The sequence below is a fragment of the Actinoplanes sp. NPDC051405 genome (genome assembly GCF_055586185.1).
The window spans coordinates 166,678-273,947 of sequence record NZ_JBVJIR010000011.1; the positions used below are offsets into that span (position 1 = coordinate 166,678).

The 107,270-nt window shown below is 72.0% G+C and carries 86 protein-coding genes, 1 tRNA gene, 1 pseudogene and 1 riboswitch (1 of these 89 running past the window's edge); of the genes and pseudogenes, 42 read left to right on the forward strand and 46 right to left on the reverse strand.

The annotated features are described in order from the left end of the window. Positions 1 to 911, reverse strand: partial view of a hypothetical protein gene (locus ACZ6S4_RS24145; protein WP_465477070.1) — the 5' portion only. The gene continues 109 nt to the left of window position 1, outside the view; 911 of the gene's 1,020 nt are visible here — the first part of the coding sequence; the start codon lies at positions 909 to 911; its stop codon lies beyond the left edge, outside the window. 328 nt (positions 912 to 1,239) lie between these two features. Here ACZ6S4_RS24145 and ACZ6S4_RS24150 point away from each other — a divergent pair, with 328 nt between their 5' ends. Both ACZ6S4_RS24150 and mshD read left to right on the forward strand, forming a co-directional pair. Beyond that, positions 1,240 to 1,956 carry a winged helix-turn-helix transcriptional regulator gene (locus tag ACZ6S4_RS24150; RefSeq protein ID WP_212989174.1) on the forward strand — a complete coding sequence of 239 codons (717 nt, stop codon included), beginning with the start codon at positions 1,240 to 1,242 and terminating at the stop codon, positions 1,954 to 1,956. Next, on the forward strand, positions 1,953 to 2,819 hold the full coding sequence (mshD, locus tag ACZ6S4_RS24155; RefSeq protein WP_465477071.1) for a mycothiol synthase: 867 nt from the start codon (positions 1,953 to 1,955) through the stop codon (positions 2,817 to 2,819). Before ACZ6S4_RS24150 ends, mshD begins: the two co-directional genes overlap by 4 nt. A gap of 10 nt (positions 2,820 to 2,829) precedes the next feature. On the opposite strand, the gene ACZ6S4_RS24160 is transcribed toward mshD, so the two are convergent. Next, positions 2,830 to 3,285 (reverse strand): universal stress protein, encoded by a 456-nt coding sequence (locus ACZ6S4_RS24160; protein WP_465477072.1) that lies wholly within the window; start codon positions 3,283 to 3,285, stop codon positions 2,830 to 2,832. 4 nt (positions 3,286 to 3,289) lie between these two features. Continuing rightward, positions 3,290 to 4,996, reverse strand: coding sequence for an MFS transporter (locus tag ACZ6S4_RS24165; protein WP_465477073.1), 1,707 nt, complete (start codon positions 4,994 to 4,996; stop codon positions 3,290 to 3,292). Between the two features lie 351 nt (positions 4,997 to 5,347). Here ACZ6S4_RS24165 and pstS point away from each other — a divergent pair, with 351 nt between their 5' ends. The 4 genes from pstS (at position 5,348) to pstB (ending at position 9,560) form a co-directional block, all read left to right on the forward strand. Beyond that, positions 5,348 to 6,439: a phosphate ABC transporter substrate-binding protein PstS gene (gene pstS, locus ACZ6S4_RS24170; RefSeq protein WP_465477074.1), complete on the forward strand. Its 1,092-nt coding sequence runs from the start codon at positions 5,348 to 5,350 to the stop codon at positions 6,437 to 6,439. An 86-nt stretch (positions 6,440 to 6,525) separates the two neighbouring features. Beyond that, the gene (pstC, locus tag ACZ6S4_RS24175) at positions 6,526 to 7,611 is read left to right on the forward strand and encodes a phosphate ABC transporter permease subunit PstC (RefSeq protein ID WP_465477075.1); all 1,086 of its coding nucleotides are present in this window, start codon (positions 6,526 to 6,528) and stop codon (positions 7,609 to 7,611) included. Positions 7,612 to 7,720: 109 nt separating this feature from the next. Next, on the forward strand, positions 7,721 to 8,767 hold the full coding sequence (pstA, locus tag ACZ6S4_RS24180) for a phosphate ABC transporter permease PstA (protein ID WP_465477180.1): 1,047 nt from the start codon (positions 7,721 to 7,723) through the stop codon (positions 8,765 to 8,767). Between the two features lie 16 nt (positions 8,768 to 8,783). Then, on the forward strand, positions 8,784 to 9,560 hold the full coding sequence (gene pstB, locus ACZ6S4_RS24185; protein WP_465477076.1) for a phosphate ABC transporter ATP-binding protein PstB: 777 nt from the start codon (positions 8,784 to 8,786) through the stop codon (positions 9,558 to 9,560). On the opposite strand, the gene ACZ6S4_RS24190 is transcribed toward pstB, so the two are convergent. Next, on the reverse strand, positions 9,561 to 10,322 hold the full coding sequence (locus ACZ6S4_RS24190; RefSeq protein WP_465477181.1) for an NUDIX hydrolase: 762 nt from the start codon (positions 10,320 to 10,322) through the stop codon (positions 9,561 to 9,563). It lies immediately after the preceding gene. 102 nt (positions 10,323 to 10,424) lie between these two features. On the opposite strand from ACZ6S4_RS24190, the pseudogene ACZ6S4_RS24195 reads away from it, so the two are divergent. Then, positions 10,425 to 11,413, forward strand: a pseudogene (locus ACZ6S4_RS24195) (Gfo/Idh/MocA family protein). Here ACZ6S4_RS24195 and ACZ6S4_RS24200 read toward each other — a convergent pair. The 5 genes from ACZ6S4_RS24200 to ACZ6S4_RS24220 form a co-directional block, all read right to left on the reverse strand. Further along, positions 11,403 to 12,281 carry an RNA polymerase sigma-70 factor gene (locus tag ACZ6S4_RS24200; protein ID WP_465477077.1) on the reverse strand — a complete coding sequence of 293 codons (879 nt, stop codon included), beginning with the start codon at positions 12,279 to 12,281 and terminating at the stop codon, positions 11,403 to 11,405. The pseudogene ACZ6S4_RS24195 and the gene ACZ6S4_RS24200 overlap by 11 nt on opposite strands. Then, positions 12,278 to 12,868 carry a carboxymuconolactone decarboxylase family protein gene (locus tag ACZ6S4_RS24205; protein ID WP_465477078.1) on the reverse strand — a complete coding sequence of 197 codons (591 nt, stop codon included), beginning with the start codon at positions 12,866 to 12,868 and terminating at the stop codon, positions 12,278 to 12,280. Before ACZ6S4_RS24205 ends, ACZ6S4_RS24200 begins: the two co-directional genes overlap by 4 nt. 57 nt (positions 12,869 to 12,925) lie before the next feature. Continuing rightward, positions 12,926 to 13,933 carry an inorganic phosphate transporter gene (locus tag ACZ6S4_RS24210; protein WP_465477079.1) on the reverse strand — a complete coding sequence of 336 codons (1,008 nt, stop codon included), beginning with the start codon at positions 13,931 to 13,933 and terminating at the stop codon, positions 12,926 to 12,928. A 3-nt stretch (positions 13,934 to 13,936) separates the two neighbouring features. Then, positions 13,937 to 14,563 (reverse strand): DUF47 domain-containing protein, encoded by a 627-nt coding sequence (locus ACZ6S4_RS24215; protein WP_203768584.1) that lies wholly within the window; start codon positions 14,561 to 14,563, stop codon positions 13,937 to 13,939. A gap of 156 nt (positions 14,564 to 14,719) precedes the next feature. Then, entirely contained in the window at positions 14,720 to 15,688 is a 969-nt protein-coding gene (locus ACZ6S4_RS24220) for a PI-PLC domain-containing protein (RefSeq protein ID WP_465477080.1), read from the reverse strand. A gap of 111 nt (positions 15,689 to 15,799) precedes the next feature. Here ACZ6S4_RS24220 and sigJ point away from each other — a divergent pair, with 111 nt between their 5' ends. Next, on the forward strand, positions 15,800 to 16,684 hold the full coding sequence (gene sigJ, locus ACZ6S4_RS24225; protein ID WP_465477081.1) for an RNA polymerase sigma factor SigJ: 885 nt from the start codon (positions 15,800 to 15,802) through the stop codon (positions 16,682 to 16,684). On the opposite strand, the gene ACZ6S4_RS24230 is transcribed toward sigJ, so the two are convergent. After that, positions 16,667 to 17,173, reverse strand: coding sequence for a DUF402 domain-containing protein (locus ACZ6S4_RS24230; RefSeq protein WP_433722654.1), 507 nt, complete (start codon positions 17,171 to 17,173; stop codon positions 16,667 to 16,669). The two genes, sigJ and ACZ6S4_RS24230, sit on opposite strands and share 18 nt — an antisense overlap. 20 nt (positions 17,174 to 17,193) lie before the next feature. Between ACZ6S4_RS24230 and ACZ6S4_RS24235 the strand changes: the two genes are divergently transcribed. Further along, the gene (locus tag ACZ6S4_RS24235; RefSeq protein ID WP_465477082.1) at positions 17,194 to 19,263 is read left to right on the forward strand and encodes an ATP-dependent DNA helicase; all 2,070 of its coding nucleotides are present in this window, start codon (positions 17,194 to 17,196) and stop codon (positions 19,261 to 19,263) included. A 213-nt stretch (positions 19,264 to 19,476) separates the two neighbouring features. Further along, the gene (locus tag ACZ6S4_RS24240) at positions 19,477 to 22,125 is read left to right on the forward strand and encodes a transglycosylase domain-containing protein (protein WP_465477083.1); all 2,649 of its coding nucleotides are present in this window, start codon (positions 19,477 to 19,479) and stop codon (positions 22,123 to 22,125) included. 6 nt (positions 22,126 to 22,131) lie between these two features. Here ACZ6S4_RS24240 and ACZ6S4_RS24245 read toward each other — a convergent pair whose 3' ends face one another. Beyond that, positions 22,132 to 23,562 (reverse strand): AI-2E family transporter, encoded by a 1,431-nt coding sequence (locus ACZ6S4_RS24245; protein WP_465477084.1) that lies wholly within the window; start codon positions 23,560 to 23,562, stop codon positions 22,132 to 22,134. 4 nt (positions 23,563 to 23,566) lie between these two features. On the opposite strand from ACZ6S4_RS24245, the gene ACZ6S4_RS24250 reads away from it, so the two are divergent. Next, positions 23,567 to 23,863: a GroES family chaperonin gene (locus ACZ6S4_RS24250; RefSeq protein WP_212989171.1), complete on the forward strand. Its 297-nt coding sequence runs from the start codon at positions 23,567 to 23,569 to the stop codon at positions 23,861 to 23,863. Between the two features lie 16 nt (positions 23,864 to 23,879). Here ACZ6S4_RS24250 and ACZ6S4_RS24255 read toward each other — a convergent pair whose 3' ends face one another. The 3 genes from ACZ6S4_RS24255 to ACZ6S4_RS24265 all read right to left on the reverse strand — a co-directional run bounded on the left by ACZ6S4_RS24255 (position 23,880) and on the right by ACZ6S4_RS24265 (position 27,860). Continuing rightward, a complete protein-coding gene (locus ACZ6S4_RS24255) occupies positions 23,880 to 26,024 on the reverse strand; it encodes a PrsW family intramembrane metalloprotease (RefSeq protein ID WP_465477182.1) in 2,145 nt (714 codons plus the stop codon). A gap of 627 nt (positions 26,025 to 26,651) precedes the next feature. Then, positions 26,652 to 27,221, reverse strand: a complete 570-nt coding sequence (locus ACZ6S4_RS24260) for a hypothetical protein (protein ID WP_465477085.1) — start codon at positions 27,219 to 27,221, stop codon at positions 26,652 to 26,654. 60 nt (positions 27,222 to 27,281) lie between these two features. Then, positions 27,282 to 27,860 (reverse strand): FUSC family protein, encoded by a 579-nt coding sequence (locus tag ACZ6S4_RS24265; RefSeq protein ID WP_465477086.1) that lies wholly within the window; start codon positions 27,858 to 27,860, stop codon positions 27,282 to 27,284. Between the two features lie 31 nt (positions 27,861 to 27,891). Between ACZ6S4_RS24265 and ACZ6S4_RS24270 the strand changes: the two genes are divergently transcribed. Beyond that, on the forward strand, positions 27,892 to 28,539 hold the full coding sequence (locus tag ACZ6S4_RS24270; RefSeq protein ID WP_465477087.1) for an HD domain-containing protein: 648 nt from the start codon (positions 27,892 to 27,894) through the stop codon (positions 28,537 to 28,539). Here the strand turns inward: ACZ6S4_RS24270 and ACZ6S4_RS24275 are convergent. The 3 genes from ACZ6S4_RS24275 to ACZ6S4_RS24285 are packed head-to-tail and all read right to left on the reverse strand — an operon-like array spanning position 28,523 to position 31,482. Beyond that, a complete protein-coding gene (locus ACZ6S4_RS24275; RefSeq protein ID WP_465477088.1) occupies positions 28,523 to 28,792 on the reverse strand; it encodes a DUF4031 domain-containing protein in 270 nt (89 codons plus the stop codon). The two genes, ACZ6S4_RS24270 and ACZ6S4_RS24275, sit on opposite strands and share 17 nt — an antisense overlap. Next, positions 28,789 to 30,588, reverse strand: a complete 1,800-nt coding sequence (locus tag ACZ6S4_RS24280; protein WP_465477089.1) for a glycerol-3-phosphate dehydrogenase/oxidase — start codon at positions 30,586 to 30,588, stop codon at positions 28,789 to 28,791. The genes ACZ6S4_RS24275 and ACZ6S4_RS24280 overlap by 4 nt, the downstream gene beginning before the upstream one ends. Positions 30,589 to 30,645: 57 nt before the next feature. After that, a complete protein-coding gene (locus ACZ6S4_RS24285) occupies positions 30,646 to 31,482 on the reverse strand; it encodes a winged helix-turn-helix transcriptional regulator (RefSeq protein WP_465477090.1) in 837 nt (278 codons plus the stop codon). A 25-nt stretch (positions 31,483 to 31,507) separates the two neighbouring features. Here ACZ6S4_RS24285 and ACZ6S4_RS24290 point away from each other — a divergent pair, with 25 nt between their 5' ends. Next, positions 31,508 to 32,770 (forward strand): MFS transporter, encoded by a 1,263-nt coding sequence (locus ACZ6S4_RS24290; RefSeq protein ID WP_465477091.1) that lies wholly within the window; start codon positions 31,508 to 31,510, stop codon positions 32,768 to 32,770. 11 nt (positions 32,771 to 32,781) lie between these two features. Next, complete coding sequence (locus ACZ6S4_RS24295; RefSeq protein ID WP_465477092.1) at positions 32,782 to 33,792, forward strand: GNAT family N-acetyltransferase; 1,011 nt, start codon at positions 32,782 to 32,784, stop codon at positions 33,790 to 33,792. A 1,716-nt stretch (positions 33,793 to 35,508) separates the two neighbouring features. Here the strand turns inward: ACZ6S4_RS24295 and groL are convergent. Beyond that, complete coding sequence (gene groL, locus ACZ6S4_RS24300) at positions 35,509 to 37,131, reverse strand: chaperonin GroEL (RefSeq protein WP_465477093.1); 1,623 nt, start codon at positions 37,129 to 37,131, stop codon at positions 35,509 to 35,511. Positions 37,132 to 37,472: 341 nt separating this feature from the next. Between groL and ACZ6S4_RS24305 the strand changes: the two genes are divergently transcribed. Both ACZ6S4_RS24305 and ACZ6S4_RS24310 read left to right on the forward strand, forming a co-directional pair. Further along, complete coding sequence (locus ACZ6S4_RS24305; RefSeq protein ID WP_465477094.1) at positions 37,473 to 37,991, forward strand: GNAT family N-acetyltransferase; 519 nt, start codon at positions 37,473 to 37,475, stop codon at positions 37,989 to 37,991. A 41-nt stretch (positions 37,992 to 38,032) separates the two neighbouring features. Continuing rightward, positions 38,033 to 38,482: a hypothetical protein gene (locus ACZ6S4_RS24310; protein WP_465477095.1), complete on the forward strand. Its 450-nt coding sequence runs from the start codon at positions 38,033 to 38,035 to the stop codon at positions 38,480 to 38,482. Here ACZ6S4_RS24310 and ACZ6S4_RS24315 read toward each other — a convergent pair. Together ACZ6S4_RS24315 and thrC are read right to left on the reverse strand one after the other, a co-directional pair. Next, positions 38,421 to 39,365 (reverse strand): GNAT family N-acetyltransferase, encoded by a 945-nt coding sequence (locus ACZ6S4_RS24315; RefSeq protein WP_465477096.1) that lies wholly within the window; start codon positions 39,363 to 39,365, stop codon positions 38,421 to 38,423. The genes ACZ6S4_RS24310 and ACZ6S4_RS24315 overlap by 62 nt on opposite strands. Before the next feature lie 239 nt (positions 39,366 to 39,604). Then, the gene (gene thrC, locus ACZ6S4_RS24320) at positions 39,605 to 40,885 is read right to left on the reverse strand and encodes a threonine synthase (RefSeq protein WP_360545920.1); all 1,281 of its coding nucleotides are present in this window, start codon (positions 40,883 to 40,885) and stop codon (positions 39,605 to 39,607) included. 11 nt (positions 40,886 to 40,896) lie between these two features. Then, positions 40,897 to 41,036: riboswitch (SAM riboswitch) on the reverse strand. A gap of 202 nt (positions 41,037 to 41,238) precedes the next feature. Here thrC and ACZ6S4_RS24325 point away from each other — a divergent pair. The 6 genes from ACZ6S4_RS24325 to ACZ6S4_RS24350 all read left to right on the forward strand — a co-directional run bounded on the left by ACZ6S4_RS24325 (position 41,239) and on the right by ACZ6S4_RS24350 (position 46,853). Next, positions 41,239 to 41,820 (forward strand): DUF4956 domain-containing protein, encoded by a 582-nt coding sequence (locus ACZ6S4_RS24325; protein WP_465477097.1) that lies wholly within the window; start codon positions 41,239 to 41,241, stop codon positions 41,818 to 41,820. Further along, positions 41,817 to 42,659, forward strand: a complete 843-nt coding sequence (locus ACZ6S4_RS24330) for a polyphosphate polymerase domain-containing protein (protein ID WP_465477098.1) — start codon at positions 41,817 to 41,819, stop codon at positions 42,657 to 42,659. Before ACZ6S4_RS24325 ends, ACZ6S4_RS24330 begins: the two co-directional genes overlap by 4 nt. After that, the gene (locus ACZ6S4_RS24335; protein ID WP_465477099.1) at positions 42,638 to 44,341 is read left to right on the forward strand and encodes a carbohydrate-binding domain-containing protein; all 1,704 of its coding nucleotides are present in this window, start codon (positions 42,638 to 42,640) and stop codon (positions 44,339 to 44,341) included. Before ACZ6S4_RS24330 ends, ACZ6S4_RS24335 begins: the two co-directional genes overlap by 22 nt. A 99-nt stretch (positions 44,342 to 44,440) precedes the next feature. Then, positions 44,441 to 45,430 (forward strand): ATP-binding cassette domain-containing protein, encoded by a 990-nt coding sequence (locus tag ACZ6S4_RS24340; protein WP_465477100.1) that lies wholly within the window; start codon positions 44,441 to 44,443, stop codon positions 45,428 to 45,430. Further along, positions 45,427 to 46,434, forward strand: coding sequence for an ABC transporter permease subunit (locus tag ACZ6S4_RS24345; RefSeq protein ID WP_465477101.1), 1,008 nt, complete (start codon positions 45,427 to 45,429; stop codon positions 46,432 to 46,434). The genes ACZ6S4_RS24340 and ACZ6S4_RS24345 overlap by 4 nt, the downstream gene beginning before the upstream one ends. Before the next feature lie 38 nt (positions 46,435 to 46,472). Further along, the gene (locus ACZ6S4_RS24350) at positions 46,473 to 46,853 is read left to right on the forward strand and encodes a DUF3263 domain-containing protein (protein WP_465477183.1); all 381 of its coding nucleotides are present in this window, start codon (positions 46,473 to 46,475) and stop codon (positions 46,851 to 46,853) included. Here ACZ6S4_RS24350 and ACZ6S4_RS24355 read toward each other — a convergent pair. Next, positions 46,850 to 49,063, reverse strand: a complete 2,214-nt coding sequence (locus tag ACZ6S4_RS24355; protein ID WP_465477102.1) for an AAA family ATPase — start codon at positions 49,061 to 49,063, stop codon at positions 46,850 to 46,852. The genes ACZ6S4_RS24350 and ACZ6S4_RS24355 overlap by 4 nt on opposite strands. 78 nt (positions 49,064 to 49,141) lie before the next feature. On the opposite strand from ACZ6S4_RS24355, the gene ACZ6S4_RS24360 reads away from it, so the two are divergent. Genes ACZ6S4_RS24360 through ACZ6S4_RS24370 form a run of 3 tightly spaced genes read left to right on the forward strand, consistent with a single transcriptional unit; the run spans position 49,142 to position 53,534 of the window. Beyond that, the gene (locus ACZ6S4_RS24360) at positions 49,142 to 49,846 is read left to right on the forward strand and encodes a hypothetical protein (protein ID WP_465477103.1); all 705 of its coding nucleotides are present in this window, start codon (positions 49,142 to 49,144) and stop codon (positions 49,844 to 49,846) included. 47 nt (positions 49,847 to 49,893) lie between these two features. Next, positions 49,894 to 52,683, forward strand: coding sequence for an alpha/beta fold hydrolase (locus ACZ6S4_RS24365; RefSeq protein ID WP_465477104.1), 2,790 nt, complete (start codon positions 49,894 to 49,896; stop codon positions 52,681 to 52,683). Further along, positions 52,680 to 53,534 (forward strand): ABC transporter permease, encoded by an 855-nt coding sequence (locus ACZ6S4_RS24370; RefSeq protein WP_433722704.1) that lies wholly within the window; start codon positions 52,680 to 52,682, stop codon positions 53,532 to 53,534. The genes ACZ6S4_RS24365 and ACZ6S4_RS24370 overlap by 4 nt, the downstream gene beginning before the upstream one ends. Positions 53,535 to 53,587: 53 nt before the next feature. Here the strand turns inward: ACZ6S4_RS24370 and ACZ6S4_RS24375 are convergent, their stop codons facing one another. The 4 genes from ACZ6S4_RS24375 to ACZ6S4_RS24390 all read right to left on the reverse strand — a co-directional run bounded on the left by ACZ6S4_RS24375 (position 53,588) and on the right by ACZ6S4_RS24390 (position 57,077). Continuing rightward, positions 53,588 to 54,145: a DUF305 domain-containing protein gene (locus tag ACZ6S4_RS24375; RefSeq protein WP_465477184.1), complete on the reverse strand. Its 558-nt coding sequence runs from the start codon at positions 54,143 to 54,145 to the stop codon at positions 53,588 to 53,590. Positions 54,146 to 54,168: 23 nt separating this feature from the next. Then, positions 54,169 to 54,972: a lytic polysaccharide monooxygenase gene (locus ACZ6S4_RS24380; protein ID WP_465477105.1), complete on the reverse strand. Its 804-nt coding sequence runs from the start codon at positions 54,970 to 54,972 to the stop codon at positions 54,169 to 54,171. A 90-nt stretch (positions 54,973 to 55,062) separates the two neighbouring features. Continuing rightward, entirely contained in the window at positions 55,063 to 56,394 is a 1,332-nt protein-coding gene (locus ACZ6S4_RS24385) for a sensor histidine kinase (protein ID WP_465477106.1), read from the reverse strand. Then, on the reverse strand, positions 56,391 to 57,077 hold the full coding sequence (locus tag ACZ6S4_RS24390) for a response regulator transcription factor (RefSeq protein ID WP_360820591.1): 687 nt from the start codon (positions 57,075 to 57,077) through the stop codon (positions 56,391 to 56,393). Before ACZ6S4_RS24390 ends, ACZ6S4_RS24385 begins: the two co-directional genes overlap by 4 nt. Positions 57,078 to 57,187: 110 nt before the next feature. Between ACZ6S4_RS24390 and ACZ6S4_RS24395 the strand changes: the two genes are divergently transcribed. After that, a complete protein-coding gene (locus tag ACZ6S4_RS24395; RefSeq protein ID WP_465477185.1) occupies positions 57,188 to 57,718 on the forward strand; it encodes a DNA mismatch repair protein MutL in 531 nt (176 codons plus the stop codon). Positions 57,719 to 57,724: 6 nt separating this feature from the next. Here ACZ6S4_RS24395 and ACZ6S4_RS24400 read toward each other — a convergent pair whose 3' ends face one another. Then, positions 57,725 to 58,510: a DeoR/GlpR family DNA-binding transcription regulator gene (locus ACZ6S4_RS24400; RefSeq protein ID WP_360545950.1), complete on the reverse strand. Its 786-nt coding sequence runs from the start codon at positions 58,508 to 58,510 to the stop codon at positions 57,725 to 57,727. A 188-nt stretch (positions 58,511 to 58,698) separates the two neighbouring features. On the opposite strand from ACZ6S4_RS24400, the gene ACZ6S4_RS24405 reads away from it, so the two are divergent. The 3 genes from ACZ6S4_RS24405 to nagA are packed head-to-tail and all read left to right on the forward strand — an operon-like array spanning position 58,699 to position 61,682. Next, on the forward strand, positions 58,699 to 59,622 hold the full coding sequence (locus tag ACZ6S4_RS24405; protein WP_465477107.1) for an SIS domain-containing protein: 924 nt from the start codon (positions 58,699 to 58,701) through the stop codon (positions 59,620 to 59,622). A 36-nt stretch (positions 59,623 to 59,658) separates the two neighbouring features. Continuing rightward, positions 59,659 to 60,585: an ROK family protein gene (locus ACZ6S4_RS24410; protein WP_465477108.1), complete on the forward strand. Its 927-nt coding sequence runs from the start codon at positions 59,659 to 59,661 to the stop codon at positions 60,583 to 60,585. Then, a complete protein-coding gene (nagA, locus tag ACZ6S4_RS24415) occupies positions 60,582 to 61,682 on the forward strand; it encodes an N-acetylglucosamine-6-phosphate deacetylase (RefSeq protein ID WP_465477109.1) in 1,101 nt (366 codons plus the stop codon). Before ACZ6S4_RS24410 ends, nagA begins: the two co-directional genes overlap by 4 nt. A 6-nt stretch (positions 61,683 to 61,688) precedes the next feature. On the opposite strand, the gene ACZ6S4_RS24420 is transcribed toward nagA, so the two are convergent. After that, positions 61,689 to 62,639 (reverse strand): hypothetical protein, encoded by a 951-nt coding sequence (locus tag ACZ6S4_RS24420; RefSeq protein ID WP_465477110.1) that lies wholly within the window; start codon positions 62,637 to 62,639, stop codon positions 61,689 to 61,691. A 207-nt stretch (positions 62,640 to 62,846) separates the two neighbouring features. Between ACZ6S4_RS24420 and ACZ6S4_RS24425 the strand changes: the two genes are divergently transcribed. Next, positions 62,847 to 63,659, forward strand: coding sequence for a DUF6082 family protein (locus ACZ6S4_RS24425; RefSeq protein WP_465477111.1), 813 nt, complete (start codon positions 62,847 to 62,849; stop codon positions 63,657 to 63,659). 57 nt (positions 63,660 to 63,716) lie between these two features. Here the strand turns inward: ACZ6S4_RS24425 and ACZ6S4_RS24430 are convergent, their stop codons facing one another. After that, complete coding sequence (locus ACZ6S4_RS24430; RefSeq protein ID WP_465477112.1) at positions 63,717 to 64,448, reverse strand: phosphatase PAP2 family protein; 732 nt, start codon at positions 64,446 to 64,448, stop codon at positions 63,717 to 63,719. Positions 64,449 to 64,463: 15 nt separating this feature from the next. Further along, positions 64,464 to 65,867 (reverse strand): trypsin-like serine peptidase, encoded by a 1,404-nt coding sequence (locus ACZ6S4_RS24435; protein ID WP_465477113.1) that lies wholly within the window; start codon positions 65,865 to 65,867, stop codon positions 64,464 to 64,466. Between the two features lie 112 nt (positions 65,868 to 65,979). On the opposite strand from ACZ6S4_RS24435, the gene ACZ6S4_RS24440 reads away from it, so the two are divergent. Continuing rightward, positions 65,980 to 67,230: a DUF4032 domain-containing protein gene (locus ACZ6S4_RS24440; protein WP_465477114.1), complete on the forward strand. Its 1,251-nt coding sequence runs from the start codon at positions 65,980 to 65,982 to the stop codon at positions 67,228 to 67,230. Positions 67,231 to 67,254: 24 nt separating this feature from the next. Here ACZ6S4_RS24440 and ACZ6S4_RS24445 read toward each other — a convergent pair whose 3' ends face one another. Continuing rightward, positions 67,255 to 69,036: a potassium channel family protein gene (locus tag ACZ6S4_RS24445; protein WP_465477115.1), complete on the reverse strand. Its 1,782-nt coding sequence runs from the start codon at positions 69,034 to 69,036 to the stop codon at positions 67,255 to 67,257. 118 nt (positions 69,037 to 69,154) lie between these two features. Here ACZ6S4_RS24445 and ACZ6S4_RS24450 point away from each other — a divergent pair, with 118 nt between their 5' ends. Then, entirely contained in the window at positions 69,155 to 70,093 is a 939-nt protein-coding gene (locus ACZ6S4_RS24450; protein WP_465477116.1) for a hypothetical protein, read from the forward strand. Positions 70,094 to 70,167: 74 nt separating this feature from the next. On the opposite strand, the gene ACZ6S4_RS24455 is transcribed toward ACZ6S4_RS24450, so the two are convergent. Continuing rightward, a complete protein-coding gene (locus tag ACZ6S4_RS24455) occupies positions 70,168 to 73,449 on the reverse strand; it encodes a S8 family serine peptidase (protein ID WP_465477117.1) in 3,282 nt (1,093 codons plus the stop codon). A 228-nt stretch (positions 73,450 to 73,677) separates the two neighbouring features. Between ACZ6S4_RS24455 and ACZ6S4_RS24460 the strand changes: the two genes are divergently transcribed. Beyond that, on the forward strand, positions 73,678 to 74,157 hold the full coding sequence (locus tag ACZ6S4_RS24460) for an MSMEG_6728 family protein (RefSeq protein WP_465477118.1): 480 nt from the start codon (positions 73,678 to 73,680) through the stop codon (positions 74,155 to 74,157). Here the strand turns inward: ACZ6S4_RS24460 and ACZ6S4_RS24465 are convergent. From ACZ6S4_RS24465 to ACZ6S4_RS24475, 3 genes are all read right to left on the reverse strand, one after another. Continuing rightward, positions 74,154 to 75,341, reverse strand: coding sequence for a low temperature requirement protein A (locus tag ACZ6S4_RS24465; protein WP_465477119.1), 1,188 nt, complete (start codon positions 75,339 to 75,341; stop codon positions 74,154 to 74,156). The genes ACZ6S4_RS24460 and ACZ6S4_RS24465 overlap by 4 nt on opposite strands. Then, positions 75,338 to 75,766, reverse strand: coding sequence for a GNAT family N-acetyltransferase (locus ACZ6S4_RS24470; protein WP_465477120.1), 429 nt, complete (start codon positions 75,764 to 75,766; stop codon positions 75,338 to 75,340). Before ACZ6S4_RS24470 ends, ACZ6S4_RS24465 begins: the two co-directional genes overlap by 4 nt. 14 nt (positions 75,767 to 75,780) lie before the next feature. Continuing rightward, positions 75,781 to 75,854, reverse strand: a tRNA-Thr gene (locus tag ACZ6S4_RS24475). 174 nt (positions 75,855 to 76,028) lie between these two features. Between ACZ6S4_RS24475 and ACZ6S4_RS24480 the strand changes: the two genes are divergently transcribed. Further along, positions 76,029 to 77,111, forward strand: coding sequence for an ABC transporter ATP-binding protein (locus ACZ6S4_RS24480; RefSeq protein WP_360545978.1), 1,083 nt, complete (start codon positions 76,029 to 76,031; stop codon positions 77,109 to 77,111). A gap of 49 nt (positions 77,112 to 77,160) precedes the next feature. Here ACZ6S4_RS24480 and ACZ6S4_RS24485 read toward each other — a convergent pair whose 3' ends face one another. From ACZ6S4_RS24485 to ACZ6S4_RS24510, 6 genes are all read right to left on the reverse strand, one after another. After that, a complete protein-coding gene (locus tag ACZ6S4_RS24485) occupies positions 77,161 to 80,394 on the reverse strand; it encodes an Hsp70 family protein (protein WP_465477121.1) in 3,234 nt (1,077 codons plus the stop codon). 57 nt (positions 80,395 to 80,451) lie between these two features. Then, a complete protein-coding gene (rlmB, locus tag ACZ6S4_RS24490; RefSeq protein ID WP_465477122.1) occupies positions 80,452 to 81,579 on the reverse strand; it encodes a 23S rRNA (guanosine(2251)-2'-O)-methyltransferase RlmB in 1,128 nt (375 codons plus the stop codon). Further along, positions 81,579 to 82,994, reverse strand: a complete 1,416-nt coding sequence (gene cysS / locus ACZ6S4_RS24495) for a cysteine--tRNA ligase (RefSeq protein ID WP_465477123.1) — start codon at positions 82,992 to 82,994, stop codon at positions 81,579 to 81,581. The genes rlmB and cysS overlap by 1 nt, the downstream gene beginning before the upstream one ends. Positions 82,995 to 83,083: 89 nt before the next feature. After that, positions 83,084 to 84,439, reverse strand: a complete 1,356-nt coding sequence (locus ACZ6S4_RS24500) for a class II fumarate hydratase (protein ID WP_465477186.1) — start codon at positions 84,437 to 84,439, stop codon at positions 83,084 to 83,086. A 41-nt stretch (positions 84,440 to 84,480) separates the two neighbouring features. Beyond that, positions 84,481 to 87,504, reverse strand: a complete 3,024-nt coding sequence (locus tag ACZ6S4_RS24505; protein WP_465477124.1) for an AfsR/SARP family transcriptional regulator — start codon at positions 87,502 to 87,504, stop codon at positions 84,481 to 84,483. Further along, the gene (locus ACZ6S4_RS24510; protein ID WP_465477125.1) at positions 87,504 to 90,479 is read right to left on the reverse strand and encodes an AfsR/SARP family transcriptional regulator; all 2,976 of its coding nucleotides are present in this window, start codon (positions 90,477 to 90,479) and stop codon (positions 87,504 to 87,506) included. The genes ACZ6S4_RS24505 and ACZ6S4_RS24510 overlap by 1 nt, the downstream gene beginning before the upstream one ends. 377 nt (positions 90,480 to 90,856) lie before the next feature. On the opposite strand from ACZ6S4_RS24510, the gene ACZ6S4_RS24515 reads away from it, so the two are divergent. Further along, positions 90,857 to 91,378 (forward strand): hypothetical protein, encoded by a 522-nt coding sequence (locus tag ACZ6S4_RS24515; protein ID WP_465477126.1) that lies wholly within the window; start codon positions 90,857 to 90,859, stop codon positions 91,376 to 91,378. A 10-nt stretch (positions 91,379 to 91,388) separates the two neighbouring features. Here ACZ6S4_RS24515 and ACZ6S4_RS24520 read toward each other — a convergent pair whose 3' ends face one another. From ACZ6S4_RS24520 to ACZ6S4_RS24530, 3 genes are all read right to left on the reverse strand, one after another. Next, positions 91,389 to 93,056, reverse strand: a complete 1,668-nt coding sequence (locus ACZ6S4_RS24520) for a fumarate hydratase (RefSeq protein WP_465477127.1) — start codon at positions 93,054 to 93,056, stop codon at positions 91,389 to 91,391. A 59-nt stretch (positions 93,057 to 93,115) separates the two neighbouring features. Then, positions 93,116 to 94,432, reverse strand: coding sequence for a PQQ-binding-like beta-propeller repeat protein (locus tag ACZ6S4_RS24525; protein WP_465477128.1), 1,317 nt, complete (start codon positions 94,430 to 94,432; stop codon positions 93,116 to 93,118). 63 nt (positions 94,433 to 94,495) lie between these two features. Beyond that, positions 94,496 to 94,981 (reverse strand): Lrp/AsnC family transcriptional regulator, encoded by a 486-nt coding sequence (locus tag ACZ6S4_RS24530; RefSeq protein WP_465477129.1) that lies wholly within the window; start codon positions 94,979 to 94,981, stop codon positions 94,496 to 94,498. Between the two features lie 88 nt (positions 94,982 to 95,069). Here ACZ6S4_RS24530 and hppD point away from each other — a divergent pair, with 88 nt between their 5' ends. From hppD to hisC, 4 genes are all read left to right on the forward strand, one after another. Then, positions 95,070 to 96,224: a 4-hydroxyphenylpyruvate dioxygenase gene (gene hppD / locus ACZ6S4_RS24535; protein ID WP_465477130.1), complete on the forward strand. Its 1,155-nt coding sequence runs from the start codon at positions 95,070 to 95,072 to the stop codon at positions 96,222 to 96,224. A gap of 10 nt (positions 96,225 to 96,234) precedes the next feature. Then, positions 96,235 to 96,909, forward strand: a complete 675-nt coding sequence (locus ACZ6S4_RS24540) for an RDD family protein (RefSeq protein ID WP_465477131.1) — start codon at positions 96,235 to 96,237, stop codon at positions 96,907 to 96,909. A gap of 794 nt (positions 96,910 to 97,703) precedes the next feature. Beyond that, complete coding sequence (locus ACZ6S4_RS24545) at positions 97,704 to 98,324, forward strand: RDD family protein (RefSeq protein ID WP_465477132.1); 621 nt, start codon at positions 97,704 to 97,706, stop codon at positions 98,322 to 98,324. Further along, positions 98,321 to 99,397, forward strand: a complete 1,077-nt coding sequence (gene hisC, locus ACZ6S4_RS24550; protein WP_465477133.1) for a histidinol-phosphate transaminase — start codon at positions 98,321 to 98,323, stop codon at positions 99,395 to 99,397. Before ACZ6S4_RS24545 ends, hisC begins: the two co-directional genes overlap by 4 nt. A 5-nt stretch (positions 99,398 to 99,402) precedes the next feature. Here the strand turns inward: hisC and ACZ6S4_RS24555 are convergent, their stop codons facing one another. Then, positions 99,403 to 101,649: an FtsX-like permease family protein gene (locus ACZ6S4_RS24555; protein WP_465477134.1), complete on the reverse strand. Its 2,247-nt coding sequence runs from the start codon at positions 101,647 to 101,649 to the stop codon at positions 99,403 to 99,405. Beyond that, on the reverse strand, positions 101,643 to 102,368 hold the full coding sequence (locus ACZ6S4_RS24560) for an ABC transporter ATP-binding protein (protein ID WP_433722762.1): 726 nt from the start codon (positions 102,366 to 102,368) through the stop codon (positions 101,643 to 101,645). Before ACZ6S4_RS24560 ends, ACZ6S4_RS24555 begins: the two co-directional genes overlap by 7 nt. A 155-nt stretch (positions 102,369 to 102,523) precedes the next feature. Between ACZ6S4_RS24560 and ACZ6S4_RS24565 the strand changes: the two genes are divergently transcribed. Then, positions 102,524 to 103,672, forward strand: coding sequence for a sensor histidine kinase (locus tag ACZ6S4_RS24565; RefSeq protein ID WP_465477135.1), 1,149 nt, complete (start codon positions 102,524 to 102,526; stop codon positions 103,670 to 103,672). A gap of 221 nt (positions 103,673 to 103,893) precedes the next feature. Beyond that, a complete protein-coding gene (locus ACZ6S4_RS24570; protein ID WP_465477136.1) occupies positions 103,894 to 104,649 on the forward strand; it encodes a response regulator transcription factor in 756 nt (251 codons plus the stop codon). Here ACZ6S4_RS24570 and ACZ6S4_RS24575 read toward each other — a convergent pair. Further along, positions 104,558 to 105,760 (reverse strand): MFS transporter, encoded by a 1,203-nt coding sequence (locus tag ACZ6S4_RS24575; RefSeq protein ID WP_465477137.1) that lies wholly within the window; start codon positions 105,758 to 105,760, stop codon positions 104,558 to 104,560. The two genes, ACZ6S4_RS24570 and ACZ6S4_RS24575, sit on opposite strands and share 92 nt — an antisense overlap. A 46-nt stretch (positions 105,761 to 105,806) precedes the next feature. On the opposite strand from ACZ6S4_RS24575, the gene ACZ6S4_RS24580 reads away from it, so the two are divergent. Further along, the gene (locus ACZ6S4_RS24580; protein WP_465477138.1) at positions 105,807 to 106,919 is read left to right on the forward strand and encodes an ROK family protein; all 1,113 of its coding nucleotides are present in this window, start codon (positions 105,807 to 105,809) and stop codon (positions 106,917 to 106,919) included. Positions 106,920 to 107,270 lie beyond the last annotated feature (351 nt).

Here is a 107,270-nt window from a genome sequence, read left to right on the forward strand (position 1 = left end):
GCCATCCGGCGGCCCACCTCCGAGTAGTTGACCGCGAGGTCCACCAGCATGGCCACCCCGGCGGCGACGAAGCCCAGCAGCGCGCCCTTGGCCGGCGTGAACGGCAGCACGAGCACGCTGCCCAGCGCGGCCGCCGCGAGAGTGCCCAGCATGGCCCCGGCGATGATGCCGCTGGCGCCGCGGGGCACCTGCGGCGCGATCCGCGGCCGCGGGAAGAAGGCGTCGACCAGATGCGCCACCAGCACCGACACGGCCACCGCGGTCAGGCAGACCAGCACCGCCTGGGTGCCGACCGGCTTGCGGGTGAGCACGATCAGCTGCGCGAACGAGACCACGCCGACCACGATCAGCAGCGTGCCGCTCAACGCGTCGCGCACGTGCATGCGGTCGCCGGGACGGATGAACTGCCCGGCCACGGCCACCGCGTAGCCGGCCGCCGCGACCACGATCAGCGGCAGGATCCCGGCGGGCTCACGGTTGACCGCCAGATAGTCGGCCACCAGGGCGGCGGCCACGCAGACCCCGGCGACCGTGCCGGCCGCGGGCGGCCGGATGGCCATGGTGAAGGCCAGGATGAAGAGCAGCTGCACCCCGAAGACCACGATCGCGTACGGCAGGCGCGCGTCCGGCCCGGAGGTCTGCGCCCCCAGGATCAGCCCCACGCCGAGCAGCGCCGCGAAGCCGGCGATCGCCACCGACAGCTGGCGGCGGACCGGGACCTCGGGGATCTCCTCCTCGATCTCCTCGTCGTCGACCTCGTCCGCATCGCCGGAACGGGCGCCGATCCGGGAGGCGGGCTCGGGGGCGCCGGCGTAGAAGCCGGACGACGACCGGCCCGGCGCCGACCGGGCGATCTCCCGGGAGACGTCGTCGTCCCAGGAGTCGTTGTCGCGCGGCGCGGAGGGGAGCACGTCTGCGATCGTGCCAGACCCGGGGCCGATCGCGCTCATCGCGGCGCGGTCATCTCATCCGAAACGGGCCGGCAACATGGACGCGCTCCCACGAGGCCGGCGGCGCAGGTCGGGTAAAAGGCTGGTTACGATTCGGCCGTTCGGCCACCTCCGGGGCGTAGTTCACATCACTTGGCGATCCGACCAGGGCTTTCCGCGTGCTGCATCGGTTAAGGTATTCGCAGCCCACCCGTCGGTGACGCCGGGACAAGTCCTACCGGTGGCGCAGCCCTGAGCTGCGCAGACCGGGTCACCCGAGCGGCCCCGTGCCGCGAGGATCGAGGTGAGTGTGGAAATCCTCCTGTTGGTGACGACACGTGCTGGTGAACCCTCCGCCGTGCTTCCCGCCCTGGACCTGCTGCCCCACTCCGTGCGCACAGCGCCCCGCGACGTGCGCACCCTGGTGTCCGGGCCGAGCCCGGACGCCGTGCTGGTCGACGCCCGCTCGGAGCTCTCCGAGGCCCGTGCGACGTGCCGGATGCTGCACGCGACCGGCATCGGTGTCCCGCTGATGGCAGTGGTCACCGAGGCCGGCCTGATCGCCCTCAACGCCGACTGGGGTGTCGACGACGTCATCCTGGCCAGCGCGGGTCCCGCCGAGGTCGAGGCCCGGCTGCGCCTGGCGGTCGGCCGCCTGACCAACGCCACGGCCGGGGCCGGCGGCTCGATCCGGGCCGGCGAGCTCAACATCGACCCCGACACCTACGCCGCCAAGCTCAAGGGCCGGCCGCTCGACCTCACCTACAAGGAGTTCGAGCTGCTCAAGTTCCTGGCTCAGCACCCGGGCCGGGTCTTCACCCGCGACCAGCTGCTGCGCGAGGTCTGGGGCTACGACTACTTCGGCGGCACCCGGACGGTCGACGTGCACGTGCGGCGCCTGCGCGCCAAGCTCGGCTCGGAGTACGAGTCGATGATCGGCACCGTGCGCCAGGTCGGCTACAAGTTCGTGGTCCCGCCGAGCGGCCGGCAGCTGCCCGACAACGAGCCCGTGTCCCTGCCCGTATGACAAAGGTCCGCTCCCAGGACCGGCTCGCCCCCGCCGAGGCGGCTGACGTGCTCACGTTGGCCGCCGCGGCGGACGAGGCCGACGGCGTCCACCCCCTGTCGGAGGACGGTGTCCTCGGCCTGCGCGGCTCCGGCCGCACCCACCTGCTCGCCTACGCGGACGACGCCCTGGCGGGCTACGCCTACCTGGACGGCACGTCCGGCGAGCTGGTGGTGCACCCGAAGCACCGGCTCCGCGGCTACGGCACCGCCCTGCTGGCAGCGGCCGGTCCCGGCCCGCTCCAGTTCTGGGCCCACGGTGACGAGCAGGCCGCCCGCGCCTTCGCCGAGAAGGCCGGCTTCACCCGCTCCCGCGTGCTCTGGCAGATGCGCCGGTCCCTGAGCGACCTGCCCGAAGTGCCACTGCCCGAGGGTGTCACCGTGCGGACCTTCGTGCCCGGCGCTGACGACGAAGCGTGGCTGGGCGTCAACTCCCGGGCTTTCGCTCACCACCCCGAGCAGGGCCGCTGGACAGCCGACGACCTGCGGCTGCGCTTCGGCGAGCCGTGGTTCGACCCGGCCGGTTTCCTGCTGGCGGTGGACCCGGCCGACGACCGGCTGCTCGGTTTCCACTGGACCAAGGTGCACCCGGCCGAGGGCGGCGAGCCCGCGATCGGTGAGATCTACGTGCTCGGCGTCGACCCGGGCGGTCATCGCCGCGGGCTGGGCGCCGCCCTCAGCGTGGCCGGCCTCCGGCACCTCGCCGGGCTGGGCCTGGCCGACGTGCTGCTCTATGTGGACGAGTCGAACACCGCCGCGGTCGCGCTCTACCGGCGGCTGGATTTCGAGATCCACTCCACCGACGTGATGTACAGCCGCGACTGACTCTCAGGAGTCACGGGACGACCGTGACCGGCCAGCGGCCGCAGCGGACCAGCCGCACCGCGAGCGAGCCCGCGATCCGGTGACCCACGCTGCGTGACGAGCCGACTATCACGGCATCCGCGCGGACCTCGTCGGCCACCTCGCTGAGCACGGTGAGCGGATCGCCCTGGCGGGCCTCCAGCCGGGCGTCGACTCCCCAGACCTGGGCCTGCCTGCTCAGCTCGGCCAGGAGCTGAGCCTCGATCTGGTCCTGGGTGTCCAGCTCGGCCCGGGTGGCCAGCCCGGTGAGGTCCGCCAGCGTGAGCAGTGCGCCCGGGGCACCGCGGGCATAGACGACCACCAGCCGGGTGTGCTGGCGCCGGGCCAGGCCGGCGGCGTACGCGGCCGCGCGAAGTGAGGTCTGCGAGCCGTCCACGCCGACGACGATGGCGTGCGGTCCGTCCGTGCCGAGCTCGAAGCCGGACACCTCGTCACACGCCGCGGAGCTCGGGCAGTGTCGCGGCTGTGAGCCGGTGCGGGGTCTCATCCGGCGTGACGAGCACGACGGTCGAGGCCGCCGCGTGGGTCAGGGCCGCGGTGAAACTGCCGTCCGCGAACTGGGCCGCCGGCCCGCGCGGCGAACGTCCCACCGCCACTGTCCGGGCCTGCACGTCGCCGGCATGCGAGGCCAGTGCCCGGCCGGCTGCGGCGTGGTCACCGACGCTGGTCAGCAGCATCCCGGTGGCCGCGATCCCCTGGCCGGCGAGCCGGCGCAGGTGGGCGGTCACCGCGGCCCGGGCACTCTGCTCGTCCTCCGGCTCGATGGCCAGTTCCTCGATCACGACGGTCTCGCGGACCCGGACCACCTCGAGCGGGGCGCCCAGGTCCCGGGCGAGCCCGGCGGCCGCGTCCACGATCGCGTCCGCGTCGGCGGTGGCCCCGACCGCGACGACGACCGGCCGGGCGTCCGCAGCGGCCACGGCCCCGACCGGCGCGAACGGCGTGACGGTCTCGCTGTCCCCCGCCTCGGCCGCGGTGACCAGCTTGTGGCCGGTGGCCAGCACGACGATCGCCAGCAGGAACGCCACCCCGCCCAGGTAGAACGGCACGCTGAGGTCGAAGCGGTCGGCCAGCTTGCCGGCCACGAACGGGGCCAGCCCGCCGCCGATGAAGCGCACGAAGCCGTACGCGGAGGAGGCCACCGAACGCTCGACCGGCGCGACCAGCATGACCGCCTGGGTGGTCAGCGTGTTGTTGATGCCGATGAAGGCGCCGCTGACGATCACCGCGACGATGACCGTCCGCGGGGTCGAGACGCCGGCCGCGATGACCGCCATGACGATCGCCAGCGCGGCCATGTTGGCGTAGAGCACCTTCGCGGTGCCGAAGCGGGCCTGCAGCCGCGGGGCGAAGAAGACACTGAAGGCGGCGACCAGCAGTCCCCAGCCGGTGAAGACCAGGCCGAGCTGGTGCGCGTCCAGCTCCATCGGGTACGGCGCGTAGCCCAGCATGGTGAAGAAGCCCCAGTTGTAGAGCAGCGCCATGATGCCCATGGTCAGCAGTCCACGGTGGCGCAACGCCTTGAGCGGCGCGGTCAGGGACGTGGGCTGCGCGGGCCGGGGCAGCGACGGCACGAAGGCGATCGTGGCGACCATCGCGATGGCCATCAGCGCCGCGACGCCGAAGAACGGGCCGCGCCAGCTGATGCTGCCCAGCTCGCCGCCGAGCAGCGGGCCGACGGCGATGCCGAGCCCGAGGGCGGTCTCGTAGAGGATGATCGCGCCCGCGAAGCCGCTGGTGGCCGACGCGACGATGACGGCCAGGCTGGTCGCGATGAACAGCGCGTTGCCCAGCCCCCAGCCGGCCCGGAAGCCGACGATCTGGCCGACGGTGTCCGAGGTGCCGGCCAGCGCGGCGAAGACGACGATGATGCCCAGCCCGACGACCAGCGTGAGCTTGGGCCCGATCCGGCTGGCCACGGCGCCGACCACGAGCATCGCCACCGCGGTCACCACCAGGTAGCTGGTGAACAGCAGGGACACCTGGCTCGGCGTGGCGTGCAGGTCGTTCGCCAACGCCGGCAGGATCGGGTCGACGAGGCCGATGCCCATGAACGAGATGACACAGGCGAAGGCCACCGCCCAGACGGCGCGGGGCTGCTTGAAGGGGTTGGTCGCGGGTCGGTGCGGTGCGGGCATGGGTTGGGCTCCAGGGGTCTGACCGTATAGCTGCATTATGCAGCTATCGGTTCGGCGGGGACCAGTAAGCCACCTCACACCGGCCTCGTCCCACGCGTCCCGAGCCGGTCACTCGGGCCCGAAAGAGAACACAAAATAACGGACTTATACGGCGTCGTGCCCTCGGTTCACTTAACGGACAACCCTTCCTCAGCCAAAGGCTACGAACCGGCGCAGACCTGTTCACCCTGCGTTCACTTATGCCCGGGGAGCCGGTCACCTCGCGCTCTTAGCTTTCCGGGTGTGCCGATGAGAGTTCGGCCGGCCGGGACTACGGAGCCCGGAGTTGTTATTCATTCGAAGGGAAACCCGTTGAAGCTCCAGCGGTTCTACGTTGCCGGCATTGCCTTGACCGCCTCGGTCGCGCTCGCGGCATGCGGCTCTGACAACACCGACTCGCCTGCCGCCGGCGGTGCCTCTGCCGCCTCCGCGAACTGCGCGGCCGGCGACCTGACGGCCCAGGGTTCTTCGGCGCAGAAGAACGCGATGGACGAGTGGATCAAGGCCTACCAGGGCCAGTGCTCGGGCGCGAAGATCGGCTACGAGGGCACCGGCTCCGGCGCGGGCATCCAGGCGTTCATCGCCGGCACCGCCGACTTCGCCGGCTCCGACTCCGCCCTCAAGGAGGAGGAGCAGCCGCAGGCCGACGCCAAGTGCCCCGGCGGCCAGGCCCTCAACCTCCCGATGGTGATCGGCCCGATCGCCGTCGTCTACAACCTCGACGGGGTCGAGAACCTCCAGTTCTCGCCGGCCACCCTGGCCAAGATCTTCGCCGGCAAGGTCACCAAGTGGGACGACCCGGCGATCAAGGCGGAGAACGCCGACGCCAAGCTCCCGTCGACGGCGATCCAGGCCGTGCACCGCTCCGACGAGTCGGGCACCACCGACAACTTCACCAAGTACCTGAGCAAGACCGCCGAGGCGGACTGGACCTTCAGCAACGCCAAGGCGTGGAAGGCCCCGGGCGGCGTCGGTGCGGCCAAGTCGGACGGCGTGGCGACCGCGGTGAAGAGCACGGTCGGCGCCATCTCCTACGTCGAGCTCTCCTTCGCGGAGAACAGCGACCTGAAGAAGGCCAAGATCAAGAACGGCGCGGGTGAGTTCGTCGAGCTGACCGGCGAGAGTGCCGGTAAGACCATCGCCGGCGCCAAGGTCAAGGGCACCGGCAACGACCTGGCCCTCGACATCGACTACACCACCACCGAGGCCGGCGCGTACCCGATCGTCCTGGTCACGTACGAGATCGCCTGCAGCAAGGGCAGCCCCAAGGCCGCGGCGATCAAGGGCTTCCTGAGCTACACCGCCAGCACCGGTGGCCAGTCGGCGCTCGCCGAGCTCGGCTACGCCCCGCTGCCGGAGGCAGTCCGCAGCAAGGTCGAGACCTCGGTCGCGGCCATCTCCTGACCCCCGTCCAACCACCCCGCCGCCGCCCTTGACCGGGCTGAAGGCAGCGCTATCCCACACCCTCCTAGACGACAGCGAGCGAGCGAATGGGTGACTATCCCTCCCGCTCGGCGAGCACCGAAGCCGGCGGACCGAGCGTGACAGCACGTCACGCCCGGTCCGCCGGCGGCGGCCTATCGCCGATCCCTCCCGATGATCTCGACGGCAGCCGCCCGCCGCTCGGTGGTGGGGGCGCCCTGCCCAGGAAAGCCCGGTTCTCGATGGAGACCGGCTTCCGGGCCCTGAGCACGTCCGCCGGCGCGATGGTGCTGGTCATCATCGTCGCCATCGCGATCTTCCTGATCTCGAAGGCCGTGCCAGCCCTGCAGGCCAACACCGAGAACTTCCTGACCTACAAGGCCTGGTTCCCCAACGACGCCGAGCCCAAGTTCGGCATCGCGGCGCTGGCCTTCGGCACGGTCCTGACCTCGATCATCGCGCTGATCGTCGCGGTGCCCATCGCGCTGGGCATCGCCCTGTTCCTCTCGCACTACGCGCCCAAGCGGCTGGCCAACCCGCTAGGCTTCATCATCGACCTGCTCGCCGCGGTGCCCAGCGTCGTCTTCGGCCTCTGGGGCCGGGACGTGTTCCGGGTGCCGGTGCAGGACTTCTCGGTCTGGCTGAACAAGTACTTCAGCTGGTTGCCGATCTTCGGGGGCGACGGACCGTTCGGCCGGTCGATCCTGCTCGGCAGCCTGGTGCTGGCCATCATGGTGCTGCCGATCGTGACCTCGCTGTCCCGCGAGGTCTTCCAGCAGACCCCGCTGATGAACGAGGAGGCGGCGCTGGCCCTGGGCGCCACCAAGTGGGAGATGATCCGCACGGCCGTGGTGCCCTACGGCAAGCCCGGCGTCATCGCCGCGGTCATGCTGGGCCTGGGCCGCGCGCTCGGCGAGACCATCGCCCTCGCCCTGACGCTGGGCATCGTCTTCAACATCTCGTTCAACCTGATCGAGAGCGGCGGCAACAGCATCGCCGCCAACATCGCCAACACCTTCGGCGAGGCCAACGCCACCGGCCGCGGTGCGCTGATCGCCTCCGGCCTGGTGCTCTTCGCCATCACCCTGGTCGTCAACATGGCAGCGCGGGCGATCATCTACCGCCGCCGCGAGTTCCGGGACAGTGCCGCATGAGCGAGCTTGCGAGCGAATCATCAACTCGGCGTCCGACGAATGTCATCGCCGGAGCGCCAGCGGAGGTGATGGCATGAGTCTTCTGGAGAAGGAAGTCCCCGGCGTTGTCATGACGCCGGACAACATCCGGTCGAAGAAGCTGCCGGTGGTGGTCGACCTCGGCATCGCCGTCGTCGCGCTGCTCGTGGCCGCGGCGGTCGTGCTCGGCCTCGGCCTGGGCAACTGGGTCCTCGTCGTCGTGGTCGGCATCGTGTTCTACCTGGCCGGGATGTTCGCCGCGGCGACCCGCGTCGAGGGGCGCCGCTCGGCCCGCAACCGGCTCTGGAAGACGCTGATCTACGCGGCCTGCATCCTGGCGATCCTGCCGCTGGCCTCGGTGGTGTGGACGCTGGTCTCCAAGGGCGCCGCCCGCCTGGACGGCGACTTCTTCGGCAGCTCGATGAACAACATCGGCGCCCGGGACCCCAACGGCGGCGCGTACCACGCCATCATCGGCACCCTGGAGCAGGTCGGCATCGCCACCCTGATGGCCGTCCCGCTGGGCGTGCTGGGCGCGATCTACCTGGTCGAGTACGGCCGCGGCAAGTTCGCCCTGACCGTGCGCTTCTTCGTCGACGTCATGACCGGCATCCCGTCGATCGTGGCCGGCCTGTTCATCCTGGCGTTCTGGGTGCTGATCGTCAGCCCCTGGTTCAACAACGGCACGCCGCGCTTCTCCGGCTTCGCCGCCTCGCTGGCGCTGACCGTGCTGATGTTGCCGACGATCGTGCGGTCCACCGAGGAGATGCTGCGGCTGGTGCCCGGGCCGCTGCGCGAGGGCGCGTACGCGCTCGGCGTGCCGCAGTGGAAGACGATCGTCAAGGTCGTCCTGCCGACCGCGCTGCCCGGCATCGTCACCGGCGTCATGCTCGCCGTGGCCCGCGCCGCCGGCGAGACCGCCCCGGTGCTGCTGGTGGCCGGTGGCGCCGCCGCGATCAACTTCGACCCGTTCGCCGGCAACCAGTCGTCGCTGGCGCTGTACGTGTACCAGCAGGCCGGCGACGCCTCCCGGTACGCCCCGGACCGCGCCTGGACGGCGGCACTGACGCTGGTCGCCCTGGTCCTCATCCTGACGATCGCGGCGAAGCTGCTCGCCCGCCGCAACCGGCTGACCTGACAAAGAGGTGTCCCCCATGGCCAAGCGCATCGAGGCGAGCAACGTCTCGTCCTACTACGGCTCGTTCAAGGCGATCGACAGCATCTCCATGACCGTGGAGCCGAAGACGATCACCGCCCTGATCGGCCCGTCCGGTTGCGGCAAGTCGACGTTCCTGCGGTCCATCAACCGCATGCACGAGGTGCTGCCGAACGCCCGCATCGAGGGCCGGCTCACCATCGACGACCAGAACATCTACGACGCCGACGTCGACGTGACCGCCGTCCGCCGGATGATCGGCATGGTGTTCCAGCGGCCCAACCCGTTCCCCACGATGTCGATCTACGAGAACGTGGTCGCGGGCCTGAAGCTCAACGGCGTCAAGAAGAAGTCCCTGCTGGATGACGCGGCCGAGAAGTCGCTACGGTCGGCCAACCTCTGGGACGAGGTCAAGGACCGGCTGGCCCGCCCGGGCGCCGGCCTTTCCGGCGGCCAGCAGCAGCGGCTCTGCATCGCCCGCACCATCGCGGTGCAGCCGCAGGTCGTGCTGATGGACGAGCCCTGCTCGGCGCTCGACCCGATCTCGACGCTGGCCATCGAGGACCTGATGTTCAAGCTCAAGGACCAGTTCACGATCATCATCGTCACGCACAACATGCAGCAGGCGGCCCGGGTCAGCGACAAGACCGGCTTCTTCTCGATCGACAAGACCGGCGACCCCGGCCGGCTCATCGAGTACGACGACACCCAGAAGATCTTCAGCAACCCGACGCAGAAGAAGACCGAGGACTACATCACCGGCCGCTTCGGCTGATCACATGTGCAGGATGCCGCCGTCTTCCGTCAGCTCCACCCGGGGCATGACGGGAGCGGCGGCGTTCCGCTTCCCGGAGGCTGCCAAAACTTCAGAAATACTTTGATACGCGGACAGATCGTTCAGCATCACCCGCGTAGGTGGCAGCATGGCCAGGCCGTTGGCGGCCGCCGGGCTGATCCACATGGTCCGGTCAGCCTCACCGGAGACGTCCCGCGCCGTCTGGGCCGGCGGCAGGGCCGCCACGAAGAACCAGGTGTCGAAGCGCCTCGGCTCGAACTCCGGCGTGATCCACCGGGCCCACGGGACCAGTAGATCGTCGCGCAGCCGCAGCTGCCGCCGGTCGAGCAGCTCGGTCATGGTCAGCTCCCGCCGGTGCACAGCGACCCGGTCGGCCTCCCAGTCGTCGCCGCTGACATCGCCCACCAGCTCGTCACCCGCCGGGCCGGCGAGCAGGATCCCCGCCTCCTCGAAGAGCTCGCGGGCGGCCGCGCCCACCACGGCCTTCGCCTCCGGCTCGGGGACGCCCAGGCGCTCCGGCCAGTCGCTGCGGACCGTCTGCGGGAGGTCGTTACGGTCGACGCCGCCGCCCGGGAAGGCGTGCAGGCCGCCGAAGACCATCGTCGTCGCGCGTCTGAGGACGTACACCTCGAAGCTCGCACCGGACGGGCGCAGCAGCACGACGGTGGCCGCCGGGCGGGCCGGGGCCGGCGGGCCGGCGAAGTCGCGGGCCCGCTGCAGCATGGCCGCCGGCAATGGCATCGATTGGCTCACCCAAGGATCCTCTCCCATCCGACCACCCCACCCACCACCCGAAGCGCGGCTGAAGGCCGAGTTTCCGTTGCGGAGGATACGGTGGCGATCATGACCGAGAAGAACGTCCGCTGGGGGATCCTGGGCACCGGCGGCATCGCCAGCACCTTCGCGTCCGACCTGCCGCTCGTGCCCGGTGCTGAGCTCGCCGCCGTCGGATCCCGTACCGGGGCGGCCGCGACCGCCTTCGCCGAGCGGCACGGCTTCGCCCGCGCCCACGGGTCCTGGGCCGACCTGGCCGCCGACCCCGACGTCGACGTGATCTATGTGGCGACCCCGCACGCGTTCCACCTCGACGCGGCGCTGGCCTGCCTCGCGGCGGCAAGGCAGTGCTGTGCGAGAAGCCGATGACCCTGGACCACGCCTCGTCGGCGCGGCTGGTGCGGGAGGCCGGCAGCCGTGGGCTGTTCCTGATGGAGGCCATGTGGATGCGCTGCAACCCGGCCGTCCGGCGCATCGTCGAGCTGGTCACCGAGGGCGCGATCGGCGAGGTCACGGCGGTGCACGCGGACTTCGGGCTGCAGGGACCGTTCGAGGCGACGCACCGGCTGCGTGACCCCGCGCTGGGCGGCGGCGCGCTGCTCGACCTGGGCGTCTACCCGCTCAACCTGGCCCACCTGATCCTGGGCGCGCCCGCGACCGTGCACAGCTGGGCGCGGCTCACCGCCGAGGGCGTCGACGACAACACCGGCATGCTGCTGGGCTACGACTCGGGCGCGGTCGCGGCACTGACGTGCAGCCTGGTCGGCGAGACGCGCAACGCCGCCTCGATCACCGGCACGCAAGGCCGGATCGACCTGCCGCAGGGCTTCTTCGTGCCCCGCTCGTTCCGGCTGCACCGGGCGGGCGCGGAGCCGGAGGAGATCAGGTACCCGTTCGAGGGCAGCGGCTACCAGTACGAGGCGGCCGAGGTGCAACGCTGCCTGACCGAGGGCCTGCTGGAGAGCCCGCTGATGCCGCACCGGACCACCCTGGAGATCATGACCCTGATGGACGGCATCCGGGCCCAGCTCGGCGTGATCTACCCGGTCACCGGCTGAGCCGCGCCTCGGCGCCGAGCCGGGCCAGCTTGTCCGGGTTGCGCACGGCGTAGATGCCGGTGATCCGACCGCCGTCGAGCACGAAGCTCACCGCCGTATCGAGCTCGCCGCCGAGGTCCAGACGCATCGCCGGCGCACCGTTGAGCCACATCGGCAGCACGGTGAAGTCGCCGGCCACCTCGGCCAGGCTCGCCAGCAGCGGACCCACCCGCCGGGCGGCGACGATCGGGCGGCGAGCGGCGGCGACGACACCGCCACCGTCCGACAACAGGACGACGTCGGGCGCGAGCACGTCCAGCAGCCCCTGCAGGTCGCCGTCGCGGACCGCTACCCGGAACCGCTCCACGACGGCCACCTGCTCGGCCCGGCTCACCCGCACCCGCGGCTGCCGGGCAGCCACATGCTCCCGGGCCCGATGGGCGAGCTGCCGTACGGCGCCGGCCGTCTTACCGACCGCGGCCGCGATCTCCTCGTACGGGAGCTCGAACACCTCACGCAGCACGAACACCGCCCGCTCGGTGGGTCCGAGCGTCTCCAGCACGGTCAGCATCGCGAACGAGACGCTCTCCGCGAGCTCCGCGTCCTCGGCCACGTCCGGGCTGGTCAGCAACGGCTCGGGCAACCACTCACCGACGTACTCCTCCCGCCGGCGGGCCAGCGTCCGCATCCGGTTGAGGGCCTGCCGGGTGACCACCCGCACCAGATAGGCCCGGGGGTCGCGAACCTCGCCCCGGGCCCCGGCGTCGAGGTCCGCCCACCGCAGCCAGGTCTCCTGCACGACATCCTCGGCGTCGGCGGCGGAGCCGAGCATCTCGTAGGCGACCGTGAACAGCAGGCTGCGGTGGGTGAGGAACGGGTCGTCGGTCATGCGCGCGAGGCGGTGCCGCTCGGCTGGGCCATGGGGACCAGGCCGCACGACGCCGACAGACCCTCGGCTTCGATGCCGAGGGCCACGTTCGTGCGGGCTGCCTGGTTGGCGAAGGCGATCCACACGGTGAGCTCGATCATCGCCGGCGCGCCGAGCCGGGCGAGCAGGCGGGCGGAGAGCTCGTCGGTGACGGTCGGCGGGGTCTGTGACATCGCTTCGGCGTACTCCAGCACGTCGCGCTCCAGCGGCGTGAAGGCGTCCGACTCCCGCCATCGCGGCACCTGCTGGGCCTTGACCTCGTCCAGGCCGTTGTTGTGCGCCTGGAAGTAGCCGAGATCGAGGCAGAACGAGCAGCCGACCAGCGCGGCGACCGCCATGTGGGCGTACGACTTGAGATCCTCGTCGCACTCGTGCCACTTGGCGGCCTTACGACCCATACCCATGCTGGTGCTGAGCACCTGCCGGTGCTGCCACATCACTTCGAGGCCCTCGGGCACCCGGCCGAACATCTTGCGGCTGAACCTCTTCAGCACGGCGCCGTAGACACCGGTGATCTCAGCCCTGGGGACCCTGGTGTTGCCGGTCATGTCTCCTCCTCGGTGTCGATGACATGAAGACACCGAGGAGGACCGCTCTGTGACGGCTCAGCCGAAGATCGGCCGTACCGCGAAGTAGACCAGGCAGGCGATGAACGCCGCCGCCGGGAAGGTGGTGAGCCAGGCGATCACGATGTTGCCGGCGACGTTCCAGCGGACCGCGCTCAGCCGCTTGGTCGTGCCGACGCCCATGATCGCCGAGGTGATGGTGTGGGTCGTCGAGATCGGCGCGTGCAGGACCAGCGCGTTGAAGAACAGCACCGAGCTGGCCACCGTCTCGGCCGCGAAGCCCTCGGCCGGGCCGAGGTCGATGATCTTGCGGCCCAGGGTCCGGATGATGCGCCAGCCACCCGCGTACGTGCCGGCCGCGAGCACCGCCGCCGAGGTCCAGAAGACCCACCACGGGATGTGCGTGGCACTGTCCTGGAAACCGCCGGTGTAGAGGGCCAGCACGATGATGCCCATGGTCTTGGCCGCGTCCTGCATGCCGTGCCCCACGGACATGAAGGCGGCCGAGACCGTCTGGGCGTGGCGGAAGCCGCGGTTGAGCTTGCCGGGCTGGCCCCGGCGGAAGGCCCACATGATCGCGACCATGACCAGGAAGCCCAGCATGAAACCGACCAGCGGCGAGGCCACCATCGGGATCAGCACCTTCTCGACGATGGTCCCCCACTGGACCGTGCCCTCGGTGGCGAACAACGTCGCGCCCACCAGGCCACCGAAGAGCGCGTGGGACGAGGACGAAGGCAGCCCGAAGTACCAGGTGATGAGGTTCCAGGCGATCGCGCCGACCACGCCGGCGAAGACGACTCCCAGGCTGGGGATGCCGAGCGGCAGCTTGACCAGGCCGTCGCCGACCGTCTTGGCCACCTCCGCGCCGAAGTGGGCACCGATGAAGTTGCCGACAGCGGCCATGGCGAGCGCGACGCGCGGGGTGAGGGCCCGGGTGCTGACGCTGGTGGCGATGGCGTTCGCCGCGTCGTGGAAACCGTTGGTGTAGTCGAAGGCCATCGCGGCGAGGATCACCGCGAGCACTGCGACGAGCTCGGCGGACAAGGCCTAGGACTCCTTGACCGTGATGGTCTCGACGGTGTTGGCCACCCGCTCGAAGGCGTCGCAGGCGTCCTCGAGCTCGTCGGCGACCTCCTTCATCTTCAGCACCGTGAGCGCGTCGTACTCGCCCGAGAAGAGCCGGACCAGCAGCATCCGGTACGCCCGGTCACCGTCGTTCTCCAGCCGGTTGATCTCGATCCAGTACTCCTCGAGATTCTTCATGGTCTTGAGCCGCGGCATCGCGTCGGCCGTGATCTTGGCCTGCTGGTCGAGCACGGTGACCAGCTCGTGCATCTCGCGCGGCAGCGACGGCAGCTCGGTGAGGCCGTACAGGTAGAGCAGGTTGCCGACCGCCTCGAGGTGGTCCATGACGTCGTCGAGCTGCGAGCCCAGCGAGTAGATGTCCTCGCGGTCGAACGGCGTGATGAAGGTCGAGTTGATCTTCTTGTACAGCTCGTGGGTGATCTGGTCGCTGTCGTGCTCGACGTCGGTCAGGCGGTCGCTGACCGACTGCACGTCCACCCCGGGCAGAGCCAGCTCGTTGAGCAGCTCGGTGCCGCGCACGAGGTTCTGGGCTGCCCGGGTGAACAGCTCGTAGAAGGCGCCCTCGGTGGGGCGGAAGGAGAACTTCACGGCGCGAACCTCGTTTGCGGGTGGACGGGGTCTGGCGAATTCGAGGGAATGCTAGGTAATGCCTCCCCGGGTTCCGAGCCCGCCTACCCCTGCTCAACAGCAGTTCAGTGCTCGTTCACTTGCCGTTAACCTGGAACCTGCACTTATCTGGATCTTTCAGGCGACTGGCGCGATGTCCGGTCGCTGATTGGTGGCTCGCGGCGCCGGGGCACTACGGCGGGTCACCGGTCCGGGCGTCACTCGCGGTGGCACCGGCCGGTGCACCGGATGCCGGCGCAGGTGCCGGGCCAGCCCCACCTGATCGGAGTCGGCGATCACGTCCACGCCCGCCTCGCCCAGCTCGGTCCAGACGGCCTGCCGGGCCTTGCGGGAGCCGGTGGGCAGGCCGGAGATGCGCACCGTACGCCCGTCCTCGTGAGCGGAGCGGACCAGCGCGTGCAGCAGGTGCCGTTCCTCGGCGGAGATCGGCTCGCGGCCGTCCCAGCCGAACCGGCGGCTCCACGGCTCACTGATCATCGGCACCAGCGCGGGCGGCGCCGACGCGGAGCCGATGTCGTCGAAGGACCCGTCGGCGAACGCGTACCGGCGGGTCTGGGTGGCGAGCAGGGCCCGCACGTCCACGATGCCGGTGATCGCGACCGTGACGGCCCCGGGGTCGAGGCGGCCGTCGACGCAGCGGCTCAGCAGCGGGGCATGGTCGCGCAACTGCTGGTCGAGCATCCGGTACGCCCGCAGCAACGTGTCCGCGTCCCGGATCGGCCCGGTGAACTCGACCACCAGCCGGAACGGCACCCGCTGGTCCCGGCAGAGCCGCCCGCCGCGCGCCTGGGCCCGGGTGAACAGCGGGGTGAGCACCATCCGGCGCAGCGTACGACCGGGTTGCGGCTGCCCGGAGCCGAGGAACAGCTCCCCGTGCGGGCCCGGGCGTACCGGGACGGTGAGACCGGCCAGCCCGCGGCGCAACACCCGGGGCAGCGGATCCTCGGCCTGGTTCGCGACCAGGGCGTGCCCGGCGGGGAGGTACGGCCTGGGCCGGCGAGCCACTGCGACGCCGAGTGTCGCCGCGCCGGTGGCTCCCGCCACTCCGGCCAGCCCGCCCAGCAGGGTCGCCACGTCGTTCGCCACCGTCTGCCCCCGCCCCCCGCAAACGCGAAATAGGACCAAATGCTCTTATCGCGTTTACCACTGTGTCACACGTGACACCTGTGGCCGGGCAATGTCCTTCAGAATTCCCCCATGCCGTCGGACCCTTTCGAAGCTGAACGCCCCCACCTGCTGGCCGTCGCGTACCGGATGCTCGGCAGCCGCGCCGAGGCCGAGGACGCGGTCCAGGAGGCCTGGCTGCGCTATCACAAGGCGCGGGCCGGCGGGGAGATCCACGACCTGCGCGGCTGGCTGACCACGATCACCGGCCGGATCTGCCTGGACGTGCTGAAGTCGGCCCGGGTCCGGCGCGAGGCCTACCCCGGCCAGTGGCTGCCGGAGCCGATGGTGTCCCGGCTCGACGACCCGGCCGAACGGATCACCCAGCGCTCCGAGGTCAGCCTCGCGCTGCTGGTCGTGCTGGAGAAGCTCACCCCCGAGCAGCGCGTCGCGGTGGTTCTGCACGACGCGTTCGGGGTGCCGTTCGACGAGGTCGCCACGGTGCTCAACACCACCGTCCCGGCAGCCCGCCAGCACGCCTCCCGCGGCCGGCGGGCCGTCGCCGAGGGCCAGGCCCGGCACACCGCGGACCTGCCTGAGCAGCGCAAGGTGCTGGACGCGTTCCTCGCCGCGGCCTCCTCCGGCGACCTCCAGGCCCTCGCGGCCGTGCTCGCGCCCGAGGTGGTGGCGATCGGCGACGGCGGCGGCGTGGTCAACGCCGGTCTCAACCCGGTCTTCGGCCTGGACCGGGTGGCCCGCTTCTACATCGGCATCCTGAGCCGGCGGGCCCGCGACTACACCGACGTCACGGTCGAGCCGGTCCTGGTCAACGGCGCCGCCGGCGTGCTGGTCCGGGGCCGCTACCCGGACGGGCGCCCGCTGCTCTTCGTGCTCACGGTGGCCGTCGCCGACGGCCGCGTCACGGCCGTCTACAACCAGCTGAACCCGGCCAAGCTGGGCTCAGTCGACGACCGCTGAGAGCCATTTCCGGTACGTCGAAGCGAACGGTTCCGAGCCGTCGCCCAGGGCCACGAACAGGCGCCCGGCGGCGGCCCGGGCCTCGGCGACCAGCTCGTCCGGATAGCCGAAGCGCACCTGGTGGTCGGCGAACTCGTCCTCGTCGCGCAGCTCGATGACCCCGGTGTCGCGGCGCCGCGAGACGTCCAGGTCCAGGTCGACGATGTGCACGGTGTCACCCTCCCAGCGGGCCGGGGTGGTGATGTCGCAGTAGACCTCGCTGGTGCGCGGCGGCGGGTTGAACATGCCGGTCCACCACGCCCGGTGCGGGATCAGCAACACGAACGGGATCTGCTCGACCGACGGCAGGCCGTGGTAGACGGACGCCGTGCCACGGGTCACTCCGACCCAGACGCCCAGCTCATCCTCGTTGAGCCGGCGGGCCGGGTAGTCGCGGTGGGCGGAGCCGTCGTACTTGGTGTAGACGACCCGGACCATCTCGCTCGGCATGACAAGACCCTAACGGTGACATGGTTTCGTCGGTGGTGGCGGGTACGGTCTCGGACGTGACTGCCGCGACCCGCAAGAAGGCAACCGCTTCCCAGCTTCTCGCCGCCGCCGTCGGCGCTGTCCCGGGCGGCTCCTCCCGGCCCGGGCAGGAGGAGATGGCCGCGGCCATCGAGCGGGCCGTCAAGCAACGCGAGCATCTGCTGGTGCAGGCCGGCACGGGCACCGGCAAGTCGCTCGCCTACCTGACGCCGGCCCTGCTGGTCGACGGTCCGGTCGTGGTCTCCACCGCGACCCTGGCCCTGCAGAACCAGCTCGTCGAGCACGACCTGCCCCGGCTGGCCGACGCGGTGGAGCCGGTGCTGGGCCGCCGCCCGACCTTCGCGGTGCTCAAGGGCCGGCACCACTACCTCTGCATGGCCAAGCTCGAGCACGCCGACGAGGAGGCGCCGACCGACACCCTCTTCGACGACGCGCCGCCGCGCGCGACCCAGTGGCTGGGTGAGGCCGGCAAGCTCGGCAAGCAGATCCTGCGCGTGCAGGCCTGGGCGGAGAAGACGAAGACCGGCGACCGCGACGAGCTGGACCCGGGCGTCGACGAGACCGCCTGGCGGCAGGTCTCGATGCCGGCCCGCGACTGCGTCGGCGCGGCCCGCTGCCCGTACGGGGCGGAGTGCTTCGCGGAGGCGTCCCGGGTGCGCGCCCGCGAGGCGGACATCGTGGTGACCAACCACAGCCTGCTCGCGGTGGACATGCTCGCCGAACGCAACATCGTCCCCCCGCACAAGCTCCTGATCGTCGACGAGGCGCACGAGCTGGCCGACCGGGTGTCCTCGGCCGCGCAGGCCGAGCTGACCCCGGAGGCGGTCGAGCGGGCGTCCCGGCGGGCCAAGCCGCTGGTCTCCGCGGCCGCGGCCGAGGCCCTGGCCGAGGCGGCCGACGCGCTGACCGTCGGCCTGAGCGACCTCCCGGCGGGCCGGCTGACCACGGGCCTGCCCCCGCTGCTGCACCAGGCCGTCATGCTGATCGACTCGGCCACCCGGGCCGCCCTGGACGCGATCGGTGACGTCAAGAACGACGACCCCGACCCGGTCCGCAAGCAGCAGGCCAAGGCCACCCTGGACGACATATCGACCACCGCCCAGCGGCTGCTGCAGGAGGACCAGTACGACGTCGCCTGGGTTGAGAAGTCCGACCTGGGCAACGGCCGCCGCGCCCTGGTGGTGGCCCCGCTCTCGGTCGCCGGCACCCTGGCCACCAACCTGTACGACGAGCGCACGGTGGTCGCCACCTCGGCGACGCTGACGCTGGGCGGCCGCTTCGACACGGTTGCCCGCTCGCTCGGGCTGCCCGCCCCGGCCCCGGTCCCGGCGGCCCGCTCCGGCGCCGGCCTGACCGCGGACGCGCCGCCGGTCTCCGGCGACGGCTGGAGCTCGCTGGACGTCGGCTCCCCGTTCGACTACCCCCGCCAGGGCATCCTGTACGTCGCCGCGCACCTGCCCCGCCCGGCCGCCTCCGGGCTGCCCGACCCCGCGGGTGAGGAGCTGCTCAAGCTGGTGGAGGCCCTCGGCGGTCGCACGCTGGGCCTGTTCTCGTCGCGCCGCGCGGCGACCCAGGCGGCCGAGCTGCTGCGCGCCCGCACCGATCTGCCGGTGCTGCTGCAGGGCGAGGAGTCGCTGCCGATCCTGGTCCGCAAGTTCCGGGAGCAGAAGGAGAGCTGCCTGTTCGGCGTGATGTCGCTGTGGCAGGGCGTGGACGTTCCCGGCGACGCCTGCCAGCTGGTGGTGATCGACCGGTTGCCGTTCCCGCGGCCGGACGAGCCGCTGGCCGCCGCCCGCGCCGCGGCGGTGGACGCCACGGGTGGTTCCGGCTTCGCCTCGGTCAGCGTGCCGATCGCCGCGGTGCGCCTGGCCCAGGGGGTGGGCCGGCTGATCCGCTCCACGGGAGACAAGGGAGTGGTCGCCGTGCTCGACTCCCGCCTGGAGACGGCCCGCGGCTACGGCGCCTTCCTGCGTAAGTCCCTGCCCCCGTTCTGGTACACGACCCGCCCGGAGGTCGCGGTGGGCGCTCTGCAACGCCTGGCGAAGTCCTGACCGCCCGTACCGCTGCGACTACTTTCCTCCGATAAGCAACAAAACCACCGTCTCATCCGTCTACTGGTCAGGTGTTGATCGACACCGCCGTGGACGTCGAAGGGACCCCGCTTCATGACGGACGCCGCCGATCCGGAACCGATCTCGCATCGCAGGCGCTTCAAACTGCCGCGGTGGGCCCGTCGTCTGGCAGCGGCCGTCACTGTGGGCGCGGTGGCGATCAGCGCCGGTGTGGTGGGGTACGTGGCGAGCGTCGACCTGCCACCGGATCCGGTGCCGCCCCAGGCCTCCGTCCTGTACTACCGAGACGGTCGCACGGTGCTCACCCGCATCGGCGCCACCGACCGCACCGACGTCGGGCTGAGCCAGGTCCCGGTGCCGGTCCAGCGGGCGTTTCTGGCCGCCGAGGACCGCAGCTTCTACGACCACGCCGGCGTCTCCACCCGCGGGGTGCTGCGGGCACTGTGGACCAACGTCTTCCACGACAGCGGACAGGGCGCGTCGACCATCACCCAGCAGTACGTACGGAACGCCTACCTCACCCAGGACCGCACGGTCAGCCGCAAGGCCAAGGAGTTCGCCCTCGCGCTGAAGGTCGAACACCGGTTCGGCAAGGACGAGATCCTCCAGCGCTACCTCAACACCATCTACTTCGGCCGCGGCGCGTACGGCATCCAGGCCGCGGCCCACGCCTACTTCGGTACGACGGTCGATCGGCTGACCGGCTCCCAGGGTGCGGTGCTCGCCGCGCTCATCAAGGACCCGACCCGCGGCGACCCGGCCGCCGACGCCGAGTGGGCGCAGACCCGGTGGCGGTGGATCCTGCGGGCCATGACCGAGCAGGGCTGGCTGCCCGCCGGGGAGGCTGACCGGGCGAAGTACCCGGCCGTCGCCAAGGAGTCGGTCACCGCGAACAGCATCGGCGGCGCCGCCGGGCTGATCGCCGACCGGGTCGAGGACGAACTGGTGCGGGCGGGCATCAGCCGGCAGCAGGTGCGCACCGGCGGCCTGCGGATCACCACCACGATCGACTTCACCGCCCAGGGCGCGGCCTCCGACGCCATGGCCGCCGCGCTGCGCGGTCAGCCCAAGGAGCTGCGGGCCGCCCTGGTGGCGGTCGACCCGGCCAGCGGCGGGGTACGCGCCTACTACGGCGGTGACCGCGGCCGCGGCTACTTCGACGACGCGCTCGCCGCCCGCCCGCCGGCCTCGACCATCAAACCGGTCGTCCTGGCCGCCGCCGAGGAACGCGGCATCGGCTTCCAGTCGCTGTACAACGGCAGCTCACCCCGACTGTTCCCGAGCCGGCAGGGAGTGCCGCTCTACAACCAGCGCAACCTGCAGTGCCCGGTGTGCCCGCTCGACCAGGCCATGGTCCACTCGCTCAACACGCCGTTCTACGCGCTGGCCGAGCAGATCGGCCCGGACACCATCCGGCGCCTCGCCCACCGGCTGGGCGTGCCGGAGAAGTACGGCAAGCAACCGACCATGGTGGACGTCGCCGGCGATCCGGCTCCCGGGCGTACCCGCCCCGACATCGCCCTCGGCCGGTATCCGGTCGCGCCGGCCGACCTGGCCACCGTCTACGCCACCCTGGCGGACCAGGGCCGCCGCCGGGACCGGCACTTCGTCGAATCGGCCATCAACGGCAAGGGGGCGGTGCTGCACCTGTACGCGGGGAAGCCCAAGCGCGTGCTCTCGGGTGCCGTGGCCGCGGACATGCAGACCGTGCTGTCCAAGGTGGTGGCCAAGGACGGCGAGGTCGCCGGGGTCGACGCGGCCGCCAAGACCGGCTCCCAGCAGTGGGGTGACACCACCGACTCGTCCGACGCGTGGACGGCCGGCTGGGCCCCGGGACTGGCCGCGGTGACGTGGATCGGCCGGGAGAAGCCGGGACCCATCCGCGAGAAGAACGGCACCGCCATCAACGGCGACGGCATGCCGTACCGGATCTGGAAGTCTTTCCTGGCCACCGCCCTGCGGGGGCAGCCCGCCCGGGCGGTGAACCGCCCCTCGCACGTGGGCCGGCTGGAGACGACCGACCTGAGGTCGCTCGGCGCCGCCATCAAGGCGCCCGTGGGCGCCGTCTTCCAGGGGCCGCAGCAGGGCGACCAGGTCGACAAGTCCAAGGCGACCGGCTCGTGGCAGCAGCGGGTCGACCGGCTGACCAAGGTGCTCGACAGCTACGCCGCCACGGTCCCGGAATTCTCTGTCGCGGTCACCGAACGCCGGACCGGGCGCCGGTTCGACTATCACGGCAAGCGGCAGCAGGAATCGGCCAGCATCATCAAGGCCGAGCTGCTGGCCGCGTTGCTGCTCAAGGCCCAGGACGAAGGCCGCAAGCTGACCAAGGCCGAGAAGCGCCGGGTGACGAAGATGATCCGGGCCAGCGACAACAACGCGGCCACCAAGGTGTTCGACGCGGTGGGCGGTGCCGACGGCCTGCGCGCGGCGGGTGAGCGGCTGGGCCTGACCGGCACCGACCCGGACGAGTCCTGGGGCCTGACCCGCACCACGGCGAACGACCAGCTCAAGGTGCTCGCCGCGGCGTCGGACCCGGACGGCGTCCTGAACGAGGACTCCCGGGAGCTGATGCTCGACCTCATGTCGTCGGTGAACGCGGACCAGAAATGGGGCGTCAGCGCGGCGGCCCTGCCGGGCGAGCGCGCCGCGCTGAAGAACGGCTGGGTTTCCCGTACGGCCGAGGACAACCGCTGGATCATCAACAGCATCGGCCGGATCAGCGGTACGGACACCGACACCGCCGTGGCCGTACTGTCCCACGGCCACACCGACAAGCAGGCCGGCATCGACGTCGTCGAGCACGTGTCCGCGCTGACCCGCAGCTACCTGGGCTGGTGACGACGCTCAGGGTGCGGTGGCGGTGCCTCCGGCCGGCACCACCACAGCGTCCGGTGGCACCTCCGGACGTTGGCGGGCCAGCCGCCGTACCCCGGTGTTGAGGACCGCGATCAGCGGGACCGCGACCAGGGCGCCGATGATCCCGGCCAGCACCACGCCGGAGGCGATGCCGATGATCACGACCAGCGGGTGGATCGCCACCGCCCGGCCCATGATCAGCGGTTGCAGGATGTGGCCCTCGACCTGCTGGACCAGGATCACCGCGCCCAGCACGATCAGGGCGATCACCCAGCCCTGGTCGACCAGCGCGACCAGCGCCGCGACCGCACCCGACACGCTCGCGCCCACGATCGGGATGAACGCGCCCAGGAACACCAGCGCCGCCAGCGGGAACGCGAACTGGACGTTGAGGATGACCAGCGCCAGGCCGATGCCGGTGGCGTCGATGAAAGCCACCAGCACGGTCGCACGCACGTAGGAACCCAGCGTCGACCAGGAAGCGTCACCGGCGTCGGCCAGGCTCCAGCGGGCGTTGACCGGGAAGAGCCGCACCAGGAAACGCCAGATCTTGCGGCCGTCGCGCAGGAAGAAGAACGTCGCGAAGAGCGCGAGCAGCGTGCCGGTGAGCACCTCGAACAGGGTGGCGGCGGTGGCCACGCCGGTCGCGGTCAGCGACGACGTGTTCGCGTTGATCCAGTTCTGGGCGGAGTCGATGGCCTGGTTGACCTGCTGGTCCGACAGGTGCAGCGGGCCGGTACGGGCCCACTCCTGGATCTGCCGCACCCCGCTGATGGCCTTGTCGGTGAGCTCACCCACGCCGTCCACGAACTGGTTGACGACCAACGTCAGGGTGCCCGCGACCGCGGCGATGCCGCAGATCAGCACCAGGAAAGTCGCCAGCGACGGCGGCAGCCGGAAACGACGCAACCAGCCGACCGCCGGCGACAGCAACGCCGAGAGCAGCAGGGCGATGGCGAGCGGGATGACGACGATGCTGACGATGCCGATGAACCGCAGCAGCACCCAGCCGACGACGCCCACAATGATGAGCCGCCACGACCACGCGGCCGCGATCCGCAACGAATGCGGCACCTCGGCATCGTCCCGGCTCGACGTCGACCGATGATCAACCGGCGGATCCGGCGCCGGCAACTCGAACCCGACATCCCGATCGTCCGGCGCCGAATCATGCTCCGTACGCGCCAGCCGGACCGACTCCCGCCCGCTGTCGTACGCACGACGCAGATTCGCCCGGACTCGCTGCAAGCGGCTCAACCGCAGACCCCCTCGTCCGTCGTCACGCCGGTCCCACCGTAGTGCAGACCCGCCCCCGGACCCCGCCACCACCCTCGACCGGCCTGAACGGCGCCCGGATCGGGGCCGGGCGTACCGTCCTGTCGTGAACACCGACACCCGTACCGAGGCCGGGCTGCCCATCCGGATGTTGCACGACCGCGTCCTCGTCCGGCTCGACGGCGGCGACGGCGAACGCCGCTCCAGCGCCGGCATCGTCATCCCGGCCACCGCATCGATGGGCCGCCGCCTGTCCTGGGCCAAAGCCGTCGGCGTAGGCCCGAACGTCCGCTCCATCGTCGTCGGCGACCGGGTCCTGTTCGACCCGGACGACCGCGCGGAGGTGGAGCTGCACGGCAAGGAGTACGTGCTCCTGCGTGAGCGGGACGTGCACGCCGTTGCCGCGACCCGCGTCGAGTCGGACGGCACCGGGCTGTACCTGTAGTCCCGGGGCCGTGGGGTCAGTGCTGCCGGGTCTCCGGCGGGTTGGCGTCGCCGGTGGCCGGGTCGTGGGACTGGACCGGGGGGTGTCCCGGCTGGTCCTGGGTCTGGTGGCTTTCGTTCGGGCCTTGACTCTGTGTTGGGGCTGGGCTGTGGGCGGGCGCGCCACCTGGCTGGCCGTAGCCGGGCTGGCCGTAGCCGGGCTGGCCGTAGCCGCGCTGGCCGTGATCCGGCTGCTGGCCGTAGCCGGGCTGGCCGTGATCCGGCTGCTGGCCGTAGCCAGGCGGCGGGCCATAACCGGGTGGCGGGCCATAGCCCGGCTGGGCATAACCCGGCTGCGAGCCCTGACCCGGCTGGGCATAGCCCGGCTGACCCTGACCCTGACCCGGCTGGGCATAGCCCGGCTGACCCTGACCCTGACCCGGCTGGGCATAGCCCGGCTGGGCATAGCCCGGCTGACCCTGACCTTGGCCCGGCTGGGCATAGCCCTGACCCGGCTGACCCTGGCCCTGACCCGGCTGCGGACCGTAGGTGGGCTGGCCGTAACCGGGCGGCGGCCCGTAGCCGTTGCCATCCGGCTGGCCGTAACCAGCGCCGTAACCGGGCTGACCGGAGCCTTGCTGTCCATATCCGGGCGGCACGGCACCAGCCTGGGGGTATCCGCCCTGCCCGGAACCCGGCTGCTCGTAACCCCCCATGCCGGGACCTGATTGCCCGTAGCCGGGCTGGCTCGGACCAGGCTGGCCGTAGCCGGCCGGGCCGAAGCCGGGCTGGCCGTAACCGGCCGGGCCGCCGTATCCGGGACCGACCTGACCAGGTCCGCCACCGTAGCCAGGTGCGGCATAACCGGGCGGCATCCCGTACCCGCCGGCCATCACCGGCATCGGCGGCAGCCGCACCGGCACCGGCACCACCGGCTCGGCCGGGGCGTTCACCGTGCGCGTCACCCCGTCCGGGAAGGCGATCTGGTAGCTGCTCCCGTTCCAGAACGCCTGCGGCATTTGCGGATCCCGCCCGACGAACACCGACCGATAGCTCGAGATGGTCGTCAGCAGGCGCTGCTCCTCCTCCAGGGCCCGCTGCTGGTCGTCCGGACCTCCGCTGTGCAGACCGCGCTGCATGCCGTCGCGCAGCAGCGCCAGCTTTGTCGATGTCGCCTGGAAGCCGCGCATTGCGCGTACGCCGGTCTCGCCGGCCACGCGCTTGGCCCATCGGCGGGCCGAGTGCCGGCGGCCCAGGCTGCCGAGCGTCGCCACTTCCGGCGGGGACAGCCAGCCGGCGCTCACGTAGCCGGGCAGGATGCGCTCGCTGAGCCGGCCTTCCCAGCTGCGCAGGGCGATGGCGAAGCCGACCACCAGGAAGAAGAACGGGACCATGAAGCCGAGGTAGCCGTACAGCATGATCAGGGTTTCGCCGGTGGCGACCGACAGCGTCGGCAGCAGGTTGAACGTGCCGTGCAGGATCATCGCGAGCAGCAGGCCCGCGATCGGCGCCAGCCACTTCACCCGGCGGTCCGCGGAGCGGGCGGACAGGCCCAGGCCGATGCCGGTCATCGCGGTGAACAGCGGGTGCGCGAAGCCGGTGAAGATGATCCGCACGATGAAGATCAGGAAGAGGTTCTGGATGCCGGTCGCCGGGCCGTACTGGTCGGCGCCCGATGCGTAGCCGTGGCCGCCCAGGTAGAGCACGTTCTCGACCATGGCGAAGCCGAGCGCGGAGAGGCCACAGTAGACGATGCCGTCGGTGATGCCGGACCATTCGCGGCGGCGGCGCCACAGCAGCAGGATCGGGCCGAGGGCCTTCATCGACTCCTCTATGAACGGCGCCACCAGCACCGCCACCAGCGCGTCGGGCAGGCCGATCTTGTCGAAGCCCCAGGCGGCCAGCGAGTTGACGCCGATCGCGACCAGGGTGGCCACGGCCGAGCCCCAGGCGAAGCAGAAGATCAGGTAGCGGCTGGGCTCGGGCTCGTACCGGTCCAGCCAGAGGAAGCAGCCGACCAGCACCGGGACCGGCAGGATCGCCGCGACCAGGCCGATGGCCAGGCCCTGCGGGCCGTTGCTGAAGCCCAGGATGATCAGCATCACGATCGCGCAGATGGCGATGAAGGTGATCACCAGGGTCAGCGGCACCCAGCGCGGAATCCTCGACCGCCGGCGCGGCATCTTGTCCACGGCCGCGGGATCCGGCACCCCGACCGGCGCATCCGGCGCGACAGCGACCGCGCCGGCAGACGCGTCACCCCCGCCCGAACCGGAACCGGCCGAACCGGAACCAGCGAAACCGGGGCCAGCAGAATCAGGACCGGCCGAACCGGAACCAGCGAAACCGGGGCCAGCAGAATCGGAATCGGCCGAACCGGAACCAGCGAAACCGGGGCCAGCAGAATCGGAATCGGCCGAACCGGAACCAACGAAACCGGGGCCAGCAGAATCGGGACCGGCCGGCCCGGAACCGGAACCGGCGGAACCAGCCTGGGCAAGGGCGGCCGCGCCGGAACTGGCGGAGCCGAGACCGGCCGAGCCAGAACCGGCCGGACCATGACCGGCCGAGCCGGGACCGGCCGAGCCGGGACCGGCCGAGCCAGAACCGGCCGGACCATGACCGGCCGGGCCGGACACCGGCGCAGCGGGATCGGGCGCCGGGGAGGCCGGAGCCGCGGAGGTGGGTGCCGGGTCGGGCGACCCGCCGTGAGCTACGTCGGCCATGTCGCCCAGCGTAGCCACCCGGACCGTGCCGGGCAGGCCCGCGGCGGCGGAAAGAGGATCAAGAGCTGAAAAGGGCCCGAAATCTCAGGACGGGCCGCGTCCGGAGCCGCCGGGCCGGGACCGGGCGGCGCTCTTGCGGGCGGTACGCCCCCGCGCCTGCCAGCCGACAGCCCGCCGCACGAGCCGGGGCGCTTCCGCGTACTCGATGCCCGTGGCCCGGAGCAGGTCGGAGACCGTGGTCCGGACCTGCGCGACGACCACCCCGCCGGAGAAGCCGACCCCCTCGTCGTACGCCCGCCCGGACTCCGCCGCCGCCCGCAGCGCCCGTTCGCGGGTGGCGATCGGCTCGGCGCCTTTGGCCCATTCCTGGCGCAGCAGGTCCACCGCGTCGCCGAGCAGCGTGATCGAGGTCGGCAGGCATTCCGGGATCTGCTCGCCGTCGCCGAGGGCTGTCATCACCCGCCGAGCCAGCACGCGGACGTTGCGCAGCGCGTACGTCACGTGGTCCGCGCCCTCGACGTACTGGCTCAGGGCGCCGCGGGCCCGCCAGCGGGCGGGTGCGAAGGCCACGTTCTCGCTCGCCGCGGTCGCGGCCTGGTCGAAGCCGGTGAAGTTCGCCTCGGCGGTGCGCAGCCGGTCGAGGGCCCCGCCCACCGCGCCGGCGTCCCCGGCCTTGAGGCCTTCGGCGATCGCGTGCAGGCCGTCCGCGAGCGCCTAGAGCGCCGGGTCCGCTGCCCGGCGGATCACCGTCAGCGGATTCAGTGGCAGCAGGACAGTCATGACGGCCAGGCCGACCGCGCCGCCCACGAGCGCGTCGAAGAAGCGGGTGTACGGCAGCCCGGTGCTCGGTGTCGTCAGCGTCGCGACCAGCACCGCGGACGAGGCGGACTGCACCACCAGGGGCGTACCTCCGCCGACGGCCGCCGCGGCCGTGATCGCCAGGACCACCACCAGGCCGACCTGCCACGGCCCGGTGCCGATCAGCAGGATGATCCCGTCGCCGATGCCGATGCCGATGGCCACCCCGACGACCAGTTCGACGGTGCGCCGGGCGCGCTGGCCGACCGACGAGGCGAGGGTGATGACGGCGGCGATCGGCGCGAAGAACGGGCTGGGCCGGCCGATCACGTCGTGCGCGATGAACCAGGCGATGCCGGCACCCAACCCGGCCTGTGCGGCGAGCGGGAAGCCGGCCCGTACCCGGGACCAGCCGGCGCCGATCCCGGACCGGGAGCGACCGCGCAGCTCGGCGAGAACCGCGGTAAGCCCCCGCTGCGCTTCCACGTCGGTCATGCCTGCAGACCCTAACCGCAGGCGTGTCAGGATGACCGTCGTGACAAATCTTGTGCAGCGGTGGGTCGCCGCGGCCCGGGGCGCCGGGGCGACCGCCGACGACGCGGATCTCGGCGCGGCCGGTGAGTATCTGCTGACCCGCTGGTCGGAGCCGCAGCGGCAGTACCACACCGTGGCCCACCTGACCGCGGTCCTCGACGTCATCGACCGGTACGCGGAGCTGGCGCCGGGCGCGGACCGGGTGCGGCTCGCGGCCTGGCTGCACGACGCGGTCTACGATCCGCGGGCGCTCGGTGACGCCAACGAGCGGGACAGCGCCGAGTTCGCGGCCGGGCTGCTGGCCACGCTGGGTGCGCCGGACGAGGTGGCGGCGGAGGTGGCCCGGCTGGTCGGGCTGACTGCCGGGCACGCCACCCAGGACGACGACCCCGACGGTGAGCTGCTCTGCGACGCGGATCTGGCGATCCTGGCGAGTGACCCGGACGCGTACGCGGCGTACACGGCCGCGATCCGCCGGGAGTACGCGCACGTGCCGGACGACGCCTTCCGGGGCGGCCGGACCCAGGTGCTGAAGGCTCTGCTGGAGCTGCCGTCGATCTACCGGCACGCACCGTTGCGGTCGGCGTGGGAGGACAAGGCCCGGGCCAACCTGGAAGCCGAGCTCAAGAACCTGAGTTGAGGTGCTTGGGCCGGCGCAGACCGGCCGCGCGCAGCCGGACGGAGAGCTCCCGGGAGCGGACCAGCGTGGCGCCGAGCCACAACGCCATCGGGAAGCGGGAGTCCGGGATGTCGTAGTGGTCCCGGTCGAACGCGCGCCGGGGTGCGCCCAGCATCTCCGCGAAGGCGTGCAACTCCGCGTACGAGACATCGCTGACCAGCTGGGACCAGAGCCGGCCGCGGGCCGGCCAGCGCGGCTCGTCGACGAGGATCAAAGTTCCACTTCGAGCAGGTCGGTGCCCCGGTCGGCGGCGTAACCCCGCACGTCGGGCACGCCGAGCCGGGCGGCGTCGGCGGTGAGGTCGTCAGGCATCTTCTGCGACTGCCGCTCGGCCTCGACCCGGGCCAGGTAGTGCTCGATCTCCCGGGAACGCACGGCGGCGTCCCAGCCGAGCACGTCACCCATCACCGCGGCGGCGTGGGCAGCGGTGTCGGCGCCGCGGTGCGGGGTCTCGAACGAGATCCGGGTGCGGCGGGTGAGCACGTCGTCGAGGTGCAGGGCGCCCTCGGCCTGGGCCGCGTACGCGACCTCGGCGGCGAGGTATTCCGGGGCGCCGGCGAGCGGGGTGGCCAGCGCCGGGTCCGCCTCGATCATCGCCAGCAGGTGGACGGTGAGGGTGCCGTACCGTTCCAGCAGGTGCTCGATCACCCCGGCGGTGACGCCGTGCCGGCGGGCGATGTCGAGCCGGTCCCGCCAGGCGGCGGCGAAGCCGTCGGCGCCGAGCAGCGGAAGCTGATCGGTCCGCGAGGGCTGCGCCGAACCGCCGAGCCGGCGCACGGCCCGGTCGATGACGTCGGCGGCCATGACCCGGTACGTGGTGTATTTGCCGCCGGCGACGAGCAGCAGCCCCAGCATCGGCTCGACCACGGCATGCTCGCGGGACAGCTTCGAGGTGGAGTCGGCCTCGCCGGAGAGCAGGGGCCGCAGCCCGGCGTAGACGCCCTCGATGTCGTCGGCGGTGAGCGGCCGGTCCAGCACGGTGTTGACCTGGTCGAGCAGGTAGCGGATGTCCCGGGCGGACGCGGCCGGGTGCGAGCGGTCCAGCTCCCAGTCGGTGTCGGTGGTCCCGATGATCCAGTGCCCGCCCCACGGGATGACGAAGAGCACCGAGGTCGGCGTGCGCAGGATCAGCCCGGCCTCGCCGGTGATGGCCGACCGCGGCACGACCAGGTGCACGCCCTTGGAAGCGCGCACCCGCAGACCGGGCCGGAGGCCGACATCGCGCAGCATCCGGGACATGTCGTCGCTCCACACCCCGGTGGCGGCGACAACGGTGCGGGCCCGCACCTCGAACTCCGGCGAGTCGGGCGACTCCAGATCCCGCACCTTGACCCCGACCACCTCGCGCGCCTCGCGCAGGAAGCCGGTGACCCGGGCGCTGGTGACCACGGCGGCGCCGAGGCTGGCGGCGGTGCGGGCCAGGTTGACCACCAGGCGGGCGTCGTCGACCTGGCCGTCGTAGTACCGGATCGCCCCGGTGATCTTGTCGGCACGCAGGCTCGGGAAGAGATGCCGGGCGCCGTCGCGGGTCAGGTGCCGGTGCAGGGGCATGCCGCGCCCGCTGCCGAAGATCCCCGCGAAGACGTCGTAGGCCGCGACCCCGAGGCCGTAGTAGGCCCGCTGCCAGACCCGGGCCGGCGGCGAGGCGGCCGGCAGCGGCACCAGGATCGGCACGGGCCGCACCAGGTGCGGGGCGAGCCGGCTGGTCAGCAGCCCCCGCTCGGTGAGCGCCTCGTGCACCAGGTGCAGCTCGAGCTGCTCGAGGTAGCGCAGGCCGCCGTGAATGAGCTTGCTGGACCGGCTGGAGGTGCCGGCGGCCAGGTCACGGGCCTCGACGAGGGCGACATTCAGGCCGCGCGAGGCAGCGTCCAGGGCCGCGCCGGCGCCGGTGACCCCACCGCCGATGACCAGCACATCGAACTGCTCGTCCCGCAACCGCCGCAGGTCGGCGGTGCGGCGGATGGGCGACAGCCGGCCGGCGGCATAGCGGGAGACGGAAGGAGAGCGCACAACCCCACGGTAGCGCTGCCGGGTGTCCCCCCGGCGGGTGAAAAGAGATTGGCAAGATCAAATGCGGGCCCGGACCTCGCTCAGCATCTCGGTGACCGAGGCGGCCGGGTCGGTGATCGGGAACTGGACCGTGCGGATCGTCGCCGTCGGGTCGGCCAGCAGAGTCAGGCGCTTGAAGCGGTCCTCACCAGCCGCCCGGAACGTAGGCAGGCGCAAGCTCGCGGCCAGCTTGACGTCCTGGTCCGACAGCAGCGGGAACGGCAGCTTGGCGTGGGTGGCGAAGGCTTCCAGCTGGTCCCGGCGCTGGGTGCTGATGCCACGGATCTCGGCCCCCGCCGCCGTGAAGTCGGCCGCTCTGGCCGCGTACGTCATGGACTCGAGGGTGCAGCCCGCCGCGCCCGGAATCTCGCCCCAGCCCGGCGGATAGCCCGGGGTGTCCGGCGCGAAGGCGCCGGGGAAGAAGTAGAGGACCGTCCAGGTCTCCAGGCGCAGTGCCGGGATCCGCCGGCCGATCAGGCCGTGCACGCGGTGGGCCTCCGCCGAGGTCGGCGCCGCCGTCGCGGTGAGCGAGCCGTCGCCGAGCACGTACCGATCACCCCACTCCTGAAGGGCGATCAGCACCGGCAGCAGGCCCTCGCCCTTGGGCGTGAGCACGTAATCGTGGCGCGGTGGGTGCTCGGAATACGGCTCCCGGCGCAGCACTCCATGCTCCACCAGCGCGGCGAGGCGTTCGGTCAGGGCCCGCCGGCTCACTCCCAGCGAGCGCTGCAACGCCTCGAATCTGGTCACGCCGCCCGCGATGTCACGGACCACCAGAAACGTCCACCAGTCCGTGAGCACGCCGAGGGCCTGCTCGATGCCGCAGTCGGCATCAACGAGTTCGACCCTGCGCACGCCCTCCACTATAGTCCGTTCCAGAATGGAACTTACTCGAACGGGGGCGAGGACCGTGAGCGTGTTCTGGCGCTGGTGGACGGCCGGCACCAGCAGTGATCTGGGCTCGGCCGTCGGCGGGGTGGCCCTGCCGCTGACCGCGCTCGCGGTCCTCGACGCGACCCCGTTCGAGATGGGCCTGATCGCCGCGGCCGGTTATGTCGCCTGGCTGGTGATCGGGCTGCCCGCCGGGGTCATCGTGCAGCGCCTCCCGCTGCGCGGCACCCAGGTCGGGGCCGATCTGATCCGCGCGCTCGCCGTGGCCTCCATCCCGGTGGCCTGGTGGCTGGGCGTGCTCACCGTCGCTCAGCTGGTCGTCGTCGCGCTGGTCCTCAGCTTCGCCCACGTCGTCTTCTTCGTCGCCAACACCACGTTCCTGCCCGAGATCGTCAGCCGCGACCAGTTGCAGTCGCGCAACAGCCTCACCTCCGGCACCCACGCCACCACCCAGCTCGCCGGACCGTCGCTCGGCGGGCTCGCGGTGCAGTTCCTCGGCGCGGTGCCGACGCTGCTGATCGACGCGATCAGCTATCTCGTGTCGGCGGCGCTGCTGCGCACCCTGCCGGCCCGGCGGGGGCACCGCCCGGACCGGCCCACCCCCATGGGCGCGATGATCCGCGAGGGCTGGGCGTACGTGACGAGGCACCCGATGATGGGCCCGGCCATGTGGTCGGCCACCGCGTCGAACTTCGTCAACGGCGCCTACCTCGCGCTCTTCCCGCTGTACCTGGTTCGCGAGCTGCACGCCCCGGTCGCGGTCGTCGGCCTGCTGCTCGCCGTCGACGGCGTGGGCACCCTGATCGGCGCAGCGCTGACGACCCGGGCCACCAACGCTCTCGGCACCGCCCGGGGACTGATCATTCTGGGCTTCGTGGAGGCCGCTGCCGCCTTCGTCATCCCCGCCGGCACCGGCTGGGTGGCGTACCTGGGCTTCACCGCGGGCGTGCTCGTCTTCGCCGCCACCGGGTGTGTCTTCAGCGTGACGACCCGCACGTACCGGCAGATCGCCAGCCCGCCGGAGCTGCTGTCCCGGGTGATGGCGACGGTCCGGTTCGTCTCCTGGGGCGCCATCCCGGTCGGCGGGCTGGTGGCGGGTGCGCTGGCCGGGCCGCTCGGCGCCCGGACCACCTTGCTGATCGTCGCGGTGGCCGCCGTGGCTGCGCCGCTCGCGCTGCTGTTCTCCCCCGTACGCGGGCGCCGGGACCTGATCGAGCCGACCACGCCGGAGCGGGAGGCGGTCGTTGGGTAGGTTCGGCGGTTGTGGACAGCGAGTTCTGGATCTCCGAACTGACCGACGACGACGTACCCGCCGTGGTGGCGCTCTGCCGGAGCGCCCTGGACCTGCCCGAGGACGCCGCCGAGGCCGCGGAGATCGTGCTGCGCCTGCGCGAGACCACCGGCACTGACGGCTGGTCGGCCACTCCCCGCAGGATCACCGGCTTCATCGCCCTGCGCTCAGCCGGCGCGAGCGCCGCGGCCGGTGCGGCCCTGTCCGGAGAGCCGGTATCGGTGACCGGCGGCCGGGTGATCGGGGTGGTGCTGGGCTCGGTGTCGCACCGGGACCGCTCGATCGGCCACGTCGACCTGATCGCCGTGGACCCGGAGGAACGCCGCCGCGGCGTGGCCCGGGCACTGGTGTCCCGGATCGAGGGCGCACTGGCCGGCCTCGGCGCCGGCGACGTCGTCATCGCGGGAAACGCCCCGTACTACGCCTGGCCCGGCATCGACGTGCGCTACACCCCGGCGATCTGCGCGGCGATGGCCTTCGGCTTCGAACAGGACCAGCCCGCCTGGAACATGACCGTGGACCTGATGACAGAGGCCTCCGGAGCCGCCCCGGGCGCAACGACCGAGGACGAGGCCCGACTGGCCGGTGAAGGCATCACCATCCGCCGGGCGGGTGCCGAGGACGTCCCGGCCCTGGTCCGCTTCACCCTGGCGAACTTCGGCGAGGGCTGGGCCGGCGAGATCACCCACTCGGTCGGGCGGGACCAGGCCGGCTGCCACCTGGCCCTGGCCAAGGACGGCGCGATCCTGGGCTTCGCCGCCTACGGCTCGTCCCGCCCATCCTGGTTCGGCCCGATGGGCACGGCGCCGGCCGCCCGCGGATCCGGAATCGGCGCCCTGCTGCTCCGCCGCTGCCTCGCCGACCAACGGGCCGCCGGCCACAACCAAGCCCAAATCGGCTGGGTCGGTCCCCTCCCGTTCTACGCGAAAGCAGTAGCCGCCCGAGTAGAACGCGTCTTCCTCCTCTACCGCAAACAGCTCTGACGCATCCGCCCAGCCCAGCCACCCCCACACAGGCCAACCCCGCAAGTGCACGCCCGCAAACGAAGCGGCTCTTGAGCGGAATGGCGGCGCGCGGGGCGGGTGATCTGGCGAGACGGGGCGGCGCAGCGGAGTGGCCGCAAAACGGAAATCCGCGCGCGGTGAACTGTCGCGTAGACAACCGGCCGAGCAAGGCGGGAGGCCGCACAGGCCGGGGAGGCCGCGCAAGGCGGGGAGGCCGCCCAAGGCGGGGAGGCCGCCCAAGGCGGGGAGGCCGCCCAAGGCGGGGAGGCCGCCCAAGGCGGGGAGGCCGCCCAAGGCGGGGAGGCCACCCAAGCCGGAGAGGCCACCCAAGCCGGAGAGGCCACCCAAGCCGGAGAGGCCGCCCAAGCCGGGGAGGCCGCCCAAGCCGGGGAGGCCGCCCAAGCCGGGGAGGCCGCCCAAGCCGGGGAGGCTGCGCAAGGCAGAGGCCGCGCAAGGCAGAGGCCGCGCAAGGCAGAGGCCGCGCAAGGCAGAGGCCGCGCAAGGCGGCCTGTCGTGCAGACAAGCAGCTACGCGAGGCGAGAGGTCCCGCGAGACGGAAAGCCGCAAGCGGAAGAGCCCCGCAAAGCGCAAGCCGCACCGCCGCATAGACAAGCAGCCGCGCAAGGCGGCAGGCCGCGCAGGGGGCAGTCCACGCAGGGGGCAGGCCCGCGCAGGGGGGCAGGCCCGCGCAGGGGGCAGGCCCGCGCAGGGGGCAGGCCCACGCAGGGGGCAGGCCCACGCAGGGGGCAGGCCCACGCAGGGGGCAGGCCACGCAAGGTGGCAGGCCACGCAGGGCAAAGGCCGCAGAAGGCGGCCCGTCGTGCAGATAAGCAGCCGCACGAGGCGGAAGGTCCGCCGAGACGGAAAGCCGCAAAGCGGAAGGTCCCGCAAAGCGGAAGGTCCCGCAAAGCGGAAGGTCCCGCAAAGCGGACGGTCCCGCAAAGCGGACGGTCCCGCAAAGCGGACGGTCCCGCGAAGCGGAAGGTCCCGCAAAGCGGAAAGCCGCCCGAGGCGAACCGTCGCAGAGACAAGCAGACGCGCAAGGCGGGAAGCCACTAGAGGCTGGAAGGCCACGCAAGGCGGGACGCCGCACAAGGCGGGACGCCCCACAAGGCGAGCTGTGGTGCGAACAAGCAGCCACGCGAGGCGAGACGTCCAGCGAGACGGAAGGCCCGCATGCGGAAGAGCCCGCAGCGGAAGGCCGACGAGGTGAACCGTCGCGTAGACCGGCATCCGCATGAGGTGAAAGGCCGCGCGACGCGGGAGGCCCGCGAAGCGGACGGGTGCAAAGGCGGACCGTCGTGCAAACCAGCAGCCGCGCGACACCGGAGGTCTTACCAGGGAAGGCCCGCGAAGCAGGGGGCTGGCGAAGTTGAAAGCCACGCGAAGCAGACCACACGAGGGCGAAGGCCTCAGCTACGGACCACAGCAGCCGGGCGAAGAGCCTCACCGAGCGAGGGCAAGCCGAGCACATCACCCGAGGCCCGGTAAGCCGGCCGGGCAGGCCCAGCATCCCGGCGCCGCAAAGATCGCGCATAGCGGCGAGCCGGACCACAGCGGGCTTGGGGGCGGGGGATGACCCACGCAGATATCAAGCTTGACGGGCTGCGTGGGTCATCCTCCGCCTCCGAGCCCCACCATGCGAACAGCAAAAGGCGGGCCGCCCGAAAGCGACCCGCCCCTGCAAAAGAGGACTTAGAAGTCCATGTCCCCGCCACCCGGAGCACCGGCCGGAGCCGGGTTCTTCTCCGGCTTGTCAGCCACAACCGCCTCAGTCGTGAGGAACAGCGCAGCGATCGACGCGGCGTTCTGCAGCGCCGAGCGGGTGACCTTGGCCGGGTCGATGATGCCCGCGGCCAGCAGGTCGACGTACTCGCCGGTCGCGGCGTTCAGGCCGTGACCCAGCTCCAGGTTGCGCACCTTCTCCGCCACGACGCCGCCCTCGAGGCCGGCGTTGACGGCGATCTGGCGCAGCGGGGCGTCGAGCGCGACCTTGACGATGTTCGCACCGGTGGCCTCGTCGCCCACCAGGTCGAGCTTGTCGAACGCAGTCTTGCCGGCCTGCACCAGGGCGACGCCACCACCGGCGACGATGCCCTCTTCGACGGCGGCCTTCGCGTTGCGAACGGCGTCCTCGATGCGGTGCTTGCGCTCCTTGAGCTCGACCTCGGTGGCCGCGCCGACCTTGATGACCGCAACGCCGCCGGCCAGCTTGGCCAGGCGCTCCTGCAGCTTCTCGCGGTCGTAGTCGGAGTCCGACTTCTCGATCTCGGCGCGGATCTGGTTGACCCGGCCCTGGATCTGCTCGGCGTTGCCGGCACCGTCGACGATGGTCGTCTCGTCCTTGGTGATGACCACCTTGCGGGCCTGGCCCAGCAGGCTCAGGTCGGCGGCGTCGAGCTTGAGGCCGACTTCCTCGCTGATGACCGTGCCACCGGTGAGGATGGCGATGTCGTCCAGCATGGCCTTGCGGCGGTCACCGAAGCCCGGGGCCTTGACGGCGACGGACTTGAAGGTGCCACGGACCTTGTTGACGACCAGGGTGGCCAGGGCCTCGCCCTCGACGTCCTCGGCGATGATGATCAGCGGCTTGCCGCCCTGCATGACCTTCTCGAGGACGGGGAGCAGGTCCTTGACCGCGGAGATCTTGCTGTTCGCGATGAGGATGTAGGGGTCGTCGAAGACGGCCTCCATGCGCTCGGCGTCGGTCATGAAGTACGCCGAGATGTAGCCCTTGTCGAAGCGCATGCCCTCGGTGAGCTCCAGCTCGAGCCCGAAGGTGTTGCTCTCCTCGACGGTGATGACGCCTTCCTTGCCGACCTTGTCCATGGCCTCGGCGATGATCTCGCCGACCGTGGAGTCACCGGCGGAGATGGAGGCGGTGGAGGCGATCTGCTCCTTGGTCTCCACGTCCTTGGCGAGCTTGCTCAGCTCGTCGGAGACAGAGGCGACAGCGGCCTCGATGCCCCGCTTGAGCGCCATCGGGTTCGCGCCGGCGGCCACGTTGCGAAGGCCCTCACGGACCAGCGCCTGGGCCAGCACGGTCGCCGTCGTCGTGCCGTCGCCGGCCACGTCGTCGGTCTTCTTGGCGACCTCCTTGACCAGCTCGGCGCCGATCTTCTCGAAGGTGCCCTCGAGCTCGATCTCCTTGGCGATCGACACACCATCGTTGGTGATGGTGGGAGCGCCCCACTTCTTCTCGAGCACGACGTTGCGGCCCTTGGGGCCGAGCGTCACCTTGACGGCGTCGGCGAGCTGGTTCATACCACTCTCGAGGCCGCGACGAGCTTCCTCGTCAAATGCGATGATCTTGGCCATACGGCTTTGTCCTCCTGGACATTCGCGGCGCCGGGCCGGTCCGGCCCGCTTTCCGCACGTTGAGAACCATGCGGACGTCACCACCTGGCGATGTGACGTCCTCAGGCCGAGCCGGATAGCCCGCGACGACCGGTCCCGTGCCCCGGCACCGATGGCGGTGCCGTAGCCGTGACCCCACCGTCCCGACCTGCTGGCACTCACATGGCGCGAGTGCCAATCACTTGTTTAGCACTCTGCTGGGGCGAGTGCAAGCAGAACGGACCGCCCGCACGGGTGCCCGCGGCGGTCGCATATCGGCGTCCGACTTGCCCCCACCTGGGCGACGAGGTAGGCAGAGCATCATGACCAGCACTGTCGCGTCCACCATGACCGTGCACCGGGTCACTCCCGCGGACGCGGGCCGGATGCGTGCGCTGCGGCTGGAGATGCTGGCCGACAGCCCGCTCGCCTTCCTGGAGACCCTGGCCCAGGCCGCGGCCCGGCCGCACGCCGACTACCGGCGCCGGATCGCCCAGGCGTCGACCGGCGGCCAGCTGGCCCAGTTCGTGGCCGACCCCGGGGGCCGGCTGATCGGCCACGCGGGCGGCACGGTGCTGCCGGAGGATCCGCGCGCGACGGTCGTCTTCGCGGTCTACATCACACCGGCCCAGCGCGGCCGGGGCGTGCTGCGCGAGCTGGTCGAGGCGGTGGCCGAGTGGTCGGTGGCGATGGGCCGCGGTGAGCTGATGCTCGAGGTCGTGGTCGGCAACGACCGGGCGGTACGGGCGTACGAGCGCCTGGGCTTCGAGGACACCGGCGTACGGGTGCCGCACCCGGTCGTCCCCGGTCTGCTGGAGTTGCAGATGCGCCGGCGGGCCTGATGGGCGCGCGGTGGCCTCTGGCCCGCACTGTGCTGACGGCTGTGAACGGCACCACGCTGGTCGGCCTGGGCATCGCCGCGCTGACGGGCACCAAGGTGCGCCGCGGCCCCGGCGGCATCCTGATCGCGGAGGGCTACTGCCGCAAGGCGCCCCCGGCGACCTGCTTCACCATCGGCTCGGTGATCATCACCCGGCGTACGGCCGAGTGGCTGCTGGACGAGAGCCGCGCCGCTCTGCTGGCCCACGAGAGCCGGCACGCCGGGCAGTACGCGGTGCTGGGCCCGCTGTTCTGGCCGGCGTACTGGCTGTCCTGCGGCTACTCGTGGGCGATGACCGGCACCTATGGCACGCGTAACGCCTTCGAGCGGCACGCGGGCCTGGAGCACGGCGGTTACCGGGTGGCCCCGCTGCGGCCGGGGTTGCGCCGGTTCAGACGGTCAGCTGCCACTGGGTCCAGCGATCCACCGGCCGGAAGCCCATCGCCCGGTTGATCCGGAGCATGTGCTCGTTCTCCTCGGCGTTGGAGGTGTCGATCGCCCGCAGGCCGGGGCGGGCCGTCCGCGCGTACCGCAGGTTGTGGTTCTTGATCGTCAGCCCGAGGCCGTGCCCGCGGTGGTCCGGGTCGACGATGGTGATGTTCTGCCAGGCGTGCCAGTCGGTGTCGTTCTCGCTCGCGATCATCGTCCAGGCGACGAGCCGCCCGCTCTCCTCGTGCACGGCGCCGGTGTGGAATGTCGTACGCCTCCGGATGCGCAGCGTCTCCTCGGCCGCACGGACCCGGGCGGCGTCCACCTTCTCGGACTCCACGGCCAGTTCACCGGTGGGCGCGTCCTCGTTGAGCCGGCTGTCCAGGTAGCCGATGTCGTCCAGCAGTTCCTCGGGCGCCTCGTCCGTCCATCGGACGAGCCGGTAGCCGGCCGCCGCGGGGCTGTCGTCGGGCAACGGGCCCGTGAGGTCCAGCCGGCTGCGGATCTCCACCAGAGCCGGGATCGCGCCCGCGGCTCGCGCGAAGGCGTCGGCGTCCACGGCCTCGCTGATCAGGTGCCGTCGGCCGAGCTCCGTCGTGCGCCGCGTGGCGAAGGAGAGCAGGGCCCGGCCGGTGCCCCGGCGGCGGTGGTCCGGGTGGACGAAGAGCTCGACGAGGACGTTGGCCAGGTTGTCGAGCTGCGGCAGGTACAGCTCGAGGTGGCCGGCCGGGGTCCCGTCGTAAACGGCGAGGTACTGCTCCGCCTCGTTGCCCGGCCACGGGTGCCGCAGCCGGGTGAGGTAGGTCTCGAAGGAGCTGAACGGGATGTCGGGGGCGTCCGCTTCGGCGGCGGCCCGGTCGATCACGTAGGCCGCCCGCTCGTCGGTGAGGGGAACTATCCGCAGCATCCCGACAGCCTGCGCCGCCGGCCCTCTGACCGCGACTGAGATTTGGTCGGGAGGACGCGCGCACAGCGCCTCCGGCACTGGGTCGTTGGGCCCCTAGGAGATTGTCGCCAAGCTCGAAAGTGGGGCCACGTACGGCGTCGCGTCCTCCCGCGTAGAGCATCCTGCCGAGCCGGCGATCCCCGCGCAAGTCCTCGCGGGTAGGAATTCTCGACGTTAGGCAGACTGCTGACTACTCTGTGTCACCCGAGCAGGCCGGCATCCCGGGCACCGCGGAGCGACGGCTTGATCCGGTGGGTGGGTCCGACCTGGCCCGCGACGGCGTCCAGGGTCTTGAGGCCCTCGCCGGTGTTGTAGACCACTGTCTCCTTGTCCGGGTCGAGCTTGCCGCTGGCCACCAGCTTCTTGAGCACGGCCACGGTCACGCCGCCGGCGGTCTCGGCGAACACGCCGGTGGTGCGGGCGAGCAGCTGGATGGCGTCGCGGATCTCGTCGTCGTCGGCGTAGTCCATCCAGCCTCCGGTGCGGGTCACGGCCTCGATGGCGTACGCGCCGGCGGCCGGGTCACCGATGTTCAGCGACTTGGCGATGCCGGTCGGCTTGACCGGGATGATCTGGTCGGTGCCGTTGTGCAGCGCGGTGGCGATCGGGTTGCAGCCGGCCGACTGGGCGCCGAAGACGGTCCAGCCGCCCTCGGGGGCCTCGACCAGGCCGATCTCGACCAGCTCGGTGAACGCCTTGTCGATCTTGGTGAGCAGCTCGCCGCTGGCCATCGGCACGACCACCTGGGCCGGGATCCGCCAGCCGAGCTGCTCGGCCACTTCGTAACCCAGAGTCTTCGAACCCTCGGCGTAGAACGGGCGCACGTTCACGTTGACGAAGGCGGTGTCCTCGAACTCGTCGGTCTCGACCAGCTCGCCGCAGAGCCGGTTGACGTCGTCGTAGGAGCCGTCGATGGCGACCAGGTCGCCGCCGTACACCGCGGTGGTGATGACCTTGCCCTGCTCCAGGTCGCCCGGGATGAACACGATCGAGGGCACCCCGGCCCGGGCGGCGTGCGCGGCCACGGAGTTGGCCAGGTTGCCGGTGGAGGCGCAGGCGAAGCGGGTGAAGCCCAGCTCGCGGGCGGCGGTGAGGGCCACCGAGACGACCCGGTCCTTGAAGGAGTGGGTCGGGTTGGCCGAGTCGTCCTTGACCCACAGCGGGGCCCGCAGGCCGACCTCGGCGGCCAGCGCGTCGGCGCTGACCAGCGGGGTCAGGCCGGGGTCGAGGGTGACGCGGGTGGCCGGGTCCTGGCCGGTGGGCAGCAGGGCGGCGTAGCGCCAGATGTTGTGCGGGCCGGCTTCGATCTGCTCGCGGGTGACCGCGGCCAGTGCGGCGGCGTCGTACGCGACCTCGAGGGGGCCGAAACACTCGTAACAGGCGTGCTGCGCGGCCAGCGGGAACTCGGCGCCGCAACCACGGCACACGAGGGCACGGGCGGGGCTGGTGGACTGGCGGGGGGCGTCGACGGTGGACGTCACAATGAGGCTCCTTCTCATCTTTCCCCCGGCGTCGGTGGACGCGCGTGGGGACGGAATTAGCACCTGCCACACGCTGGGCCTCGCCATCGAGACATGTGTGGTGGTTGCCGGGGCGTCATCGGGCCGTTCCCTCAGCCCCTCTGGATGAGGTATTCAGTTGTGTCCCACACCTTACGGCGTGGGCGGCCAAAGCGCTGCCAAGCATCCCGAGGTGTGAGCTTCAGCTCCCGGGTACGCCGCCCATTGATCGATGTTGGTCGATTGATTCACAGCAATCTCTGAGGTTGGAACGCGCACTCCGGCCCTACTGTTCATTGAAAGTTATGGATTTGTTGGCCGGATGGAGGACCTCTGTGCTGTACGGGATCGATCTCGTCGCGGTGTCCGTGCTCGTCTTCGGGCTCTACTTCCCCCGGCACCGCCGCCGTGACCTCGTCGTCGCGTACCTCGGCGTCAACGTCGGCGTGCTGGCCGTGGCCGGCTCGCTCAGCTCGGGCACCGTCGGGGCCGGTCTGGGTCTCGGGCTCTTCGGCGTGCTCTCGATCATCCGGCTGCGCTCCACCGAGCTGGACCAGCACGAGGTGGCCTACTACTTCTCCGCGCTGGCGCTGGGCATCATCGGCCCGCTGGGCGGCGGTGCGGTGTGGCTGGCGCCGGCCCTCATGGCGCTCATCCTCGTGGTGATGTTCCTGGGCGACCATCCCCGGCTGTTCCGCAGCTACCGGCGGCAGGTGCTGGTCCTCGACTCGGCGGTCACCGACGAGGTGGCCCTGGTGGCCCAGCTGGAACAGGTGCTCGGCGCCCGGGTGCACGCGGTCTCCGTCGAGCGGGTCGACCTGGTCAACGAGACCACGGTGGTCGAGGTCCGGTACTCGCGGCGGGCCCGCTCGGTGGCCGGCACCCGCGTGGCCGCGGCGGCCGGAGCCCGCCCGTGACCGCCGCACCGGCCGCGCCGCCGCGGCTGGAGGGCCTGGCCGGCCTCGGCCCGATCGGGCTGGCCGAGCTCACCGCGCAGGCCGAGCTGCAGGTCAGGCGGGACCGCAAGTACGTCCTGCCACTGGGCGAGCTGGCCACGCTGCTGCCCGCGCTGGGCCGCGACACCCGGATCCTGGACATCGACGGCATCCGGCTGTTCCGCTACGCCTCGGTCTATTTCGACACCGCGGACCTGGTCTGCTTCCGGCTCACCGCGCTGCGCCGGCGCCGCCGGTTCAAGCTCCGCACGCGGACCTACCTCGACTCCGGCACGTGCCTGCTGGAGGTCAAGACCGAGGGGGTACGCGGCGGCACGGTCAAGACCCGCCTGGCGTACGAGCGGCAGCACCACGATGACCTCGGACCCGGCCGCTGGTTCGTCGACGCCGTGCTGGAGGACCTGGACGTCAGCGGCCTGGTCTTCGCACCGGCGCTGGCCACCCACTATCTGCGCAGCACTCTGTATCTCCCGGCCTCGCAGAGCCGGGTGACCATCGACATCGACCTGTCCTGGACCAAGCCGGGCCGCAGCGCGCCGGACCTGAGCCTGCCGGGCATCGCCGTGGTCGAGACCAAGACCCGGGCGGCGGCCTCCGAGGTCGACCGCCTGCTGTGGGCCCGGGGTCACCGCCCGGCGTCCATCTCCAAGTACGCCACCGGCCTGGCCGCTCTGCGCCCCGAGCTGCCCTCCGCCCCGTGGCGCCGGCTGCTGCGCCGGCACTTCCACCCCGCTGCCCCGGCCGGCCCCGCGCCGGCCGCCGACCGAAGGACCGAGACATGCACCGTTCCCCCGTCCTGACCGCCGCGCTCGCCGGCGCCCTGGCCCTCGTACCGGGCACCGCCGCCCGGGCCGCCGACCCGGTCGTGCTCGCCGCGGGCCCTGCCGCGGCGCAGGCGCTGGCCGCCAACGCCCCCGACCACGACGACCCGGCCGACCACGTCTGGAGCGAGTCGGCCGTCGCCGCGGTGGCCCTGACCGGCTCCGGCGCCACGTCCACCAGCAGCGGCGTCTCGATCAGCGGCAGCACTGTCACGGTCACCGCCGCCGGCACCTACCGCTTCACCGGTTCGCTCACGAACGGGCAGATCGTGGTCAACAGCACCGGCGCCGGCCTGGTGCGGCTGATCCTCAACGGCGTCACCGTGGCCAACTCGGGCACCGCGCCGCTGTCGGTGGTCGCCGCCGACGAGGTCATGGTGGTGCTGGCCGACGGGACCACCAACCGGCTCACCGACCCGGCGACGTACACGACCGCGGTGAATCCGAGCGCCGCCCTGTCCAGCGCGGCCGATCTGACCATCACCGGCGCCGGGGCGCTGATCGTCACCGGTAACGCCGCCGACGGCATCGCCAGCGACGACGGCCTGGTCATCGACTCGGGCGCGATCACCGTCACGGCCAAGGACGACGGCGTCCGGGGTCAGGACTACGTCGTGCACACCGGCGGCACCCTGGGGGTCACGGCGAGTGGCGACGCGATCAAGTCCGACGAGACGACCGACGCCACCGAGGGGTACGTCCACCTGGCCGGCGGCGCCCGTACCCTCACCGCACCCGCCGGTGACGGCGTCAGCGCGACCACCGACGTCATCGTCGCGGGCGGCAGCCTGACCGCGACGACCGGCGGCGGCAGCACCACGGCCCCGGGCACGGCCTCGACCAAGGCCGTCAAGGCCGACGTCAGCGTGGTCGTCAGCGACGGCCAGCTCAACCTGAACGCGTCCGACGACGGGATCAACTCCAACAACCTGATCACCGTCGACGGCGGCACGCTGACCGTGGCCAGCGGCGACGACGCGGTGCACGCCGACACCGCCCTGACCGTCTCCGCCGGCAGCGTGACCGTGACCAGGTCGTACGAGGGTCTGGAGGCCATGCAGACCACGCTCGCCGGCGGCACCGTGACCGTGACCGCGACCGACGACGCGGTGAACGCCGCCGAGGAGGGCGTGAACGAGATGCAGGTCGCGCCCAACGCCTTCATCAAGGTCACCGGCGGCACGGTGACGGTCAGCGGCGGCACGGACGGTCTCGACTCCAACGGCATCCTGGCCATCTCCGGCGGCACGGTGATCGCCAACGGCTCGCCCACCCGCGGCGGCGGCGAGGGTGGCCTGGACTCCAACGGCGCGCTGACCATGACCGGCGGCTCCATCCTGGCCACCGGCCTGACCGCGTCGACCAGCGCACTGCCGTCCGGTGGTCAGGCGTGGGTGGCGTACTCGTTCAGCGCCAACCAGCCGGCGGGCACGATCGTGCACCTGGCCACCGCGTCCGGCACCCAACTGGCCTCGTTCCGCAGCACCCGGGTGCTCAAGGGGGTGCTCTTCGACCTGAGCTCGCTGACCCGCGGCACGTCGTACCGGATCTACACGGGCGGCTCGGTCTCCGGCACCGACGCGGGCGGCGGCCTCTATCTGGGCGGCACGCTCTCCGGCACCCAGATCGCCTCGGTGACGGCCGGCAGCGGCCGCGCCTGAGCTCTCTCCGGATCGGCCGTGACCCCGCCCCTGGGCCCCCGGGCGGGGTCACGGCCCGTTTCTCAGGGAACGGTGGCGGAGAGTGAATAGGGTGACGGCGTGAATGCTGTCCTCGAGATACAGGGCCTGCGCAAGACCTATCGCAGCCGCAAGGGGGTGCGCAGGGCGCTGGACGGCTTCGACATGGTCGTCGAGGCCGGTCAGGTGCACGGCTTCCTGGGGCCCAACGGCTCCGGCAAGACCACCACGCTGCGTACGCTGCTCGGCCTGATCCGGCCCAACGGCGGCCGGATGGCCCTGCTCGGCCGGGAGGTGCCACAGGCCCTGCCCGAGGTCGCCGGCCTGGTCGGCGCCATCGTGGAGAGCCCGCAGTTCTTCGGCAACTTCTCCGCCCGCGACACCCTGTCCCTGCTCGCCGACGCCGGCGGCGTCGAGCGGATGCGGGTCCACGAGGTGCTGGAGCTGGTCGGGCTGCGCGACCGGGCCACCGACCGGGTCAAGACCTACTCGCTGGGCATGAAACAGCGCCTCGCGGTCGCGTCCGCCCTGCTCAAGAACCCGCAACTGCTGATCCTGGACGAGCCGGCCAACGGCCTGGACCCGGGCGGCATCCGGGAGATGCGCACGCTGATGCGCAACCTGGCCGAGTCGGGGATGACCGTGGTGCTGTCCAGCCACATCCTCGGCGAGATCCAGCTCATCTGCGACTCCGTCACGATCATCTCGGCCGGGCGCCGGGTGGCGGCCGGTGGCGTCGCCGACGTGCTGGCCCAGCACGCCACCTCCTCGGTACGGGTCCGCGTCGAGTCGATCGCCGACCTGACCGGCGCGGCCGGGGCGCTGCGTGAGATCGGCGCCCAGGTCGTCGTCGAGCCGGACCACCTGATGGTCAGCGGCATCGCGCAGCCCGGGGCCATCACCCGGACGCTGGCCGCCCGCGGCGTCTACGTCAGCGAGCTGGCCCCGGTCGCGGTCGACCTGGAGAGCGTCTTCCTGGAGCTCACCGGCACCGCGCCGGTCGAGGGCGAGCATCGCCAGGTCGACGAGTCCGCGGCCACCCCGGCAGTCAACGGCGGGTGGGGACAGTGAGCCTCTACACGGCGGAGACCCGCCGGCTGACCAAGCGCCGCTTCACCCGGTTCTTCGTGCTCGGCACGCTGCTGGTGCTGGCCGCCATCGTGGCCGGGATGTTCTTCACCAACCACAAGGCGTCGCCCGAGCGGCTCGCCGCCGCGCAGGCCGAGGCCGACAGCCAGTACCAGTCGGCCGTGCAACAGGCGGCCAAGGAGACGACGGACTGCCAAGCGGCCCAGGGCACGCCGGCGGCGCAGAACTATCCGCCCTGCGACCAGATCTACCAGCCGGTCCGGGAGGACTTCCGCGCCGAGTGGTACATGGACCCGACGTTCAACTTCCGCGAGCAGTTCGGTTTCCTGGTGACCGCGCTCGCCGCGCTGCTGGCGGTGACGGCGTTCGTCATCGGCGCGACCTATGTGGGCGCCGAGTGGAGCAGCGGCGGCATGATGAACCTGCTGCTGTGGCGGCCGCGCCGGCTCCAGGTGCTGGGCACCAAACTCGGCGCGCTGCTGGTGAGCCTGGCCGCGTTCACGGTGGTGGTGTCCGCGGTGTGGACCGGGCTGTTCGTGCTGACCGCACAGCTGCGCGGCACGCTGGCCGGGATGACCTCGGGCGCCTGGCAGTCCATCCTGCTCATGGAGCTGCGCGGGCTGGTGCTGGTGCTGGCGGCGGGTGCGGTGGGCTTCGGTCTCGCGTCGCTGGGCCGGCACACGGCGATGGCGCTGGGCGCGGCGATCGGGGCGATCATCGTCTTCCAGTTCGGCCTCGGCACCGTGCTGACGCTGGCCAAGGTGCCGTTCGTGGAGGCGTACCTGGTGCCGGTGTGGACCCAGGCCTGGATGGACAAGTCGGCCGTGGCCACCGACTGGGACTCGTGCGACTACTCCAGCACCTCCGGGTGCGAGCCGGCCACGGTCACCATCACCTGGCCGATGGCCGGCGGGGTGCTGGCGGCGGTGGTGCTCCTCGTTGTGGGGGCAGCCATGTGGACCATGCGTAGTCGGGACATTACTTAAGGTAGCTTCGGCTGCATCGGCACTCACGGACGGCAGGGATCGCCGGCTGCCACTATGCTGACGATCCCCTTCGTACATCTGTGCGTGCTCTCCCACCGCCCAGGAGCGCCATGCAGCCCGACGCCTCTCTCAACCAGCAGCACGTCCCCGCGCCCCGCGAGGAGACCCCGGCCGAACCGGCCGAAGCGCCCGCCCTCACCGAGCGCGAGGTGCAGATCCTCGCGTTCGAGAGCAAGTGGTGGAAGCATGCCGGCGCCAAGGAGCAGGCCATCCGCGACGCCTTCGGCCTTTCCTCGACGCGCTACTACCAGCTGCTCAACGGCCTGCTGGACAACCCGGCGGCGCTGGCCCACGACCCGGTCCTGATCGGCCGGTTGCGCCGGCTGCGCTCGACCCGGGCCCGCACCCGCCGCCGTTAGCCCGGAGCGTGCGTGGAGGCGTAGGCCTCCAGCCACGCGACCTGCACCGGATCCAGCGAGGCCCGCACCCGCTTGCGAGCGGTCGCCACGTGCTCGGCGGTGACCGTCGAGGCGTCCAGCGACTCCCGCATCGCCGACAGCGCCGCCTCACGGATCAGCGCGGCACAGTCCGCGGCGGAGAAGCCCTCCAGCTCGGCGCCCAGCTCGTCCAGGTCGACAGCGCTGTCCAACGGCACGGACTTGGCCGAGGCCCGCAGGATGGCCGCCCGCGCCTCGCCGTCCGGCGGCGGCACGAAGACCAGCCGTTCCAGCCGGCCCGGCCGCAGCAGCGCCGGGTCGATCAGGTCGGGCCGGTTGGTCGCGCCGATCACCACCACGTTGCGCAGCGACTCCACCCCGTCCAGCTCGGTCAGCAGCGCGGCCACGACCCGGTCGGTCGTGCCGCCGTCGGTGGACTGGCCGCGGGTCGGCGCCAGCGCGTCCACCTCGTCCAGGAAGACCAGGGTCGGCGCGGCCTCCCGGGCCCGGCGGAAGAGCTCCCGGACCGCGCGCTCGCTCTCGCCGACCCACTTGTTGAGCAGCTCGGCGCCCTTGACCGACAGCACGTTGGCCTTGCCGGTGCCGGCGATCGCCTTGACCAGGTACGTCTTGCCGCAGCCGGGCGGGCCGTACAGCAGGACACCGCGCGGCGGCTGCACCCCGAGCCGGGCGAACGTGTCGGGATAGGTCAGCGGCCACAGCACCGACTCGGTCAGGGTCTGCTTCACCTCGGCCATGTCACCGACGTCGTCCAGCGTGACCTGGGCGACCTCCAGCGTCGACTCGGCCATCGAGGTCGGCCGGACCACGTCCAGCGCGCCCTCGAAGTCGGTCATGGTCACGGTGGGAGATTCGGCCTCCTTCTGACGCAGCGCGGCGCGTACCCCGGCCTCGCGGGCCAGCGCACCCAGGTCGGCCGCGACGAAGCCGGGGGTACGCCCGGCGATGTCGTCCAGCCGCACGTCCTCGGCCAGCGGCATGCCCCGGGTCAGCACCCGCAGCTGCTCGCGCCGCATCGCCGCGTCCGGCAACGGCACCGCCAGCTGCACGGCCAGCAGATCCGGCGCCCGCAGCCCGGGGTCCACCGCCTCCGGACGGCTCGTCGTGCACACCACCGCGCCCCCGGAACGCAGCAGCTCACCCAGCACCTGCCGGAACACCGTGGCCAGCGGGCCCGGCTCGTCGCGCGGCGCGAGCGCCTCGACGTCGGCGATCAGCAACACCGTCGGACCGCCCGCTCGGGCGTCCCGGGCCAGCTCGCGCAGCCGGGCCGCGGCGGAGTCGTTGGTCAGCGCCGCCAGCTCCGGACCCCAGACCGCCAGCACGGTCGCGCCGACGGTCGCGGCGACCGCGTGCACCAGCGCCGACTTGCCCGAACCGGCCGGACCCGTCACCAGCACACCGAGCGACACCGTGGTGCCCAGCCGGCCGAGCACCTCGCCGTGGTGGAAGCCGAGATCGAGCAGCTCGATCAGCTCCTGGGCCTGGGTGCGCAGCCCGGGCAGGTCGTCCAGGCTGGGCGGGGGCGTCTCCGGATCGGTGGAGGCGGGCTGCCGGGTCGCTGCCGATGTCGGTGCGGGCTGGTCCCGTACGGTGGAAAACTCCCCGTCCTGCCAGCCCACCACCGTGTCCATCGTGACCAGCACGGCATCGGCGTCCTCGACCGCGACCACCGTGAGCAGCGTGCTGGTCCAGGCGTAGCCGACCCGGTTGGCCAGGCTGCGCCGAGCGGCCTCGACCAACGACCGGTTGCCCGCGTCCAGCAGCACGTCCTGCGGCAGCAGCGAGACGTTGTCGCCCGCGGTGACCACCTTGCCCAGCAGGGCCAGGCGCAGCATCTCCGGCGACACCACCGCGACGATCTCGGCCGGGCCGGTCAACGTGACCCGCCGCGCCTGGACGACCGGCACGGGCGTCACGGTCACCTGGCCGCCGTCGCGCAGTCCCAGGTTGCCGATGATCAGATCGTCGGCGTAGAGCAGGGCCCGGCTCGCTGTCGGCTCGGCCCGCGCGGCGAGACCCGCGGTGGTCCGCCGGCCGGCCAGGCGCAGCGGATCGCCCGGATTGATGGCGAGCGCGGCCATCACCTCGGGGTGCAGGCGGACGATGCCGCGCCGCGCGTCGAGGGCCGCCGTCCGCTGGGTCACGGTCAGCGTGAGGTCGTCTGGCACCGGGGAGGCCTCCGTTTGGACGAGGGGACTAGGTTGACACGCTAGCCGCCGTACGCCGCCCGGGGAGGCACCACCGCGATGAGGCTTCGTCACGCCACTTTGGCCGTTGTCACGCTGACCCTGCTGGGGGTCGCCGGCTGCGGTGACGACTCCGACGACAAGGCGCCCGCCGCACAGGCACCGGGCGCCTCCGCGGGACCGTCCGCCGACGGCGGGCTGGGTGGTCCGGGCGCCTCGGCCGCACCGGGTTCCTCGGCCGCTCCGGGCACGCCACCCACCGAGGGCACGTCCCCCGCGAAGCCGCCGAAGAAAGGCGGTGGGGCCGCGCAGGGTCCGGCCGGCAAGCCCGCGGTCTCCCCCGACGTGCTGACCGCCGCCGGGATCGGCCCGTACCAGGTCGGCGTCCAGCAGGGCGAGCTGAAGTCGGCCGACCTGGTGGGCAAGGTCACCAAGACCAAGGACACCTGTACGACGGCCAAGGGCCTCAGCGAGTACCACACACCGGCCCTGGCGTTCGCCGGCGGCAAGCTCCAGCGTCTCACCGTGACCAGCCCGAAGGTGGCCACTCCGAAGGGCGCCAAGGTCGGCACCGGCTACGCGAACCTCAAGGGCATGTACCCCGGCGGCAAGCAGCTCGACGACTGGGTCGGCGCCAGCGCCTGGTACGCGGTCGACGGCGGCAACGCCCTGCTGTTCCGGATCAAGGACGACAAGGTGACCGCGATCGACGCCGGCGCGGGTCCGGCCGTGCAGTTCTTCTACACCGACAAGCAGGGCTGCTAGGCACGTTCACAGCTCCCGCTCAGCGGCCCGCGGCTAGCGTGGGCCGCATGTCTGCCCTCACGACTCGGCTCCGCCGTGCCCTGCCCCGAGTGACACGGCGGCGGGTGGTGGCCGGATCGGTGGCCCTCGTCCTGATCGCCGCCCTCATCGGCTGGGCCGCGCTGCCCGAGCGCCACTCCTGGACGGCGGTGGACCAGCGGCTGACCGTGCTCTCCGGACCGTCCGGCACCGAGCCGATCGACCTGGACACCCGGCTCTACCTGCCGTCCGGAGACGACGACGTGCCGGCGGTGCTGCTCGGCCACGGTTTCGGCGGCAGCAAGGAGTCCGTCAGCGACGACGCCGAGTCCCTGGCCGACCGCGGGTACGCCGTCCTGACCTGGACCGCCCGCGGCTTCGGGCGCAGCGGCGGCGAGATCCACCTGGACAGCCCGGACTACGAGGTCAAGGACGCGCAGCGGCTGCTGGACTGGCTCGCCGCCCAGCCGCGGGTGCGGACGGACGCCGCCGGGGACCCCCGGGTCGGCGTGGTCGGCGGCTCGTACGGCGGCGCGCTGGCCCTGCTGCTCGCCGCCCAGGACCCCCGGGTCGACGCGATCGTGCCGCTGATCACCTGGAACGACCTCGGCAAGGCGTTCTTCCCGCAGTCCGCGACCGGGGTCACCGCCCCCGGCGTCTTCAAGAAGAACTGGGCCGGCCTCTTCTTCGGCAGCGGCTCGGGACCCCTGGGCGCCGGCGGCGGCTCGCCCCTGGCCGGTGGCGCCGGGGAAGTTCCGCCGGCCCCGGTGGCGAACCCCGCCTGCGGCCGCTTCGCCGCGGACGTCTGCGCGGCGTACCTGAAGATGGCCACCACCGGCATCCCGGACGCCGCGACGACCGCGCTGCTCCAGCGCTCCAGCCCGGCCCCGGTGCTCAACAAGATCAAGGCGCCCACGCTGCTCATCCAGGGCGCGGTGGACACGCTGTTCCCGCTCTCGGAGGCCGACGCCAACGCCAAGGGCATCGCGGCGACGGGCACCCCGGTCCGGGTGGCCTGGTTCACCGGCGGCCACGACGGCGGCTCCGGCCCGCAGACCGACCAGGACCGCACCAAGTTCCTCACCGCGCAGTGGCTCGACCACTACGTGAAGAAGGACGGCGCCACCCCGGCGAACAGCTTCACCTACTCCCGGGTGGCCGGCTTCAGCGCGCTGGACCGGGGGCTGGTCACCAACGGGTACTCCGATCCGACGTACCCCGGCCTGACCGGCACCGGCCGCACCGAGGTCACCGTCAGCGGCGACGCCCAGCAGATCGCCAACCCGCCGAACGGCAACCCGGGCGCACTGTCCTCCCTGCCCGGCGTGGGCGGCCAGCTCAGCTCCCTGCTCGGCAGCGTCGCCGGTGACCTCGCCGGCCAGCACGCCGAGTTCGACTCGGCGCCGGTCACAGACGCGATCGAAGTGGTCGGCGCGCCGACTGTGCGGCTGCGGGCGGCCTCCCCGACCGGCTCGGCGACGCTGTTCGTCAAGCTCTACGACGTCGACCCGAACGGCACCGCCACCCTCAGCGGCGGCCTGATCGCCCCGGTCCGGCTCACCGGGCTGCCCACCGACGTGACCGCGGCCCAGCCGGTCACCGTGACGCTGCCCGCGATCGTGCGCCGGATCGACGCCGGGCACACCGTCCGGGTCACCGTGGCGACCTCCGACCAGGCGTTCCTGACGCCGCCGGACCCAACGACCTACACCGTCGCGGTCGAGCCGGCGGTCAGCCTGCCCACGGCGGTGGGCACGCCGATCGCCAACCCCCAGGTCGTCTGGCGGTACGTGCTGCTGGGCGTGCTCGCGGTCATCATCGCCGGGCTCGTCGTGGTCCTGGTCGTGCGCCGCCGCCGGCTGCGCCGCCACGAGGCCCCGACGGTCGACGAGTACGCCGAGACGCCGCTGGTCGTGCGGGGCCTGCGCAAGGCGTACGGGGACGGTTTCGTCGCCGTCGAACGGGTCGACTTCACCGTCGAGCGTGGCCAGGTCGTCGGCCTGCTCGGTCCCAACGGCGCGGGCAAGACCACCACGCTGCGGGTGCTGATGGGCCTGACCATGCCGACCGAGGGCGACGCCCTGGTCTTCGGGCACCGGCTCGAGCCCGGCTCACCGGTGCTGTCCCGGGTCGGCGCGCTGGTCGAAGGCCCCGGCTTCCTGCCGCACCTGACCGGGCTGGAGAACCTGCACGCGTACTGGCAGGCGACCGGCCGGCCGGCGGCGGACGCCCGCTTCGACGAGGCGCTGGAGATCGCCGGGCTCGGCGACTCGGTGCACCGCAAGACGAAGAACTACAGCCACGGCATGCGGCAGCGGCTGGCCATCGCCCAGGCCATGCTGGGCCTGCCCGAGCTGCTGGTGCTGGACGAGCCCACCGACGGCCTCGACCCGCCGCAGATCGCCGAGATGCGCCGGGTCCTGAAGCGCTACGCGACCGACGGCCGGGCGGTGCTGGTCTCCAGCCACCTGCTCGCCGAGGTGGAGCAGACCTGTACGCACGCGGTGGTGGTGAACAAGGGCCGGATCGTCGCGGCGGGACCGGTCGACGACATCGTCGGCGAGAGCCCGTCGGTGCAGCTGGAGGTGTCCGACGTACCGGCCGCCGAGCAGGTACTGGCCGGGATGAACGTGCGGTCGGTGACGCCGGAGGGGGCTTCCGGGCTGATCGTGGACATGAACGGCACGCCGCGTACCGAGGTGGTGGCCTCGCTGGTGCGCGCCGGGGTCGGGGTGGACCGGGTGGTGCCCCGGCGGCGCCTGGAGGACGCGTTCCTGGCCCTGGTGGGCGACAACTCGCGAGGAAGTGGAGACCGATGAGCGCGGCTGCGACGGGCTACCGGGCAACGGCCACCATGCCGTTGCTGGCCGAGGTACGCCGGCAGGCATCCCGCCGCCGGACCCAGCTGGCGCTGGGCTTCATGGCCCTGCTGCCGGTGATCATCCTGCTGGCGTTCGAGTTCGGCGGGGACGGCGACGACGACAACGGCGGCGGGGCGTTCGCCAGCCTGGTCGACCTGGCCACCTCGGGCGGGCTGAACTTCGCCCTGTTCAGCATCTTCGTGTCGGCGGGTTTCCTGCTGGTCGTGGTGGTCGCCCTGTTCTGCGGCGACACGGTGGCCAGTGAGGCGAGCTGGGGCAGCCTGCGCTATCTGCTGGCCGTCCCGGTCCCCCGGGCCCGGCTGCTGGGGGTGAAACTGGTCGTGGCGCTGGGCTACTCGCTGCTGGCCCTGCTGACCCTGGCCGGCACGGCCCTGCTGATCGGCACCCTGCGCTACGGCTGGCATCCGCTGGGCAGCACGGTGGCGGCGGAGATCCCGGCCGGTGAGGGCGTGCTGCGCCTGCTGGCGATCCTCGGCTATCTGGCGGTGGTCCTGCTGGTGGTGGCCGGTCTGGCGTTCCTGCTGTCGGTCCTGACGGACGCGGCCCTGGGCGCGGTGGGCGGTGCGGTGCTGCTCTGGATCCTGTCCGGCATCCTGGACCAGATCACGGCGCTGGGCTCGATCCGCGACTTCCTGCCGACCCACTACAGCGACGCCTGGCTGGGCCTGCTGTCGACCCCGATGCAGACGGACGACGTGGTGAAGGGGGCCATCTCGGCGGTCTGCTACGCGACGATCTTCTGGTCCCTGGCGTTCTACCGCTTCACCCGCAAGGACATCACTTCCTGAACGCGAAGCGGCGGCCCACCCCGCCAGGTGGACCGCCGCTGGTACTCGGTGCCTCAGCTGTTCATGAGCTGGAGCATCTGCTTGATCTGGTCGGCCCGGGAGGCCTTGACCCGGTCCGCGAACGCCTTGGCCTCGGCGTTGCTGCCCTTGGTCGTCTCCAGCTGGGCCATCTCCACCGCGTTGTGCTGGTGGGCGACGAACAGGTTGAGGAACGCCGTCTCGAAGGCCGTGCCCTTGGCGTCCTTCAGAGCCGCGATCTCCTCGTCGCCGGTGGCCGGGAGGCCACCGTGGTCGGCGTGGGCGCTCGGCGCGTGGTCCACCTTGGTCGGTGCCGACCACTGTTCCAGCCAGCCGGTCATCAGCTTGACCTCGTCGGCCTGGGTCACGTCGATCGCCTTGGCCAGGGTGCGGATCTCGGTGCGCCCGGCGCGCTTCTCGGCCAGGCGGACCATCTCCAGGCCCTGCTCGTGGTGCGCCACCATCATCTGCAGGTACATCACGTCGGTGGCGTTGTGGCCGCCCTCGGCCTGCACCGCCGCCTGGGCCGCGACCTCGGTCACCGGCGCTTCCTTGGCCGTGCCGCAGGCGCCGAGCAGCAGGGCGCCCGCCATCAGGACTGTCGCGTAGCGGAATTTCACAGCGGCAGCCAGAGGGCGAGGGTGTAGATGGACGGCTCCCAGCTGCGGATCGACGAGTGCGACTGGCGGCACTGGTACGTCTTGCCCTCGTAGGTCACTTTGTCCCCGGTGCGGTACGCGACGCCCGGCGCCCACTTCTTGCCGTCCTCGGCGATCGGGACGGCGGGAGCCTTGGTGGTGGCCGTGGGAGCCGCAGTCGGAGCTGTGGTCGGCGCGGCGGTCGTCGGCGCCGTCGTCGGCTTGGTGGTCGGCGTGGTGGTGGGCGGCGTCGTACCCCCGGAGCCGCCGCTGCCGCCCACGTTGAGGTCGATGCAGCTGTAGAAGGCGTTCGCCGTGTCGCCGATGTTCCAGACCGCCAGCACCTTCTGCTTGCCGGGGAACGCGCTCAGGTTGATGTTGTGGGTGACCACGGCATCGGGCTGCGCGTTGCCGCCGTCGACCGTCGCGACCTTCTTGTCACCGATGAAGTATTCCCAGTTGCTGGTGCGGTGCCGGGCCGTCATGACCCAGGTGAAGGTGACCGTGGACCCGACCGCCTTGGCCGGCCAGTTGCGGCTCTCGTCGGAGAGCACCGAGAAGCCGGCCACCCCGCCGTCACAGGACCGCAGGCCCTTGGGACCCTCGACGCTCTGCGGCTCGAACTGGATCTGCCCGCAGTTGGCGACCGCGCCGGACGCGCACAGGGCCTGGCGGCTGGGCGGGGCGGAGACGTAGCCGTGCGCGAGGGCGGGCGCCGCACCGACCAGTGTCGAGCCGAGTGCTCCGAGTGCCACCAGTGGATAGGCGATGGACCTGCGCATCGTTTTGGTCTCCCAACGTGTCGTGCGGTTCGGACAGCGGGAAACGTAACGAGGCTTTCCATAAAGAAGCCTTAAAGGCAACGGAAACAATCATGAAGCAGTGCCGCGCCGGCGACGGCCCGCCGGGCGCGGGGCAGCCACGGCCCGCTCTCCTTCCCGTACAGGCAGCAGCATCGCGATCCGGGCCCCGCCCAGCGGACCGCGCTCGATCATCAGCCGCCCACCGGCCGCCTCGGCGACCCGGCGCACGATGTCCAGACCCAGCCCGGACGAGCCGGCCCCGCTGACCCCGCGTCGCACCGCGGCGGCCGGATCACTGATCCCCGGTCCGGCGTCGTCCACCAGCAGCCCCGCCTCGGAGACGGTGACCCGGAAGGCCACGCCCTCCGGGGTGTGCGCGAAGACGTTGCCGAGCAGGGCGTCGACGGCCAGGATCAGCTCGCTGCGGGGCAGCGGCACCGGTACGGGATGATCACCACCCACCACCTGCCAGGGCCGCGCCTGGTCCTCGGCCAGCGCCGACCAGAAGGCCAGCCGCTCGGCGAGCACCTCGACCAGGTCGGACTGCTGGGCGCCGCGGGCCTCGACGCCGAGCCGCGCCCCCGCGATGATTGCCTCGAGCTCCTCGTCGAGCATGTCGCAGGCCTGGCGCATCCGGTCCGCGATGAGCCCGGGCGGCATGGCCTCGGCGTCCAGGCGCAGCGCGGTCAGCGGCGTCCGGAGCCGGTGCGACAGGTCGGCGGCGAGCTCGCGTTCGGCGTCCAGCAGCCGGCGCAGGTCGCCGGCCATCGTGTTGAAGGCGACGGCGGCGTCCCGCAGCTCCGGCGGCCCGGACGGGGTGACCCGGGCGGTGAGCTCACCGGCGCCGAGGCGGCGGCTGGAGCCGGCCAGGTCCCGGGTCGCCCGGACCAGCCTGCTGCCGAGCCGGTCGGCGACCAGCGTCGAGCCGGCCACCAGGGCGATGGCCAGGCCACCCAGGGCGAACCAGGCCGGCCACACCCCGCGCCGCATCTCCTCCTCGGGAACGTAGACCTCGATGACCACCGCACGGCCGTCGCTGAGCACGCTGGGTTGCAGGTAGGCCAGGCCGCCGGCCGCCGGCGCGGTCACCGGCCGCCGGTAGGAGGTGGCCGAGGCGACGTCCGTGCCGGTCACGTGGGTGGTGCCGACCGGGGCGATGCCGGGCAGGTGCACCGCGAGCCGGCCCGCGCTACCGGCCACCGTGCTGGCGACGGCGCTGGTCAACAGCTTGGGATCGGCGTTCACGGCGAGGGCGGCGACCATGGCCGCGGCCTGCTGGCGGGCGTCGCCGATGGCCCGGTCGTGGGCGATCTGCCGGGTCGCGAAGATGAGCGGCACGAGGAACGCCAGCGCGACCATCGACGTGATGGCCAGCGCCAGCCGGTTCAGCTGCCACCTCACTGGGGTTCGACCATCATCACGCCGACCCCGCGCACGGTGTGCAGGAACCGTGGGGCCGCGGCCGTCTCGCCGAGCTTGCGGCGCAGCCAGGAGATGTGCACGTCGATGGTCTGCTCCTCGCCGATCCGCGACTGGTTCCACACCTCGGTCAGCAGCTCCCGCCGGCTGACCACCTGCCCGACCCGCTCGGCCAGGTACGTGAGCACGTCGAACTCCCGCCGGGTCAGCTGCAGCGGTTTGCCGTGCAGCGACGCCTTGCGCTGCCGCGGGCTGATCGTCAGCTCACCGACGGTGATGGTATTGGGCGTGGTGTCGGCCGCCGCCCGGGTGCGCCGCAGCACCGCCTCGATCCGGGCCAGGATGTGCCCGCCGGAGAACGGCTTGGTCACGTAGTCGTCGGCGCCGGCGCTGAGCAGCGTGATGATGTCGGCCTCGGCGCGCCGGGCGGTGGCCACGATGACCGGCACCTCGGAGACCTGTCGCATCATCCGCAGGGCGTCCGTGCCGTCGATGTCGGGCAGGCCCAGGTCGAGGATCACCAGATCGGGCCGTTCCTGGGTGAGGATCCGGAGCGCCTCGGTCGCCTGGCCGACCGGCCGCACCACGTGTCCCGCGTCGGACAACGCCCGGGTCAGGGCGGCCGTGATGTAGCGATCGTCCTCGACCAGCAGAATCAGCGCCATGGCGACACCCTAGAACCAAGTGGGATCATGGTCGCGTGCGATCTCCCCTGGCTCCCGTGCTCGGCTGGTGTGCCGCGACCGTCACCAGCGTGGCGCTGGCGTCGGTGGCCATGCTGCCGGTGCTGCGCACCGCCACGCCGGACGAGAGCTCGCTCGTCTCGGTGGATCAGCTGCGCGACTCCGGGCAGGCCGGGCCCTCGCCGCTGCCGCCGCCCAGCCCGTCCCCCACCGCGGAGCCCGAGCCGGAGCCCGCCGCCACGACGACCAAGACGCGGCGGCCGACCTCAGAGCCGGCGCGCACCTCGGCCACGCCGTCCCCGGCGCGGACGACGACCACCACCACTCCCGCCGAGAGCACCACCACGACCGAGGACGGCTGGACGGTGACCACGGACGGTGACGGCAGCAAGTCGTACGTGCGCTCGTTCCGGGTCGAGGGCGGCTCGGCGGTGATCCGGGTGACCGAGGACAACGTCAAGGTGGTCACCGCGACGCCCAGCGACGGCTTCTCGGTGGCGACGGTGCAGAACAGCCCGGACAACCTCGCGGTCTACTTCAACGAGGTCAACCACAGCTTCATCATCCACGTGGCCTGGAACATCAACAAACCGTTCGCCGAGGTCAGCGAGATCGGCGAGTAGGCGGGCTCAGGCGCAGACGACCTGGACGCCCGCGTCGCGGAAGCCGGCCAGCAGCTCCTCCGGCGCCCCGGAGTCGGTGACCAGCGTCTCGACCTTGCTGATCGGGCAGATCCGGGCGAAGGCGTGGCCGCCGAGCTTGGACGAGTCGGCGATCACCACGACCCGTTTGGCCCGGGCGACCATCAGGCTGTTCATCGCCGCCTCGCCCTCGTGGTGGGCCGCCGCACCGAGCTCGACGTCGAGCGCGTCCACGCCGAGCAGCACGATGTCGAGGGTGACCTCCTTGAGCAGCGCCCCGCCCAGCGGGCCGACGAGCTCGAAGGACTGCGGGCGGACCACGCCGCCGGCCACCACGATTTTCATCCGGGAACGGACCAGCAGCTCGTTGGCGATGTTCAGCGCGTTGGTGACCACGGTCAGCTGGGCGCCGTCGCCGCTGGTGTTGAGGTCGGGGCGGACCGCCAGGGCCCGGGCCACCTCGGTCATCGTGGTGCCGCCGTTGAGCCCGACCACGGTGCCCGGCACCACCAGGTTGGCCGCCGCCTCGCCGATGCGCTGCTTCTCGGCCGAGTGCTTGGCGCTCTTGTAGCGCAGCGGCAGGTCGTAGGAGACACCGTTGGCGACCGCGCCGCCCCGGGTCCGGGTGATCATCTGCTGTTGCGCGAGCTGGTCGAAGTCGCGGCGGATGGTGGCCTGCGAGACGTCGAGCCGGCCGGCGGCGTCCTCGACGCTGACCCGGCCGCTCTCGGCCAGTAACTCGAGCAGGGCATTCCACCGCGCGTACCGGTCCACCCGAGCTCCCTGCTGCACGTTTCGTGATAAGAGTGTGCACATTAGTGCGCGAAACCTCACGAAGCAAAGAGCGTGCCTGCTCGAACACGCTCCGGTGGTTGCGGATGCGCAGACCTTCCACGCAGAATGACGCTCGAAATACCGGTGAACCGAGCGCATCTGCGCAGGCGATTGTAGGGAAAACTGCCATGAGTCACGTCAAGGTGGAGATCGCCAGCCAGCCCGACTGCTGGCTGCAGGCCGCCAAACTCGCCGACTCGCCCGGCCTGCCCGGCAAGGGCGAGCGCGTCGCGGTCGTGGGTTGCGGCACCTCCTGGTTCATGGCGAAGGCCTACGCCGCCCTCCGCGAGCAGTCGGCCCTCGGCGAGACCGACGCCTTCCAGGCCTCCGAGTTCCCGCTCGGCCGCAGCTACGACCGGGTCGTCGCGATCACCCGTTCCGGCACGACCACCGAGGTCATCGAGCTGCTGGACGCGCTGGACGGCCGGACGCCGACCACGGTGATCACCGCCGACGGCGCCGAGCCGGCCGCCGCGGTGGCCAAGGACGCGGTGATCCTGGACTTCGCCGACGAGCTGTCCGTCGTGCAGACCCGGTTCGCCACCAGCACCCTGGCGATGCTCCGGGCTCACCTGGGCGTCGACATCGAGCCGATCGCCGCCGACGCCGAGGTCGCCGTCCGCCTGCCGCTGCCCGTGCACCCCGCGCTGGCCCAGCAGATCACCTTCCTCGGCCGCGGCTGGACGATCGGGCTCGCCGAGGAGGCCGCCCTCAAGTGCCGCGAGGCCGCGGCGTGGTGGGCCGAGGCGTACCCGGCGATGGACTACCGGCACGGACCCATCTCGATCGCCGGCCCCGGCCGGGTGGTCTGGGCGTTCGGCGAGATCCCGGCCGGCCTGGCCGACGACGTGGAGGCGACCGGCGCCGCGTTCGTGCACAGCCGCTACAACGGTGGCTACGCCGCGCTGGGCAGCTGGTGCGGCGGCCGGGCTCCGCTCGACCCGATGGCCGACCTCGTCGTGGCCCAGCGTGTCGCCGTGCTGCTGGCCACCAGCCAGGGCCTCGACCCCGACCACCCGCGCAACCTGACCCGCTCGGTCGTCCTCACGTGAGCGCCCGCCCCGGCCCGCGCGGCGAGAGGTAGCACCGTGAGCAACAACGTCGTGGTGGCGCTGGATGTCGGCGGCACCGGCATGAAGTGCGCCCTGGTGCGGCCGGACGGCACGGTGCATCACGCCGAGCGGCACCCGACGCTCGCGGCCCGGGGACCCGACGCGGTCACCGCGAACATCCTCGACATCGCCGCCGGGCTGGCCGATCGAGCCCGGGCGGACGGGCTGACCCCGGTCGCCGCCGGAGTCGCGGTGCCCGGCGTCGTCGACGAGGAGACCGGCACCGCCGTCTGGTCCAGCAACGTGGGCTTCCGCGACGTACCGCTGCGGGCCCTGGTCTCGGACCGCCTCGGCGTGCCCGCCGCGCTCGGCCACGACGTCCGGGTGGGCGGCATGGCCGAGGCCCGCCTCGGCGCGGGCCGCGAGGAACGGCACGTGCTCTTCATCGCGATCGGCACCGGCATCGCCGCCGCGCACGTGGTCGACGGCAAGGCGTTCGCGGGCGCGCACGGCGCGGCCGGCGAGGTCGGCCACGTCATCGTGCGGCCCGGCGGCCCGCCGTGCGGCTGCGGTGCCCGCGGCTGCCTCGAATCGGTGGCCTCGGCGTCCGCGGTCGGCCGCCGCTACGTGGAGCTCTCCGGCATCACCGGGGTCACCGCCTCCGACGTGGTCACCCGCGCGGCCGCCGGCGAGGAGCTGGCCCGGACGGTCTGGACCGAGGCCGTCGAGGCGTTCGCGGACGGCCTGCTCACCGCGCAGGCGCTGTACGACGCCGGGATCGTGGTGCTCGGCGGCGGGCTCGCCGAGTCCGGGGAGGCCCTGCTCGCCCCGCTGCGGATCGCCCTGGACGCCCGGATCACGTTCCACCGGATGCCGCGGATCGTGCGCGCGGCCCTCGGCGACACCGCGGGCTGCCTCGGCGCGGCCCTGCTGGCCCTCGACACCCTGGAGGCACCCTCTTGACGGAAACGATCAGCGGCCGCGTCGTCCGGCCCGGGGCTGTGGTCCCCGGGTACGTCGAGGTGGACGGGCCGACGATTCTGGACGTCACGGAACGGGGCCACCCGGGCGACGACATCATCGTCCCGGGCTTCGTGGACCTGCACTGCCACGGCGGCGGCGGGCACACGTTCACTCAGGGCGACCCGGCGGCGGCCCGCGCGGCGGCGGCCTTCCACCTGCGGCACGGCACCACGACGATGCTGGCCAGCCTGGTCAGCTCCCCGTACGAGCTGATGCGCGAGGCCACGACGGCGTACCGGCCCCTGGTCGCCGACGGCACGATCGCCGGGGTGCACTACGAGGGGCCGTACCTGTCACACACCCGCTGCGGTGCGCAGAACCCGGCCTTCCTGCGGGAGCCGTCGCTGGAGGAACTGACTGCCCTGATCGAGCTGGGCCAGGGCGCGGTCCGGATGGTCACCATCGCCCCCGAACTGCCCGGCGCCCTGGACGCGGTGAAATACCTGACCGGCCACGGGGTCGTCGCGGCCCTGGGACACACCGATGCGACGTACGAGCAGACCCTGGCCGGGATCGCGGCCGGCGCGACCGTCGGCACCCACCTGTGCAACGGCATGCGCCCGGCCCACCACCGCGAGCCGGGCCCGATCATCGCCCTGCTGGACTCCCCCACGATCGTCTGCGAACTGGTCGCCGACGGCATCCACCTGCACGACGGGATGCTGCGCTTCGCGGCCCACGCGGCCGGACCGGCCCGGACGGCGCTGGTCACGGACGCGATGGACGCGGCCGGGATGCCGGACGGCCGCTACGAACTGGGCGGCCAGGAGGTGACGGTCGCCGACCGGGTGGCCCGGCTGGTCCGCGACGGCTCGATCGCAGGCAGCACGCTGACCATGGACGCGGCGTTCCGGCAGGCGGTGGGCGCGGGACTGGACCTGCCGGCGGCGGCGGAGATGGCCGCGACGACACCGGCCCGGGTCCTGGGACTGGCCGACGAGGTGGGGGCGCTGGAGGCGGGGCTGCGCGCAGATCTGGTTGTGCTGGCGCCGGACCTGACCGTCAAGCGCGTGATGCGCGCCGGCGCCTGGCTCTGACCGGCGTCACTGCAGCGGGAACGGTTTGCCCAGCGGCCTCTGCGCGAGGTCGTTCAGCACTTTCCGGCAGTCGATGTTGTGCGAGACGTACGGGTTGCCCTGCAACGCCTCGAACAGCGGGCGGTCCCCGTGCAGCTGGTCCGCCTCGTTGTGGCAGGTCAGCCGGAACTGCACCTGCGACTGCGGGATGCGCATGATGTACCGGGTGTCGGCGTGCAGGACCGTCACCCACTCCTCGTTCTCGTCGATCGGGTAGCCGACGAAGCGGTTGGCCGTCTCGATGGTCAGTTCATCGGCGCGGACCTGCTTGTTCTGGGTGGACACCACCGCCGGGTCCGTCACCTGGAAGGCCTGGGCCGAGACCCACGGGACGTCGAGGCTGAACAGGAAGAGACCGGCCATCGCGCCGGCACCCAGGTAGACGATGGACAGCCCGCGCAGGCCGGACAGGATCCGGCGGCGGCGCCGGCCCAGCTCGCCGGGCAGATTTGCCCACACCCGCCGGTAGCGCCGCAGCACCATCTCCAACCAGACCGCCACCAGCAGCAGGGCCACCCCGCGGACCAGGTAGGTCAGCGGTGAGGCCAGCGCCGTCAGGATCACCACGATCCCGATCAGCGGCCAGAAGGCCGGCCGGATCCGGTCGCGGAACATGACGGCGAACCAGGCCGTGCCGAGCGAGACGGCCGGCAGCACGTAGTACGCGTAGATCGTCACCGTGCCCAGCGCCACCTGACTCGGCGTCGCGACGAGCAGCGCGGTGGTGGTGGTGAGCGAATAGTGGGCGACCCCGTACGACTTGATGATGAACAGCAGCAGCAGGAGCGCCGACCCCACCGCGACCACGTCCCGGAATTCCGGGCCGGACCGGGTGTCAGGATCGCGGTGCACCCTCGAGCGCGGACGGGAGAGGACTGCGGCCGGGTGGTCGACGGGGCGGGCGTGGCGTCGGGACATCCTGGGAAGCGTCATCGCTGAGCTGTCCTCTCGAACCGCTAACGGGTCCTGACGCCTCAGAGGGTAGGGCAACTACGCAATCGCCGGTGTCCGGTCACGCGGAGCTTCAGAAGACTGAGCGGGGGGCGGGGTCAGGGAATACCTTTGGGGTCCCGAGACTCGCCGGGGACCTTAATTCACCCGCCCCCCGTAGCCGCGCGGTCCACGATGGGTCGCTCAGTCCGGCTCACTGGCCAGCATCGTAAACCGGGCCTACGACAAGAACTGCGGAGCCTGGAACCCGGCCGGGCTGTCTACGCCGCGGGGCAGGCCGCTCCTGAAGAGCCTGGTAGCGCTTCGGCTTGTCACTGCGGGGCCAGGCGATCGAAGTCACCTGCTTTAACACCTACAAGGAATGCAGACCAAGACGCCGGCGCAAACTACGGGGGAGCGTCAGCGCTCCTGTCCGTCCTGGCATTCTGCGGAATTGCAGCATCGCTGCTACTGCAGTGGCGACAGCACAATCTCACCCTGCTCTACTCCGTCAAGCAGCGCCACTTCGAGTTGGTCAAGCTTGCGCTGGAAAACCCTAAATTCTTGTACGTCGATGGCGACGACGTCGCGTCGGACCCCGATGTGCGATTGAAGGTTTACGGCAATTTTCTTGTCAATCACTGGGCGATGACCTGGGACATGGGCTTTATGACGGAGTCAGGCCTGCGGCAGATCGGGCATCGGCTCTTCAATTCTCCGCTGGCCCGAGAATGGTGGTTCCGGTGGGGGAACTCCTATCTCGGCTCCCCGCAGCGCAACCGATTCGTTCAAATCCTCGACGACGAGGCTGCAATCGCACAAGCAGACGACAGACCCGTCGGGCGTGAAGAGATCGACGAGCCTCCGTTGCGAGCAGGGCTCGGCAGCAAGCCAGCGGCCTTGGCTCGCGTCACCGCCTTGACCATCAGCGCGTTCAGCTTAGGAGTCCTCGGGGCGACCGGAGCAGCGATGCTTGCCAGACGCCTGAGGTCCAGGCCGGGAGGCTAACGAGCCCTACGCATTACCGAGCAGGCGCGCCGACGACTCGGCGTGGCATCGGGTTGTCTACAGCCCGGCCGGGCGGTCGATGCCGCGGGGCAGGGCGGGCAGCGGGACCGTGTCCCACGGGATGCGGGCCAGCAGCCGGGTCAGGATCAGGCCGAGCAGCAGTCCGGCCACCGAGTCGGTGATCCAGTGGAAGGCCAGCCAGGTCGTCGTGCAGAAGACGATGGCCGGTGGCAGCACCCGCAGCGCGAGGTACGCCCGCGGCGACAGCACCGGCCGGTCCAGCGCCCGCAGCAACGCGTTGAGCAGCACCGCGATGACGCCGTACCAGGCCAGCGCGTTCGCCACGTGCCCGGACGGGTAGCTCATCGCCTCGATGCCGGAGGCGTGGGCGTTGAACAGCACCAGCCGGTCCGGGCGGTCGAAGGCCGGGGCCGCGCGGTCCAGCCAGATCTTCAGCGGGCCGATCGTGACGTAGGTCAGCACGAACACCGCGGCGAAGACCAGCAGCGGCCTTACCGAGCGCCGCCGCCAGGCCACCAGCCCGGCCAGCAGCAGCGCGATCGGCATCAGCACCTGGCCGCCCTGGCCGAGGTAGTTGAGCACCCGCAGCAGCACGTAGAGCGGCGTCGGCCGGTGCGTGCCGGCCCAGTCGGCCACCCGCTCGTCCAGGGTCAGCAGGTGACCTTGGACCAGGGCGACGGTCAGCACGACGAAGCCGGCCAGCAGGGCCAGGTCGAGCAGCCAGGGCAGCCAGCCTCGTTTCGTCACTGTCGCCGCCGGAGCCCGCATGGCGCATACGGTACGTCAGAGATACGACTTGATCCTGGCGTTGAGCAGGTCGGCGCGGACACCGGAGTTCGGGCAGCCGCCGAAGTGGTGCAGCGCCACCACGCGGTTGGTCTTGCGGGACAGCACCGGGCTGCCACTGGAGCCACCCTCGGTGTCGCAGTAGTACGAGACGTCCGAGTCCGCGGCGTACCCGTCGAAGGCCGGGTCCGCGACCGCGCAGGTGCCGGCCCGGGCCCCGTTGCGCCCGGCGATCCGGGTCGGCTCGCCGGCCGGGTGCTGCGGCACGTAGAGCTCCTGGCCCTTCACCGGCCGGGCGGTGTCCAGGCTCAGGTAGCCGAACTTCTGCACCGCGCGGAAGTTCTCCACCGTGAAGAGTGTGAAGTCCAGCACGTGCTCGGTGGCCAGCACCTTGTCGCCCCAGACCTTCGTCGGCCTGAAGACCTCGAAGCCGCCGCAGGTCGCGCACTGGTAGTTGAACCACACCTCGGTCTCGTACGCGTTCGCCGAGTTGTCGAAGCAGTGGTTGTTGGTCAGCATTCGGTTCTTGCTGCCGACCCGCCAGCCGGTGCACAGCTCGGTGCCGTTGATCAGCAGCCGGGCGATGGCCTTGGAACGGGTGTAGGCCACCGGGTCGGCCGAGCGGTAGCAGACCGCGTCCCTGCTCTCGTCCGAGCCGCAGACCGACTCCTCCCGGCCCGTCCGCCCGGGGACGGTGAGCTGGGACTCCGGCACGCGCGCCTGCTCCTTGCGCGAGTAGCCGCGGGCCACCTGGTCCACGTTCACGCCGAGCCGGCCGAGCAGCGAGCCGACCAGGTTGCCGCCCCCGCGGTGCATCTCGACGACGGCGGTGTCGCCGGTGATCGACATGGCCCAGCGGTCGGTGGACACGCCGTCCAGCAGCCGCGGCGCGTCGTACCGGTAGGACTCACGGCCCTTGCCGTCGGAGACCGTCACGTAGTCGCCCGGCAGCATCGCCATGCGGCTGAAGTGCACCTTCACGTAGGAGGCCCGCGGGTAGTGGAAGACCTCACGTTCCGGGGCGCCGTACCCCAGCAGTTTGTCGATCCGCAGCAGCTCGCCGACCTTCTGCCGGCCGTCGCCGCCCTTGGCCGAGGCGGACTCGGCGGTCCGGCCGCCGGGCCCGGCCGGTGAGGCCGACGCGGACGCGCCGGCCCGCGGCTTCGCGGTCCGGGCGTCGGCCTCGGCGGCCGGGCTGCTGCTCGGGGTCCCAGCCGTGCCGGTCGCGGCCGCGGGCTGCTGCGCAGCGACGGGGGTACGGGCCGGGCCCGCCTCCTGCCAGGAGCCGACCGGGCGACCCTCGTCCGCCGAGTACTTCCAGGCCGCCGCACCGGCAGTGCCGGCCAGTGCCAGGGCCGCACTCGCCCCGACGACGATGCTCACCGCGCGTCGCAAATTCACTCCTGCCCCTCGAGTCACATCGCCGACATACGAAACAATCCGGCGATCTCGCTTCTGTGTAACGAGCCACGTGCGGCAGCGACGTGCGCCCCGCAGCGTGCACACTGGGCTCGTGCGCATCACGTCCGCCCTAGTCGACCCGGCGCTGCTGGACCTGCCGTGGAACGTGCCGCTCGAGGAGTGGCCCGCGTCCCACCTGGTCGCGCTGCCGCAGGGCATCTCGCGGCACATCGTCCGCTTCGTCAAGCTCAACGAAACCGTCTACGCCCTCAAGGAGACCCGGGAACGGATCGCCGAGAAGGAGTACGACCTGCTCCGCGCCCTGGAGCGGATCGACTTCCCGGCGGTGGAGGCGGTGGCCATCGTCAACGACCGCCAGGACGACGACGGCGAGCCGCTGGAGTCCGTCCTGATCACCCGGCACCTGCAGTTCTCGCTGCCGTACCGGGCGTTGTTCTCCCACACCCTGCGGCCCGAGACGATGAACAGGCTGCTCGACGCGCTCGCCGCGCTGATCGTGCGGATGCATCTCATCGGCTTCTCGTGGGGCGACTGCTCACTGTCCAACACGCTGTTCCGGCGCGACGCGGGCGCCTTCGCGGCGTACCTGGTCGACGCCGAGACGGGCAACCTCTACCCGAAGCTCTCCGAGGGCCAGCGCAGCGAGGACATCGAGATCCTGCGGCTCAACATCTTCGGCGAGTGCCTGGACCTGCAGGCCGCGGAGCTGCTGCACGAGGCGATCGACCCGGAGGCCGTGGTCGACGACATCGTGGCCCGCTACGAGCGGCTGTGGCACGAGGTCACGTACGAGCAGGAGGTGCGCCGCGACGCCCGGCACGACATCGAGGGCCGCATCCGCCGGCTCAACGAGCTGGGCTTCGACGTCGCCGAGGTGGACATGTCCACGGTGGACGGGGGTTACCGGGTCCGGCCCAAGGTCGTGGACGCCGGCTACCACACGCGCCGGCTGCTGCGCCTGACCGGCCTGGACGCCGAGGAGAACCAGGCCCGGCAGCTGCTCAACGACCTGGATGCGTACCGGGCGGAGTCGGACCTGGTCGACGAGCAGCAGGCCGCCCACCGCTGGCTGACCGAGGTCTTCGAGCCGGTGGTCCGCGCGGTGCCGGCCAACCTGCGCCGCAAGCTGGAGCCGCAGGAGATCTTCTCGCAGATCATCCAGCACAAGTGGCTGCTGTCCGAACGGGCCGGCCGGGACGTGGGCATGGGCCCGGCCGTGCAGTCGTACCTGACCGACGTGCTGGCCCACAAGCCGGACGAGCAGGCGGTCCTGGGCGTCGAGGTCAGCGCCCTGACCGACGGCGAGCCGGCCGACGACGTCGACGCCGCGATCACGCTCTGAGCTCGGCCAGGGTAAGCACCCCGGCTAAGGGGTCTCGTCGAGCAGCGTCGGCTCGGCGGGCGGCGTCGCGTGCTCGACCAGCGCCCGCAGGCCGGCGCGCCGGGCCACGACCATCACCCGGTCGCCGGCCGCCAGGATCCGCCGCGGGTCCGGCGCCCAGTCCACCCACTCGGAGCCGGCCGCGGCCAGCCCGATCACCCGCACGCTCAGCGGCCGGTCGGCCTGGCTCAGCGTCGCCCCGTCGAGCGGGGATCCGGCGTAGACCTGCACGCCGGCCACCAGCAGCGCGTGCCGGTCGACCGGGATCGTGGCGAGCACGTCGCGGTCCAGCATCGCCGCCGCGAACGCGGGCGCGGCCAGCCGGGACACGCTGCGCGAGCTGTTGATGCTGAAGGCGGTCTGCACCCGCTGGGCGAAGTCGTCGTCGAAGAGCCGCAGCACCACCCGCAGGTCGGGGCGCACCGCGCGGGCGTTCAGCGCCGCCTGCAGGTTGGTGACGTCGTCGGTGGAGACGACGACCAGCGCCTTGCTGGTGGCGATGGAGGCCGCCCGCAGCGTCTCCTCCCGCGCGGCGTCGCCGACGATGAACGGCACACCCAGCTGCTCGGCGGCCTTCGCACCCCGGGCGTCGGCCGAGCGGTCGATCGCGACCACCTGTACGCCGAGGTCAACGAGCTGGCGCAGCACCCGGGTGCCCACGTTGCCGAGCCCGACCACCACGATGTGATCCTCGTGACCCGCCGCGACCCGCCCGCTGGACAGGGCCAGCCGGGCGTTCACCATGCCCTCGACCACCGCGGCCGTGATCAGCGGCAGCAGCGCCAGCCCGGCGATGGTCAGCACCAGCTGCGCGGCCTGCGCGACCGGGCTGCGCTGCAACTCCACATCGGACGACCCGACCACCGTCAGCAGGGTCAGATAGACGGACTTCCAGAACCCGTGCACCCGGTCGGCGTGCACCAGGACGGTTCCGGACACCAGGGTGATGACCAGGGTGGCCAGCACGGCGATGCCGAGCTTGCGGCTCAGGGCGGCCCGCAGCGCCCGGCCCATCACCCGCAGCGGGCGGCGGCGCCGGCGGGCCCGGACCAGGCGCTGAGCGGCGACGGTCTGGCCGGCCGGGCGCCCGGTCGCCTCGGCCAGCACCAGGTCGGTGGGGCGCTCGGCCTCCGGCGCCGGATCGGCGGGCAGCACGTCGACCCGGCCGGCCCCGTCCGCCGCCGTCAGCGCGCACACCACGTGCTCGCCCCGGACATCTGCGCGGCGGGCCACGTACAGGGTGCGGCCGGCCAGGCGGACGTGGGTCGGTGCCACCTCGCCGAGGGAAGCGGCCACGAACGCGGGAGCGGCCATCGCGGCGTCGGAGAGCACCGCACAGTCGGCGAACAGGCGGCGGACGCCGTACCCCAGGCCGGTGTTGAACATCCGGATCACCAGCCGCAGGTCGGGCTCTACGGCCTGGGCGCAGAGCGCCGCGTGCAGGTTGACCACGTCGTCGGGCATCACCAGAGCGAGCGCCGCCGCGTCGGCGAGCCCGGCCGAGCGGAACGTGCGCTCGTCGAGACGGTCGGCCCGGATCACCCGTACGCCGCGCAGCGTGGCCAGATCCGGCACATCGGCCCGCAGCTCGGCCGGGACGATCACCGTGAGCCTGATCCGGTGCCCGGCGTTGGCCAGCTCCTCGGCAACCGTGTAGACCAGCGCGTCGGCGCCGCAGACCACGAAGTGCGGGCGGGTGTCGGTGTTGCGCCGCAGCCGCGAGACGAGGGAACGGCCGGGTGGTTCGCGGGCTGGTTCGACGGCCATGGCGGCATCGTAGCCAGCGGATCATCGCTGCTTGACCCCGTTGCTCCCCGAACCCTCCATGCAGGCCACTCGTTGGCCTTTCCGACCGATTGGTCCGAGTTCACGCTGGAGGATATCGATGCGCAAGTGGTTCTACGCCGGGGCGGTGGTCGGCGGTTTCCTGCTGCTCGGCGCGGCACCCGCGCAGGCTGATGTGGTCCCGGCACCGGCCGGCGGACTGCTGGGCTCGCTGGGCGGCGGCGCCACCCAGGGACTCGGTCTCGACCCCGCGGGTGGACTGAACCTGGCCAGCCCGCTGGACGGCTCGTCGCTCATGGACGTCAAGCCGGGGCAGAACTCCGCCGACCTCAGCGGACCCGCGTCGGGTCTGGCGGCGCAGGACGAGGCCCGTACCCGCGAGGCCGACGAACCCGCCGGTCGCCGGCCGGCCGGCGGCTCGGCCCCGGCGGACCTGCCGGTGATCGGCGGACTCACCGGCGGCTCGTCCGGTAGCAGTCTGGGCGGCAGCAGTCTGGGCGGCAGCAGTCTGGGCGGCGGCGCATCCCGTGGCACGGGCGGCGGCCCGACCGGCGGCGGGACGGGCGGCGGTCTGCCGACCGGCGGCCTGAGCAACCTGATCCCGGCCAACCTGCTCGGCGGCGGGCTGCTCGGTGGCGGGCTCACCCCGGACGGCCGTACGGCGTCAGCCGAGGCCCCCCGCGAGTCGGCGCTGTTCGACGGTGGCGTGCCGCTGCTCGGAGGCCTCGGCGGGCTGCTGCCGGCGAACGAGACGCCGCGCACCCTCCCGGCGACCGGCGACGACACGCCCACCGGCATGCCGGCCGGCGGCACGGACGTCGACCCCGCCCTGGTCGACCCGGCTTCCGGAAAGCCCGCCGATGGGCCGGCCGGCGACGACCAGAACGGCGACGACCAGGCGGCCGGGCCGGCCGCGGACCAGCCGATCGACGACCCGCGGCTGCACGAGGAGCCGGTCGACGACGAGGCCGGCGGCAAGAAGCGGTCCTTCTCGGACGGTGGCCGGCCGATCGCCGGCGAGGACGAGGACTTCCGGTAGGACCGGGACAAAGCACGAGCCCGCCCCCGGTCAGCGCCGGGGACGGGCTCGTGGCATTGCGGTTAGTTGTGCGGTTAGTTGACCGCGCCGATCGAGACGGTGCCGCGGCCGACGACCGCACCCTCGTCCGTGATCAGCGTCATCTCACCGAACAGGCTGCGACCGGCCGCGGGCGCTGCCGTGGCGGTCACCGAGCCGGTGACCGTGGCCGTGGCCCCGTTCGCGAGGTTCAGCACCGTGGCCGGCACCGTCATCGCGCCCAGCGCCGGGCTCAGGAACACGTCCTGATAGTCGTACTGCGTGCTGCCCGAGGGCACCGCGTAGCCGTCCACCACGACCGTGTACGTACCGGCCGCCGGATTCGGGATCGACACCGACTCCTCCGAGTCGCCGTCGGCCGCCTGCGCGACCTGCTCGCCGTCGAGCAGGACCGTCAGGTCCAGGTCGGCCGCCGCGTCGCTGACGTTGCCGATCGCCACGTCGAGGCGCTGCGCACCGGCGGGCACGTCGACCGTGTACTCCTGGCTCGCCCCGTCCTCGATCGTCGGCCGCTGCGAGAGCGCGCTGCCGAGCGGGCCGCCGGTGGCGGTGAGCCGCAGCGGGCCGAAGTTGTTCTTGACGGTCCAGCTGACCGGCGTGGCCGCACCGGCCGTGACGCTGGGCAGCTCGACCGTCGCCGGCTCCACCGTGACGCCCTGCACCTTGGCGGTCAGCTCGTACGGGTTACGCAGCGACGGCGATGTCCGGCGGGACTCGACCTCGAGCTCCCACACGCCCGGCATCGGGTTCTCGTACGCCCGCTCCTGCGGCTTGCAGGCGGCCGCGTCCGAGAAGTTGGTGTAACACGCCGTGCTGGCCGTGCTCTCCACCGGAACGCCCCACGGATTGATGGCGATCCAGCGCGTCTGCGAGCCGGTCGCGATGCCGGACAGGTTGACCTGCAGCGCGCTGGCCCCTTCCGGCACGGTGATGAAGTACGAGTTCGACGAGTTGCGCTCGACGGAACCCTCGACGGTCATGTCGTACGCCGGCTTCTTCGGCACCACGCTGGTGATGACCGTGTTGAGCACCTCGAAGTCGGTGACCGACGTCTTCGGGTCGTCCACCTTCAGGATGGCGCTGTTCAGGCTCTCAGCCGGCGTCACCTGCACGGAGACGTTCACGGTCTTGTTCAGCGGCAGCGACACCGACGACTGCGAGCGGAATGCCCGCTTGTCGCCGACCCAGGAGAGCCGGTGGGTGACCGAGCCCTTCGGACCCGACGTACGGGTGAGCTTGACGGTGTAGCTCTTCGACTGACCCGCCTTGAGGCCACCGGCACCGCTCGCGCAGCGGTTGTAGATGCCCGTGCCCTGGTTCGGGGTGTCGAATTCGGCCGAGAACGGCGTGCAGACCGGCGCGGACGAGGTGTACTTGCGCGCCTCGACCGTACGGGCCAGCAGCGCCCAGGTGCCCGGAACGTCCATCAGGCCGTTGCCCTGACCGGCGACCGAGGTGTCCGCGATCTGGTCGGCCGAGGTGTAGAGCGCCCGGCGCAACTGGGCCGGGGTGACGTCCAGGTCGTTCGCCTTGGCCGCCGACAGCAGCAGCGCGGCGCCGCCGGTGGCCTGCGGGGAGGCCATCGAGGTGCCGTTGAACATCGCGTACCCGGTCGGCAGGGTGTAGCCGGCCTCCGCGATGGCCGGCTGGTCCAGCCAGGTGTTGACGGTGGAGATGGCCGAGCCCGGCGCGGTCAGGTTGGGCTTGAAGCCGCCGTCCTCGCGAGGGCCACGCGAGGAGAAGTTGAACAGCGCGTTCTTCTTGCTCACCACGGAGCCGTAGTTGGCCAGCCAGGTCTCCTTGCTGACGCTGGCCGCCACGCTGACGACGTCGGTGGCCACCGACGGGTCGCCGATCGTGTTCACACCCGGGCCGGAGTTGCCGGCCGAGATGAACAGCTGCACGCCGTAATCCTTGATCAGCTTGTCGTACAGCTGGGCGCGGGCGTTGTTGCCGTCGTTGAGCGCGGGCAGGCCGCCGATCGACATGTTGACGACGTCGACGCGCCGGTTGACGACCAGGTCGACCATGCCGGTGGTCAGCGCGGCCGCGGTGCAGCCGCCGCCCCAGGAGCAGGCCCGCGCGGAGACGATCTTGGCGCCGGGCGCCTGTCCGTCCAGGTCGGTGTTGCCGAGCATGTCGTTGGCGGCGGTGATGCCGGCGACGTGCGAGCCGTGCGCGTCCTCCGGGATGCCGATGTTGACGTAGTCGACCGTGCCGAGTCCGAGCGCGGAAGCGTCGACGTCCTCGCGGTACTCGACCACGAACGGCATGCGCTCGGCGATCGCGGTGGCCGGGTTGTCGGTGCCGAAGTGGCCGACGTCGAACTTCTCCTTGTACGGCCGCATCACGGCGTCGTCGGTGAAGTTGCGGTTCTGGTTGGTGTCCACCCGGATGTCGTGGGTGACCGGGTTGTAGAGGATGCCGAACACGTCGGTGGTGTCACCGTCGCGGTTGACGTCGCCGCCCGGCTCACTGGCCGCGGTGATCGCCTCGGTGAAGCGGTTGACCTTCCAGGTGCCCGCGGGCGCAGTCCAGGTCGCGCCGAGGTACGTGAACGTCGGGCCGGCCACCTCGGTGGCCATGGCCCGCCAGGTCGCGTCGCCCTCGGTCACCGGGTCGGTCGCAGTCACCCAGTCGACGATCTTGCGCTCGCCGGTGGTGGTCTTCTGCAGCGCCGGGTGCTCCAGTTCGACGCCGGAGTCCATGATGCCGATCGTGACCCCGCGGCCGTCCCAGGTCGGGTGCTGCTTCTTGAACGCGACGGAACCGATCTCGCTCGTCGGCATGTACGGGTTCGCGGCCGGCGTGGTCGCGCCCGGGCCGGGCAGCGTGGCAGCCTGAGCGGCACCCTTGGCGGCACCGCGGCTGCCCGCCTCCGGGTCGGGCAGCTTGACGACCTCGTCGAGGTCCACGGCCGAGATGCCGGGCAGCTTCGCGGTCTTGATCACCTTGGCGGTGGGGACCGAGGCCAGCACGTAGCCGACCTTGTCGTAGCGCTGGGCGACCGTACCGCCGAGCTTCTTGACCTCGGCCGCGACGTCGGACGCCTCGCCGGACCGGGTCGAGATGATCAGGGTGACGTTGCGGACGCCGCTGCTCTCGGCTTTGGCCAGCAGCTCGGCGTCGTGCGAGTCCAGCTCGTCGGTCGGGCCGTCCTTAGGGGTGGCCGGATCCGCCACCGGGGCGGGAGCGGGTGCCCGCAGCGGTGCGGCATTCGCGGGTGCGGGGCCGCTCAGCGCGGCCGCGCCGACGACCACGCCCGAGGCGAGCAGCGCGGTGAGTGTGCGCCGGCCCCGAGAAGATTGTTGTCTCACGTACGGGTCCTCCGAGGAGATGGGCGCCCGGGGGTACGAGCACCTCTGAAGCGGATCGTGGAGTTCACACGCTTCGATGTCACTACGGGAGGACGCATCGTGACGAGGACGTGACATTCAAGATTGTGCATGCAACCCAGATGTTCACGGAAGAATTGCGGCGCGAAACCCGTTGTGCCGTAAGACATCCTGCTTCGAACCAGGACTTCAAGGGCGGAAGATCATCTGATGCAGACATTCCTTCCCTACCCGGACTTCCTCGCCAGTGCCCGCGCCCTGGACCAGAAGAGGCTGGGCAAACAGCGGGTGGAGACCGTACAGGTGCTGCGCGGACTGACGCTGCCGACGTACGGCTGGCGCCACCACCCGGCGGTGAAGATGTGGATCGGCTACGAGGAGGCGCTCGTCCGGTACGGCCTCGACATGTGCGAGGTCTGGATCTCCACGGGCCGCGCCGACACGACGGCCGCCACGATGCGGGCGGACGTCGCCGAGGCCCGAGGGATCACGGTGATCCGCACCCAGGCGGAGCTGGCGGCGGCCGGCGAGCTGCCACCCTGGCTCGGCGACGTGGCGCTGCACCTGAGCCACCGGTCGGCGCTGTTCCGCAAGGACCCCGACTTCTACCGGCCGCTGTTCGGCGAGGTCCCGGCCGACCTGCCGTACGTCTGGCCACCCTCGGACCGGGTGCGCAACAGCGCGGGCTAGTGCCCCGAGTCGATCCGGTCCGGCACCCGGCGCCCGGCGGCCACCGTGATCGCCACCAGCACCACCAGCAGACCCGCGATCACAAACACGGGCTTCGGACCGAACGGCGCCAGCAACGCCAGCACCGCCACCGCCGGATACGCCACCACGAGCGCCCCCTGCTGGTGCGGGCGGATGTGCAGCAGCCAGACGAAGAACAGATAGAGCGCCACCGGTACGGCCAGCGCGAACCCGGCCGTGACACCGGAGATGTGCGCATGGTGGGTGGCGTAGTCGACCGTCACCGCGATGCCGACCCCGGCCGCCGCGGCCGAACCGAAGATGAAGTAGTGGCCGTAGCCCCACAGCATCCCGGCCCGCAGCGAGGTCAGCAGCCCCTGCGCCGAACGATCGAAGTACAGCCACCACAGCGCGAAGACCACGACCAGCCCGGCCACCGCGATCGACACCAGGTCGGCGACGTACTCGCCGGTGTCCAGGCCGGTGCGGATCGCGATCGTCGCCGCCGACACCGCCTCGCCCAGCATGATGATCGTGAACAGGCCGTAGCGTTCGGCGATGTGGTGCGGGTGCCAGGTGGTCGGGCCGCCCGGGGCCCGCTCGGCGATGATCGGCACGAGCAGCTCGGCGACGACGAGCACCAGGAACGACGGTGTACCCCAGCCCTCCGGCAGGGCCAGCCGCAGCAGCCACAGGACCTGCACGACGGTGATGCCGGCCGCGTACAGCAGAGCGGTGGCCCGGCGCTGCGGATCGGCGCGGGCGGCCCGCAGCCACTGCGCCACCATGGCCAGCCGCATGATCACGTAGCCGATCGTGATGCCGACGTAGTTGCCGTCGTCGAACGCCGAGGACACACCGGCCGCCAGCACCAGCGCCCCGGCGATCTGCACGAACGAGGTGATCCGGTAGACGTCGTCGTCGGTGTCGTACGCCGAGGCGAACCAGGTGAAGTTCATCCACGCCCACCAGATGGCGAAGAAGACCATCAGGTAGCTGGTGACCCCGTCCCACACGTGGTTCTCGGAGACGGCGTGGTGCAGCGGCACGGCGGCCTGCGCGACCGCGACGACAAAACAGAGGTCGAAGAAGAGCTCGAGCGGGGTGGCGACGCGGTGGTTCTCGTCGGCCGACCGGGCCCGCATCGGCGTCAGCCAGCCCCGCCGCGTCTCGGTGAACGTCATGTCGCCCCGTCTCCCACAGTGAGATCCCAGTTCAGCAGCACGAACGGCGTCTGCTCGGTGGCGCCCGCGCGGCGGTAGGTGGCTTGCGCGGCCTCGTTGTCGACCTCGGTGGCCACCCACATGCCGTAGCAGCCGCGCTCGCGGGCCAGCTCGGCCAGCGCCCGGACCAGGGCCGTGCCGACGCCGAGCAGCCGGGCATCGGGCAGGACGCCCAGCTCGTACACGAACATCTCGGTGCCTTTGTCCGGATGGGTGGTCTCCACCCCGGAGATCATGCCGACCGGGCGGTCGCCGAGATAGGCGAAGAGCAGATGGTGGTCCGGCTGAGCGAGAAACTTCTCCGTCGCGGCCGTCAGCGGCGGCCCGTCGAAAAGAGCCGCCGCGAGGTGTACGGCCGCGACGTCCACGACCCGCTCGATGCGCATGGCGCCACCCTAGGAGCCCCCGGTCGGAATCGAACCGACGACATCCTGTTTACAAGACAGGTGCTCTGGCCAACTGAGCTACAGGGGCGCGGACATCAGCATACCGGTTGCCGTCTGACAGGCCGAAACGCCCTTTACCGGGCGCTCGCCTTGGCAGTTGCGGAAAAAAGACCTACGGTGACCAGCGTGTGGCTCACCACACTGTTCCTCCCACTCGGATCGTCCGGCACGTTCCTGCCGGTGGAAAGGAAGTAGATTCACCATGGCTACGGTCACGTACGACAAGGCGTCCCGGATTTATCCCGGACAGGAGCGCCCCGCGGTCAACGAGCTCAGCCTCGAGATCGGCGACGGCGAGTTCCTGGTCCTGGTCGGCCCCTCCGGTTGCGGTAAGTCCACCAGCCTGCGGATGCTCGCCGGCCTCGAGGATGTGGACCGTGGTCGCATCCTGATCGAGGGCAAGGACGTCACGAACCTCCCCCCGAAGTCGCGTGACATCGCGATGGTGTTCCAGAACTACGCCCTGTACCCGCACATGTCGGTGTACGAGAACATGGCGTTCGCCCTGAAGCTGCGCAAGACCCCGAAGTCGGAGATCGACCGCCGGGTCAAGGAAGCCGCCCAGCTGCTCCAGCTCGACGAGTACCTGAGCCGCAAGCCGAAGGCGCTCTCCGGTGGCCAGCGCCAGCGTGTCGCCATGGGCCGCGCGATCGTGCGTGAGCCGCAGGTCTTCCTCATGGACGAGCCGCTGTCGAACCTCGACGCCAAGCTGCGCGTGCAGACCCGCTCGCAGATCGCCACTCTGCAGGCCAAGCTCGGCATCACCACCGTCTACGTGACCCACGACCAGGTCGAGGCCATGACGATGGGCCACCGGGTGGCGGTCATGCTCGACGGCGTGCTGCAGCAGTGCGACACCCCGCGGGCGCTGTACGACAAGCCCGGCAACGTCTTCGTCGCCGGCTTCATCGGCTCCCCGGCCATGAACATCAAGACCGTCGGCCTGACCGAGGGCGGCGCGAGCTTCGCGGAGCTGGCCGTGCCGCTGACCCGCGAGCAGGTCGCGGCCGCGCAGGGCAACGGCAAGGTGACCATCGGCTTCCGCCCCGAGGCGACCGACCTGGTCGCCCCGACCGCGGGTGGCCTGCCGATCGTCGTCGACCTGGTCGAGGACCTCGGCTCGGACGCCAACGTCTACGGCCACGCGGCGCTGGAGGGCAGCTCGGAGCGGTTCGTGGTCCGCACCGACCGGCGCAACATGCCGACCATGGGCGAGACCGTGTTCATCAAGCCGCAGACCGAGAGCGTGCACGTCTTCAACGCCACCACGGGCGAGCGCATCTGAAGCAAGTAGATCAGCGAACGGGCGGTCCCTTCAGGGGCCGCCCGTTCGGCTATCCGGCGAACCGCTGGATGATGAAGTCCGCGTCGGCGACACAGGCCAGGTGGCTGGTGTCCCAGGCACAGGTCGAGGACCGTACGTCGGCCAGCGACCCGAGCGGAACGGCCTTGTCACCGACGTGCTCCCCGGCCAGCGCGGGATCGTCCGCGGAGGTCGACAGCGCCTTGGAGAACTGCAGGGTGTTACCGGCGTCCAGCCGTCCGGCGACCCCGGCCCGGGTCCAGGCGATCCGCCCGTCGGAACCGACCAGACTGACCTGCGCCGGCGAGGTGTTCTGCGGAACGAGCACCGCCTCGCCGACCGAGACCAGGTCCTCGGCGCCCGCCACGGCACGCCGCCACACCACCCCGCCATCCGCGGCGTTGATCGCCACCACCTGCGCGGTCTTGGCGTCGGAACCGGTGGTCTCGATCAGGCAGATCCGGTCCGCCCCGCACGGCGTCAGATGCTCGAGCCGCGAGTTCGTGCTCGGCGGGGTGTAGAGCAGCTTCGGCTCCAGCTTCTTCAGGTCGTAGGCGAACAGCCGGTGCGCATCGGCGGACTCGGCCACGATCAGCCGGCCGTTGTGGGCGATGACCTTGTCGTCGGTCTGCGCCACGCTCTGCCGCGGACCGGCCACCACCTCACCGCTGTCGGCGTCTCTGACCTGCGCGGAGTCGTCGGCACCGATCTGCACGATCCGCTTGTCGTCATCAAACGGCTCGGCGAACGCAACCCCGTCGGGGCCGGCCGGACCGGCGAAGTCATCCTCGGTCGTAACGGCGACGACCTGGGTGGTGGTCTGCCCGTACTCGCTCTTGGGGTTTCGTTTTTCCCACAGGCCCTTGCCGTTGCGCGGATCGAGCCCGAGCAGCCGGCCCTCACGGCGGTCGATGAGAACCACCCGGTCGCCGGCGAACAGCACGTTGTCGTAGCCGTCCATGGCCCGTTCCCACCGCTTCTTGCCATCGTCCGCATCGAGCAGCACGACCCGCCGCTGCCCGGTGAGCGAGTCGATGCCGGTGATGGCCACAACGGCGCCGGGTATCGTGAAGAAGAACTCCCAGCGGTTGGCTGCCCCGGCCGCCGTGCTGGTCCAGGCGGTCTTACCGGTATCGGTCGCCGCCGCGACGACCCCCAGCGTGTTCGTGTCGTCAGCGCTGGCGAAATAGGCCCGGCCGTCCCGCAGCGCGGCGGCGCTGAAAGCGGAACTGACCGGCACGGCGGGCTTGATCCGGTGCAGGTCGGCGAGCGGCTCGTAGTCCAGCGCCGGATACCCCGGCCAGAACAGCGCGACAACGGTCGCGGCGGCCCCCAGCACGACGGCCGTCACGGCCGCGACAATCCAGACAAACTTCCGCTTGTACGCCGGGAGCTTGGCTCGCACCCCCGGCTCGGGATCCGGATGCGTGGACGCCAGCCACGACTGGGCACCCGGCGGCGGCACAGCACCGGAGACCGGGGCACCGGAGACCGGATGCAGAACGGGCCCGCCGCCGGCGTTCCCGAAGGCAGCAGCCTCACCCGTTGCCCAGGGATCAACCGGCTCGGCGTATTGCGGCTCCGCGCCCGGCGCCCCACCGGCGGCCACCGAGGTGGACGGCCTCGCGGGCTGCGGCGGGACGGCTGCGGCCGGCGCCGGACTGTGCGGCGGCGCAGCGGACGGCTCCGGACGGTGCGGCGGCGCAGCGGACGGCTCCGGACGGTGCGGCGGCGAGCCGGACGGCTCCGGATGCTGTGGCGGCGCGGCCGCTTGGCTGGGCTGCGGCGAGGCCGCCTCCGCCTCCGTGGAGATCGCCCCGGCGGAGGTGAGTTGCATGGCCTCTGTGCCCAGCAGCTTCGGTGCATCGCCGTCGGCCATGGGAGCGGGATGGGTCATGGTGTCGGTGATCGGGGGCACCGCCGCCGGACGCATCGGCGCAGCCGGGGTCGCCGCGTTGTCCGGCGTTCCGGCGCCCACCGGCCCGGCTTGGACGGCCGCCTCAACGGGCGCTCCAGCGCCCACCCCCGCAGCCTGGACCGCCGCATCACCCGGCGCCCCAGCGCCCACCGTCGCGCCGCCGCTCACCGGCTTCGCCCCGGCTTCCGCGGTGTCCCGCGTTCGCGCGTCCACCGGCTCTGCGGGGGCCGCCGCTTTGTCGGCCGCAGCGACCACGATGATCGCGCCCTCAGCCACCGGCAGCTCGGGCTGTTCCAGCACCGTCGGAGCGATACCCAGCTCCCCGTGCAGCAGCCGGGCCACCAACGGCACCCGCGAAGACCCACCGACCAGGAACAACCCGGCCAGCTCAGTCGGCGCCACCCCAGCCGCCCGGATCACCGCGCCCGCCTCGGCCACCCCACGCCACAGCAGCGGCCCAGCCGCGGCCTCGAATTCGTCCCGGGTCAGATGCGCCGCATGCTCCACGCCCGGCACCGGCACCGGAGCGAGCGCCGTACGGGAAAGCATCTCCTTGGCCCCGCGAACGTCCTCCCAGAACTGCCGCCGCGCCCGCCACTGGGCCAGCGTGACCGGCTCGACCAACGCCGCCCACGCGCCCGGCTCGCTGCCGCTCAGCTCGGCGCCGAGATGCTCGACCAGCGCCGCATCAAGGTCGAGCCCGCCCAGGTCGTCGATACCGCCGGACGCGGCCACCGCGAACCGGGGCAGTCCCTCGGGCGTGACCCCCTCGTTGCGGACGACGGCGATGTCCAGCGTGCCGCCACCGAAGTCGAAGACAGCCAGCGCCGATCCGACCGGCACCGGGCGGCGCAGTACGTCCACGAAGTAACGCGCCGCCGCGACCGGCTCGGGCAGCAGCTGCGTGGCCGGCGGCCAACCGGCTCTGGCCAGCGCCGTCGTCAGGACCTCGCGACGCCGCGCGCCCCAGGCCGCCGGATAGGTCAGCACGGCCGGCGGCAGGAAGCCGGTGGCCGCGACGGCTTCCCGGGCCACCGCGCCGAGCAGCGCCGCCAGCAGGTCAGCCGTCGGCACCTCGGTGTCGCCGAGCAGGACGGTCTCCGCGTCGACGTGCCGTTTCGGGTTCGGTTCCAGCCGGCCCGGCTCGGCCTGACCGAGCCGGACCGCGTCCCGGCCGACGTGCAGCCGGCCGGTGGTGTCCAGGTAGACCGCGGAGGGCAGCAGCGGCTGGCCGTCGAAGAGCAACGGCCGGGTGCGGCCGTCCGGCCGGCGCAGCATCGCCACCGTGTGCGACGTGCCGAGGTCGACGCCGAGCAGCCAACCGCCGCGCGCCAAGCCGTCGGTCATGCCCTGCTCCTCCGCGCCACGGTCCACTCGGCCCGTCACGTTACAGGCAGGCCGCGACTACCCGTAGATGCGGCGGCGGGACACTTCGGCGAGGGTGACCGCGGCGGCGACGCTGGCGTTCAGCGACTCCACCTCGGACATCATCGGGATGCTCACCCGCAGGTCGCAGGTCTCGCCGACCAGCCGGGACAGGCCCCGGCCCTCGGAGCCGACGACCACCAGCAGCGGGCCGACAGCGACCTCGAGCTGGTAGAGGTCGGTCTCGCCGTCCGCGTCCAGGCCGATCGCGGTGAAGCCGGCCTGCTGGGCCGCCTTGATCGAGCGGGTCAGGTTGACCACCTGGGACACCGGCACCCGCGCGGCCGCGCCGGCGCTGGTGCGCCACGCGGTCGCCGTGATGCCCGCTGCCCGGCGCTCGGTCATGAAGACGCCGTGCGCACCGAACGCGGCCACCGAGCGGATCACCGCACCCAGGTTGCGCGGGTCGGTCACCCCGTCGAGGGCCACCAGCAGCGGCGCGGTCTGCTCCATCGCCGCGGCCACGAGGTCGTCGAAATTCTCGTACGCGAACGGGGGCACCTGCAGCCCGACACCCTGGTGCAGGACGCCGCCGGTCATCCGGTCGAGCTCGAGCCGGCTGATCTCCAGGATCGGGATGCCCCGGTCCCCGGCCGTGCGGACGATCTCGACGACCCGGTCATCAAGATCGATACCCTGCGCCACGTACAGGGCCGTCGCCGGGATGGACGCGCGCAGCGCCTCGTTCACCGGGTTGCGGCCGAGCAGCAGCTCGGGACCTTCCCGGGTCGGGTTGCTCTTGCGTCCGGGGGCGATCCGGGGACCGGTGCGCCCCTGCGCGCGGTTGCCGCGCTGCTGGGCCGGCCGGCCGGTGGTGCCCCGGCCGCCGCCGCGACCCCAGGTGGTGTCCTTGGTGCCCGGGATGCCGACCTTGGGCGCGCGGCCCTCGGCGGCGGCGGCGCGCCGTTCCTTCTCCTGCTTGCGCGCCGTCTTGTCGGGGAGCTTCTCCGTGCCGGAGTAGCCCTTGTGCCACGGCCGCTCGTCGGCGGGCAGCGTCTTGCCCCGGCCCTTGAGGCCCGAGCTCGACCTGTTCTTACCGCCGGAGCCGGCGGTGGCGCCCTTCTTGGCCGACACGCGCTTGCTCACATTGAACGAATTACCCGGCATCAGTGCTGCTCTCCTACCGTCCAGCGCGGCCCGGCCGGAGTGTCCTCCACCTGAACTCCCGCGTGTTTCAACTGGTCGCGGACCGAGTCGGCCGCCGCCCAGTCCTTGCGTGCGCGCGCCTGCGCGCGCTGCTCGAGTGCGAGCGCCACCAGCGAGTCGACGATCGGCTTGAGGTCGCCGCCCTCGTCGCCGCTGCGCCAGGCGTCGTCGAGCGGGTCCAGCCCCAGTACGCCCAGCATCGCCCTGACCTCGGTCAGCGCGGCGCGCACGCCGGTCTCGTCGCTCGCGGCCAGCGCGGTGTTGCCCTCACGGATCGTGTCGTGCACGACGGCCAGCGCCGCCGAGGTGTTCAAGTCGTCGTTCATCGCCGCGGCGAAGGCCGGCGGCACGTCCTTCGGCCGGCCGGAGCCGACGACCTCGACCGCCCGCTGCACGAAACCCTCGATCCGGCGGTACGCCGTGGCGGCCTCGCGCAGCGCCTCGTCGGAGTAGTCGATGCGGGAGCGGTAGTGCGGCACGCCCAGGTAGTAGCGCAGCTCGACCGGGCGGATGCCCATGGCCAGCACCGCCTGCACGTCGATCACGTTGCCCAGCGACTTGCTCATCTTGGCCTCGCCGAGGTTGAGCAGCGCGTGGTGCACCCAGTAGCGGGCGAACGACAGCCCGGCCGAGTGCGACTGGGCGATCTCGTTCTCGTGGTGCGGGAAGGTCAGGTCGAGGCCGCCGCCGTGGATGTCGAACTCGGCGCCGAGGTAGCGCCGGGCCATCGCGGAGCACTCGATGTGCCAGCCGGGCCGGCCGCGGCCCCACGGGGAGGCCCAGGACGCGTCGCCCGGCTCGTCGGCCTTGACGCCCTTCCACAGAGCGAAGTCGGCCGGGTGGCGCTTGCCGCGCTCCGGGGCCTCGCCGGCGGAGAGCATGTCCTCCGGACGCTGCCCGGACAGCGAGCCGTACTCGCGGTAGCTGGGGACGTCGAAGTACACGTCGCCGGTGCCCTCGGCCGACACGTACGCGTGCCCGCGCTCGATCAGCTCGGCGATCAGCTCGTGCATCTCGGTGATGTGGCCGGTGGCCAGCGGCTCGTACGTCGGTGGCAGCACGTTGAGGGAGCGGTAGTCGGCGTCGAGGACGAGCTTGTTCGCGTACGCGATCGCCCAGAAGGGGCGGCCCGTCTCCAGCGACTTCACCAGGATCTTGTCGTCCACGTCGGTGATGTTGCGGACGAAGGTCACGTCGAGGCCGATGTGCAGCAGCCAGCGCCGCAACATATCGTAGTTGACCGCGGACCGCAGGTGACCGATGTGCGGCACCGACTGGACGGTGAGGCCGCACAGGTAGATACCGACCTGACCGGGCGTCATCGGGACGAAGTCCCGGACGGATCGGGTCGCGGTGTCATGCAGGCGGAGCGTCACCGTACAAGGGTACCGACCTCCGCCACGAAGTAACCTCCCGCCCGAGTGACGCCGGGCGGGAGGTTATCCACAAGCTCGTCCACAGCCGCTCAGGGGCGGGTCATCCGGAGCACGTCGAGGGCCGTGTCGAGCTGTTCCTCGGTCAGCGTGCCGTTCGCCACGTGACCGCGCTCGATGACGACGGCGCGGATGGTCTTGTCCTCCTTGAGGGCCTGCTTGGCGATCGCCGCGGCCTCGTCGTAGCCGAGGAAGCGGTTGAGCGGCGTGACGATGGACGGCGAGCCCTCGGCGTACCCGCGGACCACGTCCTTGTTGACCTCGAGCCCGTCGACGCAGCGGTCGGCGAGCATCCGGGCGGCCGCGGCCAGCAGCTTGATCGACTCCAGCAGGTTGCGGGCCATCACCGGCAGCATGACGTTGAGCTCGAAGTCGCCCTGGGTGCCGGCGAAGGCGACCGCCGCGTCGTTGCCGATGACCTGGGCCACGACCTGGCGGACCGACTCGGGCACCACCGGGTTCACCTTGCCCGGCATGATCGACGAGCCCGGCTGCAGATCGGGCAGACGCAGCTCGCGCAGGCCGGCCCGCGGTCCCGAGCCCATCCAGCGGATGTCGTTCACGATCTTGTAGAGGCTCACCGCGACGACCCGCAGCTGCCCGGACGCCTCGACCAGCGCGTCCCGGGCCCCCTGGGCCTCGAAGTGGTTGCGCGCCTCGCTCAGCGGCAGCCCGGTCATCTCCTTGAGCAGCGAGATCACCGCGGGCGCGAAGCCGGGCGGGGTGTTCACCCCGGTGCCGACCGCGGTGCCACCCAGCGGCAGCTCGGCCAGCCGGGGCAGGGTGTCGGTGACCCGGTCGATGCCGTACTGGATCTGCGCCGCGTACCCGGAGAACTCCTGACCCAGGGTGACCGGGGTCGCGTCCATGAGGTGCGTGCGGCCGGACTTGACGACCTGCGACCAGTCGTTGGCCTTCGCGCTCAGCGCGACCACGAGGTGGTCCAGGGCCGGGATCAGGCTGCTGGTCATCGCCTCGGTGGCGGCCAGGTGGATCGACGAGGGGAACACGTCGTTGCTGGACTGCGACGCGTTGACGTGGTCGTTGGGGTGCACCGGCCGGCCCAGCGCACGGGTCGCCAGCTCGGCGATGACCTCGTTGGTGTTCATGTTGGACGATGTGCCGGAGCCCGTCTGGAACACATCGATCGGGAACTGGTCGTCGTAGCCACCGTCGGCGACGTGCGCGGCGGCCGTCACGATGGCCTTGGCCAGGTCGTCCTCCAGCACCCCCAGCGACGCGTTGACCTGGGCGGCCGCGCCCTTGATCTGGGCCAGGGCCCGGATGTGCGCGGGTTCGAGCCCGCGTCCGGAGATCGGGAAGTTCTCCACCGCCCGCTGGGTCTGCGCCCGCCAGAGGGCGTCGGCCGGGACCCGGACCTCGCCCATGGTGTCGCGTTCGATCCGGTAACCACTCTCGTCAGTCGTCGTCACGCTTCCATCCTGCCCCCGCCGGCCGGGGTCCGCAGTTGATCCGGGCCACTGTCGAGCCCGGCCAGCCGCCGTTCGACGTCGTGGCGCTCGGGCACGCCCATCCGGGCGAACATGGCCAGCGCCTGCTCCAGGAGCCGACGGGCGGACCCTGGGTCGCCCTCGGCGAGATGGACCGCGGCCCGGCCGGACAGAGCCAGTGCCCACTCGTACGGGAACCGCGTGCGGGCCAGCCGCAGCGCGTCCTCGCAGCTCTCCCGGGCCGCGCCGACCTCCCCGACGGCAAGCAGGAACTCACCGCGGTACGTGCGGCAGAGCGACTCGTACCGTTCGTGGCGGATGCGCTCGGCGATGGTGATCGCCCGCGCCACCAGCTCGAGTGCCGGTCCGGTACGGCCCTCGGCGTGCTCCAGCCGGGCCAGGTCGGCCAGCGCCTGCCCCTCGACCATCGCGTATCCGGCCGAGCTGCTCAGCCGCAGAGCCGCGGTGACCATCCGCCGCGCGGTGGCGACGGTGGCCAGGCCGGCCTGCCACTTGATCATGCCGATGGAGTGCAGCACCGAGGCCAGCCCGACGGAGTCGCGCATCTCGATCGCCAGTTGCAGCCGGAGCCGGAAGTTGTGCAGCGCCGGGCCGTACCGGCCGAGCCGGGCGTGCCCGATGCCGATCGCGTTACGGCGCAGCGCCAGGCCCATCCGCTCCTCCGGGGTGCGCATGCCGATCCGCAGGACTTCCTCCGACAACACGATCATCTCGGCGAAGCGGCCCTCCGTCTCCTCGATGACCGCGAGGTTGCCCATCGACCGGGACACCCCACGATCGTCGCCCAGCTTCCGGCCGATCCGAACGGCCAGCTCCAGCAGGGCCCGGGCCTCGTCCCGGCGACCGAGACGTTGCGCCGACGAGGCCAGATAGTTGGCACACATGGCCACTGTCGGCTCGTCGCCGAACTGCTGGGCCGCCTTCAGCCCACGGCGCAGCAACAGGTCGAGTTCCGGCACGTAGCCGCGGGAGTAGAGATACCGCCAGGCCGCCCGCGGCAATCGCCACACCCATTCCGGCTGGTCGACGGCCATCGCGGTCGCGGCGAACGCCGCCAGGTTCGGCCGTTCGCGTTCCAGGTGGGCGACGGGGTCCGCGAGAGCGGCGGCCAGATCGGGACGGCGGGGCGACCCGAGATCGAGGTCGGCCATCGTGACCGCGCGCTGCGGGCCGTCGATCGCCGCCACGAACGCGTGCAGGTGGAAGTCGAGGAGCCGGGCCACCGCGCCCCGGCGGTCCTCGGCGGACAGGTCGGCCGCGAGGACAGCCGCGTACTCGCGCAGGAGGTCGTGCAGCCGGTAGACCTCCGGCTCGGGTTCCTCCACGAGGTGCACGTCGAGCAGGTCGTCCAGCAGGTCCCGGGCCGACGCCAAGGGCTCGTCCGCGAGCGCCGCGGCGGCGAGTGCCTCGAACCGCTCACCGGGGTGCAACCCGAGCAGCCGGAACATCCGCTGCGCCCGTTCCGGCAGCTGCCCGTACGACAGGGCGAACGCGCTCGCCACCGTACGGTCCTCGGCGGCCAGTTCGGGCAGCACCGCGTCGCCCAGCCGGCGCAGCAGGTCGGCGACCTGCCAGCGGGGCCGGTGGGCGAGCCGGGCACCGGCGAGCCGGATGGCCAGCGGCAGCCGCCCGCAACGCCGGACCACCTCGAGGGCGGCCTCGGGCTCCGCGGCGACCCGCGCCCCGACGATCCGCGCCAGCAGCGCCACCGCCTCGGCGTCGTCGAGCACCGGCAGCGACTCGGGCTGCACGCCGTCCAGCCCGGCCAGCCGGCGCCGGCTGGTGATCAGCACCAGCGTGCGGCCGGACGCCGGGAGCAGCGGCAGGACCTGGGCCGTCGAGGCGGCGTTGTCCAGCACGACGATGGACCGGCGGGTGGCCAGCTCGCCCCGCCACAGCCGGATGCGCTCGTCCAGGTGGTCGGGGATGTGGTCGGCCGGCACACCGAGCTGCCGGAGCAGCGTCACGAGGGCCGCCTCGGGGCGCAGGGGTCGTTCATCGCTGTGACCCAGCAGGTCGACGAAGAGGCTCGCATCGGGGAAGCGGCCCCGGAGCAGCCCGGCGAGGTGGACCGCGAAAGTCGTCTTGCCGCTGCCCGCCATCCCGTCGATGACCCGGACGGCGGGCAGCGGGCCGGCGCTGTCCATGGTCGCCAGCAGGCGGCCGGTCAGTTCGTCCCGGCCGGTGAAGTCACCGACCACCCGCGGCAGGCTGTCCACCGGTTCCGGGCCGGGCGCGGGCCGCTGCGGGGCGGCCGGCTCACCGAGCAGGATCTGCCGATGCACCTCCTGCAGGGCCGCACCCGGCTCGATGCCCAGTTCCTCGCGCACGAGCTCGCGGAAACGGCGGTACTCGGCCAGGGCTCCGGCCTGGCGCCCGGCCCGGTGCAGCGCCAGCATCAGTTGCGCGCGCAGCCGTTCCCGCAACGGGAACCGCTCGACGTGCCCGGTCAGCTCGGCGAGCAGATCCGGGTCCCGGCCGGCGGCCAGGTCCAGGTCCACCCGGTCCTCGACAGCCGAGGCGTACTGCTCGTCGAGCACCGCGCCGCGCTGCCGGACAGCCGGCACGTCCAGGCCCATCAGCACCGGCCCGCGCCAGAGCCCCAGAGCCTCCCGGAAGAGTTTGCGAGCCGCCGCGGCGTCCCCGCCCGCGGCCACGGCCCGGGCCTGACTGATCATCCGCGTGAAGACAGCAGCGTCTAGGTCCTCGTCCCCGCACCCGATGCCGTAACCGCCCGGGTCGGTGCGGATGACGTCCGGCCCCAGCGTCCGGCGCAATCGGGACACGCAGGTCTGCAGCTGACCGCGCGCCGTCACCGGCGGCCGGTCCGGCCACACCGCGTCGATCAGCTCCTCGAAACCGACGATCCGGCCCGGGTGCAGCAGCAGCATCGCCAGCACCACGCGGTCGCGGCCGGCGGTTATCGCGACCTCACGCCCGGCGGCGGTCACCGACAGCGGCCCGAGAATGCCGAAGCGCATCAGCGCCGGCCCCGTGCACCGTCGAGCCCGGCCAGCTGCCGTACGACGTCGAACCGGTCCGGCGAGCTCATCCGCTCGAAGATGTCCAGCGCCTGCTGCCAGTACCGGCGGGCGGCTTCCTGGTCCTGGGCCGCCGCGCACTCGCCCAGGCCGGCGAGCGCACGGGCCTGCTCGTACGGCATCGCCGTCCGCCGGGCCAGGGACAGAGCGGACAGCCAGCTGTCCCGGGCGCCGGCCCGATCCCCGCTGCCCAGCAGCGCGGCGGCGAAATCGTTGGACGCCGTGACCAGAGCCGGGTCAGCACCCCGCTCGCGGATGAGCCCCAGGGCTTTCGTGTGATGGGCGACCGACTCCGCGTACCGGCCCTGGGCCTGAGCCACCCGGCCGAGCTCGTTGCGGGCCTCCCACTCGCCCACCCGGTAACCGACGCGCACCGCGGTGTGCAGCGCCGCCCGCAGCAGGCGTTCGGCCGGCCCGGTGGCGCCGAGCACCTGACGGATCTGCGCCACGGTCACCAGGGCGTTGCAGAGCCGGCGGTTGTCACCCGACTCGATCGCTGTCAGCAGTCCCCGGCGGGCCAGCCGCAAGGCGTCGTCGTTGCGGCCCAGCGAGAACGTGATGATGGCCAGGTTGACCATTCTCGAGCTGCGCCCCTTGGCATCGGAGCTGCGCATCCCGGCCGCATTGGCCCAGGCCGCGTCGGCCAGGGCCTCCTCGCTGCGGCCGAGCCGCATCAGGATGCCGGCCCGGTTGGCCCGGCTGCGCGACTCACCGAGGACGTTGCCGGACTGCTGATCCCGGGCGACCGCCGCGTCGACGAGTCGCAGCGCCTCCTCGTGCCGTCCCCTCCGGTAGTAGCCGGCGGCCAGATAGTTGTTGGTGGCGGCGACTCCACGGATGTCGCCGGCCGCCTCCGCTACCGTGCGGCCCAGCGACAGGACGGCGATGAGGTCGTCGGTGTAGCTGCGCTCGTGCAGGAATTTCCAGTTCACCCGGGCCAACTGCCAGGCACGCTCCGGGAAGCCGGCCTGGGCCGCGGCCGACACCAACCCCACCAGGTCGGGCCGTTGCCACTCCAGCCACTGGGGATCCGCCGTCGCCCGGCTGACCAGGTCCGGCCGCGCCGGTTCGGCATCCGGGTAGTCGTGCCGGGCGACCTCGATCTCGCCGTCCCGGCTGATCGTCGCGGTGGTGTGCAGGTGCAGGTCGACGAGACCGCGGAGCGCGGTCCGGCGCTCGGCGGACGGTACGTGGGCGGCCAGGGTGGCGGCGTACTGGCGGACCAGGTCGTGCAGCCGGTAACGGTCGGGCGCGGGCTCGTCGACCAGGTGTACGTCCACCAGGTCGTCCAGCACGTCCTGGGCGTCGCGCAGCGGGAGGTCACTGAGCGCGGCCACCGACAGCGCGCCGAACCGCTCGGCCGGGTGCAGGCCCAGCAGCCGGAACACCCGCTGGACCGGCGCGCGCAGTTGCCCGTACGTCATGGCGAACGCGCTGGCCACCGTCCGGTCCTCGGCGGCCAGTTCGGGCAGCGCCGACTCGCCCAGCCGGCCGACCAGGTCGGCCACCTGCCAGCGCGGCCGGTGGGCGAGTCGCGCCCCTGCCAGGCGGATGGCCAGCGGGAGGTGACCACATCGCCGGACCACCTCCGCGGCGGCGGCCGGCTCCGCGCCGACCCGGTCACCGACGATGCGGGCCAGCAGGGCGACCGCCTCCGGCTCGGACAGCACGCTCAGCGATTCCGGCCGCACCGCGTCCAGGCCGATCAGCCGGCGCCGGCTGGTGACCAGCACCAGAACCCGGCCGGAGGCCGGCAACAGCGGCACGACCTGGGCGGTGGAGGCAGCGTTGTCCAGCACGACCAGAGCCCTCCGGCGCGCCAGTTCGGCCCGCCACAGCTGGATCCGCTCATCCAGGTCGTCCGGGATCCGGTCGGCCGCCATCCCGAGCTGGCGCAGCAGAGTGACCAGCGCGGCGGCCGGCTCGACCGGCCGGCTGGCGCTGTGCCCGTGCAGGTCGATGAAGAGCCGGGCATCCGGGAAGCGGTCCCGGACCAGGCCGGCGAGGTGGACGGCGAGCGTCGTCTTGCCGCTGCCCGCCATCCCGTCCAGCACCCGGATCTGCGGCCGGCCCGGATCGGCGGCGCCGACGGCGGCGAGCAGGCGGGACACCAGTTCCTCGCGGCCGGTGAAGTCGCCGACGGCCCGGGGCACGCTGTCGACCGGTCCGGCCGGGGCTGGGCCCGACGCCTCGACCCGGCCGGCGAGGATGCGCTGGTGCAGGTCACGCAGCGCCGGGCCGGGTTCGATGCCGAGCTCCGCCCGGAACAGCGCCACGGCCCGCCGGTACTCCGCGAGCGCATCCGCCCGCCGGCCCACCCGACAGAGCGTCAGCATCAGCTGGGTGCGCAGCCGCTCCCGGAGCGGGAACTGCTCGACCAGCCCGGTCAGCTCCGCCACCAGGTCGCGGTCGTGACCACCGGCCAGGTCCAGGTCGATCCGGTCCTCGAGCACCATCGCGTACTGCTCGTCCAGGACCGACGCCTGCCGGCGGACCATCGGGCTGTCGATGCCGGCCAGCACCGGGCCGCGCCACAGGTCGAGGGCCTCCCGCAACAGCTTGCGGGCGTCATCGGGCTCGTCCGCCGCGCCGGCCGCGGTCACCAGCCGGGCGAACTCGGCGGCGTCCAGGGCGGCCCCGTCGATGCTGATCCCGTACCCGGCCGGATCGGTGAGGATCCGGTCCGGCGGCAACGTCCGGCGCAGCCGGGAGACGCACGTCTGCAACTGTCCGCGTGCCGTGGCAGGTGGCCGCTCTTCCCAGACCGCGTCGATCAGCTCGCCGACACCCACGATCCGGCCCGGTCGCAGCAGCAACATCGCCAGGACGACCCGGTCACGACCTGCGGTTATCGCCATCTCGCGCCCGTCGGCGGTCACGGACAGCGGTCCCAGGATGCGGAACGTCAGCAGCACGTGCACCACCGCCGGCTGACCCGGCGGTCCGCGCGGGTCGGACGCAGGCCTGGTCGCACAGGAGGTACACCTCATCTCCGGAGGTCGATCGGCATCGACCATAGCCGAATCCGACTCGCGGACCGGCCCGCGCCGAGAGCGGAACGACAGCGGAACGAGAGCGCCCCGCGTCATGCTCTGCGGCAGGCCGTTCCGCTCCGATGTCCTACATCGCCCCAGAGGAGCGGAACGGCCCTACGGGGGGTGTTCAGCTCGTCCGCGACAATGTCGCGGACGAGCTGTTCGCGTTCCGGCGCCGGACGCCGGTTGGACGTCACCCGGGCCGGAACGTATCGTCGCCAGGGGTTTGGACTTCCCCGACGAACAGGATCTTTGTCATGCGAACCGCCCTCACCGCTGTCTGGATCGCCTGCGTGCTGCTCACCGCGGCCGCCTGCAGCAGCGACGACAACGGCGCCGAGCCGATCGCCGAAGCACCTGTGGCGGAGGCGCCCGCGTCGGTGACCAGCACCGTGCCGGAGCCGGACTACGAAGCCAGCGACCGCAAGGTCTGCGCGACGCTCACCAAGGTCTTCGACGCGGACGTGGCCCAGTTCGGCACCGCGATGGGCAAGATGATCGCCTACAAGGAGGCGAAGCAGACCCCCGAGGCGGAGCAGGCCCGCAAGTCGGCCAGCAAGGAGCTCAAGGAGGTCGCCGCCAAGGTGCGCAAGGCGACCGCGGACGCCGAGAACCCCGAGCTCAAGCAGGCGGGCGCGGTGTCGGCGACGAAGTTCGCCAAGAGCGCCGACGACAAGGCCCTCTTCGACAAGGTGAAGACCACCAAGGACCTGGACCGGACGCTGGCGACCAAGATGCCCGACTGGATGGACCCGGTGGCCGGTCTCTGCGGCAGCTGAGCGGCCGGCTCTACCGCCGGCCGATGCTCAGCACCGGCTTGGTGACCTCGGCGAAGAAGTCGTTGCCCTTGTCGTCCACGACGATGAAGGCCGGGAAGTCCTCGACCTCGATCTTCCAGACCGCTTCCATGCCGAGCTCCGGATACTCCAGGACCTCGACGTGGCGGATGCAGTCCTGGGCCAGCCGGGCCGCCGGGCCGCCGATCGAGCCCAGGTAGAAGCCGCCGTGGCTCTGGCAGGCGCTGGTCACCTGGCCGGAGCGGTTGCCCTTGGCCAGCATCACCAGGGAGCCGCCCGCGGCCTGGAACTTCTCCACGTAGGCGTCCATCCGGCCGGCGGTCGTGGGGCCGAAGGAGCCCGACGCGTAGCCCTCGGGGGTCTTGGCCGGGCCCGCGTAGTAGACCGCGTGGTCGCGCAGGTACTGCGGCATCGGCTCGCCGGCGTCGAGGCGTTCGGCGATCTTCGCGTGCGCGATGTCGCGGGCGACGACCAGCGGGCCGGTCAGCGACAGCCGGGTCTTGACCGGATACTTGCTCAGCTCGGCCCGGATCTCGGCCATCGGCCGGTTGAGGTCGACCCGGACGACCTCGTCGGTCTCCAGGTTGTCGTCGGTCACGTCGGGCAGGTAGCGGGCCGGGTCCGGCTCGAGGCGCTCCAGCCAGACGCCCGAAGGGGTGATCTTCGCCAGCGCCTGCCGGTCGGCCGAGCAGGAGACCGCGATCGCCACCGGGCAGGACGCGCCGTGCCGGGGCAGCCGGATCACCCGGACGTCGTGGCAGAAGTAGCGGCCGCCGAACTGCGCGCCGATGCCGAAGTCGCGGGTCAGCTCGAGGACGGCCGCCTCCAACTCGACGTCGCGGAAGCCGTGCGCGGACATCGAGCCGGCCCGGGGCAGGTTGTCCAGGTACTTCGCGCTGGCCAGCTTGGCGGTCTTGAGGGCGTACTCGGCGCTGGTGCCGCCGATCACGACCGCGAGATGGTACGGCGGGCAGGCAGACGTGCCGATCAGGCGCAGCTTCTCGTCCAGGAACTCCATCATCCGCGCCGGGTTCAGCAGCGCCTTGGTCTCCTGGTAGAGGTACGACTTGTTGGCCGAGCCGCCGCCCTTGGCCATGAACAGGAACTTGTACGCGTCCGGCTGGCCGCCCGGGTCCTCGGCGTAGAGCTCGATCTGGGCCGGCAGGTTGGAGCCGGTGTTGCGCTCGTCCCACATCGTCAGCGGCGCCAGCTGCGAGTAGCGCAGGTTGAGCCGGGTGTACGCCTGGTAGACGCCCTGGGCGATGGCCTGCTCGTCGGTGCCGTCGGTCAGCACGTGCCGGCCGCGCTTGCCCATCACGATCGCCGTACCGGTGTCCTGGCACATCGGCAGCACGCCGCCGGCCGCGATGTTGGCGTTGCGCAGCAGGTCCAGGGCCACGAAGCGGTCGTTCGGGGAGGCCTTCGGGTCGTCGATGATGGACCGCAGCTGGGCCAGGTGGGCCGGGCGCAGGAAGTGCGCGATGTCGTGCATGGCCTCGGCCGTCAGCAGCGTCAGCACGCTCGGGTCGACGGTGAGGAACCGCCGGCCGCCGGGCCCCTCGACCACGTCGACACCCTCGTCGGCCAGGAGTCGGTACTCGGTCAGGTCGTCACCCGTCGGCAACAGTGGCGAGTACGAGAAAGCGGCGGCTCTGCTCATGACGGGCAAGCCTAGGCCAGCGCCCGTACGAGGTGCGAACCAGCACGGTCACGGGTCGATCACTGTGCGGGCGAGGAGCCGAACGGCAGGTACGCCATGTCCCGCCCGGCGACCAGGATGAGGCCCCCCGGTCCCACCGCGAAGACCTTCGCATCGGTACGCGCTTCGGTCAGCACCCCACCCGTACGCGGGCTCAGCGCGATCACCCGGGCCGGCTTGCGCTGGGCCACCACCGCCGCGTACGGCGTCAGCGCGGCCTGCGTGTCCGCGGTGATCCCCCGCCGCCAGGCCACCTTGCCCCGGCTGAAGGACCGGGCCACCAGCGTCCGCTTGTCCTCGGTGCGGACCAGCGCGTACCGGTCGTCGACGGCGAGGACGTCCTGCCCCCGTTCGCCCCGCCAGAGCACCCGGCCGTCGTGCGCGGAGATCAGCTCCCGGCGGCCGACCGGGTCGACGCCGAGCACGACCTCGTCCCCGCCGGCCGGGTCGCGTTCCTGTTTGCAGGACGAGCCGTTGTCGGCGGTCCGCAGGTTGAGCCCGTCCCGCTGCCATACCGGCCGGCCGTTGGGCGGGTCGTGCGCGATGACGCCGTAGTAACAGGTGCCGTCGCGGGCCTGGCCGGTGACCGTGAGGACCCGGCTGCCGACCACGGCGACGCGCTGGTCCCGGGCCGGGGTTCGGGTCTGCACGACCCGGCCCTGGGCGGTGTCGATCACGTCGATCTTGCCGTCGCCGGGCAACCCGACGAGGTTGGGCAGCCGCCTCGGCCCGGCCGCCCGGCTGTCGATCTGTGCCGAGCCCAGCGGCTGGGTGTCGGGCAGGTCCGGGTTGGCGGCGTCCAGCACGAAGCCGATGCCGGGGGTGCCGATCGTCCACATCGGCTTGCTGCCGCGCGGCTCCCAGGCGCTCAGCTCGCACTCGCCGGCCTTGGGGCAGCGCAGGTCGAGGATCGCGTCGGTGTAGGTCCACACGGCGGTGGCCTGGGTGTCGCGGCGGCGGACCGCGCCGGTGGCCGGGTCCAGGACCTCGTACCCCTTGGTCAGCAGGCGCCCGACGACCACGACCGCGTCGCTGTCGCCGCCGGCGACGCCGGCCCAGTCGGCGTCCGACTTCCAGAGCCGGACCCCGGCGGTGATCCCGTACGCCTCGACGGACGTTCTGTACTCGACCACGACAGCACCGCCGCTGATGGTGACGCTGCGCGGTGACCCACCGATGGGGGTCTGCCAGGTGGCGACGCCCTCGGCGATCGGGTCGCTCTGGTTGATCCAGGACCAGATCTTCGGGAACGGGTTCCACACGCCGGTGGTGGCCAGGATGACGACGACCACGACGCCGACCAGCGCGTAGCCTTTCGCCGATCCGCCGGAAGCCACGTCGGACACGGTAACGAGATCGACAGGCCTCGACCGCCAGCCCGAAAGGCCCGTGTCGCGGGCTTATGCCCCACTTGCCGCGCGGACCAGCGGCATGGTGCGGTACGGGATCTGCTCGGCCAGCGCGATGATGGTCGACGCCCGCAGGATCCCCTCGTAGGTGACGATCTCGTCGATGACCCGTTGCAGGTCGGCGTTCGACCGGGCCACGATCCGGCACATCAGGTCCCCGCTGCCGGTGATCGTGTGCGCCTCCAGGACCTCCGGGATGTCCGCCAGGTGCGCGGTCACCGCCGGGTGGCCGTACCGCTGGCTGATCTCCAGGGTGACGAAGCTCATCACGCCGTAGCCGATCGCGGCCGGCGAGACGTCCGGGCCGAAGCCGCGGATCGCGCCCCGCGCGATCAGCTTGTCCAGCCGGGCCTGGACCGTGCCGCGGGCCACGGCAAGCCGGCGGGAGAGCTCGAGCACCCCGATCCGGGGCTCCGCCGCGAGCAGCGCGAGGAGCTTGCCGTCGAGCGCGTCCAACTGCACATCTTGTCCAGCCATAGTGCCTCAGCACTCTACCGAATGTGCAGACTGACCAGCAGCAAATCCAACTATTGCCCAGCAGGCGACGGAGGGCCAGCCTCTGGACATGACGCAGATGTTGGAAACCGCCACCGAGACCGTCGACGTTTTCCCCGTCAAGGGCGTCGACCACCTCCAGTTCCTCGTGGGCAACGCCAAGCAGGCCGCCCACTACTACTCGACCGCCTTCGGGATGACCTGCGTGGCCTACCGCGGTCCCGAGCAGGGCTTCCGCGACTACGCCGAATACGTGCTGGTCAGCGGCTCGGCCCGGTTCGTCATCACCGGGGCGGTGCACGCCGGGGCGCCGCTCGCCGGGCACGTCACCAAGCACAGCGACGGCATCTTCGACATCGCGCTGGCCGTGCCGGACGTGGACGCGGCGTACAAGCACGCCCTCTCCGCCGGCGCCACCTCGGTCAGCGAGCCGCACGACCTCACCGACGAGCACGGCACGGTCCGGCTCGCCGCCATCGCCGCGTACGGCGACACCGTCCACACCCTGATCGACCGTTCGAAGTACGACGGGCCGTTCCTGCCCGGCTTCGTGGCCCGCGGCCCGATCGTCGACCGGCAGCCCGCGATCGACGCCGGCCTGCAGCCCAAGCGCTTCTTCCAGGCGGTCGACCACGTCGTCGGCAACGTCGAGCTCGGCAAGATGGACGAGTGGGTCGCCTTCTACGGCCGCGTGATGGGCTTCACGAACATGGCCGAGTTCATCGGTGACGACATCGCCACCGACTACTCCGCGCTGATGTCGAAGGTCGTCGCCGACGGCACCCGCAAGGTCAAGTTCCCGCTCAACGAGCCGGCCGTGTCGCAGCGCAAGTCGCAGATCGACGAGTACCTGGAGTTCTACGGCGGCCCCGGCGCCCAGCACGTCGCGGTGGCCACCAACGACATCCTGGCCAGCGTCGACGCGATGCGGGCGGCCGGCTGCGAGTTCCTCGACACGCCGGACTCGTACTACGACGACCCGGAGCTGCGGGCGCGCATCGGTCAGGTGCGGGCTCCGATCGAGGAACTGAAGAAGCGCAAGATCCTGGTCGACCGGGACGAGGACGGCTATCTGCTGCAGATCTTCACCAAGCCCGTGCAGGACCGCCCGACGGTCTTCTTCGAGCTGATCGAGCGGCACGGGTCGCTCGGCTTCGGCAAGGGCAACTTCAAGGCCCTGTTCGAGGCCATCGAGCGGGAGCAAGAGCTGCGCGGAAACCTGTAACACTGTCTCCGTGACGCAAGCGAACGACGACGCCGCGGCCGCGGCCGGCCCGCCCACCGGTGGGCCGGTCCGCGCCCCGGTGCCGCCGCAGACCCCGTACGGCCCCGCGCCGCACTACGGTCCACCCCAGCAGTACGGGTGGCGCCCACCGCCCGTGCCGCTCGCGCCCGACGGCCGGCCGCTGGCGGACTTCGGCACCCGGCTGCTCTCCCACCTCATCGACACCTCGATCCTCACCGGCATCGCGATGGTCATCTTCGTCCCGGTGCTCTTCGGCGCGTTCTTCGTGCTGATGCCGGACCTCACCGACTCGGTGACCGGCACCACGACGAGCGTGACGCCCGACGAAGTGATCGCCGACTTCTTCCTGCCGCTGCTGCTCATCGAGCTGGGACTGGTCCTGGTGCTGCTCGCGGGCTACTACATCTACTTCGTCGAGATGATGTACCGCAGCGGCCAGACGCTCGGCAAGAAACTGATGAAGATCAAGGTCGTGCCGTTCGAACCGGGCGCGACGCTGACCCGCGGCATGGCCGCGAAGCGGTACCTGATCGAATTCGTGGCGGGCACCGTCGTGCCGCTCTTCTACTACGCCGACGGCCTCTGGCAGCTGTGGGACAAGCCTTACCAGCAGACCCTGCACGACAAGGTCGCCAAGACCGTCGTGATAAAGGTTGCCCCATGACTTCGCTGCCCGCCGGTTGGTACAAGGACCCGGCCGACCCGACAACCCAGCGCTGGTGGGACGGCGAGGGCTGGCTCGGCAAGGCCCTGCCGGCCGACGTGACGCCGCCCGACGGCCCACCGCCGGCCGAGGAGCCTGAGCCGGCCGCGCCTGCGGCTCCGGGTGGGGCTGTGTCGGCTCGTGCTGCTTCGGGCGGCTCCGGTGTGGCGCCTGGTGCGCCTGGTGCCCCTGGTGCCCCTGGTGCCCCTGGTGCCCCTGGTGCGCCGGGTGCGCCTGGTGCGCCGGGCGCGCCGGGCGCTTCCGCGCAGCAGAAGCCGGGATGGCCGGCCGCCGGGCCGCCTGCCGGCTGGGGTGCTCCGCCGCCGGGCTATGGGCCGCCGCCGGGCTGGACGCCGCCCGCCGGAAGCCAGCCGCCCGCCGGATATCAGCCGCCGCCCGGCTGGACGCCGCCGCCGGGGTATGGCCAGCCGCCGCCTGGCTGGACGCCGCCGCCGGGCTACGGCCAGCCCCCACCCGGCTGGACGCCCCCGCCGGGCTACGGCCAGCCCCCACCCGGCTGGACGCCCCCGCCCGGATGGACGCCGCCGCCCGGTTCTCCGCCTCCGGCGGACCCCCAGTCCTCAGCGGGCATCCAAACCGCCGGGAATCCTTCCTCGTCGCCGGGCTCCCCGGCCGCTGCGGGCTCACCGCCGTGGACCGGAAATCAGCCGCCGGGCTGGCCGCCGCCTCCGCAAGGCTGGACCCCGCCACCGGGTTGGGTCCCGCCCCCGGGCTGGGCCCCGCCACCCGGCTGGGTGCCCCCGCACGCCTACGCCTACCAGGTGCAGGCCCGCCCGCACGGCCAGCCCCTGGCCGGGCTGGGCCGCCGCCTGGTCGCCCGGCTGATCGACATCGTCGCCGTGCTGATCCTCAATGTGCTGGTCAACGGCTGGCTGGCGTACCAGTGGTGGCTCGAGGTGGAGCCGATCTTCCGCGCCACCATGGCCGACCCGTTCACCAGCCCGCAGCCCGCCTCGGCCCGTTCCAGCTATCTGATCCTGACCATGCTCGTCATAGCCACCGCCCTGTGGTTCGCCTACGAGGTGCCGGCGCTGGCCAACAGCGGCCAGACCCTCGGTAAGCGGCTGCTGCAGGTCAAGGTCGTGAAGCTGGAGAACACGGAACCGCTCGGCTTCGGTCGCGCGTTCGGCCGGTGGGCCCGGCTCGGCATGTGGACGCCGCTGTGGAGCTGCTACGGGCTGGGCTTCGTGGCGCAGCTCGTCGACTCCGGCTCGGTGCTCTTCGATCAGCAACTTCGCCAGGCCCTGCACGACAAGTCGGCCGCGACAGTGGTCGTCGCCGTGCCACCCGGCCATCGGGACCAGCACGTGAAGGCGCCCGAGAACGCCGACGACTCCACCGGAGGGAAGAGATGAGCAGGCTGACCCGCGCCGACCTGGAGGCGCTGCCGGCGTACGTGCCCGGCCGCAGCGTCGCCGACCTGGCCCGTGAGCTGGGTATCGCCGAGGCGATCAAGCTGGCCAGCAACGAGGTGCCGTTCGGGCCGCTGCCCGGCGTACCGGAGGCGGTGGCGGCGGCGATGACCCAGTCGCACCGCTACCCCGACATGGGTGTGCTGGAGCTGCGGGACCGCCTGGCCGAGCGGTACGGCGTCAGCCCCGACCGGATCGTCACCGGCTGCGGCTCGGTGGCGCTGGCCGAGCACCTGGCCAAGGCGACCTGTCTGCCGGGCGACGAGATCGTCTACTCGTGGCGGTCGTTCGAGGCGTACCCGATCATCTCGGCGGGGGTGGGCGCGACCAGCATCCGCGTGCCGAACACCCCGGGCCACGGCCACGACCTGACGGCGATGGCCGAGGCGATCACCGACCGGACCCGCCTGGTGCTGGTCTGCAACCCCAACAACCCCACCGGTACGAGTGTGCGCAAGGCGGAACTGGACCGGTTCCTGGACGCCGTACCGTCGGATGTGCTGGTGGTCCTGGACGAGGCGTACCGCGAGTTCGTCACGGACGACCAGGTCCCGGACGGCCTGATGACCTACGGCGACCGGCCCAACGTGGTCGTGCTGCGCACGCTGTCCAAGGCATGGGGCCTGGCCGGGCTCCGGATCGGCTACCTGGTGGCCCAGCCGGAGGTGGCGGCGGCGATCCGCAAGGTGCTGACTCCCTTCTCGACCAGCCTGGTGGCCCAGGCGGCGGCGCTGGCGGCGCTGAACGCCGAGCAGGAGGTGGTCCGCCGCTGCGCGCTGGTGATCAGCGAACGGGAGCGGGTCACCGAGGCGCTGCGCAAGCTGTACCCGGATGTCCCGGCCAGCCAGGCGAACTTCGTCTGGCTGCCGCTGGGCGACCAGGCGATGGCCTTCGGCGCGGCGTGCGAAAAGCAGGGCGTGATCGTTCGGCCGTTCCCGGGCGACGGTGTCCGCATCACCATCGGCACGCCGGAGGAGAACGACGCTCTCCTGGCGGCCGCCGAGGCAGCTCTGTAGCTGTTTCATGTCGAGGGCCGGGCGCGCAGGGCGGACGGCGTGCTCGCCACCAGAGCGAGCACGAGACACGCGGCGACGATCGCCGAGATCAGCGGCCAGGGCACGATCACGCTGATCTCGGCGCCGACCTGGGCAGCCAGGGAGCCGGCCGAGCCGAGCAGGGCCAGCATCGCGGTCGCGCCGCCCAGCAGCGATCCGATCGTCACGACCAGGGTCGACTCCAGGGCCACCGTGAGGGCCACCTGGCGTGGGGTCGCTCCGGCCAGGCGCAGGACGCGGTAGTCGCGTACGCGGTGGCGGGTGGACATGAGCAGGGTATTCGCCACAGCCAGGGCTCCCGCGCCGGCGGACATGCTCAGCAGGAGCAGCGTGAACGACCAGACCAGGCGGTCCTCCTCCGCGTCGGCCCGGCCGGCGTACGTGGCCACGGAAACCAGCTCCGCCCCCGGTGTGGCGGCGGCCGTGGCGGTGAACGCGGCCGGGGCCAGCGCTGACTTGTCATGCTCGCGGACGACATCACGGGCCAGCACGAGCTCCGCCGGGATCGGGCCCGCCGTTGCTCGGCCGGTGATCCGGAGCGTTTCCCGCACCCCGTCCGCGTAGGTGAGCGTGACGCTGTCGCCGAACTTTCCGGCAGCGTCCGGGCTCACCAGTGCCGTACCCGGCGACTGAGTGGGCAGCCCGACGGCATTGACCGACGCGCCGGCCACGTACACCTGGGTCGGTAGCGGCGCGCCGGGGGCCGCGGCGTCGGTCAGGCCCGGCATGCCGTTCGGGATCAGCACGGCTCCGGTGTCCACGGTGGCGGCCCGGCGGACCGCGTAGGCCGCCGTCGAGGTCTGGACCGTGCCGGTGATGAAGACCCCGAAGGCCACGGTGAGCAGCACCGGGGCGGCGGTCGAGGCCGTGCGCCGGACCCCGGTCAGGGCGCTCTCGCGAACCAGCGATCCGGTGATGCCGGTGACCGGCCACAGCAACAGCCGGACCAGCAGCGGTACGACCGCGGGAGCCAGCAGGGCCACCGCCACGACCAGGGCCATGGCGCCGAGCAGCGCGAACTGCGCCATGTCGGTGACGTCCGCCGCGGTTGTGGTGTAAACGCCGGCGGCGGCACCGATCGCGGCTGCCGTCAGGCCGGCGATCCAGCGCGGGCGGGACATCGGCCGGTCCTCGACCTCGGCCACCCGCAGGGCCTCCAACGGGCCGATCCGTGATGCCCGGCGGGCCGAGGCCGCCGCACCGAGCAACGACACCAACGGCCCGCCCAGGAAGGCCACGGCCAGGGCCCATGGCTCCCAGTGCACGGTGAAGCCGACCGGCTGAAAGCGCGCGTCGACGAGAAACCCGTCCAGCGACACCGCCAGCACCGCGCCCAGCGCCACGCCAACCGTTGCGGCCACCCCGCCCACCAGCAGGGCCGACCGGTACAGAGTGGACCGGATCTGCCGCGGCGTCGCCCCGACCGCCCGCAGCAGCCCGATCTCCCGGCGGCGCTGGTTTACCCCGAAGGCCGAGGTCGAGGCGACCAGGAACACGCAGGCGAAGCCGGCCAGTGCCACGGTCGCGGTCAGCACCTGCGTGCCGATCCAGCGCAGACGGGCGTCGGCGCGTGGCTCCAGAGCTCCACGCCCCGCGCCGGTCAGCACCGTTCCGGCGCTTCCGACAACGGCACGCACAGCGGCCGGGTCCGGGTCGCCGCCGAGCCCGATCGCCCGTACGCCCGGTTGCAGCCGGGCCGCGACGGTCTCGGCCACGAGCACCGCCGAGCCCTCGACGTGGCCGGTGACCCGCCACGAGGCCGGACCGGTCGCGGTCAGCAACGTGACCTCGTGGCCGATCGGCACCCGCAGATCACTGCCGACGACCACGTCGCGCTCCCCGGTAGGTGGTGTCCCCGTGACCAGCCGGGCCGCGCCCACGCTCCAGCCGTACCCCGTTGTCAGGCCGGGGATCGGCCGCCCGGAGCGGACCGGCTGGGCGTAGAAAGGCCGGTCCTGCACGACAGCCGTCACGCCCGGCAGCCTGCCCAGCCGATCTGCCAGTTCCTGGGCGGCGGCAGCCGGCCACGGCACCGGCTCGGCGAAGAACTCAGCCGGATTCGTCGCGGCCGGGCTCTGCACCACGACGCGCAGACCCTCGAACCGGTCCGGAACCCGGGGCCGGGAGGACGTCCAGAGCAGCAGCGCCGCCGCCACGATGGCCGTGCTGAGCACCACGGCGACGAACGTGCCCAGCCGGTCGCGGGTCAGCACGCCGACTCCAGGGTGGTCATCCGGGCCGCGATGGCACCCGCGTCGGCCCCGGTGAGCTCGCCGGCGAGCCGGCCGTCGGCCAGCAGCAGCACCCGGTCGGCCATCGCCGCGGCGACCGGGTCGTGGGTCACCATGACGATCGTCTGGCCGTGCTCGTCCACCAGCGCGCGCAGCAGGTCGAGCACCTGCCGGGAGGTGCGGGTGTCGAGCGCACCGGTCGGTTCGTCGGCGAACACCACGGCCGGGCGGGTGATCAGCGCTCGGGCGATCGCCACCCGCTGCTGCTCACCGCCGGAGAGCTCGCTCGGGCGATGCCGGGCCCGGTCGGCCAGCCCCACCGCGCCCAGCGCGGCGGTCACCTCACCGGCAGCCGGGCGACGGCCGGCCAGCCGCAGCGGCAGCGCCACGTTCTGCGCCGCGCTGAGCGACGAGACCAGGTTGAACGCCTGGAAGATGAAGCCGACCCGGTCGCGGCGCAGCCGGGTCAGAGCTGTCTCGTCCAGGTCGCCCAGCGGTGTGCCGGCGATCGAGACCACACCGCCGGTCGGGCGGTCCAGCCCCGCGGCGCAGTGCAGCAGCGTCGACTTCCCGGAGCCGGACGGCCCCATCACGGCGCTGAACGTCCCGGGCGGGAAGTCCACGTTCACGTCGTCGAGGGCGAGCACCTGCCGGGTGCCCGAGCGGTAGATCATCCGCACGTCGCGGAGGGAAACGGCCATGGCGAAAACAATGTCGGCTCCGCTGCGGCCCGTCGTCATGCTCAGGACGACACCTTGAGTCCTCCTTGGGCAGGACGGCCGGCCGCCGCTTCATCCTCAGGTATGACGACTCAGGGACGACGACCCCGCAGCCCGGCGCCGCTAGGGTCGGGAACGTGCCTGTCCCACCCTTCCTGCTCTGGCGACCCGGCCCGGTCCAGCGGCGGATTTTCGACGCCGCCCTGGCCGCCGCGGTCACGCTCGTGTGCCTGCTCTCGGCTGTCGAGTCGCCGGCCGCAGGCCCCCGCGAGCCCGCCTGGGTCACCCTTGTCGCAAGTCTGGCGATGGGTGCACCACTCGCGGTCCGCCGGCTCGCGCCGCTGGGTGCCGCGGCAGTAGTGCTGAGCGCGGCGGCGGTCTGCCTGGCCACCGGCCTGGTTCCGGACTTCGCTTTCCCCGGGCCGGTGCTGGCGGCGGGCATCGCGCTGTATTCGGTCGGTGCGCAGGTTCCCGGCCGCCGCGCGGTCGTGACTCTGGTGGCCGGCGCCGCCCTGGTAGCGGCGGCCACGGTGGTCGCCGGCGACTCCGCCGACGGTCCGGGGTCCCTCGAGGTGGCTCTCGTCGTTCTGGTGTTCGGCGTCTGCTGGCTGCTCGGCTGGACGCTGCGCGAACGCCGGGCCCATGCGGCCCGGACGGCCGCGCAGGCGACCACGCAGGCGGTGACCGAGGAGCGGCTGCGGATCGCCCGCGAGATCCACGACATCGTCGGGCACAGCCTCACCGTGATCGCGGTCAAATCGGCGATCGGCAGTCACGTCGCCGCCGAGCGGCCGGCGGAGGCGAGCGCCGCCCTGGACGTCATCGCGGCGACGAGTCGCAATGCCCTCACCGAGCTGCGCCGCGCGGTCGGCGCCCTGCGGACCGAGCCCGACTTCGCCCCGACGCCGACCCTGGCCGAGCTGCGGAAGCTGACCGACCGGGCCGCCGAGGCGGGGATCGACGTGCGGCTCGACGTGCGCGGCGACTGCGAAGTGCCGGAGGGCGTCGCGCTGGCCGCGGTTCGCATCGTGCAGGAGTCCCTGACCAATGTCGTCAAGCACGCGGGCCCGACCAGCTGCCGCGTCGACGTCGAGGGTGTGCCGGGCGAGCTCCGCGTGGAGGTGACCAACGACGGCGCGCCGGCCCGCCGCCCGGCCATCGACGGCGCGGGCCTGACCGGCATGCGCGAGCGGGTCGCCATGCACGCGGGGGCGCTGACCGTCGGCCCGCGGGACCGGGGCGGCTTCCGCGTCCGGGCGACCCTGCCCTACGAGCAGCCCGCATGAGCGCCCGGCAGGCGACCCCTGCGAGCGGCCGGCATGAGCGCCCGGCTGGCGACCCCTGCGAGCGGCCGGCATGAGCGCCCGGCTGGCGACCCCCTACGAGCGGCCGGCATGAGCGCCCGGCTGGAGATCCCTGCGAGCGGCCGGCATGAGCGCCCGGCAGGCGATCCCCTACGAGCAGCCCGCATGAGCGCCCGGCAGGCGATCCCTTACGAGCGGCCGGCATGAGCGCCCGCAGCGAGCCGATCCGCGTGCTCATCGCGGACGACCAGGCGCTCGTGCGCGCCGGTTTCCGCCTGCTCATCGACGTCACGCCCGACCTCGTCGCGGTGGGCGAGGCCGCCGACGGCAACGAGGCCGTGGCCCTGGCCCGACGCGAGCAGCCCGATGTCGTCCTGATGGACATCCGGATGCCCGAGCTCGACGGCATCGCGGCGACCCGGCTGATCACCGGCTCGCCCGGTACGCCGGACACCAGGGTGCTGATCCTGACCACCTTCGACCTGGACGAGTACGTCTTCGCCGCGCTGCGCGCCGGGGCCAGCGGCTTCCTGCTCAAGGACGTGTTGCCCGCCGATCTGGTGGCCGCCGTCCGGGTCGTCGCCGCGGGTGAAGCCCTGCTGGCGCCCACGGTCACCCGGCGGCTGATCACCCATTTCACCGGGCTGGCGGAGTCGGCGAACGAGCCGGCCGATTCGCTCACCGGTGTCACGGACCGCGAGCGTGACGTGCTCGCGCTGGTCGGCCGGGGCCTGTCCAACACGGAGATCGCCGAGCATCTGCGGCTGAGTCTCGCCACCGTCAAGACGTACATCGGGCGGTTGCTGGCCAAGCTCCAGGCTCGGGACCGGGCTCAGCTGGTGATCGTGGCGTACGAGACCGGGCTGGTCAGACCGGTGCCGGGGCCTGTTCCGGCACCGGGGCGCGCACCGGGAAGGCCCGCCGAGCCGCCAGGACAGTCAGGGCGGCGACCGCGGTGAGCACCGCGGCCAGCGCCGGCAGCCATCCCAGCCGGCCCGCGGAGACGAAGCGTTCGCCGAGCAGGGCGCCGCCGCCGATGCCGATCTGGAAGGCGACCACGTAGACGGCCGAGGCGGCGTCGCGGGCCAGTGGTGCGACCCGCAGGATCGCCGCCTGCAGCACCACCGGGATCGCCGTGAACGTGCCGCCCCAGATCAGCGCGGCCAGCACGGTCGGGGCAGCGCCGAGGACGGGCACGAGCACGGCCAGCGAGAGGGCCATGAGGACGATGAGCGTGATGAGCAGCGGTCCGGGCCGCCGGTCCACGAAGCGGCCGACGATCGCGTTGCCGATCAGGCCGGCTGCGCCGTATCCCAGCAGCAGGGCGCTCAGGCCGAAGCCCTCCAGCCCGCCGTCGCGGCGCACCAGCGGGGCGATGTAGGTGTACGCCGCGAAGTGCCCGATCACCAGCACCACCGTGCTCAGGCAGACCGCCGCGACCGGCCCGTTGCGGATGATCCGCACCGACGCCTTCAGCCGGGCCGCCGCGCGCACGGTCAGGTCCTGGGGCAGCGCCGGCAACTTCGGCAGCACGATCAGCAGCGCCACCACGCACGCCGCGCCGGCCACCGCCAGCACGGCCAGTGCCACCCGCCAGCCCAGCCATTGGCCCAGGGCCGTGCCCAGCGGCACGCCCAGCACGATGGCCAGCGAATTGCCGAGGAAAACCAGTGCGGTGGCGCGTCCGGCCCGGTCCGGTGGCACCAGCCGGGCCGCCACCGGGGCGATCGTCGACCAGAAGACGCCGTGGGCCACCGCACAGATCAGACGCGACAGGGTGAGGATGAGCAACGAGCCCGCGAAAGCGGCGATGAGCTGGGAGATTGCAAATATCGCCACGGTCACGGCGATGAGCAGATGCCGCGGGATCCGCATGGTGAGCGCGGTCAGCGGGATGGTGGTCAGCGCCGCCACAACGGCGTAGCTGGTCAGCAGTAGGCCCACGTCTGCCTCGCTGACCGCCAGGCCGTCGGCGATCTGCGGAAGCAATCCGACCGGGAGCGTTTCCGCGGTGACGTAGACGAAGCAGGCAGCGCTGAGCACGATCAGTCCACCTCGGTGCTGACTCACCACACGACAATATGCTCTTGATCCGAGCAAATGAAGGGGGAACGCTGTGCCGACGCGCGCAACCGAGCTGCTGCGGGTGGTGCACGCCCGTCCCGGCGTCACCCGGGCGGACGCCGCCCGGCTCATCGGCGTCGGCACCGGCGCGACCACCGAGCTGGTGGGCCGCCTCGGGCAGGCCGAACTGCTCGCGGAGGGCCCGACCGCACCGAGCGGGGCCCGGGGCCGCCCGACGACCGCCCTGATCCCGCACCCCCGCGGCCCGCTGATCGCGGCCGCCTCGATCACCCACGAGTCCTGGCGGGTCGACGTGGTCGAGCTCGGCGGCAGCATCCTGGCCACCGCGGGCGAGGAGCTTGCAGGCCGGGCCGGTGACGAGGTGGTCGCGGCGCTGGGCGCGGCGGTCCGCCGGCTGCGGCACGAGTACGGCGACCGGATCCGCGGCATCGGGATCGCCGTGCCGGGCACCGTCTCCCGCGACCTCATGCTGGACGCCAGCAACCTCGGCTGGCACGACGTCGACCTGGCGGTGGCCTGGCCCCGGGCCGAGATCTTCGTGGCCGGCAACGACGCCACGCTGGCCGCCTCAGCCGAGTCCCGGCGCGGGATGGCCGTCGGTGCGGCGGTCGCCCTGCACCTGCGCATCGAGGCAGGCCTGGGCGGCGCGGTGGTGGACGGTGGCAAGGTGCTGATCGGCGCGCTGGGTGCGGCCGGCGAGTTCGGGCACATGCCGTTCGGTGACGCCGCGGTGCGCTGCCCGTGCGGCGCGTACGGCTGCTGGGGCACCGCCGTGGACGGCTCGGCACTGGCCCGGCTGCTGGGCCACGAGCCGCCGCGCGACCCGATCACGTACGCCCGACGGATCATCACCTCGCCGGAGCCCGAGCCGGCCGCTGCCGCCGCGACCGTGGCAACCGCCCTCGGCCGGGGCATCGCGGGCCTGGTCAACGGCCTGGACGCGGACCTGGTCACGCTGGGTGGCCTCGGCGTCGATCTGCTCGCCGCGGCGCCGGAGCAGCTGCTGAGCGCCTACGAGGCGGGCCTGATGAGCTTCCGGCGTGCGGCACCGCCTCCGGTGGTGCCGGCACTGCTGGGCGACGACGGCCCGATCGCGGGCGCGGCGGAGGAGGCGTGGACGGCCCTGCTGACCCGGCTGGTCTGAGAACGCCCAGCAAGAGCCGGCGGACGGCCACCCGAGACCTGCGGGCCGGCAAGGCTGGCAGACCAGCAGGCCGCCCGAGACCTGCGGGCCGGCGAGACCAGCAGACCAGCGGGCCGGCGAGGCCAGCGAGCCGGCGGGCCGGCGAGGCCAGCGGGCCGGCGAGGCCAGCGAGGCCAGCGAGGCCAGCGAGGCCAGCGAGGCCAGCGAGGCCAGCGAGGCCAGCGAGGCCAGCGAGGCCGGCAAGGCCAGCGAGGCCGGCAAGGCCAGCAGACCGGCAAGGCCAGCAGACCGGCAAGGCCAGCAGACCGGCAAGGCCAGCAGACCGGCAAGGCCAGCAGACCGGCAAGGCCA

What these genes read in the sequence shown, in the direction of transcription:
- ACZ6S4_RS24480 (WP_360545978.1), top strand. Translation starts at nt 76,029, where the DNA reads ATGGCTACGGTCACGTACGACAAGGCGTCCCGGATTTATCCCGGACAG.
- ACZ6S4_RS24515 (WP_465477126.1), top strand. Translation starts at nt 90,857, where the DNA reads ATGCGAACCGCCCTCACCGCTGTCTGGATCGCCTGCGTGCTGCTCACC.
- ACZ6S4_RS24560 (WP_433722762.1), bottom strand. Translation starts at nt 102,368, where the DNA reads ATGGCCGTTTCCCTCCGCGACGTGCGGATGATCTACCGCTCGGGCACC.
- hppD (WP_465477130.1), top strand. Translation starts at nt 95,070, where the DNA reads ATGACGCAGATGTTGGAAACCGCCACCGAGACCGTCGACGTTTTCCCC.
- ACZ6S4_RS24570 (WP_465477136.1), top strand. Translation starts at nt 103,894, where the DNA reads ATGAGCGCCCGCAGCGAGCCGATCCGCGTGCTCATCGCGGACGACCAG.
- pstC (WP_465477075.1), top strand. Translation starts at nt 6,526, where the DNA reads ATGGGTGACTATCCCTCCCGCTCGGCGAGCACCGAAGCCGGCGGACCG.
- ACZ6S4_RS24390 (WP_360820591.1), bottom strand. Translation starts at nt 57,077, where the DNA reads ATGGCGCTGATTCTGCTGGTCGAGGACGATCGCTACATCACGGCCGCC.
- ACZ6S4_RS24200 (WP_465477077.1), bottom strand. Translation starts at nt 12,281, where the DNA reads ATGACCGACGACCCGTTCCTCACCCACCGCAGCCTGCTGTTCACGGTC.
- ACZ6S4_RS24360 (WP_465477103.1), top strand. Translation starts at nt 49,142, where the DNA reads ATGAGGCTTCGTCACGCCACTTTGGCCGTTGTCACGCTGACCCTGCTG.
- ACZ6S4_RS24250 (WP_212989171.1), top strand. Translation starts at nt 23,567, where the DNA reads ATGTTGCACGACCGCGTCCTCGTCCGGCTCGACGGCGGCGACGGCGAA.
- ACZ6S4_RS24230 (WP_433722654.1), bottom strand. Translation starts at nt 17,173, where the DNA reads ATGCCGAGCGAGATGGTCCGGGTCGTCTACACCAAGTACGACGGCTCC.
- ACZ6S4_RS24485 (WP_465477121.1), bottom strand. Translation starts at nt 80,394, where the DNA reads ATGACCGACGGCTTGGCGCGCGGCGGTTGGCTGCTCGGCGTCGACCTC.
- ACZ6S4_RS24430 (WP_465477112.1), bottom strand. Translation starts at nt 64,448, where the DNA reads ATGCGGGCTCCGGCGGCGACAGTGACGAAACGAGGCTGGCTGCCCTGG.
- ACZ6S4_RS24190 (WP_465477181.1), bottom strand. Translation starts at nt 10,322, where the DNA reads ATGCCATTGCCGGCGGCCATGCTGCAGCGGGCCCGCGACTTCGCCGGC.
- ACZ6S4_RS24370 (WP_433722704.1), top strand. Translation starts at nt 52,680, where the DNA reads ATGAGCGCGGCTGCGACGGGCTACCGGGCAACGGCCACCATGCCGTTG.
- ACZ6S4_RS24380 (WP_465477105.1), bottom strand. Translation starts at nt 54,972, where the DNA reads ATGCGCAGGTCCATCGCCTATCCACTGGTGGCACTCGGAGCACTCGGC.
- ACZ6S4_RS24425 (WP_465477111.1), top strand. Translation starts at nt 62,847, where the DNA reads ATGGGTCGCTCAGTCCGGCTCACTGGCCAGCATCGTAAACCGGGCCTA.
- ACZ6S4_RS24255 (WP_465477182.1), bottom strand. Translation starts at nt 26,024, where the DNA reads ATGCCGCGCCGGCGGTCGAGGATTCCGCGCTGGGTGCCGCTGACCCTG.
- ACZ6S4_RS24245 (WP_465477084.1), bottom strand. Translation starts at nt 23,562, where the DNA reads ATGGGCAGCCCGGCCTCGGTACGGGTGTCGGTGTTCACGACAGGACGG.
- rlmB (WP_465477122.1), bottom strand. Translation starts at nt 81,579, where the DNA reads ATGCCGGGTAATTCGTTCAATGTGAGCAAGCGCGTGTCGGCCAAGAAG.
- hisC (WP_465477133.1), top strand. Translation starts at nt 98,321, where the DNA reads ATGAGCAGGCTGACCCGCGCCGACCTGGAGGCGCTGCCGGCGTACGTG.
- ACZ6S4_RS24520 (WP_465477127.1), bottom strand. Translation starts at nt 93,056, where the DNA reads ATGAGCAGAGCCGCCGCTTTCTCGTACTCGCCACTGTTGCCGACGGGT.
- ACZ6S4_RS24315 (WP_465477096.1), bottom strand. Translation starts at nt 39,365, where the DNA reads ATGCTGCGGATAGTTCCCCTCACCGACGAGCGGGCGGCCTACGTGATC.
- ACZ6S4_RS24445 (WP_465477115.1), bottom strand. Translation starts at nt 69,036, where the DNA reads ATGGCCGTCGAACCAGCCCGCGAACCACCCGGCCGTTCCCTCGTCTCG.
- ACZ6S4_RS24465 (WP_465477119.1), bottom strand. Translation starts at nt 75,341, where the DNA reads ATGACGTTCACCGAGACGCGGCGGGGCTGGCTGACGCCGATGCGGGCC.
- ACZ6S4_RS24290 (WP_465477091.1), top strand. Translation starts at nt 31,508, where the DNA reads ATGGAACTTACTCGAACGGGGGCGAGGACCGTGAGCGTGTTCTGGCGC.
- ACZ6S4_RS24375 (WP_465477184.1), bottom strand. Translation starts at nt 54,145, where the DNA reads ATGGCGGGCGCCCTGCTGCTCGGCGCCTGCGGCACGGCCAAGGAAGCG.
- ACZ6S4_RS24530 (WP_465477129.1), bottom strand. Translation starts at nt 94,981, where the DNA reads ATGGCTGGACAAGATGTGCAGTTGGACGCGCTCGACGGCAAGCTCCTC.
- ACZ6S4_RS24235 (WP_465477082.1), top strand. Translation starts at nt 17,194, where the DNA reads ATGGTTTCGTCGGTGGTGGCGGGTACGGTCTCGGACGTGACTGCCGCG.
- ACZ6S4_RS24470 (WP_465477120.1), bottom strand. Translation starts at nt 75,766, where the DNA reads ATGCGCATCGAGCGGGTCGTGGACGTCGCGGCCGTACACCTCGCGGCG.
- ACZ6S4_RS24335 (WP_465477099.1), top strand. Translation starts at nt 42,638, where the DNA reads ATGCACCGTTCCCCCGTCCTGACCGCCGCGCTCGCCGGCGCCCTGGCC.
- pstA (WP_465477180.1), top strand. Translation starts at nt 7,721, where the DNA reads ATGACGCCGGACAACATCCGGTCGAAGAAGCTGCCGGTGGTGGTCGAC.
- ACZ6S4_RS24365 (WP_465477104.1), top strand. Translation starts at nt 49,894, where the DNA reads ATGTCTGCCCTCACGACTCGGCTCCGCCGTGCCCTGCCCCGAGTGACA.
- ACZ6S4_RS24205 (WP_465477078.1), bottom strand. Translation starts at nt 12,868, where the DNA reads ATGACCGGCAACACCAGGGTCCCCAGGGCTGAGATCACCGGTGTCTAC.
- ACZ6S4_RS24395 (WP_465477185.1), top strand. Translation starts at nt 57,188, where the DNA reads ATGCTGCCGGTGCTGCGCACCGCCACGCCGGACGAGAGCTCGCTCGTC.
- ACZ6S4_RS24505 (WP_465477124.1), bottom strand. Translation starts at nt 87,504, where the DNA reads ATGCGCTTCGGCATTCTCGGGCCGCTGTCGGTGACCGCCGCCGGGCGT.
- ACZ6S4_RS24450 (WP_465477116.1), top strand. Translation starts at nt 69,155, where the DNA reads ATGCGCAAGTGGTTCTACGCCGGGGCGGTGGTCGGCGGTTTCCTGCTG.
- sigJ (WP_465477081.1), top strand. Translation starts at nt 15,800, where the DNA reads ATGCCGTCGGACCCTTTCGAAGCTGAACGCCCCCACCTGCTGGCCGTC.
- groL (WP_465477093.1), bottom strand. Translation starts at nt 37,131, where the DNA reads ATGGCCAAGATCATCGCATTTGACGAGGAAGCTCGTCGCGGCCTCGAG.
- ACZ6S4_RS24460 (WP_465477118.1), top strand. Translation starts at nt 73,678, where the DNA reads ATGCAGACATTCCTTCCCTACCCGGACTTCCTCGCCAGTGCCCGCGCC.
- ACZ6S4_RS24270 (WP_465477087.1), top strand. Translation starts at nt 27,892, where the DNA reads ATGACCGTCGTGACAAATCTTGTGCAGCGGTGGGTCGCCGCGGCCCGG.
- mshD (WP_465477071.1), top strand. Translation starts at nt 1,953, where the DNA reads ATGACAAAGGTCCGCTCCCAGGACCGGCTCGCCCCCGCCGAGGCGGCT.
- ACZ6S4_RS24305 (WP_465477094.1), top strand. Translation starts at nt 37,473, where the DNA reads ATGACCAGCACTGTCGCGTCCACCATGACCGTGCACCGGGTCACTCCC.
- ACZ6S4_RS24265 (WP_465477086.1), bottom strand. Translation starts at nt 27,860, where the DNA reads ATGACCGACGTGGAAGCGCAGCGGGGGCTTACCGCGGTTCTCGCCGAG.
- ACZ6S4_RS24165 (WP_465477073.1), bottom strand. Translation starts at nt 4,996, where the DNA reads ATGCCCGCACCGCACCGACCCGCGACCAACCCCTTCAAGCAGCCCCGC.
- ACZ6S4_RS24500 (WP_465477186.1), bottom strand. Translation starts at nt 84,439, where the DNA reads ATGGGCGAGGTCCGGGTCCCGGCCGACGCCCTCTGGCGGGCGCAGACC.
- ACZ6S4_RS24405 (WP_465477107.1), top strand. Translation starts at nt 58,699, where the DNA reads ATGAGTCACGTCAAGGTGGAGATCGCCAGCCAGCCCGACTGCTGGCTG.
- pstB (WP_465477076.1), top strand. Translation starts at nt 8,784, where the DNA reads ATGGCCAAGCGCATCGAGGCGAGCAACGTCTCGTCCTACTACGGCTCG.
- ACZ6S4_RS24420 (WP_465477110.1), bottom strand. Translation starts at nt 62,639, where the DNA reads ATGTCCCGACGCCACGCCCGCCCCGTCGACCACCCGGCCGCAGTCCTC.